Source organism: Pseudomonas sp. Tri1, from assembly GCF_017968885.1.
In the GTDB taxonomy this organism is placed as follows: domain Bacteria; phylum Pseudomonadota; class Gammaproteobacteria; order Pseudomonadales; family Pseudomonadaceae; genus Aquipseudomonas.
Genome location: NZ_CP072913.1, coordinates 3,665,146 through 3,779,213, shown reverse-complemented (window position 1 = coordinate 3,779,213; position 114,068 = coordinate 3,665,146). Strand labels below are relative to the sequence as shown.

Annotated in this window: 101 protein-coding genes and 2 pseudogenes (1 of these 103 running past the window's edge); 42 read left to right on the top strand and 61 right to left on the bottom strand. The window is 60.7% G+C overall.

Annotated elements, in window-relative coordinates; genetic code table 11:
* Positions 1-132 precede the first annotated feature (132 nt).
* A complete protein-coding gene (gene zapE / locus J9870_RS16070) occupies positions 133-1,254 on the top strand; it encodes a cell division protein ZapE (RefSeq protein WP_210638994.1) in 1,122 nt (373 codons plus the stop codon).
* A 57-nt stretch (positions 1,255-1,311) separates the two neighbouring features.
* Positions 1,312-1,806 (top strand): GNAT family N-acetyltransferase, encoded by a 495-nt coding sequence (locus J9870_RS16065; protein ID WP_210638993.1) that lies wholly within the window; start codon positions 1,312-1,314, stop codon positions 1,804-1,806.
* Between the two features lie 93 nt (positions 1,807-1,899).
* Here the strand turns inward: J9870_RS16065 and J9870_RS16060 are convergent, their stop codons facing one another.
* Together J9870_RS16060 and J9870_RS16055 are read right to left on the bottom strand one after the other, a co-directional pair.
* Positions 1,900-3,639, bottom strand: coding sequence for a phosphoethanolamine transferase CptA (locus J9870_RS16060; RefSeq protein ID WP_210638992.1), 1,740 nt, complete (start codon positions 3,637-3,639; stop codon positions 1,900-1,902).
* A 417-nt stretch (positions 3,640-4,056) separates the two neighbouring features.
* Complete coding sequence (locus tag J9870_RS16055; RefSeq protein ID WP_210638991.1) at positions 4,057-4,230, bottom strand: DUF6026 family protein; 174 nt, start codon at positions 4,228-4,230, stop codon at positions 4,057-4,059.
* Positions 4,231-4,503: 273 nt separating this feature from the next.
* Between J9870_RS16055 and gnd the strand changes: the two genes are divergently transcribed.
* Genes gnd through J9870_RS16040 form a run of 3 tightly spaced genes read left to right on the top strand, consistent with a single transcriptional unit; the run spans position 4,504 to position 7,819 of the window.
* Positions 4,504-5,484 carry a phosphogluconate dehydrogenase (NAD(+)-dependent, decarboxylating) gene (gnd, locus tag J9870_RS16050; protein WP_210638990.1) on the top strand — a complete coding sequence of 327 codons (981 nt, stop codon included), beginning with the start codon at positions 4,504-4,506 and terminating at the stop codon, positions 5,482-5,484.
* Positions 5,481-7,001, top strand: coding sequence for a glucose-6-phosphate dehydrogenase (gene zwf, locus J9870_RS16045; RefSeq protein ID WP_210638989.1), 1,521 nt, complete (start codon positions 5,481-5,483; stop codon positions 6,999-7,001). The genes gnd and zwf overlap by 4 nt, the downstream gene beginning before the upstream one ends.
* Positions 6,998-7,819, top strand: a complete 822-nt coding sequence (locus J9870_RS16040) for an HAD family hydrolase (protein ID WP_210638988.1) — start codon at positions 6,998-7,000, stop codon at positions 7,817-7,819. Before zwf ends, J9870_RS16040 begins: the two co-directional genes overlap by 4 nt.
* Positions 7,820-7,932: 113 nt before the next feature.
* Here the strand turns inward: J9870_RS16040 and nhaB are convergent, their stop codons facing one another.
* From nhaB to J9870_RS16025, 3 genes are all read right to left on the bottom strand, one after another.
* On the bottom strand, positions 7,933-9,435 hold the full coding sequence (gene nhaB / locus J9870_RS16035; RefSeq protein ID WP_210638987.1) for a sodium/proton antiporter NhaB: 1,503 nt from the start codon (positions 9,433-9,435) through the stop codon (positions 7,933-7,935).
* A 95-nt stretch (positions 9,436-9,530) separates the two neighbouring features.
* A complete protein-coding gene (locus tag J9870_RS16030) occupies positions 9,531-10,820 on the bottom strand; it encodes a delta-60 repeat domain-containing protein (RefSeq protein ID WP_210638986.1) in 1,290 nt (429 codons plus the stop codon).
* A 186-nt stretch (positions 10,821-11,006) separates the two neighbouring features.
* Positions 11,007-11,273: a hypothetical protein gene (locus tag J9870_RS16025; RefSeq protein WP_003181216.1), complete on the bottom strand. Its 267-nt coding sequence runs from the start codon at positions 11,271-11,273 to the stop codon at positions 11,007-11,009.
* Positions 11,274-11,614: 341 nt separating this feature from the next.
* Between J9870_RS16025 and J9870_RS16020 the strand changes: the two genes are divergently transcribed.
* The gene (locus J9870_RS16020) at positions 11,615-12,940 is read left to right on the top strand and encodes a sigma-54 dependent transcriptional regulator (protein ID WP_210638985.1); all 1,326 of its coding nucleotides are present in this window, start codon (positions 11,615-11,617) and stop codon (positions 12,938-12,940) included.
* Positions 12,941-13,308: 368 nt separating this feature from the next.
* Here the strand turns inward: J9870_RS16020 and J9870_RS16015 are convergent, their stop codons facing one another.
* The 9 genes from J9870_RS16015 to J9870_RS15975 form a co-directional block, all read right to left on the bottom strand.
* On the bottom strand, positions 13,309-14,592 hold the full coding sequence (locus tag J9870_RS16015) for a hypothetical protein (RefSeq protein ID WP_210638984.1): 1,284 nt from the start codon (positions 14,590-14,592) through the stop codon (positions 13,309-13,311).
* Between the two features lie 46 nt (positions 14,593-14,638).
* Complete coding sequence (locus J9870_RS16010) at positions 14,639-15,385, bottom strand: hypothetical protein (protein ID WP_210638983.1); 747 nt, start codon at positions 15,383-15,385, stop codon at positions 14,639-14,641.
* 51 nt (positions 15,386-15,436) lie between these two features.
* On the bottom strand, positions 15,437-16,117 hold the full coding sequence (locus J9870_RS16005) for a C39 family peptidase (protein ID WP_210638982.1): 681 nt from the start codon (positions 16,115-16,117) through the stop codon (positions 15,437-15,439).
* Between the two features lie 65 nt (positions 16,118-16,182).
* Positions 16,183-17,163 (bottom strand): heme utilization protein, encoded by a 981-nt coding sequence (locus J9870_RS16000; protein ID WP_210638981.1) that lies wholly within the window; start codon positions 17,161-17,163, stop codon positions 16,183-16,185.
* A gap of 63 nt (positions 17,164-17,226) precedes the next feature.
* Positions 17,227-17,805, bottom strand: coding sequence for an adhesin (locus J9870_RS15995; protein WP_210638980.1), 579 nt, complete (start codon positions 17,803-17,805; stop codon positions 17,227-17,229).
* Between the two features lies 1 nt (position 17,806).
* A complete protein-coding gene (locus J9870_RS15990) occupies positions 17,807-18,253 on the bottom strand; it encodes a hypothetical protein (protein WP_210638979.1) in 447 nt (148 codons plus the stop codon).
* A gap of 362 nt (positions 18,254-18,615) precedes the next feature.
* Positions 18,616-19,140 carry an AAA family ATPase gene (locus J9870_RS15985; RefSeq protein WP_210645297.1) on the bottom strand — a complete coding sequence of 175 codons (525 nt, stop codon included), beginning with the start codon at positions 19,138-19,140 and terminating at the stop codon, positions 18,616-18,618.
* Positions 19,137-19,700: a nicotinamide riboside transporter PnuC gene (gene pnuC / locus J9870_RS15980; protein ID WP_210638978.1), complete on the bottom strand. Its 564-nt coding sequence runs from the start codon at positions 19,698-19,700 to the stop codon at positions 19,137-19,139. The genes J9870_RS15985 and pnuC overlap by 4 nt, the downstream gene beginning before the upstream one ends.
* A 258-nt stretch (positions 19,701-19,958) precedes the next feature.
* Positions 19,959-21,593, bottom strand: coding sequence for a methyl-accepting chemotaxis protein (locus J9870_RS15975; protein ID WP_210638977.1), 1,635 nt, complete (start codon positions 21,591-21,593; stop codon positions 19,959-19,961).
* Between the two features lie 270 nt (positions 21,594-21,863).
* Here J9870_RS15975 and J9870_RS15970 point away from each other — a divergent pair, with 270 nt between their 5' ends.
* Together J9870_RS15970 and J9870_RS15965 are read left to right on the top strand one after the other, a co-directional pair.
* Entirely contained in the window at positions 21,864-22,694 is an 831-nt protein-coding gene (locus J9870_RS15970; RefSeq protein WP_210638976.1) for an undecaprenyl-diphosphate phosphatase, read from the top strand.
* The gene (locus tag J9870_RS15965) at positions 22,691-23,116 is read left to right on the top strand and encodes a DUF1294 domain-containing protein (RefSeq protein ID WP_210638975.1); all 426 of its coding nucleotides are present in this window, start codon (positions 22,691-22,693) and stop codon (positions 23,114-23,116) included. The genes J9870_RS15970 and J9870_RS15965 overlap by 4 nt, the downstream gene beginning before the upstream one ends.
* Here the strand turns inward: J9870_RS15965 and J9870_RS15960 are convergent.
* Together J9870_RS15960 and J9870_RS15955 are read right to left on the bottom strand one after the other, a co-directional pair.
* On the bottom strand, positions 23,113-23,463 hold the full coding sequence (locus J9870_RS15960) for an MmcQ/YjbR family DNA-binding protein (RefSeq protein WP_210638974.1): 351 nt from the start codon (positions 23,461-23,463) through the stop codon (positions 23,113-23,115). The genes J9870_RS15965 and J9870_RS15960 overlap by 4 nt on opposite strands.
* Complete coding sequence (locus J9870_RS15955) at positions 23,460-24,368, bottom strand: LysR substrate-binding domain-containing protein (protein WP_210638973.1); 909 nt, start codon at positions 24,366-24,368, stop codon at positions 23,460-23,462. Before J9870_RS15955 ends, J9870_RS15960 begins: the two co-directional genes overlap by 4 nt.
* 129 nt (positions 24,369-24,497) lie before the next feature.
* On the opposite strand from J9870_RS15955, the gene J9870_RS15950 reads away from it, so the two are divergent.
* Entirely contained in the window at positions 24,498-25,106 is a 609-nt protein-coding gene (locus tag J9870_RS15950; protein WP_210638972.1) for an FMN-dependent NADH-azoreductase, read from the top strand.
* Between the two features lie 183 nt (positions 25,107-25,289).
* Entirely contained in the window at positions 25,290-26,327 is a 1,038-nt protein-coding gene (locus J9870_RS15945; RefSeq protein ID WP_210638971.1) for a dienelactone hydrolase, read from the top strand.
* Here J9870_RS15945 and J9870_RS15940 read toward each other — a convergent pair.
* Together J9870_RS15940 and J9870_RS15935 are read right to left on the bottom strand one after the other, a co-directional pair.
* Positions 26,321-27,514 carry an MFS transporter gene (locus tag J9870_RS15940; RefSeq protein ID WP_210638970.1) on the bottom strand — a complete coding sequence of 398 codons (1,194 nt, stop codon included), beginning with the start codon at positions 27,512-27,514 and terminating at the stop codon, positions 26,321-26,323. The genes J9870_RS15945 and J9870_RS15940 overlap by 7 nt on opposite strands.
* Positions 27,515-27,851: 337 nt before the next feature.
* Positions 27,852-29,441 (bottom strand): ABC-F family ATPase, encoded by a 1,590-nt coding sequence (locus J9870_RS15935; RefSeq protein WP_003181279.1) that lies wholly within the window; start codon positions 29,439-29,441, stop codon positions 27,852-27,854.
* A 402-nt stretch (positions 29,442-29,843) separates the two neighbouring features.
* Between J9870_RS15935 and lpxO the strand changes: the two genes are divergently transcribed.
* Positions 29,844-30,743, top strand: coding sequence for a lipid A hydroxylase LpxO (gene lpxO, locus J9870_RS15930; RefSeq protein WP_210638969.1), 900 nt, complete (start codon positions 29,844-29,846; stop codon positions 30,741-30,743).
* A 27-nt stretch (positions 30,744-30,770) separates the two neighbouring features.
* On the opposite strand, the gene ligD is transcribed toward lpxO, so the two are convergent.
* Together ligD and J9870_RS15920 are read right to left on the bottom strand one after the other, a co-directional pair.
* Positions 30,771-32,759, bottom strand: a complete 1,989-nt coding sequence (gene ligD / locus J9870_RS15925; RefSeq protein ID WP_210638968.1) for a DNA ligase D — start codon at positions 32,757-32,759, stop codon at positions 30,771-30,773.
* Between the two features lie 33 nt (positions 32,760-32,792).
* On the bottom strand, positions 32,793-33,671 hold the full coding sequence (locus J9870_RS15920) for a Ku protein (protein WP_210638967.1): 879 nt from the start codon (positions 33,669-33,671) through the stop codon (positions 32,793-32,795).
* A 330-nt stretch (positions 33,672-34,001) separates the two neighbouring features.
* Between J9870_RS15920 and J9870_RS15915 the strand changes: the two genes are divergently transcribed.
* From J9870_RS15915 to J9870_RS15900, 4 genes and pseudogenes are all read left to right on the top strand, one after another.
* A complete protein-coding gene (locus J9870_RS15915) occupies positions 34,002-34,343 on the top strand; it encodes a hypothetical protein (protein ID WP_210638966.1) in 342 nt (113 codons plus the stop codon).
* Positions 34,344-34,390: 47 nt separating this feature from the next.
* Complete coding sequence (locus tag J9870_RS15910; RefSeq protein ID WP_210638965.1) at positions 34,391-35,539, top strand: PQQ-dependent sugar dehydrogenase; 1,149 nt, start codon at positions 34,391-34,393, stop codon at positions 35,537-35,539.
* A gap of 249 nt (positions 35,540-35,788) precedes the next feature.
* Positions 35,789-36,751, top strand: a pseudogene (gene ilvA / locus J9870_RS15905) (threonine ammonia-lyase, biosynthetic); the annotation flags it as partial.
* A gap of 394 nt (positions 36,752-37,145) precedes the next feature.
* On the top strand, positions 37,146-37,439 hold the full coding sequence (locus J9870_RS15900; protein WP_210638963.1) for a DUF1652 domain-containing protein: 294 nt from the start codon (positions 37,146-37,148) through the stop codon (positions 37,437-37,439).
* Between the two features lie 86 nt (positions 37,440-37,525).
* On the opposite strand, the gene J9870_RS15895 is transcribed toward J9870_RS15900, so the two are convergent.
* The 11 genes from J9870_RS15895 to J9870_RS15845 all read right to left on the bottom strand — a co-directional run bounded on the left by J9870_RS15895 (position 37,526) and on the right by J9870_RS15845 (position 49,398).
* Complete coding sequence (locus J9870_RS15895) at positions 37,526-37,786, bottom strand: DUF2790 domain-containing protein (protein WP_210638962.1); 261 nt, start codon at positions 37,784-37,786, stop codon at positions 37,526-37,528.
* 200 nt (positions 37,787-37,986) lie between these two features.
* The gene (locus J9870_RS15890) at positions 37,987-38,925 is read right to left on the bottom strand and encodes a carbohydrate kinase (protein WP_210638961.1); all 939 of its coding nucleotides are present in this window, start codon (positions 38,923-38,925) and stop codon (positions 37,987-37,989) included.
* Positions 38,926-38,937: 12 nt separating this feature from the next.
* Positions 38,938-40,425 (bottom strand): xylulokinase, encoded by a 1,488-nt coding sequence (gene xylB / locus J9870_RS15885; protein ID WP_210638960.1) that lies wholly within the window; start codon positions 40,423-40,425, stop codon positions 38,938-38,940.
* Between the two features lie 133 nt (positions 40,426-40,558).
* Entirely contained in the window at positions 40,559-42,034 is a 1,476-nt protein-coding gene (locus J9870_RS15880) for a mannitol dehydrogenase family protein (RefSeq protein ID WP_210638959.1), read from the bottom strand.
* 15 nt (positions 42,035-42,049) lie between these two features.
* A complete protein-coding gene (ugpC, locus tag J9870_RS15875; protein ID WP_210638958.1) occupies positions 42,050-43,153 on the bottom strand; it encodes a sn-glycerol-3-phosphate ABC transporter ATP-binding protein UgpC in 1,104 nt (367 codons plus the stop codon).
* Positions 43,154-43,192: 39 nt separating this feature from the next.
* Positions 43,193-44,023: a carbohydrate ABC transporter permease gene (locus J9870_RS15870; RefSeq protein WP_210638957.1), complete on the bottom strand. Its 831-nt coding sequence runs from the start codon at positions 44,021-44,023 to the stop codon at positions 43,193-43,195.
* A 10-nt stretch (positions 44,024-44,033) separates the two neighbouring features.
* Positions 44,034-44,966 (bottom strand): sugar ABC transporter permease, encoded by a 933-nt coding sequence (locus tag J9870_RS15865; protein ID WP_210638956.1) that lies wholly within the window; start codon positions 44,964-44,966, stop codon positions 44,034-44,036.
* A gap of 157 nt (positions 44,967-45,123) precedes the next feature.
* Positions 45,124-46,434, bottom strand: a complete 1,311-nt coding sequence (locus tag J9870_RS15860) for a sugar ABC transporter substrate-binding protein (protein WP_210638955.1) — start codon at positions 46,432-46,434, stop codon at positions 45,124-45,126.
* Positions 46,435-46,668: 234 nt separating this feature from the next.
* Positions 46,669-47,574 (bottom strand): AraC family transcriptional regulator, encoded by a 906-nt coding sequence (locus J9870_RS15855; RefSeq protein ID WP_210638954.1) that lies wholly within the window; start codon positions 47,572-47,574, stop codon positions 46,669-46,671.
* Between the two features lie 82 nt (positions 47,575-47,656).
* Complete coding sequence (locus J9870_RS15850; RefSeq protein WP_210638953.1) at positions 47,657-48,949, bottom strand: glycosyltransferase; 1,293 nt, start codon at positions 48,947-48,949, stop codon at positions 47,657-47,659.
* Between the two features lie 77 nt (positions 48,950-49,026).
* A complete protein-coding gene (locus tag J9870_RS15845) occupies positions 49,027-49,398 on the bottom strand; it encodes a response regulator (protein ID WP_210638952.1) in 372 nt (123 codons plus the stop codon).
* 262 nt (positions 49,399-49,660) lie between these two features.
* Here J9870_RS15845 and J9870_RS15840 point away from each other — a divergent pair, with 262 nt between their 5' ends.
* The 5 genes from J9870_RS15840 to J9870_RS15820 are packed head-to-tail and all read left to right on the top strand — an operon-like array spanning position 49,661 to position 56,198.
* Positions 49,661-53,143, top strand: coding sequence for a response regulator (locus tag J9870_RS15840; protein ID WP_210638951.1), 3,483 nt, complete (start codon positions 49,661-49,663; stop codon positions 53,141-53,143).
* A complete protein-coding gene (locus J9870_RS15835) occupies positions 53,143-53,958 on the top strand; it encodes a protein-glutamate O-methyltransferase CheR (RefSeq protein ID WP_210638950.1) in 816 nt (271 codons plus the stop codon). Before J9870_RS15840 ends, J9870_RS15835 begins: the two co-directional genes overlap by 1 nt.
* On the top strand, positions 53,955-54,542 hold the full coding sequence (locus J9870_RS15830; protein ID WP_210638949.1) for a chemotaxis protein CheB: 588 nt from the start codon (positions 53,955-53,957) through the stop codon (positions 54,540-54,542). The genes J9870_RS15835 and J9870_RS15830 overlap by 4 nt, the downstream gene beginning before the upstream one ends.
* 5 nt (positions 54,543-54,547) lie before the next feature.
* Positions 54,548-55,828: a hybrid sensor histidine kinase/response regulator gene (locus J9870_RS15825; protein WP_210638948.1), complete on the top strand. Its 1,281-nt coding sequence runs from the start codon at positions 54,548-54,550 to the stop codon at positions 55,826-55,828.
* A complete protein-coding gene (locus J9870_RS15820; protein ID WP_210638947.1) occupies positions 55,821-56,198 on the top strand; it encodes a response regulator in 378 nt (125 codons plus the stop codon). Before J9870_RS15825 ends, J9870_RS15820 begins: the two co-directional genes overlap by 8 nt.
* A 92-nt stretch (positions 56,199-56,290) precedes the next feature.
* On the opposite strand, the gene J9870_RS15815 is transcribed toward J9870_RS15820, so the two are convergent.
* The 9 genes from J9870_RS15815 to J9870_RS15775 all read right to left on the bottom strand — a co-directional run bounded on the left by J9870_RS15815 (position 56,291) and on the right by J9870_RS15775 (position 65,985).
* Entirely contained in the window at positions 56,291-57,961 is a 1,671-nt protein-coding gene (locus J9870_RS15815; RefSeq protein WP_210638946.1) for a response regulator, read from the bottom strand.
* Complete coding sequence (locus J9870_RS15810) at positions 57,958-59,460, bottom strand: ATPase domain-containing protein (RefSeq protein ID WP_210638945.1); 1,503 nt, start codon at positions 59,458-59,460, stop codon at positions 57,958-57,960. The genes J9870_RS15815 and J9870_RS15810 overlap by 4 nt, the downstream gene beginning before the upstream one ends.
* Before the next feature lie 153 nt (positions 59,461-59,613).
* On the bottom strand, positions 59,614-60,669 hold the full coding sequence (locus tag J9870_RS15805; RefSeq protein ID WP_210638944.1) for a tetratricopeptide repeat protein: 1,056 nt from the start codon (positions 60,667-60,669) through the stop codon (positions 59,614-59,616).
* 278 nt (positions 60,670-60,947) lie between these two features.
* On the bottom strand, positions 60,948-61,715 hold the full coding sequence (locus J9870_RS15800) for an SDR family oxidoreductase (protein WP_210638943.1): 768 nt from the start codon (positions 61,713-61,715) through the stop codon (positions 60,948-60,950).
* On the bottom strand, positions 61,708-62,508 hold the full coding sequence (locus tag J9870_RS15795; RefSeq protein WP_210638942.1) for an SDR family oxidoreductase: 801 nt from the start codon (positions 62,506-62,508) through the stop codon (positions 61,708-61,710). The genes J9870_RS15800 and J9870_RS15795 overlap by 8 nt, the downstream gene beginning before the upstream one ends.
* Positions 62,501-63,322 carry a molybdenum cofactor biosynthesis F family protein gene (locus tag J9870_RS15790; RefSeq protein WP_210638941.1) on the bottom strand — a complete coding sequence of 274 codons (822 nt, stop codon included), beginning with the start codon at positions 63,320-63,322 and terminating at the stop codon, positions 62,501-62,503. Before J9870_RS15790 ends, J9870_RS15795 begins: the two co-directional genes overlap by 8 nt.
* A gap of 63 nt (positions 63,323-63,385) precedes the next feature.
* A complete protein-coding gene (locus J9870_RS15785; RefSeq protein WP_210638940.1) occupies positions 63,386-64,066 on the bottom strand; it encodes a helix-turn-helix transcriptional regulator in 681 nt (226 codons plus the stop codon).
* 52 nt (positions 64,067-64,118) lie between these two features.
* Positions 64,119-64,484, bottom strand: a complete 366-nt coding sequence (locus J9870_RS15780) for a cupin domain-containing protein (RefSeq protein WP_210638939.1) — start codon at positions 64,482-64,484, stop codon at positions 64,119-64,121.
* 202 nt (positions 64,485-64,686) lie between these two features.
* Positions 64,687-65,985, bottom strand: coding sequence for an FAD-binding oxidoreductase (locus J9870_RS15775; RefSeq protein ID WP_210638938.1), 1,299 nt, complete (start codon positions 65,983-65,985; stop codon positions 64,687-64,689).
* Positions 65,986-66,297: 312 nt separating this feature from the next.
* On the opposite strand from J9870_RS15775, the gene J9870_RS15770 reads away from it, so the two are divergent.
* The 3 genes from J9870_RS15770 (at position 66,298) to hpaR (J9870_RS15760) (ending at position 69,078) form a co-directional block, all read left to right on the top strand.
* Positions 66,298-67,467 (top strand): p-hydroxyphenylacetate 3-hydroxylase oxygenase component, encoded by a 1,170-nt coding sequence (locus J9870_RS15770; protein WP_210638937.1) that lies wholly within the window; start codon positions 66,298-66,300, stop codon positions 67,465-67,467.
* Positions 67,468-67,538: 71 nt separating this feature from the next.
* Entirely contained in the window at positions 67,539-68,480 is a 942-nt protein-coding gene (locus J9870_RS15765; RefSeq protein WP_210638936.1) for a p-hydroxyphenylacetate 3-hydroxylase reductase component, read from the top strand.
* A gap of 175 nt (positions 68,481-68,655) precedes the next feature.
* Positions 68,656-69,078, top strand: coding sequence for a homoprotocatechuate degradation operon regulator HpaR (gene hpaR, locus J9870_RS15760; protein WP_210638935.1), 423 nt, complete (start codon positions 68,656-68,658; stop codon positions 69,076-69,078).
* A gap of 138 nt (positions 69,079-69,216) precedes the next feature.
* Here the strand turns inward: hpaR (J9870_RS15760) and hpaI are convergent, their stop codons facing one another.
* From hpaI to J9870_RS15720, 8 genes and pseudogenes are all read right to left on the bottom strand, one after another.
* Positions 69,217-70,014, bottom strand: a complete 798-nt coding sequence (gene hpaI, locus J9870_RS15755; RefSeq protein WP_210638934.1) for a 4-hydroxy-2-oxoheptanedioate aldolase — start codon at positions 70,012-70,014, stop codon at positions 69,217-69,219.
* Between the two features lie 14 nt (positions 70,015-70,028).
* Complete coding sequence (gene hpaH / locus J9870_RS15750; RefSeq protein WP_135845276.1) at positions 70,029-70,832, bottom strand: 2-oxo-hept-4-ene-1,7-dioate hydratase; 804 nt, start codon at positions 70,830-70,832, stop codon at positions 70,029-70,031.
* A gap of 12 nt (positions 70,833-70,844) precedes the next feature.
* Positions 70,845-72,149 (bottom strand): MFS transporter, encoded by a 1,305-nt coding sequence (locus J9870_RS15745; RefSeq protein ID WP_210638933.1) that lies wholly within the window; start codon positions 72,147-72,149, stop codon positions 70,845-70,847.
* 51 nt (positions 72,150-72,200) lie between these two features.
* Positions 72,201-72,593: a 5-carboxymethyl-2-hydroxymuconate Delta-isomerase gene (locus J9870_RS15740; RefSeq protein WP_210638932.1), complete on the bottom strand. Its 393-nt coding sequence runs from the start codon at positions 72,591-72,593 to the stop codon at positions 72,201-72,203.
* Between the two features lie 35 nt (positions 72,594-72,628).
* Positions 72,629-73,485: pseudogene (gene hpaD, locus J9870_RS15735) on the bottom strand (3,4-dihydroxyphenylacetate 2,3-dioxygenase).
* 116 nt (positions 73,486-73,601) lie between these two features.
* Positions 73,602-75,062, bottom strand: a complete 1,461-nt coding sequence (hpaE, locus tag J9870_RS15730) for a 5-carboxymethyl-2-hydroxymuconate semialdehyde dehydrogenase (protein ID WP_210638931.1) — start codon at positions 75,060-75,062, stop codon at positions 73,602-73,604.
* 5 nt (positions 75,063-75,067) lie between these two features.
* Positions 75,068-75,838, bottom strand: a complete 771-nt coding sequence (locus J9870_RS15725) for a fumarylacetoacetate hydrolase family protein (protein ID WP_210638930.1) — start codon at positions 75,836-75,838, stop codon at positions 75,068-75,070.
* On the bottom strand, positions 75,835-76,512 hold the full coding sequence (locus J9870_RS15720; RefSeq protein WP_210638929.1) for a fumarylacetoacetate hydrolase family protein: 678 nt from the start codon (positions 76,510-76,512) through the stop codon (positions 75,835-75,837). Before J9870_RS15720 ends, J9870_RS15725 begins: the two co-directional genes overlap by 4 nt.
* A gap of 187 nt (positions 76,513-76,699) precedes the next feature.
* Here J9870_RS15720 and hpaA point away from each other — a divergent pair, with 187 nt between their 5' ends.
* Together hpaA and hpaR (J9870_RS15710) are read left to right on the top strand one after the other, a co-directional pair.
* Positions 76,700-77,605, top strand: coding sequence for a 4-hydroxyphenylacetate catabolism regulatory protein HpaA (gene hpaA / locus J9870_RS15715; RefSeq protein ID WP_210638928.1), 906 nt, complete (start codon positions 76,700-76,702; stop codon positions 77,603-77,605).
* 79 nt (positions 77,606-77,684) lie between these two features.
* Entirely contained in the window at positions 77,685-78,107 is a 423-nt protein-coding gene (gene hpaR, locus J9870_RS15710; protein ID WP_210638927.1) for a homoprotocatechuate degradation operon regulator HpaR, read from the top strand.
* Here the strand turns inward: hpaR (J9870_RS15710) and J9870_RS15705 are convergent, their stop codons facing one another.
* From J9870_RS15705 to wecB, 5 genes are all read right to left on the bottom strand, one after another.
* The gene (locus J9870_RS15705) at positions 78,108-78,890 is read right to left on the bottom strand and encodes a hypothetical protein (RefSeq protein WP_246883150.1); all 783 of its coding nucleotides are present in this window, start codon (positions 78,888-78,890) and stop codon (positions 78,108-78,110) included.
* 180 nt (positions 78,891-79,070) lie between these two features.
* Positions 79,071-81,614 carry a bacteriophage N4 adsorption protein A gene (locus J9870_RS15700; protein WP_210638925.1) on the bottom strand — a complete coding sequence of 848 codons (2,544 nt, stop codon included), beginning with the start codon at positions 81,612-81,614 and terminating at the stop codon, positions 79,071-79,073.
* A complete protein-coding gene (locus tag J9870_RS15695; RefSeq protein ID WP_210638924.1) occupies positions 81,611-83,725 on the bottom strand; it encodes a glycosyl transferase family protein in 2,115 nt (704 codons plus the stop codon). Before J9870_RS15695 ends, J9870_RS15700 begins: the two co-directional genes overlap by 4 nt.
* 12 nt (positions 83,726-83,737) lie before the next feature.
* Positions 83,738-85,951, bottom strand: coding sequence for a hypothetical protein (locus J9870_RS15690; RefSeq protein WP_210638923.1), 2,214 nt, complete (start codon positions 85,949-85,951; stop codon positions 83,738-83,740).
* A 36-nt stretch (positions 85,952-85,987) separates the two neighbouring features.
* Positions 85,988-87,220 (bottom strand): UDP-N-acetylglucosamine 2-epimerase (non-hydrolyzing), encoded by a 1,233-nt coding sequence (gene wecB / locus J9870_RS15685; RefSeq protein WP_246883149.1) that lies wholly within the window; start codon positions 87,218-87,220, stop codon positions 85,988-85,990.
* 926 nt (positions 87,221-88,146) lie between these two features.
* On the opposite strand from wecB, the gene J9870_RS15680 reads away from it, so the two are divergent.
* The 3 genes from J9870_RS15680 to J9870_RS15670 are packed head-to-tail and all read left to right on the top strand — an operon-like array spanning position 88,147 to position 91,047.
* Positions 88,147-88,695, top strand: a complete 549-nt coding sequence (locus tag J9870_RS15680; RefSeq protein WP_210638921.1) for a TRAP transporter small permease — start codon at positions 88,147-88,149, stop codon at positions 88,693-88,695.
* Positions 88,692-89,972, top strand: coding sequence for a TRAP transporter large permease subunit (locus J9870_RS15675; protein WP_210638920.1), 1,281 nt, complete (start codon positions 88,692-88,694; stop codon positions 89,970-89,972). The genes J9870_RS15680 and J9870_RS15675 overlap by 4 nt, the downstream gene beginning before the upstream one ends.
* A gap of 55 nt (positions 89,973-90,027) precedes the next feature.
* The gene (locus J9870_RS15670) at positions 90,028-91,047 is read left to right on the top strand and encodes a TRAP transporter substrate-binding protein (RefSeq protein WP_210638919.1); all 1,020 of its coding nucleotides are present in this window, start codon (positions 90,028-90,030) and stop codon (positions 91,045-91,047) included.
* A 170-nt stretch (positions 91,048-91,217) separates the two neighbouring features.
* Here the strand turns inward: J9870_RS15670 and J9870_RS15665 are convergent, their stop codons facing one another.
* A complete protein-coding gene (locus tag J9870_RS15665; protein ID WP_210638918.1) occupies positions 91,218-92,009 on the bottom strand; it encodes a transporter substrate-binding domain-containing protein in 792 nt (263 codons plus the stop codon).
* A gap of 183 nt (positions 92,010-92,192) precedes the next feature.
* Between J9870_RS15665 and J9870_RS15660 the strand changes: the two genes are divergently transcribed.
* Positions 92,193-93,383, top strand: a complete 1,191-nt coding sequence (locus tag J9870_RS15660) for a GGDEF domain-containing protein (RefSeq protein ID WP_210638917.1) — start codon at positions 92,193-92,195, stop codon at positions 93,381-93,383.
* Positions 93,384-93,402: 19 nt separating this feature from the next.
* Here the strand turns inward: J9870_RS15660 and J9870_RS15655 are convergent, their stop codons facing one another.
* Positions 93,403-94,056: a TetR family transcriptional regulator gene (locus J9870_RS15655; RefSeq protein WP_210638916.1), complete on the bottom strand. Its 654-nt coding sequence runs from the start codon at positions 94,054-94,056 to the stop codon at positions 93,403-93,405.
* Between the two features lie 132 nt (positions 94,057-94,188).
* Between J9870_RS15655 and J9870_RS15650 the strand changes: the two genes are divergently transcribed.
* Positions 94,189-95,427 (top strand): arabinose transporter, encoded by a 1,239-nt coding sequence (locus tag J9870_RS15650; RefSeq protein WP_210638915.1) that lies wholly within the window; start codon positions 94,189-94,191, stop codon positions 95,425-95,427.
* 60 nt (positions 95,428-95,487) lie between these two features.
* Positions 95,488-96,354, top strand: coding sequence for an SDR family oxidoreductase (locus J9870_RS15645; protein ID WP_210638914.1), 867 nt, complete (start codon positions 95,488-95,490; stop codon positions 96,352-96,354).
* Between the two features lie 34 nt (positions 96,355-96,388).
* Here the strand turns inward: J9870_RS15645 and J9870_RS15640 are convergent, their stop codons facing one another.
* Positions 96,389-97,261 (bottom strand): LysR substrate-binding domain-containing protein, encoded by an 873-nt coding sequence (locus J9870_RS15640; protein ID WP_210638913.1) that lies wholly within the window; start codon positions 97,259-97,261, stop codon positions 96,389-96,391.
* A gap of 102 nt (positions 97,262-97,363) precedes the next feature.
* Between J9870_RS15640 and J9870_RS15635 the strand changes: the two genes are divergently transcribed.
* Positions 97,364-97,789, top strand: a complete 426-nt coding sequence (locus tag J9870_RS15635) for a VOC family protein (RefSeq protein WP_210638912.1) — start codon at positions 97,364-97,366, stop codon at positions 97,787-97,789.
* Positions 97,790-97,845: 56 nt separating this feature from the next.
* Here J9870_RS15635 and J9870_RS15630 read toward each other — a convergent pair whose 3' ends face one another.
* Both J9870_RS15630 and J9870_RS15625 read right to left on the bottom strand, forming a co-directional pair.
* A complete protein-coding gene (locus J9870_RS15630; protein ID WP_210638911.1) occupies positions 97,846-98,478 on the bottom strand; it encodes a response regulator transcription factor in 633 nt (210 codons plus the stop codon).
* A gap of 31 nt (positions 98,479-98,509) precedes the next feature.
* A complete protein-coding gene (locus tag J9870_RS15625) occupies positions 98,510-99,871 on the bottom strand; it encodes a cache domain-containing protein (protein WP_210638910.1) in 1,362 nt (453 codons plus the stop codon).
* Between the two features lie 351 nt (positions 99,872-100,222).
* Here J9870_RS15625 and J9870_RS15620 point away from each other — a divergent pair, with 351 nt between their 5' ends.
* Both J9870_RS15620 and J9870_RS15615 read left to right on the top strand, forming a co-directional pair.
* The gene (locus J9870_RS15620) at positions 100,223-102,283 is read left to right on the top strand and encodes a carbon starvation CstA family protein (protein ID WP_210638909.1); all 2,061 of its coding nucleotides are present in this window, start codon (positions 100,223-100,225) and stop codon (positions 102,281-102,283) included.
* A gap of 16 nt (positions 102,284-102,299) precedes the next feature.
* Complete coding sequence (locus tag J9870_RS15615) at positions 102,300-102,497, top strand: YbdD/YjiX family protein (protein WP_003201656.1); 198 nt, start codon at positions 102,300-102,302, stop codon at positions 102,495-102,497.
* Positions 102,498-102,728: 231 nt separating this feature from the next.
* Here the strand turns inward: J9870_RS15615 and J9870_RS15610 are convergent, their stop codons facing one another.
* On the bottom strand, positions 102,729-104,042 hold the full coding sequence (locus J9870_RS15610; protein ID WP_210638908.1) for an ATP-binding protein: 1,314 nt from the start codon (positions 104,040-104,042) through the stop codon (positions 102,729-102,731).
* Entirely contained in the window at positions 104,039-104,779 is a 741-nt protein-coding gene (locus J9870_RS15605) for a response regulator (RefSeq protein WP_210638907.1), read from the bottom strand. Before J9870_RS15605 ends, J9870_RS15610 begins: the two co-directional genes overlap by 4 nt.
* Positions 104,780-105,011: 232 nt before the next feature.
* On the opposite strand from J9870_RS15605, the gene J9870_RS15600 reads away from it, so the two are divergent.
* From J9870_RS15600 to J9870_RS15590, 3 genes are all read left to right on the top strand, one after another.
* On the top strand, positions 105,012-105,275 hold the full coding sequence (locus J9870_RS15600; RefSeq protein ID WP_210638906.1) for a DUF2790 domain-containing protein: 264 nt from the start codon (positions 105,012-105,014) through the stop codon (positions 105,273-105,275).
* An 82-nt stretch (positions 105,276-105,357) separates the two neighbouring features.
* Complete coding sequence (locus J9870_RS15595; protein WP_210638905.1) at positions 105,358-106,569, top strand: cytochrome c biogenesis protein DipZ; 1,212 nt, start codon at positions 105,358-105,360, stop codon at positions 106,567-106,569.
* A gap of 228 nt (positions 106,570-106,797) precedes the next feature.
* Positions 106,798-107,127, top strand: a complete 330-nt coding sequence (locus J9870_RS15590; RefSeq protein ID WP_210638904.1) for a hypothetical protein — start codon at positions 106,798-106,800, stop codon at positions 107,125-107,127.
* A 9-nt stretch (positions 107,128-107,136) separates the two neighbouring features.
* Here J9870_RS15590 and J9870_RS15585 read toward each other — a convergent pair whose 3' ends face one another.
* Complete coding sequence (locus J9870_RS15585; RefSeq protein ID WP_210638903.1) at positions 107,137-109,002, bottom strand: sigma-54-dependent Fis family transcriptional regulator; 1,866 nt, start codon at positions 109,000-109,002, stop codon at positions 107,137-107,139.
* 347 nt (positions 109,003-109,349) lie between these two features.
* On the opposite strand from J9870_RS15585, the gene J9870_RS15580 reads away from it, so the two are divergent.
* The 5 genes from J9870_RS15580 to J9870_RS15560 form a co-directional block, all read left to right on the top strand.
* Positions 109,350-110,423: an NAD(+)/NADH kinase gene (locus tag J9870_RS15580; RefSeq protein WP_210638902.1), complete on the top strand. Its 1,074-nt coding sequence runs from the start codon at positions 109,350-109,352 to the stop codon at positions 110,421-110,423.
* 2 nt (positions 110,424-110,425) lie between these two features.
* Positions 110,426-111,403 (top strand): thiamine pyrophosphate-dependent dehydrogenase E1 component subunit alpha, encoded by a 978-nt coding sequence (locus tag J9870_RS15575; RefSeq protein ID WP_210638901.1) that lies wholly within the window; start codon positions 110,426-110,428, stop codon positions 111,401-111,403.
* Positions 111,404-111,438: 35 nt separating this feature from the next.
* Entirely contained in the window at positions 111,439-112,455 is a 1,017-nt protein-coding gene (locus tag J9870_RS15570; RefSeq protein WP_210638900.1) for an alpha-ketoacid dehydrogenase subunit beta, read from the top strand.
* Positions 112,455-113,567, top strand: coding sequence for an acetoin dehydrogenase dihydrolipoyllysine-residue acetyltransferase subunit (locus J9870_RS15565; protein ID WP_210638899.1), 1,113 nt, complete (start codon positions 112,455-112,457; stop codon positions 113,565-113,567). Before J9870_RS15570 ends, J9870_RS15565 begins: the two co-directional genes overlap by 1 nt.
* 84 nt (positions 113,568-113,651) lie before the next feature.
* A protein-coding gene (locus J9870_RS15560; RefSeq protein WP_246883148.1) for a 2,3-butanediol dehydrogenase crosses the window boundary here: on the top strand, positions 113,652-114,068 show its beginning. Its footprint extends 648 nt past the window's final position; only the first 417 of its 1,065 coding nucleotides appear in the window; the start codon lies at positions 113,652-113,654; the stop codon falls past the right edge of the window.

Sequence of the window (114,068 nt, the reverse complement as noted above, 5' to 3'; positions counted from 1 at the left end):
GGTTATGTGAACACTGTTGTGGCGAGGGGATTTGGTTTCGCTGGATCCCCTCGCCGCAGGGGCTCTGTGCAGGGTTCCCCAGGTCGTCCGTCGTGGCATACTCCCCACCTTCATTTCCCGGACCTGGGCCGTATGACTTTCGACTCCCCCTTGAGTGCCTGGCAGCATGCCATCAAACACCACGGTTTTGTCCAGGACGAAGCCCAGGAGTTGGCCATCATGGCCTTGGAGCAATGCCACAAGGCGGTGCACGAGGGCCGCAGGTCGATCAAGGGCGTTTATCTTTGGGGCCCGGTCGGGCGCGGCAAGACCTGGCTGATGGATCGCTTCTATGAAAGCCTCAAGGTGCCAGCCCGCCGTCAGCACTTCCACCACTTCATGGCCTGGGTGCATCAGCGCTCGTTCCAGCTCACTGGCACACCGGACCCTTTACAAGCCCTGGCCCGGGAGTTGAGTGCAGAAGTGCGGGTGCTGTGTTTCGACGAATTGTTTGTCAGCGACATCGGCGATGCCATCATCCTTGGCCGGCTGTTCCAAGTGATGTTCGAACAGGGCATGGTGGTGGTGAGCACCTCCAACCTGCCGCCGGAGGAGCTCTACGCCAACGGCCACAACCGTGAACGGTTCATGCCGACCATCACTGCGATCAAGCAGCACATGCAAGTCGTGCCGGTCAACGGATGGCAAGACCATCGCCAGCATCCGGGCCAGTTGCAGCAGCGCTACTGGCTGCGCGAACCTGGGCAACCCGAACCGTTGGGTGATGTCTTTGGCCAACTGACGGCAGGGCAGACACTGAGCAGCGAGCCGATCAATGTCGGTCATCGTCTGCTTGAACCGGTCCAGGCCAGTGAAACGGTGCTCTGGAGCCGTTACCCGGACCTATGTGAGCAACCGTTTTCGGCCGTGGATTTCATGGCCCTGTGCGACCGTTTCAAGGTCATCCTGCTCAGTGACGTACCCTGCCTGAGCGCCGAACAGCGCGAAGGGCGCATTGCTCGTGGCACGGAAGACGGTGTCGAGCGAGTGGTGGCCGGTGATCGCGAACTGCCACAATTGTCGGTGCATGACGATGGTGTACGGCGTTTCATCGCGCTGGTCGACGAGTGCTATGACCGCAAGGTGCCGCTGTACCTTTCGGCCCAGGTGGCGATGGATCAGTTGTATACCGAGGGCTATCTGCAATTCCCGTTTCGCCGTACCCTCAGTCGCCTCCAGGAAATGCAATTGCAACGTTTTGGTCAGCCCGCCTGACCTATATCCCGCCGACGACCTCAAGCCGTCGGTACTACCGAAGTGAGATGGAAGGTCATGGAAGAAGCCAAGGACATTCTTGTACTGCAAGCCAGCTACACCAACCCGGTTCATGCCGAAGCAATCTGCCACGTGCTCAATGGCTATGCAGAGGATCCAATGGGGGGTGGCCACTCGCTGCCCGCCGAGGTGCTGCTGCACCTGCCCGAGGAACTGGCCAAGCGCCCCCATGCGTTCAGCGTGCTGGCTTTCGTCAACGGCGAACCGGCGGGGCTGGTCAACTGCTTCGAAGGTTTTTCCACCTTTGCCTGCCGGCCGCTGGTCAATATCCACGATGTGGCGGTAATGAAGGATTTTCGCGGGCTCGGGCTGAGCCAGAAGATGTTGCAGAAAGTCGAGGACATTGCCCGCCAGCGCGGTTGCTGCAAGATCACTCTGGAGGTGCTTGAGGGGAATGCCGTGGCCCAGGGCAGTTACGCCAAATTTGGTTTTTCCGCTGGCATGTTCGACCCAGCCCACGGGCGTATGTTGTTTTGGATAAAGCCCCTTTAAAAGCAAGCCCATAACACAATCCAAAAAAACGACGCTTGTCCTATAAGAGAAGCGCCGTTTTCCCTAAGCGAAAAGCATTACCTGTAGGTGCAGTTATTTCTGCACAACCTCAGCCACCGGCGCCTTGGGCTTCATCAGGCTGAAGTCGATCAACCCCTTGTGCTGGCTTTCGTAAGGGTTGCCGATCAACAGCGGGCGAGCCTTGAAGTCCGCGCTGACCAGGCTCTTGCTGTGGTCCAGCTCATCAAAACTCAAACCGGCCAGGTCTGCCCAGGTGTGGATCAGATGGGAGCTGCTGTAGGGCCGTGACAGGTCACCGGCAAGGTTCCAGTCATGGCTTTCGCGCCACTTCGGCGAGGCCCAGGCCATGAACGGAATGGTGTACATCGGCGCGGTCGGCTTGGCTTCGTTGCGGCCCAAGGTGTTATGGCCCAGTGAGTCGAACACGTCTTCACCGTGGTCCGACAGGTACAGCAGGAAGCCATTAGGGTCGGTCTTGGCGTAGTCCTTGATCAGGCTGGACACCACAAAGTCGTTGTACAGCACCGCATTATCGTAACTGTTGTAGGTCGGCACCTGATCGTCACTCACGCCAGCGGGCACGCCTTGGCGGTCGGTGAACTTGTTGAAGGTCGGCGGATAACGATACTGGTAACTCATATGAGTACCGAGCAGGTGCACCACGATCAGCTTGCGCGGTGCGCTGTCGGCCAAGGCTTTGTTGAACGGTTCGATCACGTCGCCATCGTATTGCGCGGCGTTCTGGTTGCGGTTGTTGTTCAGGTACACCTGCTCATCGGCCTGTTGGGAGAAGGTCGTGAGCATGGTGTTGCGCTTGGTCATGGTCTGCTGGTTGGTGATCCAGAAGGTCTTGTAGCCGGCCTGCTTCATCATGCTCACCAGCGATGGCGTGCTCAGGTACAGATCCGGGTTCTCTTCGTCAGCGAACGTCAGCACCTGTTGCAGCGCTTCGATGGTATAGGGGCGCGGTGTGATGACGTTGTCGAAAACCGACAGCTGGTCCTTGAGCTTGTCCAGCTCCGGTGTGGTTTCCCGCGGGTAGCCATAAAGGCTCATGCGCTGGCGGTTGGTGGACTCGCCGATCACCAGCACCAGTGTTGCCGGCTGGTCAGCCATGGCGTCCTTGAGGTTGCTCAGGGGCTTGATCTTGCTGGCGCTGTGCAACATGCCTTGCATGTTCTCCAGCTGCTCACCATAGCGACGATAAGCCACCAGCATTTGCCACGGCACGGCGGGCTCGATGCGATCTTCGAACTTCTCCAGGCCACCGGCGAAATCGCCGGTACGCAGGGTTTGCTTGACCAGCGGGTACCCGACCACGGCCCCCACAATCACGACGGCTGCCACCCAGGCCTGGCCTCGGGGCAGGTACACCGGACGCAGCCGAGTCCAGAGCCAATAGCCGACGACGGTATGGGCCAGGAAAGCCGCCACCATCCACCAGGCAAAATACTGCGTCAGGTACTCGCCAGCTTCAGACACGTTCGATTCGAACATGATGAAGATGACGCTCTGGGAGAATTCCTGTTGGTATATGAAGAAGTAGCCGAGGCTGGCCATGGAGCAGGCCCACAGCACCACGCCAATCAACGCAGCGAGCACGCGCGTGCGGGCGGGGAATAGCAGCATAGGCGCCAGCCACACCGCACTCATCACGAACGCCTGGCGAAACCCCGTGAAGCCGGATGTGTCGCTTAGCAGAATCAGCAGTTGGGTAATACCCGAGAAATACCAGAAGAACAGAAAAAGCCAGCCCAGCCCGGCCCAGTCGAAACCTTTCGCAGTCGTTTTGCTGCGTTTGAACAAGCTCATCAAGCGCTCCAGCCCTCATCGACGAAGCCACAGGCACCCGGTTGGTGACCGCGGGCATACGCCGAGCAACCCTAAAAGGCCGGGAGTATTGCGGTAGAGGTGTGAAAACTTCGTGAGTTTTTCGGATACAAATCGATGAGTTGGGTGCGAATGCGCTTGTGGCGAAGGACTTATTTGTGACGAGGGGGATCTGCGGCGAGGGTATTTATCTGTGGCGAGGGGATTTATCCCGTTGGGTCGCGTAGCAACCCTGCTAGGCAACAGTCAGAGATCGGCATACCAGGCGCAGGTGTCCGGGACCGCTGCGCGGTCCAGCGGGGATAAATCCCCTCGCCACAAGAGCCCATGGCGGGGCTTGCATGGAAGTGACGCCGGATTGGCCGGTATCACTTCCTGGTGCCGTGCCTCTAGGGCAGGTTATCGAACCAGCGTCTGGCTTTGCTGGGGTAGCTGTGCGTGCTGCAACTGCATGCGCAACTGCATCACTTCATCGAGCAGCAGATCACGTTCTTCCTTGAGTAGGCGTAATTCGTCGCGACGAATGGTCACGTAAAGGGTTTGGGGAGGACGTGCGGTAACGACAGGGCCCATTGCTCACCTCGCAAATGGCTACATCAACTATAGAGATGCCGCCAGTTTTTGGTCGACACCTCTACTATCGGCGCCGATTCTGATTTCTTTTGCTTGTGATTGGAACTTTTTTATTTTTCATGGTCGCTGTGTCTTCGGCCGGATCTGGAGCGTTATCCCTTGTGATCGCTCGAATTACCCGGAAACTATGCAGCAATGCTCTGGACTAACCTCCACTAGTCGATAGCGTTTCATCTTTGACACACCTTTATTTGTAGTAGGGAGCATCAGCACATGCAACTCGGGATTATTGGACTGGGCCGCATGGGCGGCAATATTGCGCGGCGCCTGATGCTCAATGGGCACACCACCGTCGTTTATGACCGCAATGCCGCTTTTGTCGAAAACCTGCGCCAGGAAGGCGCCACGGGCGTTACCGATCTGCCGGCGTTGGTCGCCGGCCTCGAGAAACCGCGGGCGGTCTGGGTCATGCTGCCGGCGGGCGCACCCACCGAAGACACCATCAACGTCCTCAGCGAATTGCTTGAGCCGGGCGATGTGATCATTGATGGCGGCAACACGTACTACAAGGATGACATTCGTCGGGCCCAGGCCCTGTCGGAAAAAGGCCTGGGCTACATCGACGTCGGCACCTCTGGCGGCGTCTGGGGCCTGGAGCGCGGTTACTGCATGATGATTGGCGGTGACGCCGAGGTGGTGAAGCGCCTGGATCCGCTGTTCGACAGCCTGGCCCCTGGCATGGGTGATATCCCCCGTACCCGTGACCGCAAGTCGGACGACGACCGCGCCGAGCGCGGTTACATCCACGCAGGTCCGGCAGGCGCCGGGCATTTCGTGAAGATGATCCACAATGGCATCGAATACGGAATGATGCAGGCTTTCGCCGAAGGCTTTGACATCCTCAAGACCAAATCCAGCGAAAGCTTGCCGGCGCAACAGCGTTTCGACCTGAATGTCGCCGATATCGCCGAAGTCTGGCGGCGTGGCAGCGTAGTCTCCTCCTGGTTGCTGGACTTGACCGCCGATGCGTTGGCCAGTGATCCGCAACTCGACGGTTTTTCCGGCGAAGTCGCTGACAGCGGGGAAGGGCGCTGGACCATCGAGGCGGCCATTGAACAAGCCGTGCCGGTCCCGGTGCTGTCCAGCTCGTTGTTCGCCCGTTTCCGTTCCCGCCAGCAAAGCACCTACGGCGACAAGATGCTCTCGGCCATGCGCTTCGGCTTTGGCGGCCACGTGGAGACACCGAAAAAATGACCTCGATCGGCAGCAAATCCAAGGCAGAAGCCGCGCCGCCGACCACGTTGTTCCTGTTCGGCGCCCATGGTGATCTGGTCAAGCGCCTGCTGATGCCGGCGCTTTACCACCTCAGTCGTGACGGTCTGCTGGGCGATGGGCTGCGGATAGTCGGCGTCGATCACAACGCCATCAGCGACGTGGACTTCGCCAAGAAACTCGAGGACTTCATCCGTCACGAAACGGCGAGCAAGGGCGGCGATGCCAGCCGTGCGCTCGACCCGGTACTGTGGGCCAAGCTGGCCAGGGGGATCAGCTACATCCAGGGTGATTTCCTCGATGACAGCACCTACCAGGCGCTGGCGGCGAAAATCGCCGCCAGCGGCACCGGCAATGCGGTTTTCTACCTGGCGACCGCGCCGCGCTTTTTCAGTGAGGTGGTCAGCCGCCTTGGCGCGGCCGGGCTGCTTCAGGAGCAGGAGGATGCTTTCCGGCGCGTGGTGATCGAAAAGCCGTTCGGTTCCGACCTGCAAACCGCCGAAGCGCTGAACGCCTGCCTGCTCAAGGTCATGAGCGAAAAACAGATCTATCGGATCGACCATTACCTGGGCAAGGAAACGGTGCAGAACATTCTGGTCAGCCGTTTCTCCAACAGCTTGTTCGAAGCGTTCTGGAACAACCACTACATCGACCACGTGCAAATCACTGCCGCCGAAACCGTCGGTGTGGAAACCCGTGGCAGTTTTTATGAGCACACCGGCGCCCTGCGGGACATGGTGCCCAATCACTTGTTCCAGTTGCTTGCGATGGTGGCCATGGAGCCGCCGGCGGCATTTGGCGCAGACGCGGTACGCGGGGAAAAAGCCAAGGTGGTCGGGGCCATCCGGCCCTGGTCGGTGGAGCAGGCGCGTGCCAACTCCATACGGGGCCAGTACACGGCCGGTGAAGTCGCTGGCAAGGCGGTCAAGGGCTATCGCCAGGAAGCGAATGTGGCTGCCGACAGCAGCACCGAAACCTATGTCGCCCTCAAGGTCATGATCGACAACTGGCGTTGGGTGGGCGTGCCGTTTTACCTGCGCACCGGCAAGCGCATGAGTGTGCGCGACACGGAAATCGTCATCTGCTTCAAGCCGGCGCCATACGCGCAGTTTCGTGATACCGAAGTCGACGAACTGCAACCTACGTACCTGAGAATCCAGATTCAGCCCAATGAAGGCATGTGGTTCGACCTGTTGGCCAAACGGCCAGGGCCGGCACTCGACATGGCGAATATTGAATTGGGCTTCGCTTACAAGGATTTCTTCGAAATGCAACCATCCACGGGCTACGAAACCCTGATCTACGATTGCCTTACCGGCGATCAGACGTTGTTCCAGCGCGCCGACAACATCGAAAACGGCTGGCGTGTGGTGCAACCCTTCCTCGATGCCTGGCAACAAGATGCCACGGTCCAGCCTTACAAGGCCGGAGAAGATGGCCCGTCGGCCGCCGATGATCTGCTGATACGCGACGGTCGCGTCTGGCACAGCCTCGGATGAGTATTCAGGTGAAACACCCCATCCGCTTTTTGCTCAGTGACATGGACGGTACGCTGCTGCTGCCTGACCACAGTCTCAACCAACGCACCATCGAGGCCGTTCGTGCATTGCGCGAAGCCGGTGTGCTGTTCAGTCTCGCCACCGGGCGGCCGCCCCGGGCGATGCTGCAACAGATCGAGGCCCTGGGCGTCGACCTGCCCACTGCTGCGTTCAATGGCGGCACACTGGTTCATCCGGACGGCAGTTTCCTTGCCGTGCATTACTTGCCTGCCGAGGCGGCGCTGACCACCCTGGCGTTGTACGCCGATCAGCCCGGTATCGAGGTGTGGGTATTCGCCGATGGCGACTGGCTGGTGCGTGATGCCAACGGGCCGATGGTGCCAGTGGAAACCCGTGGCCTGGGCTATCCGCCGGTGCAGGTCGACAGCTTCGAACCTTACCTGGAGCGCATCGATAAAATCGTCGCTACCAGCGCCAATACGGATCTATTGGTTGAATTGGAGGCACGGTTGCATCCACTGCTCAAGGACCAGGCCCAAGTATCGCGTTCGCAGCCGATCTACCTGGACGTGACGGCGATGCAGGCCAACAAGGGGCAAGCGCTGGCGACCCTGGCGGCGTTCCTGGATGTGCCGCTGGAGCAGACGGCGGCCATGGGGGATGGCGGCAATGACCCAGCGATGTTTCATCGTGCGGGACTGTCGATTGCCATGGGGCAGGCGGAGGAGGCGATCAAGTGTCAGGCGGATGTCATTACAGCCGCCGTTGTCGACGACGGTGCGGCGCTGGCGATCGAGCGGTACATCCTGCCCCGATAGCGACCAGGAGCCTTTGTGAGAGCGAGCTTGCTCGCGATAGCGCCGGTTCAGCCGTATCTATGCTGAATGTGCCGCCGTCATCGCGAGCAAGCTCGTTCCCACAGGGGGAGCGTTTACAGCCAGTACGTCACTGCATACCAGCCCAAGCCACCCATTACCACGGTGTAGGGCGCGGCCATCCAGACCATCCGGCCATAGGACAGGCGAATCAGTGGTGCGATCGCCGAGGTCAGCAGGAACAGGAAGGCGGCCTGGCCGTTAGGCGTGGCGACGCTGGGCAGGTTGGTGCCGGTGTTGATGGCCACCGCCAGGGTCTCGAACTGCTCACGACTCATGTGGCCGGAGACAAAGGCCTGCTTCACTTCGGTGATGTAGATGGTCGCCACGAATACGTTGTCGCTAATGGCCGACAGCAGGCCGTTGGCAATGAACAGCATGCCTGGCTGTTGATCGGCGGGCAGGGCGAGCACCCATTGAATCAGCGGGGTGAACAGTTGCTGGTCATGAATGACCGCCACCACGGCAAAGAACACCACCAGCAGTGCGGTGAAGGGCATGGCGTCCTTGAACGCGTTACCGAGACGGTGCTCGTCGGTGATCCCCGTGAAGGCGGTAATCAACACGATGACCATCAGGCCGATCAGGCCGACTTCGGCAATGTGCAGCGCCAGGCCCACGATCAGAATCAGGGCGGCGATACCTTGGACGATCAATGCCGCCCGCTGACGCGCAGTGCGTTCGCGATTGTCCTGCTCGGCGTAGTCGGCCAGTACGGTGCGTACGTTTTCCGGCAACAGCGTGCCGTAGCCGAACCAGCGCAGCTTTTCCAGCGCCACGCAGGTCAACAGCCCTGCCGCCAGCACGGGCAACGACACAGGCGCGACTTTTACGAAAAAGTCCGCGAAATGCCACCCCATTTCATGGCCGATCAGCAGGTTCTGTGGTTCGCCTACCAGGGTGCACACACCACCCAGCGCGGTGCCTACGGCGCCATGCATCAGCAGGCTGCGCAGAAATGCCCGAAACTGATTGAGGTCTTCATGATGGCGCGACGGCAGGTCGTGGTCCTCATCGACGCTGCTGTCCTGGCGCGGATCATTGCCTGAAGCCACACGGTGATACACCGCATAGAAGCCCACCGCGGCGCTGATGATGACCGCTGTGACGGTCAAGGCATCCAGGAACGCCGACAGGAACGCCGAGAGAAAGCAGAACATCAAGGACAGCACCGCTTTGGAGCGAACCCCCAGAAGCAGGCGCGAGAACAGGAACAGCAGCAGGTCCTTCATGAAGTAAATCCCGGCCACCATGAACATCAGCAACAGGATCACCGGAAAGTTGTGCAGCAGCTCGTCGTACAGCGCCTTGGGTGTGGTCATGCCCAGTACGAGGGCCTCAACCAGCAGCAGCCCACCGGGCATCAGCGGGTAGCATTTAAGGGCCATGGCGAGGGTGAAGATGAACTCCACGACCAGCATCCAACCGGCAACGACCGGGCCCAGGGTCCACAGCACCACGGCATTGAGAATAAGGAAGGTGATGATGCACGCCTTGTACCAGCGCGGTGAGTGCCCAAGAAAGTTATGCGCGAACGCTTGAGCCATTGGACCGGACATCGGCTGCTCCTTTTAATTAGAAGCGCGCAACTTGCCGTAAGAAATGCGGAAGATCAAGCGTAGGAACGAATACTGTTAGCCTGGAGGAATCCGGCTCAGGCCCAATACCGTGTCACCACCGCTCGATAACGGCCATGCAACGAGTAGCCCCCCACCAGGATTTTCCCGTCAGCTTGCACGGCGATGGAGGTAGCGGTGTCCAGGCTATAGCCCAGTCGCGTGCGAACCCAGCCTTCGCCTTGGCCAAAATCGGGATCGAGGCTGGTATCCGGCAGATGCCGGGCAACAATGAAATCAGCCTCGATACCGCCGATGGTGGCGCCAGCGGTCACCAGCTTTCCATCCGGCAGAATCTGGGCGGCGGTCCATTGGCTGGCGTTGCGGCCGACCTCCAGGAGCCGACACTGGCCCTGGTTGCAATGCCGGTCTGGCGTGCCGTCCTGGCGTACCTTGAAGGACAGGCAATGCATCGGGTCGCGGCTGCTGCCCAATGCCTGCAAATCACCGTTTTCGTGCTCGACGATCTGGCTGACCATGACGCTGTGCCCTTGCATCATGATGGACAGGAATCCGTTCTCGCCGAAGCTGTCATCGAGTTTGCCGCTGGGGTCATAGCGGGCCATTAAGCCATGTTGGGGCAGGTCGATGGCACCGCCCACCACGATGCTGCCGTCGGCCTGGAGTATCAGGCAGCCCAGCCAGGTATTTTTCAACAAGCGCCGGACCATCACAAAACCGCGATTGTTGAACGAGGTATCCAAGGTGCCATCGGGCAACAGCCGGATCAGCACGCCGACATGATCAGACAATTGGTAATGATGGTTGGCCAGCAGGAGAATCCGGCCATCGGCTTGCACACGCATGTCACAGGCTTCGAGGCCCGGTACGCCGGGCGGCAACCACGGGTCGCGCAGGCCTTGGGAGAGATTGCCGCAGAGCCGGATGACCTGCCGCCCAGCGTTGCCGAAGCTTTGTACGGCACGGCCATGCTGATCGAACAGCGCCAGGGCGGGAAAGGTGCGGTCGGGGCCTTCGTAGTGCAGGCCTGACAACAGGATATGCCCGTCGGGCAACTCAATCACTTTGCCTGCAGTCGCTTCGAAGTTCTGTTCAAAAGAGCCGATGACACAACCGCCGGTGCCGAAGCCAGGATCGCTCGAGCCGTCATGATTGAGCCGTGCCAGCCCGAACCGGCTGCCGTGGGGGGTATCGATCCTGGCCGCCACCAGAATCCGCCCGGTATGGTCGATGGTCAGCCCTGTGGTCAGGCTCGATGCACCATCGGCGAAATGAACCCAGGCTTTACCGGTAGTGGCAAAGCCTGGGTCGAGCTCCCCGGCGTGAGCCGCAGCCGTCGGGAGTGCAAACACGGGGTGATCGAGCATGCATGCCTCTCCTTGCGCGTCGACCAGCCCGGAAGGGCGAGACGACTGCATGAGGGCAACATTCAATCCCTGAACGTGACAGTGCACAACTGTCAGGCACTATAGATATAAGGGCGATTCGTGCCATAACGATGGCTTTTCGACCCACTGCCGAGTCTTTAATCAATAACCGTCTCTATGAGCGCGTTATTCAGGCATGGACCAGGATTGCAGTTTGTAACCTTCCTGGCTCAATTCAGCACGGGCCTGTTTCAACAGGTTGGCCAGTTGGGCGGGGTCGGTATAAGCGCTGCTTGGAATCTGAGTGCGGCCAATATGAGTATTGGTGCGGTCGATGACGGTCAGGCTCAGTTCGCCGTTACCGTCTTGGGGAGCCCAGGCCACGCATTGGAAAGGACGGAATGCGCGGTCGGCAATCAAAAGAGCTTCGTTGATACGGAGCGGGGCGTTCATGGCATTTTCTCTTAAGTGTGCCCAATCAAATGATCTGCCGTCGGTTGGGCGTACCGTGCGGCTGGTTACTTGTACTGATGTCCGCAATAGGGGGACAGGTCACACAATCTTCAAATAAATTTCGACTTTCTTTCAGACAAGGCCCGTGGGCTTTTGTTTGAAAGCTGGATGAAAGATTTAACGCACCGGCAACTTATCAAAGGCTTGCTTATAACCGTTTTGTAGCGATGTCGATAATCAATTGATACAAGGGCGTGTCAACTTCTTGCTACTGTTACATGCAGGTTCGCCAAACGACTGTTTCTACTCATATTTCTTAATTTTGGCGCCAAGGATCAGTCATGATCGAAGCCAGTACGTCGCGTCGTCTGCTCGTGGTTGATCCCTGCGATGACTGTCATCGCCTGTTGCCTGGCCTGCGTACCATTGGCTGGGACGTCGACAGTTGCTCTCTCGAGCATGCCGCCGACCGAACCTGTGACGTGGGGCTTTTGCGTTTGCAGCCTTTTCACCTGGACCGTCCGGAAGCGGTCAAGGAGTTGATCAGTCGCAGCGGCACCGAGTGGATCGCTGTGCTCAGCCAGGAAGTCCTGCGCTTACAAAATGTGGGTGATTTTGTCTGCGAGTGGTTTTTCGACTTTCATACCTTGCCGTTCGACGTCTCCCGGGTTCAGGTGACGCTGGGACGGGCATTTGGCATGGCGCGCCTGCGAGGGCAGGGCTCGATTCACATCGATCAGCCCGAACATGAATTGCTCGGCGACAGCAAGCCGATCCGCGAACTGCGTAAGTTGTTGAGCAAACTGGCGCCTGCCGAATCGCCCGTGTTGATTCGTGGCGAGAGCGGCACCGGCAAGGAACTGGTGGCGCGCACCCTGCATTTTCAGTCTCACCGCCGCAATAAACCCTTCATCGCCATTAACTGCGGGGCCATCCCGGAGCACCTGATCCAGTCTGAGTTGTTCGGTCATGAAAAAGGTGCCTTCACGGGCGCTCATCAACGCAAGATCGGGCGGATCGAGGCGGCCCACGGCGGCACATTGTTTCTGGATGAAATCGGCGACCTGCCGTTGGAATTACAGGCCAACCTGTTGCGCTTTTTGCAGGAGAAGCATATTGAGCGGGTCGGGGGCAGCCAGCCGATTGCGGTCGATGTGCGGGTCTTGGCGGCCACCCACGTCGATCTGGAGGCAGCCATCGAGCACAAGCGTTTTCGTGAGGATCTGTACTACCGCTTGAACGTATTGCAGGTGGTGATGGCGCCGCTGCGTGAACGTCATGGTGACCTGGCGATGCTAGCCAGTCACTTTTCCCATTTCTACAGCCAGGAAACCGGCCGCCGGCCCCGCAGCTTCAGCGAGGATGCGCTGGTGGCGATGGGCATGCATGATTGGCCGGGTAATGTGCGGGAACTGGCCAACCGTGTCCGCCGCGGGCTGGTACTGGCCGAGGGACGGCAGATCGAAGCCCGGGACCTGGGCCTGGCCAGTCACCACGGTGTTGTTGCACCCATGGGCACCCTGGAGGACTACAAGACCCGCGCCGAACGTCAGGCGCTGAGCGACGTGCTCAACCGCCACAGCGACAACCTGAGCGTGGCGGCCAGGGTGCTGGGCGTGTCCCGGCCGACTTTCTATCGGTTGCTGCACAAGCATCAGATCCGCTAGGGCTGCCAACACAAAACCCCTTGTGGCGGGCTTGCTCGGGTAGCGGTGGATCAGTCATTTTTGCTGGGACTGACACACCGCTATCGCGAGCAAGCTCGCTCCCACAAGGAGAATAGCGGTGAACCTGGATGTTCAGTCCCCCAAAACCCCTGTGGGAGCGGGCTTGCTCGGGTAGCGGTGGATCAGTCATTTTTGCTGGGACTGACACACCGCTATCGCGAGCAAGCTCGCTCCCACAAGGAGAATAGCGGTGAACCTGGATGTTCAGTCCCCCAAAACCCCTGTGGGAGCGAGCTTGCTCGCGATAGCGGTGGACCTGCCTGCATAAATGTGGGAAGTGCCGCCGCCATCGCGAGCAGGGGATGACGCTAGAAGTAATACGGAAACTTCAGGCTAAAGGTGAAATCCGGCGCGTCGTCGGTCAGCCCGATGGACAGGTTGGGCACGATGGTCAGGTTGTCGCTGGCCGCCACGGTCATGCCGATGTTGAAGTAGCCGGCATTGGCGTCGCTGGATACCACCGACTCCCAATCCCCGCCGTCCTGCTTGAGCTTGCTTTTCTTTTGTATGAGGTCAGAAACCGAGAACGACATACTCATTTTTTCGTTCAAGGCAAAGGCGATGCCCGCGCCAAGCTGGAAGCTGTCGCCGATGCGTACCTTGCCCGGTACCTTCTGGTTGACGGTTGAGCTGATGTCGTCGAACGACTCTTCGAAATTGTGGGTGTAGGACAGGGTGCCGAACAGCACCGCCGGGTCGAAGGTCTTGACCAACGAGAGCCCGGGCGTGATCGACCAGACGCCGTTGCCAGTAGGCAGGTCTTCAGGCACGAACAGGTTGGTGTTGGCCTGGGATTGGCGCAGCTTGATGCCGAACGGATCCTTGCCCGTTGGCGCCTTGACGCGCAGGGTAACCACCGCGTCCGGGGTGTCGATCGATTCATCCATGAACTTGTAGGCGATGCCGAAGTTGACGTCACCGATGGTGGGGTCGCGGGTGACGGTTTCTTCGCTGGTGACGCCGGCGGCTCCATTGTTGGCGCCGCCCGATTGGTACGTGGATTCGCGGTAGATCACCGGCACGTTGAGGTCGAACTGCCAGCGATTATCGAAGTTATAGCGACCGGTGAGGTCCAGCGTCCAAGTGTCGGCCTTGATTCGGTCGAGGTTGATGTTGCCCAGGAAAATCGAATCCAGGGCCAGGAAGCCGTTGAGGATCAGTTGTCGTGTGTCGTAGCGCGAATAGGTCACGCCGGTTTCGAAGCTGAATTTGCCGCCGCCAAAGAAGCCACTGGCCTCGTCATAGAGGTTGGAGACGCTCTGGGCCGGTTGGGAGTCATCCGCCAGGGACTGTCCGTAGCCGCTGCCGCCGGTCGTTGGCGCACCGCTGCCGGCCACGGTCTGGCTGCCTTTCATGTCGGCCGGGGATTTGACCAGGCGCTTGGGCGGTGGGGCGGCGGGTTGATCCTCCACCTGGCGAACCCGCTGTTCGAGCACCGCCAGGGCTTTTTGCTGGACCTCGTATCGCTGCTTGAGCTCAAGAAGTTCCTGTTTCAGGGCCTCGATGTCCGCGTCCGGTGCCGCTTGCAACACGGTTGCCGGGAACAACGTGCTTAAACACATCACAGCGCGCAACGATACGGATCGATACATGAAATATGCCGTCCCTAATTGCCCAATGGTCGCAAAACAGCGTAGTTCAATAACCGAGGTTACGAAGGCCGCGTAGTTGGGTCAGGTTGCAGTCCAGCGCCCCAGCACTGGGGCCGTTATTGTTCAGCACCACGTTGAGCTGCGTCATGTTGTTGACCAGGTTGCTGTTGCCCAACAGACGGGTGTTTTGCAGCAAGCCGCCCTGGGCCACTTGTTGCAGGGTGCTGCCCTGATTGTGGCTGGCCTGGATCGCCATTTGCACGCCGCTGCCGGTGGCGGTGACCGCGACACTGCCGGCGGCGTTGCTGCCGCTGATGGTCTGGCCCTTGGTCAGCAATTGGCCTTGGGAGGGCGTCAATGCGGGTGCCTGGCTGCTCTCCTTCACGTTGATGGTGACATTGTTGTAGGCGGTGTTACCGTCGCCGGCGGCGCGTACGCTCTGGGTCACGCCCTGGCTGCTGCCAAGGCCTGCGCCACCGGTAATATTGCCGTTGCCCTGTTCCGGCGCGCTGCCGTTGCCGGTCTGCTTGATGGTCGAGACGTAGAACTCGGGTTTGACGGTAGCGGCCTGGATCTGCATGGAACTGCTGGCGCCGATCAGGTCGCCGCTGGCGTTGCGCCAGGTACTGCTCATGACGATGCCGAAGCTGATGACTCGGCCGGGCATGACATAACGACCACGTAGCTCGGCAAGCTCCTGGTCCTTGACCTCGATGGGTTTGAATCCGGCATGGGCATAGCCCGAGGCAGTCGCGGCCAGGCAGGCCAGCGACAGCCAGTGTGAAGTTTTCATGTGTTGCTCCCGGAGCGTCCTGCTCCTTTTTTCTTTGGCAGTTGTCGGCGATTAGAAAAAGTCGCTCTGTATGAAGCCGAAATCCATCAGTTCTGCATCCTTGACCGGGTTGAAGCCGTCCAGCTTGTTACGCGCCGTCAGCGGTTGCGGAGGGCTGCGCAATGCATTGGTCTTGTCATAACCCGGGCCGACGATGGCAAAGACGATGCCGTTCCAGCCTTTGACGAAATCATCATGGGTGTAGCGTTTGTGCCCCAGCACCGGGTCGCCGATGTAGACCCATTGCTTGTCGGCCCGTTGCAACACCACGAAGTGCTTGTAGCCGCGTATTTCCATCAGGACCACCACCGGAATCGTCACCGCTTCGAGTTTCTCAGGCGGTATCCGGTAGCCCCGGGCGCGCATGCCGATGGTTTCCACATAGCGTTTCATGTCCAGCATGGAAAACCCTTGGGTGCGAACCAGGTTCTGGTCGGCATTGGTCAACATGCCCTTGATGACATGCTCTTCATCGACGTCAAGCCAATAGGCCTGGCGCAACACCGTGGCCAGTGCGGCAGCGCCGCAGCTGAAATCGGTTTTCTGCTCGACGATGTCGCTGAACTTGCGTTCGCGTACGCTTTGCACCGGCTTATAGACCAGCATGCCGCCAGGCAGGGCTGCGACTGGCATCTGCGCCGCTTCAGCTACGCAAGCAAAGCACAGGAGCAGGGAAAGGGCAGTCATACGCATGATGAGTACGCCTTATGGAAACCTGGAAAAAAAAGCCCCGTTTCCGGGGCTTCTTTCATACGCGCTTACATGCAGGCTTTGCAGCCGGCTGCGATGGACAGCGAGTTGCTTTGCTGGTTGCCCACGCCTGCCGATACGTTGGCGCCGCCGTTACCGGAGAAGCCGTTCATGGAGTTGTGCATCGTGGCGTTGTTGATCACAGGGTTTTTCCAGCCATCGGGCGTCAGCACCTGCTGGGTGTTGCTGCCGGCCAGTTCAAACGTACCCACGGCGGAGAACTTGAACTTGTCGTCATCGTGACCACCGCCGTAGCCACCTTTGTTGTCCCAGCCACCGTGATCATCCTCGGCGGTACCGGTACCTTTGGCTTTGAACGTGCCAGATGCGCTGTAGGTGCTGGTGAGGGTGTCGGTTTTGTAGGTCCGCACGCCTTTGTTGTCGACCACAAGACCGGTGGAAGACTGGTCAGCCGAGGCAGAGGCTTGTGCGACACGGCCTCCGGAGACGGCGATGGCCAGGTTGTTTTTCTGTTGGTTGAAGTTGCCGGCGGTCACGTTGATGCCGATGTTGCCGGAGCCGTTGTTGCCTGCACTGGTGAGTGAGGCGTTGTTTTGGGTCGAGTTGTTTTTAACGTAGTTGTTGTTATTGACTTGCGTGGCGCTGGAGGCGGCAACTGCCGAGCCGAAGATGAAGCTTTCGTCGGCGGTGGCCAGGGCGGCGGCGTTGTCTTGCTGGTTGCCGTCGCCAGCGGCGATATTGGCGCCCATGTTGCCGTTGCTGCCATTGAGCGAGTCTGCGGCGTCAGCAGTGTTTTTGGTGGCCTGGTTGGTCACCACGTTGCCGTCGCTGTTCTGCTCATCCAGCACCGTAGCCCCAGCGCCGGCATTGATGGAGAGCAGTTGATCCAATGTTGGCCCTTGATGGTCATGGTGGTCATGACCATTGCCGTGCCCGTTACCGTTGCCGTTTCCTCCGGCCTGTGCGGCCATTGCCATGACAGCGGCGAGAGCGAAAACCAATGGTTTGAGTGCCATTGTAGGTTTCATGGTGTTTCTCCTTGCGTGTCGTTGGTTAAGTGTCAGTGCTTTTCTTATGGTTGCTGCGCCGGGTCAGTCTGCGACCCGGATGCTCAGGGTGTTGGCCATACGGTTTCCCACCCCGGCACTCTGGTTCACCTGGATGACCCCTCGGCTGCCGGTGAAGGCCTGGTCGCTGGTGACGACCTGGCGACTGCCGCTTGGGGTGCCAGTTGCTCCTGAGTTCGGTAGCAACGCCACGTTCTGTTGAGAAAGGGCGCTGTCGTCAATGCTCTGCGGATGGGCGCTGATACCCACGCGCATGACATTGGCCATCTGATTGTTGGCTCCGGCGGACTGGTTGACGCCCAGTACTCCGTTGCCGTTGGTGAAAGAGTTGCCGCCGATGCGGGCGGTCGCGTTCATGGACGGGTCAGCCGGTGTGTCGAGACGTTGGTGCACGTTGGTGGTGGCGTGCGCGCTGGTGCCGATGGCGATGGCCCGAGTATTGGTCTGCTGGGTCTGGTCGCCGGCCGCCTGGTTGACGTTGAAGTTGCCGGTGTAATGGCTGCCGGAATCTTGCAAGGTGGCGCTGCTGACCACCGCCGCGCCAGGATCGGCGAACGCGATGGAGGTGCCGAGCAGGGCAAGCAGAAACAGGGCTGGCTTCATGTCACTGACCTCCCGCCAACCGACCCAGTGGGGCCAGGCCGGAACTCAGCGAGCGGTTGATGGTGCCGGAAATCGCGCCACCACTGCCGCCACCGTGGCCGGCACTCATGCCCGGCATGCCGTTGGGGTTGGTTACGACATTCAGGCCCTGTACGCCGGTGTTCGAGTTAATGGTGTTGCGGATCGAGGCGCCGCTGGCAACGCTGGCGAACTCGCCGTCACTCAATTCGGTGCTGGTGATCGCCTGATTGATTCGGTCGGATGGGTTGGCGTTGACAGTGGTCGGGTAGGGGTCTTTGCCACCGTTGCGACCGATGTGGACGGGCTGCACGTCACGGTTGAGCACAATGACGCCATTTCCCTCGGCCTGCACCGGTAGGCTGAGCGTTGCGCCAGCGGCGCAGCCGATCAATAGCAGGCAAGTCAAACTTCTTTTGAAAGTCCCCACGGCATCGATTCCTTCTTCGGTGGGCTGGCCCTTGTCAGCGTTGCGAAGTGGGAGAGCAGGTGTTGTGCCGTGTTTTGGAATGACTTCGAATTCAATGGGTTAGGTTTTTTGGGGTGGGTCGCGAAGTGGATCTGTTTCATCCGTGAGACAGCCATAATGGCCGCTAATGGCCGTGCGCTATCGCTTGGCTCTGGATCAGGGGCCTGGAGGCAGGTGTTTCAAAAAACTTACAGTGACGATGACAATTGTGTGAAGCGGCACGGGGGCAGGGTTTGGCACGGGGCAAGTGTTTCAGCAGCGGAACACATTCCCGTGGTGAGGGGGGCAAGGCTGCTAGCCTTAAGGAGGGATTTTGACCGGGGTCAGGCTTCGAGCAGTCGGGTCACGGCTGCGAACACCCGGTCCCGACGTTGTGCCCAATTACCTTCGATGACTTGGAAAGGCTGCCGATGCCGGACCAGCCAATGCTCGATCGCGTCGAAGAAACGCAGGCGCGCTGTCAGATCGGGCTGGCAGCGCAGGCCGTCACCGGTCCATTCGACCTGCTCGGGGCTCAGCAGCAGGTGCAAATCGTAATGGCGTGCCAGCAAGGCCGGTTCGAGCCAGTCCGGGCAGTCGTCGAACAGGGTCTGGCTCCAGAGGATATTGCTCAGCAGATGGGTGTCGAGGATCAGCAACGCGGGCTGATGGGCGCGGGCCGTGTCCTCCCAGGCCAATTGGCCGGTGGCGATGTCAGTGATGTCGGCCAGGCAGGTATCGCGCAGGGTCTGTTCCATGAAGTGGCGAACGTATTCGTCCACGCGCAAACCGCCGAAATGCGCCTGCAATTGCGCCGCCAGCCAGCTTTTGCCGCTGGATTCCGGACCGGTCAGGACCACCACTTTCATGCGCGCAGGGCCGGGTCGACGCGCCATTCCCGCCAGCCTTGCACGGCCAGCAGGGTGAACAAGGCGTAGAGTGCGGCGGTCAGGTGCAGGCCTTTGTAGATGAACAGGCCAACGAAGATGACGTCCAGGGCGATCCACAGGGGCCAGCATTGCACGCGTTTCTGCGCCATCCACCACTGGGCCACGAGGCTGAAGCCGGTAAGCGCCGCGTCGAGCCAGGGCTGGGCGGCGTCGGTCCAGTGCGCCATGGCGGCGCCCAGGATCAAACTGCCTGCCGCACCAATGGCCAGGCCGAGCAGCACCGACGGCGTGCCCAGGTACGTCACCTGACGGCCATCATGATGCTGTCCGGCACGGGTCCATTGCCACCAGCCATAGAGTTGCAGCGCGGCGTAGATCACCTGCAGCAACATGTCTGAGTACAACTTCACTTCGAAGAAAATCCAGCTGTACAGCAACACCATGACCAGGCCGATCGGCCAGCACCAGGGGTTCTGCTTGACCGTCAACCAGACAGCAATCACGCCGAGGGCTGCGGCAAACAGTTCAAGCCCGGACATGGCGGTTCCTTGGGAAAATAGGAGAGGGCGGCGATTGTAAACGTTATGCAGTGGCCAGCTCCAATATCAATGCTGGCTGTGCCGCCGCTATCGCGAGCCGGCTCGCTCCCACAAGGGACTTGCGGTGTGGGGCCAATACAAAAAAAACCTGCGGGAGCGAGCTTGCTCGCGATAGCGGTGGCTCAGCTTGTATCAGTGCTGATATGTACCGTCGCCATCGCGAGCAAGCTCGCCTCCCACAAAAGGGGCCATCAATCCTTAGACACGGAACTGTGTGAGCAACCCGTTCAACTGCTCACTCAGAGCCTTGAGCCGCGTGCTCGCCAGGCTCGACTGTTCGGCGGCCAGGGCGGTGCTGTGGGACAGGCCGGCCGCCTGGGTGACGTTCTGGTTGATGTCTTCCACCACATGGGCCTGCTGCAGGGTGGCGCTGGCGATGGAAGCGTTCAGGCTGTTGAGGTTGCGCAAGGCCTGGCCGATGGCGTTGAGGCTGGCGCCCGCCAGGCCGGCTTGTTCGATGGTGAGCTGCGAGGCTCGGCTGCTGTCGCTGATGACTTTTACCGCCGCTTCGGAATGGTTCTGCAGACGTTCGATCATTGCCTGGATTTCGGCGGTGGACTTTTGCGTGCGCTGGGCCAGCAGCCGTACTTCGTCAGCCACCACCGCAAAGCCGCGGCCTTGCTCACCGGCGCGAGCGGCCTCGATGGCGGCGTTGAGGGCCAGCAGGTTGGTCTGCTCGGCAATCGAGCGGATCACCTCCAGCACGCTGCCAATCTGGGTGCTTTCGCTGGCCAGGGTGCGAATCACTTCCACCGCCTGATCGATGGTCTGGGAGAGGCGGTCGATCTGTTGCAGGCTGCCGTCGATATTGACCTGGCCTTGCTGGGCCTGGGATTCGGCGTCACGCATCTCGCTGGCGGCGTGTTCGGCGTTCTTCGCCACGTCCTGCACGCCATAGGTCACTTCGTTGATCGCGGTGGCCACCAGTTCCATTTGTTGCGATTGCTGCTGGCTGCGCTCCTGTGCCTGGGCGGCGTCGTTGCCCAACTCGTTGGAGGATTGTCCCAGCGCGCTGGCCGAGGCTTGCAGTTGGGTCACCACTTGCCTCAGCTTGGCGGTAAAGGCATTGAAGTGCCGCGCCAGTTGGGTGACTTCGTCCTGGCCGTGGGTGTCGAGGGTGCGGGTCAAGTCGCTTTCGCCGCTGGCGATGTTGGCCATGGCGTTGACCGTTTCCTGCAGGGGGCGAACGATGCTGCGCACAATCAAGGTCAGCAGCAGGCCCATGAGCAGGGTGATCACCAGTCCGATCACGGTGGCTTTGATCACCTGGGACTGGAATTCGGCTTGCACGTCATCAACATACACGCCCGAACCGATGATCCAACCCCACGGCTCGAACAGTTTGACGTAGGAAGTCTTGCCCACCGGCGCCTCGGCCCCCGGTTTCGGCCAGAGGTAGTTGATCATGCCGGCGCCCTTGGACTTGGCGATGGCAACCATCTCATTGAACAGCGCATAACCGTTCGGGTCGCGGATCGCCGAGAGGTTCTGGCCTTCGAGTTTCGGGTTGGCCGGGTGCATGACCATGACGGGCGTCAGGTCGTTGATCCAGAAATAATCAGTCTCGTTATAGCGCAGGCCACGCACGGCGCTGAGGGCCTGCTTTTGCGCGGCGTCGCGGGTCAGGGTGCCGGCAGTTTCCAGGCCATGGTAATAGCTCAGCACGCCGCTGGCGGTCTGCACCACATGCTGGGTTTTCTGCACTTTGGCTTGGTAGAGGTCGCTATGGATCTGTATAAGCATCAACGCGCCCAAGGTGAACAACATCACGATGGCCACGATCAGGATGAGCCACAAGCGTCGGCTGATCGACACACTGCGCAAGCTATTCATACGCTGTCACTCCGGTTTCTTATTCTTGTCATAACGACGGCCGGCACTGTAGCGCCTGGCAGCTATCCATCATTGACCTGAGTCATAACGCGGCAGCGTTATCAGGGCTTGTCTGATAGGATTTCGGCCCCGCAGCGCAAAACCTGAGCCTGTCCTGATTTTTTCATTGGTTTTTTTGAAAAATCGCAGTCACCGTGCACCCGCTGTTTTCACTCGCATACCGCTTAAAATTTGATGAGACCTGCGCAAGCATAGTCTTTTGGGGGATGAATGGATTTGTGGACCGCCTTTTCGGCACTGATTCTTGGCGTGGTAGAAGGCTTGACGGAGTTCCTGCCGATTTCCAGCACGGGGCACCAGATCATTGTCGCTGACTTGCTAGAGTTCGGCGGCGAGCGCTCTATGGCGTTCAACATCATTATCCAGCTTGGCGCGATCCTGGCGGTGGTGTGGGAGTTTCGGCGCAAGATCTTCGACGTGGTGCTGGGCTTGCCGACGCAACCCAGCGCTCGCCGGTTTACCGCCAACCTGCTGATCGCTTTCCTGCCCGCCGTGGTGCTGGGCGTGCTGTTTGCTGATCTGATCCACGAGTACCTGTTCAACCCGGTCACGGTGGCGATGGCGCTGGTGTTGGGTGGCTTGGTGATGCTCTGGGCCGAGAAGCGCCAGCATCAAGTGCATGCCGAAACGGTGGATGAGATCAGTTGGAAGGATGCGCTGAAGGTCGGCCTGGCCCAGTGCATTGCGATGATTCCCGGGACTTCCCGTTCGGGCGCAACGATCATCGGTGGGTTGCTGTTCGGGCTGTCACGCAAGACCGCGACCGAGTTTTCGTTCTTCCTGGCGATGCCGACCATGGTCGGGGCAGCCGTCTATTCGGGCTATAAGTACCGCGAACTGTTCGTTCCGGCGGATTTCCCGGTGTTCGCCATCGGTTTCGTCACCGCGTTCATCTTCGCCATGATTGCGGTCAAGGGCCTGCTGCGCTTTATCGCCAGTCACAGCTACGCGGTGTTCGCCTGGTATCGGATCGCGTTCGGCCTGTTGATCCTGGCAACCTGGCAATTCGGTTGGGTGGACTGGGCGGCAGCCCGGCCATGAACGATTTCGGTGCCCGCAAACGCTCCGCGCACACTGCCGACGGTGCCGTGCAGAACCTGCGGCTCAAGTTGATCGTGTTTGCGCTGCTGTGTGCCTTGCCGTTGTTCGGTTCGCTCATGCTCGGATTGCGAGCCGTGTCCTGGGTGCCGATGACAGCCTATGGGCTCGTCAGTCTGGTGGCGTTTCTGCTCTACTGGAGTGACAAGCGCAAGGCCCGTGCCGACGCCTGGCGCATCCCCGAGAATGTGCTGCATGCCGTGGAACTGGCGGGCGGTTGGCCGGGGGCATTGCTGGCCCAGCAGGTGTTTCGCCACAAAACCCGCAAGGTGTCGTTCCAGGTGGTGTTCTGGTTCATCGTCCTGCTGCACCAAGTGTTCTGGATCGACCAGTTGTTCCTCGGGCGCCTGCTGGCGTTGTTCTAGAGCAGCAACCCGACCTGGGTGCGCTTGGGCAATTTGCTGACCACCAATTGGTGAGAGCGTTGCAGCAGGCCTTGCAGCTCGTCGGCGCCCAGCGGGTAGGGCAGGTGCATGATGATCCACTGGGCCCGCGCCAGGTAGGGCGCCGGATGAATGCCCGGGCGGTCGCAATGACCGAGGAACAGATCCTTGTCGACCTTGAACGCCAACGAATCGCTGCGCAGGCCTTGGAGAGCGAACATCTTGTTTCCGGCGATGGAGAACACCCGCACGCCGCCCCATTTGTAGTCTTCCCGAGCACCGGGCAAGCCCAGGCAAAATTGCGCGACATCCTCTTCGCTCAAGCTCATATCTTTCTATCTCCACAGCCTTCGAACGCTTCTACCAGATGGTCGATCCATGCGCGCACCGCCGGCAGCATGCCACGTCGATGCGGGTAGACCGCCTGCAGCCAGCCATCGGGTAGCGACCATCCAGGCAATAATTCCACCAGTGTGCCGTCTTGCAATTCCTGCTCGCAATACATACTTGGCAGTAAGGTAAAACCCAAGCCGGCAAGGGTGCAGGCACGGCGTACGACAAAGTCGTCGATGCCCAGGCGGGCCTCCAGGGCCAGTTCGACACTTTCCCCGTTGGTCTTGACCAGGCGCAGGTGCACCAGGCGATCCGCTTCAAGGGCTCCCAGCACTGGCAATGGCTTGAGATCGTCCGGGGTTTCGATCCGCCGTCCTTCGACAAAGGCTGGGCTGGCAACCAGCATCAGCCGTGCCTGGCGCAGGCGCCGGGTCATCAGCAGCGGGTCTTCGTCTCCCAGGTCACGCACGCGCAACGCCACATCGATGCCTTCGCTGATCAAGTCCACCCGCCGGTTGAGCAGGGTCATATCCAGTTGCACCAAAGGGTATTTCGCCAGGAAGGTCTCGATCACCACCGGCAGGAACTGGTGGGCCAGCCCGACCGGGCTCGAAACCCGCAGGCGCCCACGGGGCTCGCTGGACATGCTTGCCACCGCTTCGTCAGCCATCTCGGCCTCCAGCAACATGGCCTGGCAATGGCGCAGATAACGTTCGCCGACCGCGGTCAGTTTCAATTGGCGAGTAGTGCGTTGGAGCAGGCGGGCGCCGAGGCGCTCTTCCAGCTCGGCGATACGCCGCGACAATCGCGACTTGGGAATGCCCAGCAATCGCCCGGCCGCCGCGAAACCGCCGGCTTCGACGACTTTGGCGAAGTAGTACAAGTCATTGAGGTCTTGCATGTCTGGCTCGATTGTCCTATCAGTGGGACAAACTATCGCATTTATGCTCACTTATCGAATATTGGATCGATCTATAGGATTGTCTTCAATTGATCGCCTGGTTGCGGTCCTCACTTGGAGAGCACTCACATGAAATTGCTGCACATCGATTCGAGCATCCTCGGCGATAACTCTGCTTCCCGCCAATTGAGCCGTGAAGTGGTTGAAGCCTGGAAAGCTGCCGAGCCAGGCATCACGGTGACCTACCGCGACCTGGCGGCCGACGCCATCAGCCATTTTTCCGCCCAGACCCTGGTTGCCGCCGGCACCAGCGCCGAATTGCGCGACGCGGCCCTCAAACACGAAGCCGATCTCAGTGCGTCGACGATGGCCGAGTTCCTGGCGGCTGATGCGGTGGTCATCGCTGCGCCCATGTACAACTTCAGCATTCCGACCCAACTCAAGGCCTGGATCGACCGCATTGCCGTGGCCGGCCAGACGTTCCGCTACACCGAAGCCGGCTTCGAAGGCCTGTGCGGTGGCAAGAAACTGGTGATCGTGTCCACAGCAGGCGGCCTGCATGCTGGACAGCCGAGCGGCGTTGGTCATGAAGATTACCTGAAAGTGATGTTCGGTTTCCTTGGCATCACCGACATCGAATTCGTCCGTGCCGAAGGGTTGGCCAAGGGTGACGAGATGCGTATCAAGGGCATGAACCAAGCCCAGTCGCAGATCGGCCAGCAGTTCGCTGCTGCGTAAGGCTTGCGTAAAGGCACCAAGCTCTTCGGGCAACCTTGGTAAAACCCTGTATTCTCGTCGTCATTGGATGGTCGGGATGCAGGGTTTTCTGCATTCGGCGCTGGGCGTTATGGCGCAGGTTATGCACGGCCAGGATTGCGAGCGGCGGGGCCTTCCCGTGCGCTGGTGAAGGTGGAAGATTCGATGACACGTTTTGGTGCAGCGCTGCTGCTTTGCTTGTTAGCCAGTCTCGCTTCAGTGCAGGCCGCACCGGGGCCGCATCCGCATTGGAGCGCCGGTTTCCATGAACTGAGCTTTCTCGATCCGCTGGATCAGCAGCCGATGCACGCCATCGCCTTTTATCCGTCCACCGACCGGGGACAGTCCAGCCTGCTGGGTGGCTACCAGATCGATGCCGCGCCAGACGCCCAGATCGCCATCGGCCGCTTTCCGCTGCTGATGCTGTCCCATGGCAATACCGGTACGCCGCTGGCCCTGCATGACCTGGCCACTTCCCTGGCGCGCCAGGGGTTCGTGGTGGTGGCGGTGATTCATCCCGGCGACAACGCCCAGGACCACAGCCGGCTCGGAACCCTGAGCAACCTGTATGGCCGGCCGATCCAGATTTCCGAAGCCATTACCGCCACGCTCAATGACCCTATGCTTTCGCCGTTCGTCAACGCCGGGCAGGTCGGGGTGATCGGCTATTCGGCCGGTGGCGAGACGGCGCTGATCCTGTCCGGCGCGACGCCGGATCTCAACCGCCTGCGTCGCTACTGCCAGGAGCGACCGGATGACCGTGACGCCTGTAACACCCAGGGCGAGTTGATTGCCGATCGCGACGACCTGTACCCGGTGGCCGACCCCAGGGTCCGCGCATTATTGCTCATGGCGCCGTTGAGCCTGAAGTTTGGCCGTCACACCCTGGCCGACGTCCATGTGCCGGTGCTGTTGTACAGCGGCGACGGCGACAAGCTGGTGGCTTTCGATAAAAACGCCGCCGCCTTGGCCCGCAAGCTGCCTACCGCACCGGATTTCAAGACGCTGGCCGGAGCGGGGCATTTTGTCTTCCTGGCCCCGTGTACCGATGAACAGATCGCCGCGATGCCGGCGTTGTGCACCGATGCTGACGGTGTCGACCGCAAGGACATCCACCGCACCATGATTTCCGAGGCCAGTCGTTTCTTCGGCGAGGCCTTGGGCAAGCCGACCCGGGCGGGGATGAGGACGGCCGATCAATAATGGGCGTTTGTCGCTTGGCGACGTAGCAGCAGGGTCAGGCCCAGCCCGCTGACCGACAGCAACGCGGCGCAGAAGAAGATCGACGAATAGCCCAGGTTCAATGCCACCGCGCCCATCAGCGGGCCGGCAATCGCCAGCGCCAGGTCAAAGAACACCGCATAGGCGCTCAATCCCGCGCCACGGCTGGTGTTTGGCACTTGCTTGATCGCTTCCACCCCCAGTGCCGGGTACACCAGCGACAGCCCGAAGCCCGCCAGCCCCGCGCCGATCAGCGCGACCGCGGTGTTCGGCGCCAGCCAAAGCAATACCAGCCCCAGGGTTTCGATGCTCATGCAGGCAATGGCCGAGCTGAAGCCGCCGAAGCGGGCGATGCTGGAGATGAATATCAACCGCGCCAGGATGAAGCAGACGCCGAAAACCGTCAGGCACCAGGCCGCTCCGGTCCAGCCGCGGCTGATATAGAAGAGCGTGATGAACGTGGTGAGTGTGCCGTAGCCGATCGAGGCCAGGCACAGGCTCGCTCCGTATGGCGCAATGCGCCCGAACACCGCCCAGAAGGGCAAGCGCTCGCCACGAATGACCGGCACCGACGGTTTGTTGCGAATCATCAACAGCGCCATGCCGGCCAGCACCGACAGGGCGATACCCAGGCTGGCGAAGCCCAGTTCGCCGACCATCACCACCCCCAGTGGCGCGCCGATGGCAATGGCCCCGTAAGAGGCGATGCCATTCCAGGAAATCGAGCGGGCGGTGTGTTCCACGCCCACCTGGCCCATGCACCAACTGATGGTGCCCACGCCAATCAGCCCCTGGGCCACGCCGAGCAGCAATCGGCCGGCAATCAGAATCAGCAGGCTGGTTAGAGGAAAGCTTTGCAGCAGGGTCGAGATCAGCGTCAGCACACCGCTGAGTACAATCCCCGATAACCCGTAGACGATCGCCCGCTTGGTGCCAACGCTGTCCGACAACCGCCCGGCCATGGGGCGGCTGAGCAGGGTCGCCAGATACTGTGAGCCAATGGTCAGCCCGGCCACCACTGCACTGAAACCCAGCTGCTCGTGGACATACCCGGGCAGAACCGCAATCGGCAGGCCGATGCAGAGGAAGGCGATGAAGGTGTAGAACACAATGGAGACGATCTGCAGGGTGATCGACAGGGAGCTGGGGGCAGATGAGGGCGTTGGCATGGGGCTCGTTCGCGGGCAGCGGTAAGAGAGCCTCATCATGGCGCGAGGTGGGGATAAAAGAAAGCAGGCTAACGGTTTGCATTGGTGGAGAATGTGCCGCCATCGCGAGCAAGCTCGCTCCCACACTTTGCCAGGGTGGTTGCGAGATTCAGGTTCGCCACTAATCCCTGTGAGAGCGAGCTTGCTCGCGATGGCGGTGGTTCAGGCAATGGTGATGTTGGCTGGAAGGGCCTCATCGCGAGCAAGCTCGCTCCCACAGGTTTTTACCCTTGGAAGACAAAAAGCCCTGTCACAACGGACAGGGCTTTCACGTGCAGCGTGCAGCTAAGGGCGGTGCTTAGAACACCACACCCTGGCTACGCAGGTAGTCGTCATAGGTGCCGCTGAAGTCGACCACGCCGTCGGCGCTCAGCTCGATGATGCGGGTGGCCAGGGAGGAGACGAACTCCCGGTCATGGCTGACGAAGATCAGCGTGCCCGGGTAGTTTTCCAGCGCCAGGTTCAGCGCTTCGATGGATTCCATGTCCAAGTGGTTGGTGGGTTCGTCCATCACCAGCACGTTGGGCTTTTGCAGGATCAGTTTGCCGAACAGCATGCGGCCCTGTTCACCCCCGGAAATGACCTTGACCGACTTGAGGATCTCGTCGTTGGAAAACAGCATACGGCCCAAGGTGCCACGCACCAGTTGTTCGCCGCCCTGGGTCCATTGGCCCATCCAGTCGAACAGGTTGACGTCGTCTTCGAAGTCGTGGGCATGGTCCTGGGCGTAGTAGCCCAGTTCCGCGGCGTCGGTCCATTTCACCGTACCGGCATCCGGTTCCAGTTCATTGACCAGGGTGCGCAGCAAGGTGGTCTTGCCGATGCCGTTCGGGCCAATGATTGCCACGCGCTCGCCGGCTTCGACGGTGAAGCTGAAGTCCTTGAACAGCGGCTTGCCGTCAAAGCCTTTAGCCATGCGCTCGACAATGACCGCCTGGCGGTGGAGCTTTTTGGTCTGCTCGAAGCGAATGAACGGGCTGACACGGCTCGATGGCTTGACCTCGGCCAGTTGGATCTTGTCGATCTGCTTGGCGCGGGAGGTGGCTTGCTTGGCTTTCGAGGCGTTGGCCGAGAAACGGCTGACGAACGATTGCAGTTCGGAAATCTGTGCCTTCTTCTTGGCGTTGTCCGACAGCAGCTGCTCGCGGGACTGGGTCGCCACGGTCATGTATTCGTCATAGTTGCCCGGGAACAGGCGCAGCTCGCCGTAGTCCAGGTCCGCCATGTGGGTGCAGACACTGTTCAGGAAGTGACGGTCGTGGGAGATGATGATCATCAGGCTCGAACGCTGGGTCAGCACGTTTTCCAGCCAGCGGATGGTGTTGATATCCAGGTGGTTGGTCGGCTCGTCCAGCAGCAGCACTTCCGGGTCGGAGAACAGTGCCTGGGCCAGCAACACACGCAGTTTCCAGCCTGGCGACACTTCGCTCATCGGGCCGAAATGCTGCTCGATGCCAATCCCCAGGCCCAGCAGCAGTTCGCCGGCGCGGGATTCGGCGGTGTAGCCGTCCATCTCGGCAAACTCGGTTTCCAGCTCGGCCACGGCCATGCCGTCTTCTTCGGTCATTTCCGGCAGCGAATAGATGCGATCGCGCTCGGCCTTGACCTTCCACAGCTCTTCATGGCCCATGATCACGGTATCGATCACGGTGAATTCTTCGTAGGCGAACTGATCCTGGCGCAATTTACCCAGGCGTACGTTCGGCTCGAGCATCACCTGGCCGCCGGACGGCTCAAGATCGCCGCCAAGGATTTTCATGAAGGTCGACTTGCCGCAACCGTTGGCGCCGATCAGGCCATAGCGGTTACCCGCGCCGAACTTGACCGAGACGTTTTCGAACAGCGGCTTGGCGCCGAACTGCATGGTGATGTTAGCTGTAGAGATCAAAGGTTTATCCTGCGGAACATTCAGAGTAGCTAAGGGTGCGGCAGTACCTGTTCAGTACCTGTTTGCGCAGGTCCCGACCGCACTAAGGCATCGCGGTCGCAAGCGCAAGGGTCCATCCGGCATAAGAGGACAGCAGCATACGGAGCGCCCGGCCCGAATAGACGTGCGCCGAAGCCGGGTTTCCGGTATCGGCCAAAGGGGGCGCGTGATGTTTGGCGGCGATTGTACTGATCTGGCCGCATTAACGATAGGGTATTGCCCCGGCATGACAGTTTTTCACAACTGAAGGATAACTTTCGGCTACAAACTCTGGCTAAAATGCCATCTCACCCGACGCCGTCTCCCTTGTCACTCGGCTGGCCGGGGGGAACCGCCTGTTCACTCCTATTTGTGATCGATTCCGTGAAGCTCATCATTATCGCGATCTATATCCTGTCCATCGGCTATGTGCATCTGCGTGGGCATGTACGGCATAAGTTCGGACGCCAGTTGAGCGACCATTCGTCCTTTCTCGCGCCGATCAACTGCCTGCTTTACCTGTGTTCGAAACTGCCCAACAAGCCTTTCCTCAATCCGGCGGATTTTCCCGACCTGAGCCCGTTGCAGGCCCACTGGCAGGAGATCCGTGCCGAAGGCCAGAACCTGTTGCAAGCGGGGGAAATCAAGCGCTCCCATCAATACGATGATCTTGGTTTCAACTCATTCTTCAAGACCGGTTGGAAGCGTTTTTACCTCAAGTGGTACGGCGACAGCCATCCCTCGGCCATGAAGCTCTGCCCGCGGACCACGGAGCTGGTGCAAAGCATCGGATCGATCAAGGCCGCGATGTTCGCGCAATTGCCACCGGGGTCGAAACTGGTCCGTCACCGCGACCCGTACGCAGGGTCGTATCGGTATCACCTGGGCCTGGAAACGCCCAATGATGCCGGCTGTTATATCAACGTCGATGGCGAGCCTTACCATTGGCGTGATGGCGAAGCGGTGATGTTCGACGAGACGTTCATTCATTACGCCGAGAACACCACGCCACACAATCGCATTATTTTGTTTTGTGACGTGGAACGCCCCATGAAATTTTCCTGGGCCACTGCGTTCAACCGCTGGTTCAGCCGTACCGTGATGGCCGCCGCCGGCGCGCCTAACGATGCGGGTGACAAGACGGGGTGGCTGAACCGGGCATTTTCCAGGCTCTACAAGATTCGTCTGCAGGGCAAAGAGCTGAAGAAACGCAACCGCAAGCTGTATTACTTGCAGAAATGGGCCTTTTTCGGCGGTTTGTTGGCGATCTTCGTCTGGATCTGAGAGGGTTCCTCCCTGAACCCTGTCCGATCATTGCATGGGTTTTTGCGCGTCTAATTGTTCCCACATTCTCGCCGTGATCCGCTGTCGATGGTTGTAGCCCTCCCACGGATCGGCGCCCAGGCCCTTGGCCCGTTCCAGTGCCGTATAGATATCCCACTGCTGGGCGTTACGCAGATTGTCGAGTTCGGCACGGGCAATCGGTACGGATACCGGCAGGCCTGGCCTGGCGCGTACCGAGTAGGCGCTCACGGTACTGGCGCCCCGGGCGTTGCGCAGGTAATCGACGAATATTTTCCCGACGCGATTTTTCGGCCCCATGGTAGAGGTGATCCGTTCGGGCATCTGCTGGGCCAGATACTGGGATATGGCCTTGGCGAACGCCTTGGTGCTGTCCCAGCCTTCGCTTCGCGCCAACGGCACGATGAGGTGCATGCCTTTGCCGCCGCTGGTCTTGAGAAAGGCCTGCAAGCCCAGCTCATCGAGCAGCGCCAGAGTCAGGCGTGTCGCCTCGAGCATGGCGCTCCAGGGCAACGACGGGTCGGGGTCCAGGTCCAGGACGAACTGGTCGGGTGTTTCGATCCGGTCGTGGGTCGCGGCCCAGGTGTGCAACTCCACGGTGCCCATCTGGGCCGCGCTGATGAGCGACTGGACGCTGTCGATTTCCATCAGGGCGGCATGGCCGGGGTCCAGCCCCGGATCCAGTTGCTTGATGTGGGGAATGTCCAGGCGATCAGCGTGTTTCTGAAAAAACTGCTCCTCACCGATTCCGTCCGGAGCTCTTAGCAAAGCAACGGGACGCTGCTTCAGGTGGGGCAGGATCCATGGAGCGATGTCCGCGTAATACTGGGCCAGTTCGGCTTTTTGGACACCGCTGACACTGTCGATGACGCGCTCGGGATGGCTAATCACTACGCCGCCGATTTTCACGCTGCGGGTTTTGCCGCGGTGTTGGGGTTTAGTCGTCATGGCCTTTATCGGCATGGGCTGCTCACGGACAATCCTGCTGGTCGGTGTGCTGGCTGACAGATCCAGGAAAACCGCCTGGCGTATCAGGCCGTCACGGGTCCATTCGGCGAATTCGACTTCACAGGCTTGTGTCGGCTCGACCCAATGCACACCGCGTTTTTGCGCGCCGTTGACCGGTGTAGCCAGCGGCGCGGTGTCACGCTCCTGGGCACTGAGTTGTTCATGGAGGTGCTTGAGCTGGGATTGAGTGAACCCGGTGCCGACCCGACCGGCATATACCAGCCCCGACGGCCCGTTGACCGCCAGCAATAACGCGCCGAAACCGCTGCGCTTGCCCTGTGGGCGGGTAAAGCCGACGATCACGAAGGCTTGGCGAAGCCGGCATTTGAGCTTCACCCAATCGGCGCTGCGTCGGGACATATATGGACTGCCCAGGCGCTTGCCGACCACGCTGTCCAGGGAGAGGGCGATGGCGCTTTCGAACATGTCGTGCTGGCTGGCAGAAAACGCTTCGGAGAAGCGCAGGCGCTTGCTGGCATTGTTCTTCAGGGCCTTTTTAAGCGCCGCGCGGCGTTCTTCCACGGGTGCCTGGCGCAGATCGACGCCATTGAGAAAGGGCGCATCGAACAGGAAATACACCATGTCGACGCTGCGGCCGATTTCGAAGGCCTGGCGCAGGGCGTCGAAATCAGAATGCCCGGCATCGTCCAACAGGACCAATTCACCATCGAGCCAACTATCCCCCAGGTTCAACTTGGCCAGGGCAGCGGCATGCAGCTTGAGGCGCTCGGTCCAGTCCTGCTGATTGCGATTGAGCAAGCGGATTTCGCCATCTTCGATGCGCGTTAGCAGCCGATAGCCGTGGAATTGCACCTCATAGCGCCATTCACCGGGCGGCGGTAGCTCCACGGGTGTAGCCAGTTGCGGTAACAGGCGTTCGGGCAACTTCTCCTCTTGCGCCGCTTTAGCCCTTCGGGGGCGGCGAACGGGCTTTGATTCATCCAGCTCGGCGTCGGACAAACGAGCATATTCACTCTCGGCATTGGCCATGACAGGTTCCCTTGTATTGCTGGCGCCAGGGGATTAGCCCCGGGAGGCCTTGGTGGCTTTTTTAGCGGGAGCGGGCTTGCTGGTCTTCGTGGTTTTCGCGGCGGTTTTCGCGGCGGGCTTGCCTTTGCCGCCCAGGCTGCGCTTGAGCAGTTCGGTGAGGTCGATGACGTCGGCACTCTTGCGCTGTTCTTCGCCCGGGTCGGTCTCCACGGCTTCGAGGCGGCCTTCGTTGGCCTTCTTCTCCACCAGTTCCATGATCTTGTCCTCGAAACTGTCGCGGTATTGCTCCGGCTCCCAGTCGGCGCTCATGTCCTGCACCAGGCGCTTGGCCATGTCCAACTCGCCCTTGGCCAGGGTCGGGTGGGTGACTTCTTCGCCCAGTTCCAGGATATCGAGGTCGCGCACCTCCGCAGGCCAACGCAGCATCACCAGTACCAGGGCCGATTCCAGAGGCATGAGCGCCGCCAGGTGCTGGCGGGTGTGGAGCACGACGTGGGCCAGGGCCACTTTGTTGGTCTTGACCAGGGTTTCGCGCAGCAGCGCATAGACTTTGCCACCGCGCTTGTCCGGCGCCAGGAAGTAGGGTGTGTCGATGTTTTGCAGCGGGATTTTTTCGCTGTCGACGAAGGAGAAAATATCGATGGTCTGGGTGGACTTGGGATGGGCGGAGCGAATTTCCTCTTCGCTGAGCAGCACATACTGGCCCTTCTGGTATTGCACACCTTTGACGATGTCTTCCTTGGTCACTTCCTTGCCCGTGACCTTGTTGACCCGTTTGTAGCCCACCGGGTCCATGCTGCGCTTGTCCAACCAGTCGAAATCCACGCCTTGGGACGAGGTGGCCGATACCAGCGCCACAGGAATGTGGACCAGTCCGAAGCTGATTGCGCCTTTCCAGATTGCCCGTGCCATGGTGGAGGTTCCTTGCCGATGAGTTCGTCTTTCTGGTGACCCTGGTGCCTCGGGAAAAGTTTCCACCGCGCGCCGTCTGGTTTCCACAGGACATCGGTGATGAACGTCGGTCCTTTGAACAACCCGAGAACCCCGTGGGAGCGTGCTTGCTCGCGATGACGGCGGCACATTCAACATGGGGTCAAGCTGACCGACCGCTATCGCGAGCAAGCTTGCTTCCACATCTATTTAGATATGCCTGGTTACATCTTCAGGGGGATTTTTTACTTAACAACGGCGAACCTGCGGCGTAGCGTGCTTTCGATATGCCTGAACCCATGAGGTGCTCTGATGAACAGGCTGATGCTCGCAATCATGACGCTACTACTGACCACGGCGGCTCAGGCTCAGATGCCTGGTCATGGTGCCGTGCTCCTCGCCCAGAACCTGCCCGGCAACAACAATCCCTATAACAGCCCGATTCGCCGGGCCAATCCCAACAGCATGCAAGGTACCCAGCCTAACGTACCGATGATCCACAGCAACCCGACGATTCCGGCTCCGCGTCCACCGACCCTGGAAAACGGCGGTATCGGCAACGGTTACCCTCGTTCCGGCCAGCCGCCGGCTTCGCCACGGCCCACCCTCGACTACACCCCGCCGCCCAGGAGCACGAACAACGGCAATCGCTAGGCGCTGAATCCTGGCTGTTTCTTTCCACGCTACAGAAGGAGGTGTGCATGTTGCGTAAAACACTCCTGGCCGCACTCTGCGCCAGCGCTGTTCTGACCCTTGCCACGCCGGCCGCTGCCGCACAAACCCAGCAAGCGAAAAGCGAGGAGGGCACCTTGGAGGTGAGTACCGTGGCCAAGGGCCTGGAGCACCCTTGGTCGCTGGCGTTCCTGCCGGACCAGCAAGGCATACTGGTCACGGAACGCCCCGGCAACCTGCGCCTGGTGGGCCCCGATGGCCAGTTATCGGCGCCGTTGAGGGGCGTTCCCAAGGTCTGGGCCAAGGGCCAGGGCGGTTTGCTGGATGTAGTGCTGTCACCGGATTTCAAACAGGACCGCACGGTCTACCTGTCCTATTCCGAGGCCGGTGAAGACGGCAAGGCCGGTACCGCGGTGGGCCGTGGGCAGTTGTCACAAGACTTGAAGAGGCTGAACAGTTTCAACGTGATCTTTCGCCAGTACCCCAAGCTGTCGAAGGGCAACCACTTTGGCTCGCGCCTGGTGTTCGACCGGGACGGTTATCTATTCGTCACCCTGGGGGAAAACAACGACCGTCCGACGGCCCAGGACCTGGACAAGTTGCAAGGCAAGATCGTACGCATCTACCCCGACGGCAAGGTGCCGGACGATAACCCGTTTGTCGGCCAGGAAAACGTTCGCCCCGAGATCTGGGCCTACGGTATTCGCAATCCACAGGGAGCGGCCCTCAACCCACGCAACGGCACGCTGTGGGAAAACGAGCATGGGCCCAAGGGGGGCGATGAGCTGAACATCATCGAGCGTGGCAAGAATTATGGCTGGCCGTTGGCGACCCACGGCATCAATTACTCCGGTGCCCCGATTCCCGAAGCCCAGGGCACGACGGTCAAAGGCACCCTGGGTCCTCACCATGTCTGGCAGGTGTCACCGGGGCTCAGCGGCATGGCGTTCTACGACAGTGATCGCTTCAAGGCCTGGCGGCACAGCGTGTTCATCGGTGCGCTGGTCTCCAAGAACCTGATCCGTCTGCAATTAAAGGGCAATAAGGTCGTGCACGAGGAGCGTTTGCTCGGTGAGCTCGACGAGCGTATCCGTGACGTGCGCCAGGGGCCGGATGGTTTCTTGTATGTGCTGACGGATGAAGGCGATGGGGCGTTGTATAAAGTCGGCCTGCAGTAATGCGCAGCGCGGGTGAACCAAGCCAGCTGTGTATTTTGGATTGACTTGGTCCCCGTCCCCCGGCTAACTTCCAACCATGACTTCCACCGTACTGCGCAGCCAGCCAAGCATTATTACCGCCATTCCTTATTTGGCGGGCTAGCTGACGACTGCACCCAACCCGCCCTAGAGGCGGGTTTTTTCTTTCTGTCTCCAGGGCTCTGTCCAAACCAGGAGACCGCCATGATCACAACCGCCGCCGAACAAGCCCTGCTGGAACACTACGTCAAAAAGATCCTGGCTGCGCCGGTGTACGAACTGGCCGTGCGCACGCCACTGCAAGCGGCCCCGGCATTGTCCGAAGCCTTGGGGAACCAGGTCCTGCTCAAGCGGGAAGACCTGCAGCCGACCTTCTCCTTCAAGATCCGCGGTGCCTACAACAAACTGGCGCAATTGACCCCGGAGCAGCGGGCTCGGGGGGTTATCACTGCTTCGGCGGGCAATCATGCCCAGGGCGTAGCGCTGGCGGCGCGGGAACTGGGGATTTCGGCGAGTATCGTCATGCCCTTGACCACCCCGCAATTGAAGGTGCTGGGCGTGCGCAACCGGGGCGCTGAAGCATTGCTGCACGGCGAGAGTTTTCCGTTTGCCCTGGCGTATGCACTGGATTTGGTCCGGCAGACTGGGCGGGAGTTCGTGTCGCCTTTCGATGACCCGGACGTCATCGCGGGGCAGGGCACCGTCGCCATGGAAATCCTGCGCCAGCACCCCGGCAGGTTGGACGCGATTTTTGTCCCGGTCGGTGGCGGTGGGCTGATCGCCGGAATCGCCGCCTACGTCAAATACCTGCGTCCGCAAGTGCGCATCATCGGTGTCGAGTCGCAACACTCCGCCTGCCTGCAGGCGGCGTTGGTGGCGGGAGAGCGGGTAACGCTGCCGAGTGTGGGAACCTTCGCCGATGGCGTAGCCGTTGCGCAGATCGGTGCCCATGGCTTCGAGATCTGCCGTTTCTGTGTCGATGAGGTCATGACCGTCAGCAACGATCAACTGTGCGCCGCGATCAAGGATATCTATGACGACACTCGCTCGATCACCGAACCCTCGGGCGCCTTGGCTGTGGCGGGTATCAAGCAGTACGTGGCCCGAACCGGTGCACAGGGCCAGACCCTGGTGGCGATCGATTCTGGCGCCAATATCAACTTTGACAGCTTGCGCCATGTGGCCGAGCGCGCAGCCGTCAACGCGGTTTGCAGCCCGAGTCACACTTTTTTTGAAGCAGGCGACGGATGCCCTCTCACCCTATCCCAATAGGGGCTAATCTAGCTTGCGACAGGAAGAAAGCGATTGCAGTTTGCATGGGTTTTTTATCCTTTACTTGCATTCTGCACGACTTGTCCGGCGCCAGGTAAAGCTAAGTAGTTGATTTGAATCAAGCCTGGGCGTCGTGAATTCAGGCATGTTACTTGCGGGATGATTCAGGAGTTCGCCTTATGGGGCTCATTGATTAGAAACGCCAAAAACGAAGAACGGCACGGCATTCGTAGTCCCAGTCCGCATGGAAGAAACGGACGAAAAGAATACCGCCGTTGTGTACATAAATTGGCCGCCTCAACAGGAGAGAGTTGCCATGTTTTTATCTGCCCTCGAAATGCGAAACATCATTGAAAGCAGCTTGTTGCCCAAGCGCTCGCAATGCACCTTGTCACCCGATTTATCGATGACCATCAAGATTTACGATGATCATGAAACTGACCGCGTGGCCTTGGTAAAAACTGGCATCGATGCGCAAAAACTCACGGGTTGCCGGGCAATCAACGACTTGATTGCCGAACTGCGCAGCGAACTCGACCAGAACCACGGTCAGCACCACAATCCCGTTGGCAATCATTTTCATCAGTTACATCGGATGACCGGGCGTTAAGATAAACGCCCAGTTCAGAGTACATCGACGCCTGGCCCGGTCATTGTCCGAGCCAGGCGTTCTGTTGTCTGCCAACCGCTAGTCAATTATTGATAATTGCAAGAATCCGATAACTTGCGATACGAGACATCACGGGTTTGTCCCGCTTTGTCGATGTACACCATCTGTGCCGTCACAACTTCGCAATAAGGCGTTGACGGCTCCTTCAGCGATATCAGCTTTTTGATCTCCAACGGCATGCCATAACGGTAGGGTATGGGCTGTACGGTATTGTCAGCCTGGGCCATTGCACTGATGCCAGTCAGAAGTACCAAGGATGACGCGGCGACTAATCTACGAATATTCATGAGCGAGACTCCGCAGCAGAGAAAAATCGGCCTGATGTTCAAACATCGGGCCTGCCGCGCGGGACCTCAGGAGGGATACGCGGCCCGGGACAGTGTCGGATCGCGGGATTAAACCAGGGTTAAAGCGAATGTCTTGGCTTTTACGGGAAGGCTATCGCAACCAAAGCCGGGTGGCGTTTGGCTGCGATGGGTTGGGACGGTCAGTTCAGTTGTTGCCGGTAAGGCAGGTCAGGGCCGGTTTTCGCACAGGTCAGGGCTGCCGTGCGTATGGCGAAGTCGAGCATGGCGTTGATCTGGTCACGGGCCAGGGTGTTCAGGCCTTCGACCGAGTCCAATTGCTGCTCGGTGAGCCAGGTAATCAGCGCGGCCTGAAAGGTATCACCGGCGCCCACGGTGTCGGCGATCTTTACCGAACAGGCGGGCAGCGACCATGAGCCATGCTGACGGCTGAATACCGTTGCGCCCTGGCCGCCACGGGTCAGGAACACCAGTTGGCAACGGTGTTGCAGCCAGCCATCGATCACCGCTTGTGGCTCAAGCTCAGGGTAGAGCAGGTGCAGGTCCTCGTCGCTGACCTTGATCAGGTCGGCATATTGCACCAGCGTTGCGATCCGCGAGCGCCACAGTTCGATATCCGGCTGTGGATTGAGGCGCACGTTCGGGTCGAGGCTGATCAGGCGCTTGCCGCTTTCGCGCTGTACCAAGGCCAACAGGGTGTCGGCAATCGGCTGGACCACCAGGGAGAACGAGCCGAAATGCAAGCCGCGAACCTGCGGGCCCAACGTTGGCAGGTGGGACGGGCTCAATTGCCGATCCGCGCAGCCTTCGCCGCGAAAACTGTAGTGGGGCGAGCCGTTGGCGCCGACGGCTACCATCGCCAGGGTGGTTGGTGCGTCGAAGTCCAGCAGGTATCGGGCGCTGACGCCTTCGTTGAGCAGTACTTGCTGCAAGCGTCGGCCCAGGTAGTCGGTGGACAGCCCGGCAAACAGCGCCGACTCGACACCCAGGCGCCGCAAACCGACCGCCACATTGAACGGCGAGCCGCCGGCAATGGCCTTGAAGTTCACTTGCGAGGCTGGGCCGTCAGCCTCGGTTTCACTGAAAAAATCAAACAGCGCTTCACCACACACCAGATACATAGTTGCCCGCTCTCAAAGGGTTGCGACGTGTTGTCGATAGTGTTCATAAGCTTGTTGGGAAGCTGCTACATGCTCGGCGATGGGCCGGGTTTTACTGCTCAGGTCGAGCTTGACGCAGCGCTCGCACAGTTCGGCCAGGTTTTCTTGCGCCCCTGAATGGCACCATGCCGCCTGAATCGCCGCGCCGAGGGCCGCAGCTTCGCTCTGTTCGGTGCAGATAACCGTGGTATTCATGATATCGGCGACGATCTGCCGCCACACCGGGCTCTTCGAACCGCCGCCGATCAGGCGGATGCTGCGGGCCTCAAGCCCGTTCGCCCGCAACAAGTCCAGGCCGTAGCGCAAACCAAAGGTGGTGCCTTCGACCACGGCCCGACACAGATTGGCCCGGGTCAGGTTGGTGGCGGTCAGGCCCAGCAGGCTGCCAGTGGCATGGGGCAGGGCAGGAACGCGCTCGCCATTGAGAAACGGCAGCATGCACACGCCCTCTGCGCCAATCGGAGCCTGGGCTACCAGGGCGTTGAAGGCGTCGATGTCCAGGTCGAACAACTCGCGCATCGCCCCGGTGGCATTGGTCAGGTTCATGGTGCAGATCAGTGGCAGCCAACCGCCGCTGGAGGAGCAGAAGGTCGCCACCGATGCCTCCGGGCTGACCGCAGGCTCCGCGGCATAGGCGTATACCGTGCCGGAGGAACCGAGACTCATGGTGATCACGCCAGGCTGGATATTCCCGGTGCCGATGGCGCCCATCATGTTGTCGCCGCCACCGCTGGCCACCACAGCATCTGGATTGATGCCCAGCTGTGCGGCAATGGCTGGCAGGATCCGTCCGACCGGTTGATGAGCATCGATCAGTTCCGGCAACGCCACTTGCAAGCGGCCGCTGGGGTCGATGTGTTGCAGCAGCGGCAGGTCCCACTCACGGGTGCGCACGTTGAAATAGCCGGTACCCGAAGCATCACCGTATTCGCTGCAATGGCGCCCGGTGAGCCAATGATTGAGGAAGTCGTGGGGCAGCAGGATGCTGGCGATGCGTTCGAAAACCTGGGGATGCTGCTCCAGGGTCCAGAGCAGTTTGGAAACCGTGTAGCCCGGCGCGATCACCACGCCGAGGCGTTCGAGGCTGCCATTTTCACCGCCCAGGTGCGCCAGGAGCCGATCGTTTTGCGGTGTCGTCTCGGTGTCGCACCACAGCTTGGCCGGGCGCAAGACCTCGCCTTGGTCATCGAGCAAGACCAGGCCGTGCTGCTGGCCGGAGACGCCGATGCCGAGGATGGCCTGGCCATCGACCCCGGCAGCGGCCAAGGCTTGATGGGTCGCCTGGGTAAATGCATCGAGCCATTGCTGGGTATCTTGTTCACGGCGACCGTTGGCCCCGCTGATCATACTGTGGGCAGCGGCGCCCTGGCCGAGTACCTGGCCGCTGAGCGCATCCAGGATCAGCGCCTTGGTGCCTTGGGTGCCGCAGTCGATGCCCAGGAACAATTGTTGGTTTGCCATGGAATAAACCCTGAGTGGTCAGAACGTTCCCACGCTCTGCGTGGGAATGCAGCACGGGACGCTCCGCGCCCCCAAGAAGCCGAATGCGGAGCGTCCGTTGAGGTGTTCCCACGCAGAGCCTGGGAATTAAGCCTCAGTCGGCCAGTATCCGCTCAAGCGTGCGCGTCACACCATGCTCACGCAAGCTGTTGCAGCACCATTCGAATGCTGCCACGAACTCTGGCGAACGGGGGATGGCGGTGCCAAAGATTTCTTCCACTTCCAACATCCGCTGGGTCACCAGTGCATCGTCAGTCACCAGCGCCTGGCAGAATGCTGCCCGTGGGTCCGGGATCGAATACGTCACGCCGTTTTCGTCGACGCCCTTCAGGTACACGGCCCAAGCCGCCACCACCAGCGCCGCGCGGCGGGTTTCGCCACCGTCGGCAATCAAGCGGTTGATGGTCGGCACGGTGAATTTCGGAAACTTCGACGAGCCATCCGAACACACTCGTTCCAACTGGTCGGCGATGGCCTGGTTGGAAAAACGCTCCACCAGGGTGTTCTTGTAGTCGGTCAAGTCGATCCCTGGCACCGGCGCCAGTTGCGGTGTCACGTCCAGGTCCATATAGGCCCGCATGTAACGCACGAACAGCGGGTCATTCATGGTCTCGTGGACGAAGCGATAGCCCTTGAGAAAGCCCAGGTAAGTCAGCGCCAGGTGACTGCCGTTGAGCAGCTTGATCTTCATCTCTTCATAGGGCGAAACGTCATCGGTGAACTGTACGCCGACCCTTTCCCAGGCCGGGCGACCGTTGACGAATTTGTCTTCCAGCACCCATTGCACGAACGGTTCGCAGACCACCGGCCAGGCGTCATCGATGCCATGTTCGTCATGCAGTTGCAGGCGATGGGCGACGCTGGTCATCGGTGTGATGCGATCGACCATGGCGTTGGGGAAACTCACATTGCGGTCAATCCATTGCCCCAGTTCAGCATCGCGCAACGCGGCGAAGGCCAGCAGGGCCTTGCGGGTCACGGCGCCGTTGTGGGGCAGGTTATCGCAGGACATCAGGGTGAATGCCGCGGTGCCGGCGGCGCGGCGTTTGGCCAGGGCGGCGCAGAGGAAACCGAAGACGGTCTTCGGTTCGTCCGGGTGGGCCAGGTCGTGCTGGATCTGCGGCAGGTGGGCCATGAACTCGCCGTTGCTGTCGTCGATGCAATAGCCGCCTTCGGTGATGGTCAGCGAGACGATACGGATCTGCGGGTCGGCCAGTTTGTCGATCAGCGCCTGGGCGCCGTCTTCGGCCAGTAGCATGTCGGCGATGGCACCGATCACCCGGACTTCGGTGTCGTCGGTGTCCCCCAGTTCATAAAGCGTGAAGAGGTAGTCCTGGCTGGCCAGGTCGTCCCGGGCGCGACGATCTTCGGCGCGCAGGCCGACGCCACAGATGGCCCAGTCCAGGTCGGCGCCGGTGTTCATCAGCGCATCGGTGTAATACGCCTGGTGAGCACGGTGGAAACCGCCGACGCCGATGTGGGCAATGCCCTGGCGAATCTCGCTCAAGGAATAGGCGGGCAGAGCGATCTCAGGCTTGAGGTTGTGCAGGTTCTGTCGGTTGAGTTTCATCACAAGTCTCGGCAATCAGGCGGCGGCGCGCAGCGCACGGGTGACCGCTACGCCTTCGGCATCGAATAGGTGGCAGTGTTCGGGGTCCAGGTGCAGGCTCAGTTGCTCGCCGAAACGGCTCGCCAGGTCACCGCGAACGCGCATGGTCAAGGCTTCGCCGGACGCGGTCACGACGTGGCAGAACGTGTCGCTGCCCAGGCGTTCGCTGACATCGGCGGTAACTTGCAGCGTGCAATCGCCCGGTTGTGCCAGGTTCAGGTGCTCCGGACGAATCCCCAGGGTCACCGCGCTGCCAACACTCAGGCTGGCACCGCTCAATGGCAGGCTGATACGGGTTCCGGCGTCCAGCAGGACTTCGCAGCCCTGGCCGTCCAGGCCCGTGACCTTGCCTTTGAGAAAGCCCATTTTCGGTGTGCCGAGGAACCCGGCGACAAACAGATTGGCGGGTTGGTGATACAGCTCCAGCGGCGAGCCGACCTGTTCGATGCGCCCGCCATTGAGCACCACCACCTTGTCGGCCAGGGTCATGGCTTCGACCTGGTCATGGGTCACGTAGATCATGGTCGCCTGCAGCTCCTTGTGCAGCCGGGCCAGTTCCAGGCGCATCTGCACGCGAAGGGCGGCGTCGAGGTTGGACAAGGGTTCGTCGAACAGGAAGATTTTCGGGTTGCGCACGATGGCCCGACCAATCGCCACACGCTGGCGCTGGCCGCCGGAGAGCTGCTTGGGCTTGCGCTCAAGCATCGGCCCCAGCTCGAGGATGCGTGCCGCTTCGTTGACCTTTTTCTCGACCTCGGCCTTCGGCACGCCAGCCAGGTCCAAGGCGAAGGACATATTTTTGCGCACGCTCATGTGCGGGTACAGGGCATAGGTCTGGAACACCATCGCCAGGTCGCGTTTGGCCGGGCTGACTTCGGTGATGTCCCGGCCATCCAGTTCGATAGTGCCGTCGCTGACTTCTTCCAGTCCGGCGATCAGCCGCAGCAGCGTGGACTTGCCGCAGCCCGACGGCCCGACGAAGACCACGAACTCGCGGTCGTTCACTTCAAGGTCGATGCCCTTGATGATGGAGAAGCCTTCGAAACCTTTTTGCAGATTCTTGATTTTCAGGTTGGCCATGATGATGGGCCTCCACTTCTGATTATTGTGTAGGGCGCGTTATTTCACGGCGCCGAAGGACAAACCGCGCACCAACTGTTTCTGGCTGATCCAGCCAAAAATCAGGATCGGCGCGCAGGCCAGGGTCGAGACGGCCGACAATTTGGCCCAGAACAGGCCTTCGGGGCTGGAGTAAGAGGCGATCAACGCCGTCAGGGGCGCGGCTTTGGATGAGGTGAGGTTCAACGACCAGAAGGCCTCGTTCCAGCACAGGATCAACGACAGCAACACGGTGGACGCCAGGCCGCCCTTGGCAATCGGCAGTAGCACGCGAACCATTTCCTGCCACAGCGTGGCGCCATCCAGGCGTGCGGCTTCGAGGATGTCGCGGGGAATGTCCTTGAAGTAGGTGTAAATCATCCAGACCACAATCGGCAGGTTGATCAACGTGTAGATGACGATCAGCGCGAGGCGGGTGTCCAGCAGGCCAAAACTCTTGGCCAGCAGGTAGATGGGCATCAGTACGCCCACCGGCGGCAGCATCTTGGTGGAGAGCATCCACAACAAAGTGCCTTTGGTGCGCTGGGTTTCGTAGAACGCCATGGAGTAGGCTGCCGGCACTGCAATCAGCAGGCAAAGGGCGGTGGCGCTGAAGGAAATCACCACTGAGTTCCAGGCGAAACTGAAGTAGTTGCTGCGCTCATTGATGTGCAGGTAGTTCTCCAGCGTCGGCGCGAAGATGAATTGCGGCGGCGTGGCGAATGCGTCGATTTCGGTCTTGAAGCTGGTCAGCACCATCCAGAAGATCGGGAAAAAGATCAGGATCGCGATGGCCCAGGCCAACGTGCCCAGCAGCAGGCTTTGCAGGCGACGGGATTGTTGAAGAGTCATGGCGACGGCCTCAATGCTTGTCGGTGAGGTTTTTGCCGATCATCCGGACCAGGATGATGGCGGCGATGTTGGCGATGACCACGGCAATCAGACCACCGGCCGAAGCCATGCCAACGTCGAACTGCACCAGCGCCTGGTTGTAGATCAGGTAGGCAAGGTTGGTCGAGGCGTAGCCAGGGCCACCATTGGTGGTGGTGAAAATCTCGGCGAACACCGACAGCAGGAAAATCGTCTCGATCATCAGCACCACGGCAATCGGGCGGGCCAGGTGCGGCAGGGTCAGGTGCCAGAAAATCGCGATGGGGCCGGCACCGTCCAGGCGCGCGGCTTCTTTCTGTTCCTGGTCGAGGGACTGCATGGCGGTCATCAGGATCAGGATCGCGAAGGGCAACCATTGCCAGCTCACGATGATGATGATCGACAGCAACGGGTAGTGGGCCAGCCAGTCCACCGGTTGCGCGCCGAACAGTTTCCACACCGCAGCGAGAATCCCCGAGACCGGGTGGAAAATCAGGTTTTTCCAGATCAGCGCGCCCACCGTGGGCATGATGAAGAAGGGCGAGATCAGCAACACCCGGACGATGCCGCGGCCGAAAAACTCGCTGGCTTCCAGCAGCGCACTGATCAACACCCCGAGCACGATACTGATCAGCAGCACGCTGCCCACCAGCAACAGGGTATTGGTCGCGCCGGGCATGAAGCCCGAGTCGGTGAGGAAATAAGTGAAGTTCTCCAGCCCCACGAATTCGTTTTCGCCGGGGTAGAGCAGGTTGTAGCGGATCAGCGAGAAATAGACGGTCATGCCCAGCGGCACGATCATCCACAGCAGCAATAAGGCGACCGAAGGGCTTACCAGGAACCAGCCGGGGTTGGCCAGGCGGGTCTTGCGCGCCGGTTGCTGGAGTTCGATGGGGGCTTTGGCGGTTGTCGTTGAGCTATTCATGGCATTGAACCGATTTTTGCGGGCCTATGAAGATCCACTGTGGGAGCGAGCTTGCTCGCGATAGCGTCGTGTCAGTCACTCGCAATATTGGCTCGCAGGCCCTCATCGCGAGCAAGCTCGCTCCCACAGGAATCGGGAGCGGGCCTTGATGAGCTGACTACTTGGGATACCCAGCGCGTTTCATCTCGCGTTCGGTGGTGGACTGTGCGGCGGTCAACGCCTGGTCCACGGTCTGCTGGCCGGTCAGCGCGCCCGAGAAGAATTTGCCGACCTGGGTGCCGATGGCCTGGAACTCGGGAATGGTTACCAATTGGATGCCGATGTAGGGCACAGGCTTGAGGGTCGGTGCTTTCGGGTCGGCGACTTTCAACGACTCCAGGGTCACCTTGGCAAACGGCGCGGCCTTCATGTAGTCGTCGCTGTAGGTCGAGGTGCGTGTGCCCGGCGGTACGTTGGCAATGCCGTCGGTCTTGGCGACCAATTGGCCGTACTCCTTGGAAGTCGCCCAAGTGGTAAAGACCGTGGCGGCTTCCTTGGCTTTGGAGCTGGTGGGGATTGCCAGCGACCAGGAGTACATCCACGAGGTGCCTTTGTCGGTTTTTTCGTGGGGGGCGAAGGTGAATCCAACGTGATCGGCCACCTTGCTCTGGGTCTTGTCGGTGACGAACGAACCGGCGACGCTGGCATCGACCCAGATCGCGCATTTGCCGCTGTTGAACAGTGCCAGGTTTTCGTTGAAACCGTTGCTGGAAGCACCCGGCGGGCCGGATTTCTTCATGTTGTCGACGTAGAAGTTGAGCGCGTCTTTCCACTCGGGGCCATTGAATTGTGGCTGCCACTTCTCATCGAACCAGCGCGCACCAAAACCGTTGGCCAGGGTGGTGATGAGCGCCATGTTCTCGCCCCAACCGGCTTTGCCCCGCAGGCACAGGCCATACTGTTCCTTGCTCTTGTCGGTGAGTTTTTCCGCGAACTCACCGATCTGGGTCCAGGTCGGGTGTTCGGGCATGGTCAGCCCGGCATCCTTGAACAGGTCGGTGCGGTAATAGGTGATCGAGCTTTCGGCATAGAACGGCAGGGCGTAGAGCGAGCCCTTGACCGACAGGCCTTCGCGTACCGATGGGAATATATCGTCGAGGGCGTAGCTGGCTGGCAGGTCCTTCATTGGCTCCAACCAGCCTTTGGCGCCCCAGAGTGCGGCTTCGTACATGCCAATGGTCAGTACGTCGAACTGCCCGCCCTGGGTGGCGATGTCGGTGGTCAGGCGCTGGCGCAGCACGTTTTCTTCAAGCACCACCCAGTTCAGCTTGATATCCGGATGTTCGGCCTCGAAGGTTTTCGAGAGCTTTTGCATGCGGATCATGTCGCTGTTGTTGACGGTGGCAATGGTGAGGGTCTGTGCGCCGAAACTGACGCTGCTGAGGGTCATGCAGGTGGAGACAAGCAGAGCTTTTACCGAAGGTTTCATCGCGCACTCCTTTTCCGCGCCCAGAAGGCTGCGGAAGGACAGTTATTGTTTTTGTGTCTTCCGGATGAAGGGAAGAATGTGCGCTGATTACAGCCCTCAATGGACGGCGTGACAAATCATCCGTCGCACTTATGCTGATACTTTTTTGCACTGGATAAGGTTTCAGGCGGGGAATTCATCTGTGGCGAGGGAATAAATCCCCTCGCCACAGGAGCGGGTTGTGCCTGAGAACGGTCAGCCCTGGTTCTGCTCGGTCAGCCGTTGCACCGCCAGCCGCCGGTAGTGGGAAGGGGTCATGCCCTTGAGTTGCTGGAAACGTCGGTTGAAGTTGGAAATGTTGTTGAAACCCGATTCGAAGCACACGTCCGTCACCGGTTTATCGCCATCGGCCAATAATTCGCAGGATTTACTGATACGCAGGCGATTGACGAATTCGATGAAACACCGGCCGGTGGCCTGTTTGAACACCCGGCTGAAGTAGGTGGGTTTCATGCCCAGGTGTTCGGCGACTTCTTCCAGGGACAATTCCCGGGCGTAATGGGCGAAGATGTAATCCACCGCGCGGTTGGTGCGGTCGATGCTGTGCTCGTCCGTCGATTGCGGGGTCGTGGCGCCGGAGAGCAGTTGGTAGTCGTCCGTGGCGGCCAGCAGCTCCATCAGAATGAAAAAATGCCCCAGGCGGCTCATGCCCCGGGAATCGGCGATGCGTTGCATCAGGATCATGGCCTGGCGGATGGTGCGTTTGCAGCGAAACTCGATACCGTACTGGGCGCGTTCAAGCAATGGTGCGACGGTCTTGAGCTCGGCAAACACCTGGTGGCCGCTTTCGAATAACTCATCGGTGAAATTCACCAGCATGTCGCGCTTGGGCACCACTTCGTCCTCGGCCACCTGGCTGATCCAGTTGTGGGGCAGGTTGGGGCCGGTCAGAAACAGCGACTGCGGATAGAAGTTGCCGATGTAATCGCCAATGAACACTTTGCCGGAACTGGCGACGATCAGGTGCAGCTCGTATTCCTTATGGAAATGCCAGCGCACCAGCGGGCAGGGGAAGCCGTGCTGGCGATAGATGATGGACAGCCCGTTATGGTCGTCCATCAACTCGTAGGAAGGGTCGGTGACTCTGGCTGTTCGGGTCATTTGCCTGGCGCTTTTTTTGTTATCGCCGCTGGATAATGCCCCCTTCGCCGCACAGGTGCCACCCCGGATGGGATATTGGTGCCTAGCTGTTGCGGTTTTTTTCTTCGATCCACTGGGACATGTATTGGGTGCTCTTGTGCTGGTGGTGACGCAGCATGCTGCCGGTGAAATTGTCCCGGCGTCGTTGCGCAAGCTCGGCACGGCAGGCCGTGATGCTTTCAATCAGCGCCGGGCCATGTACCCGTCGCTGATAACGGTTTGCCAGCAAGTCCAGGCCGGCATCCTGGGCCTTGGTCCAGCGCGCCGGGTCGCTGTACAGCTGCACTGCGGCGCGGGCAATGTCTTCGGCGCTTTGGGCAATCGACCCAGGCCAGGGCAGTTCACCGTGCATGGCCTCGGCGCCGATGGGCGTGGTGACGTTGGGCGTGCCGCAGAGCATGGCCTCGATCAGTTTGCCCTTGATGCCGGCGCCGAAACGCAATGGTGCCAGGCAGATACGTGCCGCCGACATCACCTGCAAGGCGTCTTCGGCCCAGTTCATGATGTGGAAGCCCTGGGCCGGGTTGTGCAGCGCGGCAGCCTTGGGTGGGGTGTAGGCCCCGTATAGATGCAGTTGCGCACCGGGCAGTTGCTGACGGATCAGCGGCCAGATGGCGTTTTTCATCCAGAGCACCGCGTCCCAGTTTGGCGCGTGGCGGAAGTTGCCGATGCTCAAGAAGTGCGCCCGGTCTGCGAACGGCACGAGCGGCTCACTCGGCAGGTCGAGCATCAGCGGGCACCAGAGCAGCAGGCTGCGAGGCAACTTGAAGTGTTCCACCAGCAGTTCGATTTCAACCTCGGACACCATCAGGTTGAGGTCGCAGCGATACAGGGCGGCGATTTCCCGTTGGGCCAGGTCGGTGCCGGCCATCAGCTCGAATTCGTCATGCAGGGCGGGGGCGAACAGGTCGCTGAAATCCTGGGAAGCGTCGTCGGCTTTCAAGCGATCCTTCAGGCGATGATGGCGAGCGTGACGCAGACTTTGCAGATCGGAGGTCTCCAGCACACGCAGGGCGTCGGGGCAGTTTTTCTCGACACGCCAGCCGAACTGTTCCTCCATCATGAACTGGTCGAACAACACGATATCCGGAGCCAGCTCACGGATGAACGCGTCGAAACGGCTGCTATTGAGTTCGATCGGCACTTCGCGGATGCCCAGTGCGACCAGGTCCGCGCGGTTTTCGCCTGGGTTTGCCGGGCTGCTGAACGTAATGTCCCAGCCTTGCCCGAGGAAGGTTTCCAACAGTTGCATGACATGTCCGCCGGCCGCCGATGAGCGTGGCTCGGGCCAGACATAGCCGATAACCAGGACCTTGGTGGCGGTGGGATGAGGCATGAGCAGGTATTCCCTAGAGACGAATCAGGCGCAGTCGGCGCGCGGGGCGCCGATAGTGACCAAGAATCCGTTTGGGCTCAAGCAAGAATGCTTTTGACCTTGTCACGCAATTGATCGATGGAGAAGGGCTTGCCGATCACTGCCATGTCCTCAGGCACATCAATGCTTTCGGCATAACCACTGGCAAACAGAATGGCCAGCCCCGGGCGTACCAATCGGGCCTGCTTCGCCAGTTCGCGACCGTCCATCACCGGCAGGCCGACATCCGTCATCATCAGGGCGATGGGTTGTTCGTCGTCGCGCAAAAACGCGAGTGCCTGTTCACAACCGTCCGCTTCCAACACCTGGTATTCCAGCTCTTCCAGCACATCGACGATCAACATACGCACAATGTCGTCGTCTTCGACGACCAGGATGCAAGGCTGAGTGGCGGAAGAGGGGGTGGACATAATAGGTATTCTCAAAAAAAGATGGGGGCGGGACGGGCACAAAAAAACGGCCTCATGCATGAGTAAGTTGCGAGGCGGCACAAGTTCCCTGAGTTGTACAAGAAAGGATCTATAGTACAAGAGCTGACAAGGATAGTCGCTTCCTTGCTACAAGGCTGAACGCCGTGGGATTAGTGTCTTTGTCTCGTCAGAAATGTGGATCCAACCGATGTTTTTCGGGCACACTCCACGGTCTTCAACTGTCCACCAAGGCCCTTATTCCATGACTCCTTCGTCTTCGGTTGACGAGCAAAGTTTTCGTAAACTCTTGATCCGCAATATCAGCCTGCCACTGGGCATGGGTGCCCTCAGTGCGGTGTTTTTCATCGTGCTGATCACCTATCTGCTGTCGGTGATCCAATGGGTCGGGCACACCGACCGGGTGATCAACAATGCCAACGAAGCGCTCAAACTGAGCGTGGACCTGGAAACCGGCATGCGTGGCTACCTCTTGAGCGGCGACGAGCATTTCCTCGACCCCTATGAAGTCGCCAAGCCGCGTATCGCCGTTGCGCTGGATACATTGCTGGAATTGACAGCCGACAACCCCGTTCAGACCGACCGCCTGCACAAGGTGCAAGCGCTCCAGGTGGAATGGGCCAGCTACGCCCAGAGCATGATCGACCTGCAACGCAGCAGCGGCGATTACCGGGGGGCGGTGAAGGCCGGGCGTGGCAAGCGTTTGACCGACGAAATCCGTAAGACTTTCGAAGACATCGTTGAAACCGAACAGCATCTGCGGGCGGCGCGCAACGACGAGGTGCGTACCACTACCGTCTGGAGCATTACCCTGTATCTGCTGTTCGTTGCCGCCGTCAGCGGATTGCTGGCCTACGTTGGCCGCCGGGACCTGTTGACCCTGTCCAGCAACTACAGCGCGAGCCTGAAAGTGCAGCAGCAGAGCGCTTTACACCTGGAGAAACAGGCTTGGCTGCGCAATGGTCAGACGCTGTTGGCCGAGCAGGTCCTGGGGCAACTGACGTTGAGCCTGCTGGGACGCAACATCCTGCAGTTTTGTGCGCAATACATGGGTACTGTCGTGGCGGCACTGTACGCGCGGGAAGAAAATGGCCAGCTCAAGCGCGTGGCCACGTATGGCATGTCCCGGGAGGAGGACGAACGGCATCAGGTGATCGTCGCCGGCGAGGGCATTGTTGGCCAAGCCGTACAGCAAGGGCGGCCGATCCGCTTGGATGATGTGCCCAGAGATTACCTTAAAGTCAGCTCCGGATTAGGCCAGGGCTTGCCCAACAGCGTGGTCGTGGTGCCGACCAGCGACGACGATCGGATCAACGGCGTCATCGAACTGGGTTTCCTGCGCCCACTGACTGACCGCGACCTGGAACTGCTTGAGCTGGTGGCCGGCAACATTGGTACTTCCATTGAGGCGGCGCGTTATCGTCAACGCTTGCAGGAAGTACTGGCCGAAACCCAACAGTTGAATGAGGAACTGCAAGTCCAGCAGGAAGAGCTCAAGACGGCCAACGAAGAACTGGAAGAACAGTCGCGCATTCTCAAGGAATCCCAGGCTCACCTGGAAACCCAGCAACAGGAACTGGAGCAGACCAACGAGCAACTGGCCGAGCAGCGTGATGCCATGGACCAGAAGAACAGCGAACTGAACCTGGCCCAGATCCAGTTGCAAGAACGTGCCGAAGAACTGCAACGCTCGAGCAAGTACAAGTCCGAGTTCCTGGCCAACATGTCCCATGAGCTGCGTACGCCACTCAACAGTTCGCTGATCCTGTCCAAGCTGCTGGCGGAGAACCCGCAGAAAAATCTCAGCGAGGAGCAGGTCAAGTTTGCCGAGTCGATCTACTCTGCGGGTAACGACCTGTTGAACCTGATCAACGACATTCTCGACATCTCCAAGGTCGAGGCCGGGAAGCTGGAAGTGCGCCCGGAAAACACCAGCGTGCCGCGCCTGGTGGAGGGGTTGCGCGAGATGTTCATGCCGTTGGCGGCAGAAAAGGGCCTGGGCTTCGAGGCAGAGGTGCTGGCCGACGCACCGTCGATGCTGTACACCGACCGCCAGCGCCTGGAGCAGGTGATCAAGAATCTGCTGTCCAACGCCGTGAAGTTCACCGAGCGGGGGGCCGTGCGCCTGTCCGTGGTCGGTCAGCCGGGTTCAGGCATTGCCTTTATCGTGCGCGACTCCGGCATCGGCATCGCTGCCGACCAGCAGCAAAGCATCTTCGAGGCCTTCCGCCAGGCCGATGGCACCACCAACCGCCGTTACGGCGGCACCGGCCTGGGGTTGTCGATTTCCCGAGACCTGGCCACGCTGCTGGGTGGTTCGATCTCAGTCACCAGCGAACCAGGACAGGGTAGTGTGTTCACACTGGTCTTGCCTGAGCGCTATGTCGAGCCGGGGCCAACCCCCACCGAACCGAGAGTCTTCACACCGACGGCCACCGAGCCGACGCCGGGCGCCAAAAAACCGGCCCCGGCACCGCTGACCGCCCAGGTGGACACACCTATCGCTCGGTTCGCCGATGACCGCGACAAGGCCCCGTTCGACACCCGCTGCATCCTGGTGATCGAAGATGAGCCCGAGTTTGCCCGGATCCTGTTCGACCTGGCCCACGAACTCGGTTACCAGTGCCTGGTGGCCCATGGCGCCGATGAGGGCTTCGACCTGGCCTCGCACCTGAGCCCCGACGCGATCCTGTTGGACATGCGCCTGCCGGATCATTCCGGGCTGACGGTGTTGCAACGGCTCAAGGAACAGGCCGGAACCCGGCATATTCCGGTGCACGTGATTTCCGTCGAGGACCGCGTCGAAGCCGCGATGCACATGGGCGCCATCGGTTATGCGGTCAAGCCGACCACCCGCGAAGAGCTCAAGGACGTGTTCGCTCGCCTGGAAGCCAAACTGACCCAGAAGGTCAAGCGGGTGCTGCTGGTGGAAGACGATGACTTGCAACGTGACAGCATTACCCGCCTGATCGGCGATGACGATATCGAGATCACCGCCGTTGGCTTGGCGCAACAGGCCCTGGACCTGCTGCGCACGAATGTCTACGACTGCATGATCATCGACCTCAAGCTGCCGGACATGCTGGGCAATGACTTGCTCAAGCGCATGTCCACCGAGGAGATCTGTTCGTTCCCACCAGTGATCGTCTACACCGGGCGTAACCTGACCCGTGATGAAGAGGCCGAGCTGCGCAAGTATTCGCGTTCGATCATCATCAAGGGCGCCCGCTCGCCAGAGCGCCTGTTGGATGAGGTGACACTTTTTCTGCACAAAGTCGAATCCCGGTTGTCCCATGAACGGCAACGGATGCTCAAGACTGCCCGCAGCCGTGACAAGGTTTTCGAAGGCCGCAAGGTGCTGCTGGTGGACGACGATGTGCGCAACATCTTTGCCCTGACCAGTGCCCTGGAGGCAAAAGGGGCGATCGTGGTCATCGGCCGTAATGGTTATGAGGCGATCGAACGCCTGAATGAAGTCGACGACATCGACCTGGTGTTGATGGACGTGATGATGCCGGAGATGGACGGTTTCGAAGCCACCGCGCTGATCCGCAAGGACCCGCGCTGGCGCAAGCTGCCGATCATTGCCGTAACGGCCAAGGCCATGAAGGATGATCAGGAGCGCTGCCTGGCGGCGGGTTCCAACGATTACCTGGCCAAGCCGATCGACCTGGATCGTCTGTTCTCGCTGATTCGCGTGTGGTTGCCGAATATGGAAAGAATTTAGTGGAACGTGACACTGACATTGAACTGCGTTTGTTGATCGAAGCGATCTACCTCAAGTACAGCTACGATTTTCGGGACTATTCCGGCGCGTCCATCAAGCGCCGGGTCCACCATGCGCTGAGCCAGTTCGAGTGCAAGACCATCTCGGCGTTGCAGGAGCGGGTGCTGCACGACCCGGGCGTGTTCATGCAATTGCTGCAATTGCTGACGATCCCTGTCAGCGAGATGTTTCGCGACCCCTCGCATTTCCTGGCGATTCGCGAGGAAGTGGTGCCGCTGCTCAAGACTTACCCGTCGATCAAGATCTGGATCGCTGGGTGCAGCACCGGGGAAGAGGTCTATTCCATGGCGATTCTATTACGTGAGGAAGGCCTGCTCGACCGTACGCTCATCTATGCCACCGATATCAATCCCCGCTCGCTGGAAAAAGCCAAGCAGGGCATTTTTTCCCTGGAAAACGTCCGGACCTACACGCAAAACTACCAGCGTGCTGGAGGCCGGCGATCGTTTGCCGATTACTACACCGCCGCCTACGATTACGCGATGTTCGACAAAACCTTGCGTGAGAACGTGACCTTTGCCGATCACAGTCTGGCAACTGACAGTGTTTTTTCAGAAACTCAATTAATTTCGTGCCGTAACGTATTGATTTACTTCAATAAGAAACTGCAAGATCGTGCGTTCGGATTGTTTCACGAGTCTCTCTGCCACCGTGGTTTCCTGGTGCTGGGCAGCAAGGAGACGCTGGACTTCTCAGCTTATGGCCATCAGTTCGAAGCGCTGGTCAAACAGGAACGGATCTATCGCAAGTTATGAACCATACGATGGACAGATCCAGGTCCCGAATCCAGGCCATTGCCGTCGGCGCATCCGCTGGCGGCGTCGAAGCGCTGCTCAAGGTATTCGGCCAACTGCGCAAAGGTTTCAGTGTGCCGATACTGGTGGTGCTGCATTTGCCGGATGAGCGCCAGAGCCAACTGGCCCAGGTGTTTGGCTATCGTCTCGCCGTGCCGGTGGAGGAAGCCCAGGACAAGCAGGACGTCGTGCCCGGCACCTTGTACGTGGCTGCGCCCGGCTACCACTTGTCGGTCGAGGCCGACCGCAGTTTGTCGTTGAGCCTGGAGGACCCGGTGCATCATTCGCGGCCGTCCATCGATGTGCTGTTCGAATCGGCGGCCGATGTCTACGGCCCGAACCTGCTGGCGGTGGTCCTCACCGGTGCCAACAACGACGGTGCCAAGGGCTTGGCCAGGGTGCGGGAGCTGGGTGGCATCACGGTGGTCCAGGATCCCCGGGAGGCACAGGTATCGACCATGCCCGAAGCGGCGCTGGCTTTGCATGAGCCCGACCATATCCTTACTTTGCAAGACATCGGCCAGTTGCTGGCCGGGTTGGAATGAACCACATGCCAAGAGATATTCAAGCCAAGCTGCTGATCGTGGACGATCTGCCAGAGAATCTGTTGGCCCTGGATGCATTGATCAAACGCGACGACCGGGAGGTCTTCAAAGCCCTGTCGGCTGATGAAGCACTGTCGCTGCTGCTACAGCATGAGTTTGCCCTGGCCATCATCGATGTGCAGATGCCGGGAATGAACGGTTTCGAGCTGGCCGAGCTGATGCGCGGTACGGAGAAAACCCGTAGCATCCCGATCATTTTTGTCAGCGCCGCCGGTCGTGAACGCAACTATGCCTTCACCGGCTATGAAAGCGGGGCGGTGGACTTTCTGCACAAGCCGCTGGATACCCACGCGGTCAAAAGCAAGGTCAATGTGTTCGTCGAACTCTATCGCCAGAGAAAGGCGATGAAGGAGCAGGTCGTTGCCCTGGAGCAGAGTCGCCGGGAGCAGGAGATTCTGTTGCAGCAGTTGGAAGCCACGCGCAGCGAGCTGGAGCAGGCGGTGCGGATGCGTGATGACTTCATGTCGATCGTCGCCCACGAGGTGCGTACGCCCCTCAATGGCCTGATTCTCGAGACGCAACTGCGCAAGATGCACTTGGCCCGGGACAACGCCGCGGCCTTCAGCCTGGACAAGGTGCGGGCGATGGTCGAGCGCGACGAACGCCAGATCAAGAGCCTGATCCGATTGATCGAAGACATGCTGGACGTCTCTCGGATTCGCACCGGCAAGTTGTCGATCCGGCCTACGCGTTTCAACCTGACGGCGCTGGTGCAGAACCTGCTGCACAATTTCCAGCCGCAGATCGCGGCGGCCGAATGTTCATTGATCTGTACCGCAGAGCCGGCGGTGGAGGGCTTCTGGGATGAGTTTCGGATCGAGCAGGTGGTGTCGAACCTGCTGACCAACGCCTTGCGCTACGGCGGTAAGAGCCCGATCGAGGTACGCGTCTACAAGACCCCTGGCCATGCTTGCGTCGAGGTCCAGGATCACGGCATCGGCATCAGCGAAGAAAACCAGCGGCGCATCTTCCAGCAATTCGAGCGGGTATCCTCCAAGGCAGTCGCCTCCGGCCTGGGCCTGGGCCTGTACATCTCCGAGCAGATTGTGTCCGCTCATGGCGGGACGATCACGGTCAACAGCCGCCTCAACGAAGGGGCGTTGTTTCGTGTTTGCCTACCCTTGCAGAAAACGGCCTTGCACAAAACCGTCGAACAGACGCAACCTCTGGGTGACCCTAAGGTCGTATCAGCAGCTATTGATCGAACAAAGGCTTCTCATGAGTGAAGATGCGCAAGACGTTGTACTGATTGTCGAGGATGACCCGTCGATCCTGATGGTGTTGTCTGCTTATTTATCAGGTGAAGGGTATCGGATACTGCAGGCAGAAAACGGCGAGCAGGCGTTCGAGATCCTGGCGAGCAAACCCCACCTGGACATGATGATCACCGACTTCCGCCTACCGGGCGGCATCACCGGCGTGCAGATCGCTGAACCGGCGGTCCGATTGCGCCCCGACCTGAAAGTCATCTTCATCAGCGGCTACGCGCAGGAAGTGCGCGACACCGACAGCCCGATCACCCGCAAGGCTCCGATCCTGGATAAACCCTTCGACCTGGATGAGTTGCAACACATCATGCAGTCCATGCTGTCGTAGGTTTTGTTTGGACCGGGGACATGGCTTGTGGCGAGGGGGCATCCCCTCGCCACAGGTTTACCACCCTGGACCCGATCGCAATTACCATCGCCTCAAATCTTGATCATCTCCCGCACCTTGGCGGTCAACAAGTCAAAGGTGAACGGCTTGGTGATCATCTGCATGCCCGGATCAAGGAAGCCACCACGTACCGCTGCATGCTCGGCGTACCCGGTGATGAACAGCACCCGCAGGTCCGGGCGGATCTGCCGACCGATTTCCGCCAGTTGCCGGCCATTCATGCCCGGCAGGCCGACGTCGCTGATCAACAGATCGATGCGTTGGCCTGACTGGAGAATCGGCACCGCCTGGTTGGCGTCAGCGGCCTCGACAAAGGCGTAACCCAACTCACTCAATACGGCACTGACCAGCACCCGCACCGCCGGATCGTCTTCGACGATCAGCACCGTCTCGCCATCCTGTGCGTTCGGCGCGTGCTGCGTGACGACCTGGGTTTCTTGTACCTGTTCACCGATGAAGCGGGGCAGGTAAAGATTGACCGTGGTGCCTTTGCCGACTTCGCTGTCGATGGTCACATGACCGCGCGATTGCTTGCTGAACCCATAGATCATCGACAGGCCGAGCCCGGTGCCTTGGCCGATCGGCTTGGTGGTGAAGAATGGGTCGAAGGCGCGACTGATGATTGCTTCGGGCATGCCGCAGCCGGTGTCCTGCACACTCAGAACCACGTAATCGCCGGGCTCCAGGTTGGAGAAGGCATCGGTGAAGCCGGCATCCAGGTGGCGGTTGAACGTCTGCACCGCCAACTTGCCGCCGGTCGGCATCGCGTCACGGGCGTTGAGCACCAGGTTGAGCAGGGCGCTTTCCAGTTGGTTGGGGTCGGCTTCGGCGATCCAGAGCTGATCGTCCAACTGCATGTCCAGCCGGATGCTTTCGTTGAGGCTGCGTTGCAAAAGCTCCCCCATGGACAGCACCAGCGTGTTCATCTGAACAGCCTTGGAGTCCAGTGATTGTCGCCGGGAAAAGGCCAGCAGGCGATGGGTCAGGCCCGCTGCGCGGTTGGCGGAGGTCACACCCAGGTCGATCAGACTGTCCAGATCCTCGGTGCGGCCCCGGGCCAGGCGCCGACGCAGCAGTTCCAGGCTGCCGATGATCCCGGTGAGCATGTTGTTGAAGTCATGGGCAATACCGCCAGTGAGCTGGCCGACGGCTTCCATTTTCTGCGATTGGCGCAGGGCCTCTTCGTTGTGCCGCAGTTGAGCGGTGCGCTCTTCCACCTGCTGCTCGAGGGTTTCGAGGGTCGTTTGCAGGCGCAGTTCACTGTTGCTGAGGTCGATCAGGCGGTCTCGCGCCTCGTACTGCCTTCGGCGACCACGTACTGCAGTGGTCACCAGGCTGACCAGGGTTACCGGGTGAAAAGGACGCTCGAGGAAGGTCACGTTACCCAGTTGCGCGCCGATGCGGGCCGCCGGATTCTGCTCGGGGCCGCCGTGGTGGGTCAGCAGGACGATAGGCAGGTCGGACCAGGCCGGTTGCTGCTCGATATGCAGTAGCAACGTTTCCAGATCCGGCCCGACCAGGGCTTCGGAAGACACCACCAGCAGCCCGGCGCCGTGCTCCAGCTCCTCGCACAGGTGCGCCAGATGGCGACAGATGAGGCCGGCAAAGCCGGCTTCGTTGAGGATCATCAGGGCGATCTGGCTGTCCCGTCCCAGCGGAGCGAGGATCAATGCCCGCTCCGACAGGGGCTCGGTCAACGTCACGGTAGGTCATCCTTGAGCAACGGGTTATCCGCTCCGACATAGTTCGGCACTCCGCGCAATACCCCCTGGAATGCTTCCAGCGGTTCGCCGATGGTCATGCCCAGGGGGCTGATGCGGTATTCGCGAATGGTGGATTCGTGGCTGCCGGTGCGTTTCTTGATAATGGATATTGCGCGGCGAACCTTGCCCAGTGCTTCGAAGTAACGCAGCAGAATCACCGTGTCGGCCAGGTAGGTGATGTCCACAGGCGCTTGCATATCGCCCACCAGGCCGTGCTGGGCCACGGTCATGAAGGTCGCCGCGCCCCTGCGGTTCAGATAGAGCAACAGTTCATGCACATGCAGCACCAGCGCGTTTTCCTCTGGCATGGCGGCCTGGTAGCCGTTGATGCTGTCGATCACTACGGTCTTGATGTTGCCTTCATCGACGCAACGGCGCACCCGATGTGAGAATTCGCCGGGAGACAGCTCGGCAGCGTCCACCTGTTCGATCACCAGGTTGCCGGTTTTTCTCAGTGCCTCCAGGTCGATGCCTACGTTCTTCATGCGCTCGAACAGCAGGCCCAACTCTTCGTCGAAGATGAACAGCGCGGCTTTCTCGCCACGCTGCACGGCAGCGGCGGCAAAGATCATCGAAATCAATGACTTGCCGGTGCCGGCGGGACCCAGGATCAACGTGCTGGAGCCGGTTTCGATACCGCCACCGAGCAGGGCATCCACGCCACTGAGGCCGCTGGAGAGCTGTTTGCGCAGATACTGCCCTCGGTGTTCGGCGGCCACCAGGCGCGGGAAAACATGGATGCCGTCGCCCATGATGGTGAAATCGTGAAAGCCGCCGCGGTATTTTTGCCCGCGATACTTCACCACCCGGATCCGTCGCCGCTCGGCGCCGTAATTGGGGGTCAGTTCTTCCAGGCGAATCACCCCGTGGGCGACGCTGTGCACGGTCTTGTCCAGGGACTCGGTGGTCAAGTCGTCCAGCAGCAACACGGTGGCATCGTAGCGCACGAAGTAGTGTTTGATTGCCAGGATCTGGCGGCGATAGCGCAGGGAGCTTTGCGCCAGCAGGCGGATCTCCGACAGGCTGTCGAGCACCACCCGGGTTGGCTTGACACGCTCGACCACTTCGAAAATCTGGCGGGTCGCCTCGCCCAGCTCCAGGTCCGAGGAATACAACAGGCTTTGCTGATGCTCGGCATTGAGCAGGCTTTCGGGCGGGGTCAGCTCGAAGATATGGACGTTTTCATCGATCGTCCAGCCGTGGGACGCCGCACCCTGGCGCAGTTCACGCTCGGTTTCCGATAGCGTGATGTACAACGAGCGCTCACCGGCCTTGGCACCGGCCAGCAGGAATTGCAACGCGACTGTGGTTTTACCGGTGCCGGGTTCCCCTTCCAGCAGGAACACATGGCCGCGGGACAGACCACCGGAAAGGATATCGTCTAACCCTTCGATACCGGTGGCGGCTTTTGCGCTGATCAACTCGTTAGATGTAGACAAAAATAGCCCTCTCATGACTAGGGAAGTGGGCAGCAGGCTGGAGTACGCCTGAGAATGAACTGCCTGAACACTTGACCTTTTGCGATGATGGCGGTTCCGCTTTCTGTTGCAAAACGAGGTCTACTGCACAACTTCTGGCTGGCGGTGCGATGCCTAAAGGCCTTGCTGCAACGCCGGATCGTCGGGGTTGAGCTGCTCGAGCTGGGCCAACAGGATCTGCACATTCTGCAGCTGTCCGGTCTCCTTCCAGTAGTTGATCAACAACACCCGGGCCTTGCGGTCGGCGGGGTAGCGCTGGACGATTTCCTGCAGTTGTTTCTGCGCGGCTTCCAGTTCCTGCTCGGCGTGCAGGGTGGTTGCCAGGTCATAACGGTAAGTCCGGTTATTGGGCTCCAGTTCCACGGCTTTGGCCAGGCCCAGTACCGCGTATTCGTTCTGGCCATGTTGCAGCAGCCACATGCCCAATGCATGTTGCAGATAAGCCGAGTTGGGTTGGGTTTGCAACTGCCGGGCAAGTAACTGCCTTGCGGTTTCGCCCTGGCCCAGTTTGTCCAGCACTTCGATCTGCATGACCAGTGCCGGCAGGTTGTCCGGTTGCAGGCGCAAGGATTGTTCCAGCGCCTGCTGGGCCTTTTTCAACTCGGCATTGTGCAGGTGCAGGCGAGCGAGCTGATAGAAGGACTCGGCGGTTTGCGGGCCGTCCCCAAGCACCTGCTCCCAGGTATCGATGGCGAGCTGCATCGCGCCGAAATACAGGCCCAGGTCGTCAGGTGACGAGCCCAGCAGGGCGTTCACGGCGGCGAACCGGACGCTCTGGTCGTCATCATCGAGCAACGGCCCCAGCAGCAGGCTGCGTTGGCCGGTCGGCACCAACCCGACGATGCTGGCAATGGCTGCTCGACGTACGTCTGGCGATTCGCTGTGCAGGTCCGCAGCCGCCAGCTTGAGGGCTTGCGGGCTTGGGTAGTTGGGCAGCTCGGCGTGCAGCCACACGCGCCGCTTGGGCGAGAGGTCCGGGCGTCCCAGCTGCTGATAAAGCACCCGCGCCGCGCCCGGCTGCCCGTTGCGGGCCTTTTCCAAGGCTTCACTGTAGCCACGCTTGATCGCTTCGGGGATTTGCGGGGTGGTGCTACGTAGCCACATTGCGACGAGACCGATCACCAACAGGACGGACAGGCTGATAAGCAGGTAGCGGCGGGGCAGGTGCATGCAGGAAATCCATAACCAGAAGCGTGAAGTGTCGCAAGCTTCGGTCAGGCGCGGGCCTGAGTCAAACCTTAAGGACGCTTCGGGCGATGACGTGGGCTTCAACCAAACCGCGTCATCGTTGATCGCGAGCAAGCTCGCTCCCACAGGGATTGGTTGTGGAAGCAGACTTTGTGATTGCCCCGCAATGTGGGAGCGAGCTTGCTCGCGATGGCGGCGGCACATTCGACATTTGAGCAGGCAGGTCTACCACTATTGCCGGAAGAACCCGGCTCCCAAACTCAAACCTCCGGCAAAGTCGAGCCACCATCGACCACCAGGGTTTGCCCGGTGACATACGCGGCCAAGTCCGATGCCAGGAACAGCATGGCCCCGGCGATGTCGCTCGGCTTGCCCAGTCGCCCCAGCGGCACCCGGCGGGCGATGTCCTGGTTGACTTCATCATCCCCGAGGTTCGTCATGGCCGGTGTTGCGATCATGCCGGGCTCGACGCCGTTGACGCGCACATTCTCAGCTGCCAGTTCCAGCGCCGCATTGCGTATGAAACCGTTGACCCCGGCCTTGGATGCCGCGTAGTGGCTCAGGCCCGGATAGGCCACTTGCGGACCGGTGACCGAGGAGGTCACCAGCACGCAACCCTGGCCCTGGCGCCGGAACATCGGCAGTGCGGCCTGGGTCAGCCAGAACAGCGCCGACAGGTTCACCGCCAGCGTTCGCTCAAGTAACGGCGGCGTGATCAGGGCGAAGGGCGTCAGCGGGAAATACCCGGCGTTGTGCACCAGGATATCCAGTCTTCCCAGGCGTTGCTCCAGCCCGGCCATCATCCCGGAGATCGCCGTGGCGTCGGCCAGGTCGACACCTACGGCGTCCACCTGACTACCCTGGGCAGTCAATTGGCTCGCCACTGCCTCAGCCTGCGCCAGACCGAGGTCGGCGATCACCACGCGAGCCCCGCGCATAGCGAAGGCTTCGACGATGGCCCGGCCAATGCCTTGGGCCCCGCCGGTCACCAGCACGGTTTTGCCGCTGAAATCCAGGTCATCAGGCATGGGGCTGCTCCATCCGACTGAACGCCAGGGTTGGCACGTCTACGATGCTGGAACCGCCGTCGGCCACCAGCGTCGCACCGGTGATGATCGAGGCTTGTTCCGATGCCAGGAAGCGACAGGCATTGGCAATCTCCTGCGCGCTGGCGGGTCGGCGCAACGGCACATCGGCGCAGACCCGGTCGTAGGCCTGTTGCAGCGTCTGGCCATGAAACTGCATCAGTACCTGCATTTCCTCATCGGCCATTGGCGTGCGCACCCAGCCGGGGCAGACGGCGTTGACTCGTACGCCTCTGGGGCCATAGTCCCGCGCCAGGGAGCGGTTCAGGCCCAGCAGCGCATGCTTGGTGGTGGTGTAGCCGCAGACGTGCGGTCCTGCCGCCAATGAAGCAATGGAGGCGATCAATACAATGGCGCCGGCACTTTCTTGCAGCAGCGGCAGGCAAGCCCGCGCGCTGTAGAAGGCGCTGTCGAGGTTGCTGCGCAGTGCCGCTTCCCAGGACTGCGGGCTGGTCTCGGTGGCGCTGCCCAAACCCATGCCGCCGGCACAGGCCAGCAACACATCGAGTCGGCCATGGCGCTCGCGGATTTGTGCGATGAAACCGTCCCAGGTCGTTGGGCAGGCGGCATCGCCCACCAACACCAGGCCGCCGATTTCCTCGGCCAGTTGCTCCAGGGGCTCGCGGCGCCTGCCGATCAACACCAGGTTGGCGCCTTCGGCGGCATACGAACGGGCGCAGGCGGCACCGATACCGGTGCCGGCGCCGGTGATCACGATGGTGCGTAATTCAGGCATCGGGATACTCCGTCCGGTTGAGCACCTGGCAGTAGGAACTGATCGGGAAATTGGAAAACTCGTCGAAGGACGCTCCGGCGTAACCGAAAATCTTGCCGTCGCTGCGGTGCTGTTGTAGGTCGATCAACACCAGGCCCAGGGTCGGGATGATCTTTTCCCGCCAGACGAACAGGTACAACTGATCGGTGATTTTGTAGGTGTCGCAGCGATCGGTGTCGCACAGGCCTTGTTCAACACCCTTGAGGCATTGCCAGGCGTAGAACTGCTCGTTCAGGTAAATGTGTTCGTAGACCTCGCTCGGGCTGTAGCGATACAGGTTGCGCAACCCCACCAGTTCGCCGGTCGGTACGTGCGGGCACAGGCCTGGCTGCCAAGGGCGGTCGAGGCTGCCGTGGAGAAATTGCACTTCAACCGAGGTCAGTGGCTTGCCGGCCAAGGCGCGGCTGTAAAGGCCTTCACGGGTTTGCTCCGGCGCGGGCATACGGCCGAGCACGGCAGTGAATGCAGCGCTGGCGGTATCGAGCACAAGGCTGACCGAGAAGGTTTGAGCGCCTTCACCCTTGAGGAAATCCACCAGGTACAGGCCTGGGCGTACCGACGTGGCTCGATACGACGCGGTGCCGCTGGGGTGCCCGTCAGCCGCGTCCCAGGACACGGTGTCTTGTTCAAATCGATGCTCGATCTGCCAGCCATTGGCGAAATTCAGGATGAAGGTCTTGTTCTTCAAATCGGCCAGGTTGGGCAGGATGAAAGCTTCAGGGGCGAAGCCGTCAGCCAGGGCGCCGACGGTGATCCAGTCTGTAGGTGTGCTCATTGCAAGGCTCCGGTTGGATAAGATAGCCACCCGGATCATGCGGTTCTGAGCAAGGTTGGCCTATCAACCGAATGGTTGAACCGGTGGGAGGAACAGGGCGCTGACCAACTCGGTACGACTGCTTACACCCACTTTGCGGAACAGGTTGATCAGGTGGGTCTTGATGGTCGGCAAGCCCACGTCCAGCTCCCGGGCCAATTGCTTGTTGCTCACGCCCTGGCGCAACAGCAATGCGATCTGGCGCTCCTTGGGTGTCAGGTCGCTTAATGCGTCCTCATGGGGGGGAAGATGGGCGACGGCCAGTTGCAGCAGGGTCTGCAACGCCGTGAGTTGGGTCAACTGCTGGTGGGTGAAGGCACCTTGTTCGGCGGTACGCAACAACGAAATGGCGGCCTGGGGCTGACCGTTCCGGTGGGCGAAGACTTCCACGACATCCACAACGCCATAGCGCTGCAAGAAGCTGCGATAGCGATGGTTGTCCCGTATCGGTTGACGGGCCATCGCCAGGCCCAGGGGCACCACGGCCAAACCGCTGGACAGGCAATTGCGCGGTTGCAACGGGTCGAACTGGCGATAGTTGTCCAGATAATCGCGATGCATCTCGCCGCTCATGCCTTGCAGGTTGAAGTCATGGGCTTGCAGGTGCCGGTCGACGCAGTAGAAAGCCGCCCGGCTGACGGGAATGAGCTGGGTGAACGCGTGCAGGCAGTGGCCGGCGATGTCCTGGGTGGGGATGACGTTCATGGTCGCGACCTTCGTCAAGAGGCCGCCGGTGGGGGGCGGCGGCCGGGTTCGATCAGGCTACCGCGAAGTAGTGCTTGACGAAACTTTCGCTGACCACTTCCCACAGTACGGGCGTGCCCTTGGTCACGAACCAGCTGTCGCCAGCCTTGTAGCGGGTGCTCTGGCCGGTGGTTTCATCGGTGAGGACCACTTCGCCGGTGACCACGGTGGCTTGTTCCGTGAATGGATAAACCATGCGGAACTTGCCTTGCGTGGTGCCGAAATAGGCACTGCTGATCGGGTCGGTCGGGGCGCCAAAGGTCATCTTGCCGAAGGCTTTGACCTCGCCTTCGAGAATTTGTGAGCCGAGGTCGGCGACAGTACCCCAGGCGTCAAGTTCGGACAGCTGGATGTCTTTTTCGAGGGTGATGAGGGGCATGGCAGTGACTCCTGATGAGTGAAAAAACAAAGGTGGGGCTTGTCCAGTGCCAGTCAGTTGAACCTCGACCCTGTGGCAGCGAGCTTGCTCGCGATAGCGGTGGGTCAGGCAGCATTGAAGTTGACTGTTGCGCCGTCTTCGCGAGCAAGCTCGCTGCCACAGGGGGTCGCTTAACTGACTGGCATCAGGGTTGTATTGACCATCAGCGACGGCCACTCCAGTAACCCGACAACTGATGCCAGGACTTGCCGGCAGTCAGCAGCAGTGGGCGGATGGCGTCTTTGCCGATGATGGTCGGGCGGTGGATCGAGCTGACCAGGTCGTAGCGCGCCGAGCCCTCGCTCATGCCTTCGGCCAGCACCTTGCAGATGATGTGGCTCGGCGTGACGCCAAAGCCTGAGTAACCCTGGACGAAAAACGCATTGCTGCGACCGGGCAGGGTGCCGATCTGCGGGAACAGGTTCGGGCTGCACGCCATCGGGCCGCCCCAGGCCAGGTCGATCTTCACATCCTTGAGGTAGGGGAAAATCTTCAGCATAAGGCGCCGGTTCCAAGCCTTGAGGTCTTGGGGGATGTGCTCCACCAAGGGCGTGGCGGCACCGAACAGCAGGCGGTTTTCGTTGGTGACGCGGTAGTAGTCGATTACCGGGCGAATATCGCTGTAGGCACCGCGAATCGGGCTGATGCGCTGGATCAGTTCGTCCGACAATGGCTCGGTCATCATCTGGAAGGCGTAGGTGTTGATAGTCGAGCGATGCAACTCCGGTTCCAGCTTGTTGAGGAAACTGTCACAGGCCCACAGCAGCTTGCTGGCCCTGACCGAACCACGGCCGGTACGCACGGTGATCCGCTCACCATAGCTGACCTCAAGGGCCGGGCTGTTCTCGAAAATCCGCACGCCGTGGCTGACCAGGGCCTTGGCTTCGCCCAGCAGCAGGTTCAGCGAATGCACGTGCCCGCCACCCATGTGCAGCAAGGCGCTGCCGTAGGCCTTGGAACCGATGATCTGTTGCACGTCGGAGCCACCGAGGAAGCGGATCTCGTGCTTGGTGTTGATTGACTTGAAGTCTTTTTCCCAGGCTCGCAGGGTTTTTTCCTGGCGGGCGTTAAAACCCATGTAGCCGTAGCCATGGCAGAAATCGGCATCGATGGCGTACTTGGCGATACGGTCCTTGATGATATCGGCGCCCAGGTCGCTGATCTCGAAGACCTGGCGCAAGCCCTCTTCACCGACGTCCTTCTTGATTTTTTCCAGGTCATGACCGATGCCGGCCATGATCTGCCCGCCGTTGCGCCCGGTGCCGCCGAAGCCCAGGTAACGCGCCTCCAGCACCACGATGTTGGTGATGCCTTTTTCGGCAAGCTCCAGCGCAGTATTGATGCCGGAGAAACCGCCGCCAATTACCACAACGTCGGCGTCCACGTCCTGTTCCAGGGTGGGGAAGCTGAGGTTGTATTTCTTGGTGGCCGTGTAATAGGTGGGCGTTTCGATATTGATCATGACGCAACCTGACAAAGTGAAAGGAAACTCCGTTGCAGCGTCTTCGCAAAGCGCTGCATGCGTTGGCCCTATTAAGAGCCCTGGCGGGGGTACCTGTCTTGATCATCCGTGCCGGGGTATTTGATCGAGCGCGCCAGATGGTCGGGGTCGGCCCCATGAAAAGTGCAATCTTGGATCTGGAAGGTGCATTTTTCAGCGGCCCTCGATTGCCCATACTGGACCGGCCTTAATCATTGACCCCGCGGTTTGCGCACCATCAGGTTGCCGGGCAAACGCGGGATCGGTAGATGCCAATAATAAAAGAGCCCGTCCATGAAAAAGCCAAATCCGCTGCTCGAAGACCTCAAGCCTATCCTGCCGGCGATTGCCGCCAATGCCTTCCAGGCGGAAAAGGATCGTACCGTCCCTGCCGAGAATATAGCCCTGCTCAAAGGCATCGGCATGCACAAGGCCTTCCAGCCGAAAAAGTACGGGGGCATGGAGATTTCCCTGCCACAGTTTGCCGATTGCATCGCATTGTTGGCCGGTTCTTGCGCCAGCACCGCCTGGGCCATGAGCCTGTTGTGCACCCACAGCCATCAGCTGGCGATGTTCCCGGCCAAGACCCAGCAGGAAATCTGGGGCGATGATCCCGATGCTACCGCCAGCAGTAGCATCGCGCCGTTTGGCCGCACCGAGGAAGTCGAGGGGGGTGTGACGTTCAGCGGTGAGATGGGCTGGAGCAGTGGTTGCGACCATGCCGAGTGGGCGATCATGGGGTTTCGCCGCAAAAACGCTGAAGGCACCCAGGACTATTGCTTCGCCGTGTTGCCTCGCAGCGATTATGAGATTCGCGATGACTGGTTCGCGGTGGGCATGCGCGGCAGTGGCAGCAAGACGTTGATCGTTGACAAGGCTTTTGTGCCGGAGCATCGGATCCAGAAAGCCAAGGACATGATGGAAGGCACGTCCGGCGGGTTTGGCCTGTACCCCGACAGCAAGATTTTCTACTCGCCGTATCGTCCGTATTTCGCCAGTGGGTTTTCCACCGTCAGCCTGGGCGTAGCCGAACGTATGCTGGAGGTCTTTCGCGAGAAAACCCGCAACCGCGTGCGCGCCTACACCGGTGCTGCGGTCGGTGCCGCAACGCCAGCCTTGATGCGTCTGGCCGAGTCTACCCACCAGGTGGCGGCGGCCCGTGCTTTTCTGGAAAAGACTTGGCAGGAGCATGCCGAGCACGGCGAGCGCCAGCAATACCCCAGCCGTGAAACCCTGGCGTTCTGGCGAACCAACCAGGCCTATGCCACCAAGATGTGCATCCAGGCGGTGGATCGCCTGATGGAGGCGGCCGGTGGTGGCGCGTGGTTTGAGAACAACGAACTGCAGCGACTGTTCCGCGATGCCCACCTCACGGGCGCTCACGCCTACACCGACTACGACGTCTGTGCGCAGATCCTCGGTCGTGAATTGATGGGCCTGGAGCCCGATCCCACCATGGTTTGACCGCTCGCACACCGAGCCCGGCTCATATAACAACAATCGAGGCCGTCACCTGAGGCGGCCGGGAGTCTTGCATGTCTAATGTTTGCGATACCGCTTTCGACACCCGCGCGTTCCGCCGCGCCCTGGGCAACTTTGCCACTGGCGTGACCGTGGTCACCGCCGCGACTGACGACGGCCGCAAGGTCGGCGTGACGGCCAACAGTTTCAATTCGGTGTCCCTGGACCCGCCGCTGATCCTCTGGAGCATCGACAAACGCTCCAGCAGCCACGGCGTGTTCGAAGCTTCCAGCCATTTTGCCGTGAACGTGCTGGCCGCCGACCAGATCGACCTGTCGAACAACTTCGCCCGGCCCAAGGAGGACCGCTTCGCCGAGATCGAGTACGAGGCCGGCGAAGGTGGCGCTCCGGTGTTCGTGGACTGCTCAGCGCGTTTTCACTGTGAAAAATTCCAACAGGTTGACGGCGGCGATCACTGGATCATGATCGGCAAGGTCGTGGCCTTTGACGATTTTGGGCGTTCCCCGTTGCTCTATCACCAGGGTGCCTACTCGATGGTCTTGCCCCACACCCGCATGACCAAACGGGAAGAGGGGCAGTCCCCCAGCAGCCACTTCCAAGGTCGCTTGAGCCACAATCTGTATTACCTGATGACCCAAGCGTTGCGGGCCTACCAGGCCAGCTACCAACCTCGCCAGTTGTCCACTGGGTTGCGTACCAGTGAAGCGCGGATGTTGATGGTGCTGGAGAACGACGCCGGGCTGAGCCTTTGCGATCTGCAGCGGGAAGTGGCGATGCCGGTGCGCGAGATCGAAGAAGCCGTGGCCAACCTCAAGCGCAAGGGCCTGGTGAGCGATGAAGGCGATCGAGTGCGCCTGACCGGCAAGGGTGTCGATGAAACCGAAGGGCTCTGGGCGATTGCCAAGGCGCAGCAGGATAAGGTGTTCGGCCAGTTCAGCGAGGAGCAGGTCGAGCATTTCAAAGCGGTGCTCAAGGGTGTGATCAAAGGCGCTTGAGCCTGCATCGACAGCAATCCCGTGGCGCAGGAGCAAGCTCCCTCGCCGCGGGGACCGATGGTTCAAGGCTACTTGATCCTGATCCAGACTCTTTGAATGAATGGTTCGGTATTGGATGGAAGCTGTTAATATTTAGTTAACTCATTAACTAAATCTTCTTTCGCGACCACTCTCCATGCCCAAACCGCGCCAATCCTTGACCCTGACCCTGCTACAGGCCCGTGAAGCGGCCATGGGTTTTTTCCGTCCTTCCCTCAATCAGCACGGCTTGACCGAACAGCAGTGGCGGGTCATTCGTATTCTCAGCCAGCACGATGAGCTGGAGATCAATCGTCTGGCCGAACTGGCCTGCATTCTCAAGCCCAGCATGACCGGCGTATTGGTGCGTATGGAAGCGGCGGGCATGGTGGAGCGGCGCAAGGCCGAACAGGATCAGCGGCGGGTGCTGGTGCGCCTGGCACCCCAGGGGCAGGCAAGCTTCGATTCGATGAGCCAGAGCATGGAGGCGAACTATCAGCGCTTGCAGGGTCAGTTGGGGGAGGAAAAATTGCAGACGTTGCTGGGGTTGCTCAATGACTTGAAAGCGATCAGGCGCTGAGACATCCAGGCGGTCCCGCTTGGCTTTTGTGGCGAGGGCGCTTGCTCCCGCTCGATTGCGTAGCAATCATAAGAAAGCGGGGGCGCTGCGCGACCCAGGGGGAGCAAGCGCCCTCGCCACAAGAGGTTTGTGTTGCTATCAGTACACGCCACCCGCCGCAGGCTTTGGTGTGTCTTTGAACGTCGCGGCAAGGGTCTGCAAACCGCGCATCAACACCGTGGTGTCCACGCCCACCGCGACAAACGCGGCGCCAAGTTCGATGTATCGCCGAGCCAGCTTTTCATCGGCACTGAGAATCCCGGCCGCTTTACCAGCCTGGCGGATGCGGCCGATGGCGTCCTCGATGGCGGCTTGCACATCCGGGTGCCCGGGATTGCCACGAAAGCCCATGGACGCGCTCAGGTCCGCCGGCCCGATGAACACCCCGTCAACACCGTCCACCGCTGCGATGGCGTCCAGGTTAGCCAGGCCCTCGCGACTTTCGATCTGCACCAGCAGGCACATCTGTTCATCGGCCTTGTCGAGGTAGCCGGGGATGCTGTTCCAGCGCGACGCTCGGGCCAGCGCGCTGCCGACCCCGCGCACCCCGTGGGGTGGGTAGTGGATGGCACGCACCAGCTCGCGCGCCTGGTCGGCGCTTTCCACCATAGGTACCAGCAAGGTTTGCACGCCGATGTCGAGCACTTGCTTGATCAGCGCGGTGTCGCCAATCACCGGGCGGATCACCGGCTGGCTGGGGTAGGGTGCCACGGCTTGGAGCTGGCCGAGCAGCGTGCGCAAGTCGTTGGGCGCGTGTTCGCCGTCGATCAGCAACCAGTCGAAGCCAGCGTTGGCGGCGAGTTCGGCACAGTACGCATCGGCCAGGCCCAGCCACAGGCCGATCTGCGCTTCACCGCTGCGCAGGCGTTGTTTGAAGGTGTTGATAGGCATGTCCATGAACCGGTCTCCGATCAGACGAAACGGCAAGCGATGGAACCGAGCATGTCGTAGTCGACGTGGAAGGTATCGCCCGGGTTGGCTGCCACGGGGCGGGTGAAGGAGCCACCGAGAATGATTTGCCCCGGTTGCAACGTCACGTCGTAGGCCGCCAACTTGTTTGCCAGCCAGGCCACGCCTTTGGCCGGATGATTGAGCACGGCCGCCGAGACGCCGGATTCTTCGATCACGCCGTTGCGGTAGAGCACCGCCGGCACCTTGCGCAGGTCGATCTCAGTGGGCCGTACGGCGCGCCCGCCCATGACCACACCGGCGTTGGCGGCATTGTCGGAAATGGTGTCGAAGACCTTGCGGGTCGCTTTGGTCTGTGGGTCGATCTGCTGGATACGTGCGTCGATGATTTCCAGCGCCGGGATCACCCATTCGGTGGCGTCCAGCACATCGAACACGGTCACGTTCGGGCCCTTCAACGGCTTGCCGAGGATGAACGCCAGTTCGACTTCCACCCGCGGCACGATGAAGCGTTCGAACGGGATGTCGGTGCCTTCGTCGAAGAACATATCGTCCAGCAGCGCGCCGTAGTCCGGTTCGGTGATGTTCGACGAAACCTGCATGGCCCGGGACGTCAGGCCGATCTTGTGGCCGACCAGCTTGCGGCCGTCCTTGATCTTTTGTGCGACCCAGGCGCGCTGGATGGCGTAGGCATCATCGATCGTGATGTCCGGGTGGTCGAGGGAAAACTGGCGCACCTGTTCGCGCGAACGTTCGGCATGGTCGAGGCGGGCGGCGGCTTGTTGGATGAGGTTCTGGTCGAGCATGGCAAGGATCTCTTAGTGAGGATTGACGATGGCGGCCCGGGTGCGCAGCACCAGCAGGCCGCCAAGGGCGATGAGCAGCGCCAGCGCATACAGGGCCAGGCTGGCGCTCTGGGTGGTGTCGCGCATCCAACCGATCAGGTAGGGGGCGAAGAATGAAGCGATGCTGCCGAAGGAGCTGATCAGGGCAATGCCGGCGGCCTGGGTGCTGTTGGACAGGAAGGCCGCTGGCAGCTGCCAGAACATCGGCAACGCCGCGCTGGCGCCCATGCCGGCGACAATCAGGCCAGCCAGCACCAGGGTCGGGTTGCTGGGCGAGAGCCCGGCGAGCGCGATGCCGGCCGCCGCCATCAGCAGCGGTACACACAGGTGCCAACGCCGTTCGCGATTGCGATCGGAGGACCGTCCGCAGCCGATCATGAAGAAGCAGCCGGCCAGGTAGGGCACAGCGCTGAGCAGCCCGACCTTGCCGTCGCTGCCGATGCCGGCGCCGTGGATCAAGGTGGGCATCCAGAAGGCGAGGGTATTGACCGCCAGCATCACCGCGAAATACACCGCCACCAGCAACCAGACCTGCGGGTTGTTGAGGATCGCCGAGAACGAGGTAATCGATTTGCCTTGCTCTTCAACGCTCAGTTGTTCGCGCAGTTGCTGCTTGGCTTGCGGCGTGAGCCAACTGACCACCTCGAAGTTGTCCGGCAGGCACTTGAGTACCACCAGGCCGAGCAGGATCACCGGCAGCCCTTCGATGACGAACATCCACTGCCAGCCGCGCAAACCGCCAAGATCATGGAACTGCTCCAGAATGCCACCGGACAACGGCCCGCCGATCACCCCGGCCATCGGCACGGCGATGGCGAACAGTGCGGTCACCTGGGCTCGGCGCCGGGCCGGGTACCAGCGGTTGAGAAAAACCAGGATCCCCGGGAAGAAGCCGGCCTCGGCCACCCCTAGCAGGAAACGCAAGACGTAGAAGCCAGCTGCGCTTTCAATCAGGAACATGCCGGTGGACAAGGCGCCCCAGACCACCATCAGTGTCGCGATCCAACGGCGTGGGCCGACCCGGTCCAGGGCCATGTTGCTCGGTACGCCAAACAGCGCATAGGCGATGAAGAACAGACCGGCGCCGAAGCCGTAGACCGTGTCGCTGAATTGCAGGTCGGCGCTCATCTGCATCTTGGCAAAGCCGATGTTGATACGGTCCAGGTGGGCGAAGAGATAGCAGACCAGCAGCAACGGCATCAGCCGCCAGGTGATGGTGGCATGGGTGCGGTCGTGCGCGATGGTGCCGGCAGTGTCGGCGGTATTGGCTGTGCTCATGATCTTGTACTTTTTGTCAGAGAGGCCGATGGGACGAGCGGGTAGGCAGGTTTAACGTGGCTGGGCCTTGAGGAAGGCATGGACGTTGTTGGCCTTGAAGTTAAGCTGTTCGTGCAGCTCGATCATCTCGAACGACAGGGCCAGCAAACGTTGGGCCTGGAGGTCGGCGAAGTGTGCGGTGATTACCTCGAAGAGTTTTTCCGCGACTTTCTGGCGCGTGGCCAAATCGCGACCGTGGCCGACTTTCAGCGTCATGTGCACGAAGGCGTAGTCGTGCTTGCCGTCGGCCATGCGCCAGGTGTCCAGGCGCACGCCGCGGCTGCGGATGCCGCCCAGGGGAAACACGCCGCTGTCGCCCAGCAAGGTGTGGACCTTTTCAAACAGGCCGGGCAGGTCGGCCTGCTGTTCGATGTTGTCGGTGTATTCAGCAATGAAGTGCGGCATGGAAGCCTCCTGCGACGACAGCGTGAAGCTGTTGCTCAAACGGGAAAGATGGCGTTGATCTGGCCGGTGCCGGAGCTGCCAAAAGGCTCGGTGATGATTTCGGCGGGCTTGTCATAATCCGGCCCCCGAGCAGCCCCAGGAGCATGGCGGTGTCATGCATCTTGCCTTCGCCGAAGCAGTGCTCGGCGTAGTCCGGGAGCATGGCGCAGAACTCTTTCCAACGGCCTTGGCGCCACAGTTCGACGACGTGCAGGTCGACTTGTTTGTCGAACTCGCGCGTCCAGTTATGGATATTGGCTTCGGCATTGCGATCGTCGGAGAACCGGTGCGACAGCGAACCGGAGGCCAGCACCAGCACCTTGCGATCGCTTTTCTCGATGGCCCGGCGTACGGCGGCGCCAAAGGTGAAGCTGTCTTGCAGGCGATGCCAGGCGCACCAGGCGGCAATTGATACGACGTTGAATTTGTGTTCCTGCGGAACGTCCATGTGCATGTAGCGCATGGGCACCAGCGTGCCGTATTCCAGCTCCAGGCTCGGGATGTTATGGGCCAGGGTGCGCACGTCGGCGGCATTGGCCTCGGCGGCGATCAACTCGCCCAGCTCCGGGGCGCCCGAATACTCGTACTCCATGTTCTTGATGAAGTGCGGCAGCTCGTTGCTGGTGTAGATACCTTTGAATTGTTCGCCACTGTTGACGTGATAGGCGCTGTTGACCAGCCAATGCACGTCGAACACCACGGCGGTGTCGGCGCCCAGCTCACGGGCACGGCGCCCGATTTCCTTATGCCCGGCAATTGCCGCTGCACGGCAGCCGTGGTGCTTGCCGGGCAGCTCCGACAGGTACATCGAGGGAACGTGGCAGATTTTCGCAGCCAGGACGACTTCGCCCATGATGATTCTCCTGAAAAATTGTTCTTGTTGAGTACGAGCAATCGGTAAGTCACAGCTTGATGCTCTGGATGGCTCAAGCCCCTCGCCACAAGGTTAATCACCAGATTTTTCTACAGTCATACGCCCCACCGCGGAATGTGATGACTGCCCATGGAGATGCAAACGTTCTTGATCTCGGCGAATACTTCAAAGCTGTACTGTCCACCTTCGCGGCCGGTTCCGGAACCCTTCACGCCGCCGAAAGGCTGGCGCAGGTCGCGCACGTTCTGGCTGTTGATGAACACCATGCCGGCCTCGATGCCATGGGCCAGGCGATGGGCTTTGCCGATGTCCTGGGTCCAGATGTACGACGCCAGGCCGTACTCGGTGTCGTTAGCCAGTTGCAAGGCTTCAGCCTCGTCCTTGAACGGGATCAGGCAAACCACAGGACCAAAGATTTCCTCCTGGGCGATGCGCATCTGGTTGTTCACGTCGGCGAACACTGTCGGCTGGATGAACTGGCCGCGACTCAGGTGCGTCGGCAGGTTGGCCGGGCGTTCCAGGCCGCCGGCCAGGAGCGTGGCGCCTTCTTCGATGCCGATTTTGATATAGCCGGTGACCTTGTCGTAGTGGGCCTGGGTGATCATCGAGCCGACCTGGGTCTTCGGGTCCTGAGGATCACCGACGATCAGGCGTTTGGCGCGGGCGGCGAACTCGGCGACGAACTGCGGATAGACGCTTTCCTGGATGAAGATCCGGCTGCCGGCGGTGCAGCGTTCACCGTTGAGCGAGAAGATGGTGAACAGCGCCGCATCAAGAGCCCGCTCAAGGTCGGCGTCTTCGAAAATCAGCACCGGCGACTTGCCGCCCAGTTCCATCGAATACTTCTTCAACCCGGCGGTCTGCATGATTTTCTTGCCGGTGGCAGTGCCGCCGGTGAAGGAAATCGCTCGCACATCCGGGTGACGCACCAGCGCGTCGCCGGCCGTGGCACCGTATCCCTGGATCACGTTCAACACGCCGTTGGGAATGCCGGCCTCAACGGCCAGACGCCCCAGTTCGTTGGCGGTCAGGGGCGACAGCTCGGACATTTTCAACACTGCGGTGTTGCCCAGGGCCAGGCAGGGCGCGGTCTTCCAGGTCGCGGTCATGAACGGCACGTTCCACGGCGACACCAGCGCACAGACACCCACCGGTTGGTACAAGGTGTAGTTGAGCATCTGATCGTCGACCGGATACGTGTGACCGTCCATGCGGGTGCAGACTTCGGCGAAGAAATCGAAGTTGTGGGACGCTCGCGGGATCAGCACGTTCTTGGTCTGGTGGATCGGCAAGCCGGTGTCGAGGGTTTCCAGTTCGGCCAGTTTCGGCACGTTCTGCTCGATCAGTTCACCGAGCTTGCGCATCAACCGGGCGCGTTCCTTGGCCGGCGTATTGGCCCACTTCGGGAACGCGTCCTTGGCCGCCGCCACGGCCTGGGCGACTTCCTCGGCACCGCCGCTGGCGACTTCGCCAATGGCTTCGCCGGTGGCCGGATTGTAGTTGACGAAAACGTCTTTGCTTTCGACCTCGCGGCCGTTGATCCAGTGCTTGATCATGCTGCTCACGCCTCTTTACGGGATGCGAAGAACTCGGCTTCGCTGACAATTTGGTTGACCAGGCGGCCGACGCCTTCCACTTCCACGATCACTTCATCGCCCGGCACGACGTCCGCCAAGCCTTCCGGCGTACCGGTGGCGATCATGTCGCCGGGTTTCAGGGTCATGAAGCTGGACAGGTATTCGATCAAGTAGGGAATGTCGAAAATCATGTCGCGGGTCGAGCCTTCCTGACGCAATTGGCCGTTGATCCAGGTCCGCAATTTCAGGTTGCTCGGGTCCGGTACGTCGGCGACGTCGACGAGCCACGGGCCCACAGGTGTCGTGGCGTCGCGGTTCTTCACCCGCAGGTTGGGGCGGTAGTAATTTTCCAGGTAGTCGCGGATCGCGTAGTCGTTGCACACGGTGTAGCCGGCCAGGTAGCTCAGAGCATCCTCGCGCTTGACGTTGCGCGCGGCTTTGCCGATGACCGCCACCAGTTCACACTCGTAGTGCATGTAGGCGACGTTGTCGGGGCGCCAGGTCTCCTGGTTGTGGCCGGTGTAGGTGCCGGATGACTTGATGAACACCAGGGGTTCGGTCGGCGGTTTGAACGCCAGTTCGGCGGCGTGATCGGCGTAGTTCAGCCCAAGGGCGAACATGCTGCCGGTGGCCGGTGGCAGCCACTGGACCTGATCCTCGGCCAGCAGGCGACCGTCGGCCAAACGAACGGCGTTATGAGCTTCTACGGTGACGGCGTGGACCTGGCCTTCAAAACGAATGCGCGCGTGTTTCATGAACGTGCTCCTGTTGCCTCAGCCACGACGATATTGACGAGACGGCCCAGGCCGGCGATTTCGACTTCGACGCGGTCGCCGGGCTGTACATCGACCCGACCTTCAGGCGTGCCGGTGATCAGCACGTCCCCGGCGTGCAGGGTCATGAATTCGCTGATCTCGGCAATCAACTGGGGAATGTTGCGAACGAAGTTGGCAGTGTTGTTTTGCTGGCAAATCTCACCGTTTACATACAGCGTGATTGCCAAGCTGTGGGGATCGGCAACGTGGGCGGCCGGCACCAGTTCAGGGCCGACGGCGCAGAACCCGTCCCGGCACTTGGCCTTGACGGCGGGGCGGTAGTAGCTGTCTTCCGGCAGGCTGAATTCATTGACGACGGTGAAGCCGGCGACATAGTCCAGTGCCTCGGCGGCGCTGACGCGACTGGCCGATTTGCCCATCACCACGCCCAGCGCGGGTCCTGGTTGCAGCCGTTCCCCCTGGCCAGGATGAACCACCTCGGCGCCGTGGCGGTTACGGGTGTTGGGCGTCTTGATGAACAGCACCGGCTTGACCGGCGGCTTCTGGTAGGGCGGTTGCTCGAACTCGGCGAGGCGCTGCTTCAGCAGCCCTTGATAGTTCAGCGCGACCCCGAACAGGGTGCCGGTCGCGACGTCATGCAGGGCACGGCTCATGCTTGTCTCCTGGCATTGGCAGAGTGATGAGGGCTCTGCGCATATTGTTAATGTGTTAACAGTTATAATTAAGATGTTAACTATCGTCAAGCGTGGCAGAATTGCCGGGCGCTGGTTGCCGTGCCAAATTGGGTGCAGGATGAGCGCGAGCAGGTGCCTGAATCAGAATAAAAACGAGTACTGCGTGATGACCGACCGCCAGCCGATCCCGAACATCAACATTGGTCAGGTGTACGACCAGCGTTATAGCGACGCGCAGGTGCATTACGACCGGCTCGCCAACCTGGCGGGGTTCTTCGGCCGTAACATGCCGGTGCATCGCCACGATCGGTTCTTTCAGGTGCACTACGTCAAGAGCGGTACTGTGCGGGTGTATCTGGACGATCAGCAGTACGTCGAGTCGGGGCCGATGTTCTTTCTCACGCCGCCGACCATCCCCCATTCCTTCGTGACCGAGGCCGACAGTGACGGGCATGTGCTGACGGTGCGCCAGCAACTGGTGTGGCAGTTGATCGACTCCGATCCAAGCCTGGCGCCAGCCGGTGTGCAACTGCCGGCAACCTGCGTTGCGCTGGCGCAATTGGGGCCTGGGCAGGCAGGGGAGGTGCGGCGGTTGGAATACCTGTTCGAGGAATTGAGCGAGGAGGTGACGGCCGGGCGCCCGGGGCATAGCGCGGCACTGGACGCTTTGACGCGGCTGATCATGATCAGCCTGCTGCGCTTGAGCTCCAATTCCCTGGAGGCCAGGCCGGCCCGGCATGAAGACCTGAAGATCTTTCACCGTTTCAACGAGCTGATCGAGGCCCATTACCTGCAACATTGGCCGTTGTCGCGTTACGCCGAGGGCATCGGCGTCACCGAGGCGCGCCTTAATGATGTCTGCCGACGTATTGCCGACCTGCCTTCCAAGCGGTTGATCATGGAGCGGCTGATGCAGGAGGCCAAGCGACTGCTGTTGTTCACCGGCAGTTCAGCCAATGAAATCTGCTACCAGCTCGGGTTCAAGGATCCGGCTTATTTCAGCCGGTTTTTCCAGCGCTACGCCCAACTCACTCCTGGGGAGTATCGTCAGCGGCAATCGGGGTTGCGCTAAACCCCCTCGCCACGGTTGCTCTTGCAGCGGTGTGATGGTGACACTAAGCTGCCGACTCGCTCATCCAGACAGTCCGAACATGGCCACCCCCAGACCTTCATTGACCTTGACCCTGCTGCAAGCCCGCGAAGCTGCCATGGCGTTTTTTCGCCCGGCGTTGAACCAGCATGACCTCACGGAACAGCAATGGCGGGTGATCCGCATTCTGCATCAGCAGGGGGAGCTGGAAAGCCACCAGCTGGCTCACCAGGCCTGCATACTCAAACCGAGCATGACCGGTGTGCTCAGCCGGCTGGAGCGCGATGGCCTGGTGCGGCGGCAGAAGTCGAGCCAGGATCAGCGTCGGGTCTTCGTCGGCCTGACCGAACGCGGCCAGCAATGCTTTGTGTCGATGAGTGAGGGAATGGAAAGCAACTATCGGCGGATTGAGGAGCAGTTCGGCGAAGAAAAAATGCAGCAACTGCTGGTTCTGCTCAATGAGCTGAAAAACATCAAGCCTTGATCAAGGGGTGGCCAGGGATTGTTTCAACTGCTCCACCAACGCGGGCGTCATGTAATGCGGCCCGTCGAACAGGTAGAGCGGATAGCCGGCATAGGCTGCCAACTGCGGCGTGAGCTCGGCCACGGTGGCTGAGCGGAAGCCACCACCGTATTTAGGCCGGAAGGCTTCGACGATGATCCGCACGCGATCCTTGCCCAGCCGATCTCGCAAGGCGTCGGCGTAGTTACGGGCCACCGGGGCGGTGCGGGCATAGACGCCTACGCCGTCCTGGAAAAACACCCCGATGTCATTCGGCAACCACTGCTTGAGCCAATCAGCGGTGGCGGCAGGGCCGATATTGGCGCCGTCATAGACACTGATCCATAGCGGGCGTGGCAGTTTGGCCAGCAAAGCCGGCAGCTCGGAGGCACGCGCCCAACTGGGATCGACTTCGGCGGGAAAGTACCAGCCAGTGACATGCAGCGGCGTTGGCAACCCGGCGATGCGTTCCGACAGCGCAGCCAGTTGCTCGATGTTGTCCCGGGTGCGGTTTTCGCTGAAATAGCCGGCCAGCCCGAGGATGACATCCTGGGCCCAAGGCGCCTTGGCGATGCGCGCCCAGTCCGGCAATACCGGTACGCTGGTCAAGCCGGTGTCGGGCACGAAGGCCTGATCGTCCACCACCGTCCATTGCACCAGCAGCTCGTGCACCCCCAGTTTTTCCCAGGTACCGTTGATGCCGACGGTCTGGTTGTCCGGCTGCCAGACGATGCCGACGATGTTCGGAGCTGCGGTGGTGGTCATTGTGTAGTACGTCCCTGTACCGAGGCCGATGGCCGCGACCAGTAACAGCGCCGCGACGACCTTGTGTTTGACTGCGTTGGCGAAGCTTTTCAAACAAGCCCCTTCTGGATGCAGTGTAGTCGTGACTCGACCAGGCGAGCCGCTTTTCGTACCCGTGCAGCGAATATCACGTCAACGTCCTCAATAGGAGTAGGTCAGGCGGGCGAACACGCCTTTGGCGCGGTCCTCGCCAAACACTCTGGCCCGGTACTGCAGGGAAAAGTCCACGTAGGAGCGTGGGGCGTTGTAGGCGTCTTCGCGGAACCAATAGCGCACGTTGTTCCCGACCCCGATTCCTCCGGCATCACCGGACGAAAAATCGCCGTTGGAGCCGCTCTTCATCTTCGAATCGTAGTCGATCGCCGCCACGATATGGGGGAAGGTCACCCAGCGCGAGCCGGTGCCGCCAATCGCATAGCTGCGCCCCACTTGCCATTCGCTGTTGAAGTAGTCTCGCGAGTCGTTGATGTAATGGCCAACCTCGGCATACAACTGCGAGGTCCACCAGCTCGGCACGTCAACCCGCAGGTCGGTGCCAATGCTCGAACCGTAGCCCAGGCGCACCAGCCAGTCGCCGTCGACATCGGAAGACCCGAGAGGGAAGGTCCGTTCAAGGGCGGCCATGATGTTGACGGAGCTAAAGGGCTTGACCCGTATGCCGACGGCACCTTGCAAGGCATCGGCGCCGGTGTCCGAGTCGCTGTTCTTGCTCCACAAGGTGTCGGTGATGCGCCCGTAGAGTTCGACAAAACGGGCGTTGCGATAACCCAACGGACGCCAGGATAGTTCGGTGCTGTTTTGCAGCAGGTCGTTGCTCTCGTTGCCGCCGCTGCTATTGGTGCTCGGCGCTCCGCTCAGGCCACTGGAACCGCGATAGCTGGTGGTGCTGATCAGACCCATGGAGCGCGAAACGTCACCCACGGCACGACGGGTATCGAACAACTGTTGCGCGGACATGGGCGTTTCCGCGTTTTTTTGCCCATCGATCACGCGCTTGAAATAGGCCACGGCTTCGTCGTCCTCGTTGACTCGCATGGCGTTGTAGGCCGCATCCTGGGCCGCTGACGGGGGCAGTGGTGTGGTGGCGTCGGCCTTGCGGAAGGCCGCGTGGGCGGCTTCGTCGTCGCCGGCCTGCATCGAGAGATAGGCGAGCTGCAAGTCACTCACCGATGCCAGCTCACCACTGGTGCGCGCTTCTTGCAGACGTTCGCGGGCGGTGCGGCGCTGGCCGATGGCGGCATACAGACCGGCCTCTTCGTAGGCCGGCAAGCTGCCCAGTGCCAAGGCGCGGGAAAAGTCTTCCCGGGCACCGGCATCGTCCCCGGACTGCTGACGCAGGCGTCCACGCATGACTAATAGCCGGGCGTCATCGCCATGGGTTTGCAGGCCTTCACTGGCCGCTGCGATGGCTTGCGGTAGGCGCTTCTGGTCCGTCAGGGCGCTGACCAGCAGATGCCGATAGGACGGGTTCTGCGGCGCACGGGCAATGGCCTGGTTGGTCAGGGCGACCGCGGTTGCCGGATCTTTGCGGGCGAGGGCGGCATAGGCCTGGGAGGCCAGGGCTGTGCCAGCATCATGGGTGCTACCCGGCCAGATGGAACAGGTCAGGCCGAAGCTGCTTTCCTGACATTCCAGGGGCGGTGGCGGAAACTGGACCAGGGTGTTCACGCCTTGGGTTTTCTTTCGCAGCGCCCTGTGGGCGACGGCTTGTCGACGGGTGACTTCATCACTGTCGTCGCTGCCCAGGGTTTGCAATTGCCCCAGCGCCTGCTCAGGCTCGCCTCGGGCCAGCGCGGCATCGACGGAAAAGAGACGGATGTCGCGAATTTCGCTGGCCGATACGCCGGCAAGGGTCTGGGCACGGTTCAGGTCGACCTGGGCCGCCTGCGTCTTGCCCTGACGCTCGCGAGCATAGCTGCGCAGGATCCACGGAGCGGTCTTGCTGTCGTCCAGCGCCAGTGCGTTCGAAGCGGCTTGTTCGGCAGCGGGGTAATCCTTGGCCGCGAGCAGGGCGCTGATGAGCAGTTGCTGGTTGGCGGGAACTTCCGCAGCCCAGGCCACGGCTTTGCGCGCCTGGTCCACGGCCAGGGCCGTATTGCCTTGCTCCAGGGCGCGGTAGCCCTGGGTCGCCAACGGTACCGCCAATTGACGGCGAATCGCCGCGCGACGCATCAACAGCGTCTTGTCGCTGGCGAAGGCTTGCAGGGCATCGGTGGTGGCCTGGTCGGCTTCTTCCAAGTGTTGCTGGCGCTGCAAGGAATCGATCAGCAGCAATCGATACTCGCGACGACGGGGGGCCTGAGCGATGGCCTTGCGGGCCGATTGCGCGGCCAGGTCGAATTGTTCGCGATCATAGGCTTTGAACCCCTGGGACGCAGCAACGAAGCCCGGTGCCGGCGAGGCGGCGCGCGATGACGTAGCGGTCTGGGGTTGATCGCGTAGTTTCTTGTCCCGTTCGGCCAACTCGATCAGCGTGTTCAGGCGTGTCACGTCGGCGCGCTGGCGCAGGGCTTCGCGGGCCTTGGCGATGGCCAGGTCGTAATCCTTGCGCTCGTAGGCACTGTAGGCTTCGTTGGCGGCGGTGTAGGCCGGACCGGTCAATGGCAGGGGCAACGTCTCGGCCGGCGCAAGCACCGGGATCAGGCTCAGCCCCGTGGCCAAGAGGGTCAGAAGGGGGCGGTTCATGCCGGGAGCTCCATTGGGTAGAGGCTGTGCTGACGCGCCACCACTTGTTCGATAGTGGCCCGGGGCAGCACGCCGCTGTCGACCAGGTAATCGCCAATCCGGCCATGGTGCTGCGGCCGATACTGCAACATGGCGCGGCTGAACTGGTCGCGATCGAGCAGGCCCATTTCAATCAGCAAGTCACCCAGCAGTGGTGCGCTGGCATTGGGTACGGCGTGGCCGTTGCGTTCCGGCAGTTGGCGCAACAATGCGAGAATTTCGCTTTCCCGGGCGATCAGTTGCACCGGCTCGCTGCCCAATTCGGCGCTGACCTGCTGCAAGCCTTCGTCGGAAAGCGGGTTGGCGACGGCGATCTGTTCACGGCCTTCACCATTGCGTCCCAAGGGAATGGCCCGCCAGCGCAAGGCAAATTCGCTGTCCAGTGACGAGCTTGAGGCTGCGGCTTTTTCGGCCACGTCGAAGACCCGAGGCAGGTCATTCTGGAACGCGATGGCTTCGGCCAGGGTTTCATCGTCCAGCCAGCCGTTATTGAGCAAGATCCGACCCAGCGGCACGTTGCGCGACTGCTGTTCGTCGAGGGCGCTTTGCAGGTGGGTGTCGGTAATGGCCTGCCAGGACAGCAACACACTGCCCAGGCGACGCGGAGCGGTGGCAACCAGGTCGGTGGAAGGGAAGTCGTGCATGGTCTTGTCCCAGACCAGCTTGCGGTTCATCACCTTGCCCACCAGAAACATGCGCCAGGCCCTGGAGGCAGCCATGAAGTTGACGAAGTTGCCCACCAACATGCGCGGGATCGACAGCAAACCGTGCTGCCAGCCGTACAGCACGGTGGTGAAGTAATAGCGGTGCAGGATGCGCCAGGCCAGGGCGACGCCGTTGGCCAGCAACAGGTATTTGATCACGCCATTGGTTTCAAAGGGCGTTGGGAAGCTGACGTTCCACAAGCCACTGTTGCGCAGGATAATCAGGCCCAGTAGCTGCACGAGGATCACGTAGGCAATGATGCTGATGAACGCAGTCACGACACCCTTGCGGTCGCGAAACAGCAGGTATCGATTGGCCAGCGAGCCATTCCATCCCATCTGTTCCCAACCTTGCAGGCCGATGCCAAGGGTCCAGCGTGCCTTTTGTCGAAATGCGGTGCGGAAGGTATCGGGGAAAAACTCCCGCACGCATAACGGCATCGTCAGGGTCGATTCATAGGGTTTGCGGAACCAGGATTTGCGCAGCACCCGGAATTGCACCGGGAAACGCACGAAGATCGCGTTCATGCCAACCTTGGCCAGCCGCGCGCCGACGTCGTAGTCCTCGGTGAGGCTGTCGGTGTTGAACGGCTGGTTTTCAGTTTCGCCAGCCAGTACCCGCAAGGCACGATGAGAAAAGCAGGTGCCGACGCCGGCCGAGGGCACGGTGTCGGTCATGCTTTCACGCACCACCAGGTCCTTGCCGTGCCATTCGGCAAACTCGTCCATGTAGACGCCCGCCACCCATTCGTACCAGTTGCGCTCCAACGACACCACCGGCAACTGGATCATGTCCTTGCGCGGCAACAGGTAGTTGAACAGGCGCAGTTCCAACGGGTGGAGCACGTCTTCGCTGTCGTGCAACACGACGCCGGCGAAGGTCATGCCATGGGTCTTCTCGTGCAGGAAAATCGCCTGGATCACCCAGTTCAAACAGTCGGCCTTGCAGGTCGGCCCGGCATGGGGGACTTCCACGCGGTGCAGCTGTTTGTAGCGCCGACGCATCCGCTCGACTTCGTCAATGGTGCGCTGGTCGTTGATATAAGTGCCGACGAAGACCACATAGTTCTGGTAGTCGAGCGTCGAGACCATGTTTTCGATCATCGGCGCGATGACGTCGTATTCCAGCCAGGCAGGCACCATGATCGCCAAGGGCTGCTCGTCCCGGGCCAACAGTTGTTCGACGGTCAGCGGCCGGTATTTGCGGTCCACGGTGAACTTGCGGTACAGGCGGCGAGACCAGTACCACAGGTCAATGATCAGATCGTCCAGGCTGGAGATCAGGATCAGTACCGCGACCACAATGGTCGCGGCTTCCAGGTAGTTATAGTAATGGGCCAGCCAATAGGGCCAATAAAGCGACGTCATCGAAGGTTACCGTTACTGGCGATTGCGACGGGCGATACGGCCAGCCAGCAACAAGATAAGGAACAAGGCAATGCCACCTGGAATCAGCCAGAGCAGTGAAGGTTTACGCCAGGCATCCAGGCCCTTGGGTTCTTCCTGGCCGATCAACTGGCTGCCGCTGGGGTCCTGGGTATCGAAGATTGCCACGGCACCGCTGTCGCCCAGAATCGCCACGTCGCCACGCGTCAGCACAACCGGCTTGGCCAGGCCCGGTGGCTGGCTGCCCAGGGTCCGATAGACCAGGCCGTGCTGGCCCGAGGTCTGCACCACTTGCAGTGAAGCCAGTTGGTTGAGGCGCTGCACATCCAGCATCACCTGGTCTTTATGGTTGATACGCAGGTGACCCTGCTCGTCGACCTGGACCGCTTCCTTGGCGTCCTTGAGGGGCAGCTCGAAAGCCAGGAAAGCCTTGTCCGGGCTGACGACGGCTTTTGGATCGGCGCTGACCTTCAACTGCGCGCGCAGCGGCGAGACACCGGCCGCATCGGCCACCGAAATCACTTGGGCCAGGCTGCTGGCCGGATGGTCAAGGTAGGCCTGGGGAACGAGCACCTGAGTGTCGACGGCGAAGCGTGCAGCCATGCTGGCGAAATCGTCATCCAGCGAGGTTTTGTCCAGCACGATATGGCTGGTTGGCAGGACCGCTACCGGGAAGGCCTGCGGCGTCTCCAGGCAACGGTCGCTGACCGGCTGGCGTTGGAACGAGACGCGCAAGACGTTTTTCGAGCCCAGGGCGTAGCGGGGGATATGCGCCTGGATGCGTTGCGGCTCACCGTCGGTGGTCAACTGTTGCGCACCGATCAGGAAATCATTGAAGTACAGCGAGGCCACGGGCGGGGTGTGCGAAGCACCTGGCGCTGCGGATACATCCACCACCGCGGTCACAGGCAGGCGGCCGTCATACGCCACGCTGCCCAGGGGAAACGAGGTGCTCCAGTCGAAGCGCGAGGCTACGTCGAATGTGCCAGAGGCGCCGCCCAAACGCGCCAGCGCCACGCGACCATCGTCGCTCAACGGCGTTTGCGCTTCGGTCACGGTCAATTGGCGGCTGCGCGCCAGTTTGTTCCACGCCGAACCGAGTAAGGACAAGGCTTTGCCGGTCGCATCCGGGGCGATGACCAGCACCGGGCGCGTGCCCAGCAGGGCCAGGCGCACGTTATCCGTGCCGGCGCTGGCCAGGGCGACGTTGACGTGCTGATCGCGCCATTGGGTCAATGCACTGGCCGCTGTTGCGTCGACGCTCTGGACCTGGCTCTGCAAGGCATCCAGCGATTGGTTGATGGCCTTGAGCAGTTGTGGGTCGTTGATGGCCAGGTCGGCCTGTACGTTTGGCGCCTGGCCGAGCATCAGCAGGGCGCCGATTTCGGCGGCGTTGGCCAGGGTATGCGGGCCTTTGCCGTTGAGGCTGGCGAAGGCTGGAATGTTCAACAGCTCGGCGGGGACGCGCAGACCGCTCAGGTCGACACTGTCCTGCACGGCAGGGAAGGGCAGGATACGGCTGTGTTTGCCGATGCGTTCCAAGGCCACGCCCAATCGCCAGGCGGCATCATAGCTGCCGGCCGACAACGAGCCTGGCGCGACGAGGATGCCGGGGTTGGTGGGCAGTGTCGTCCAGGCGGTGCCGACATCCTGCAATTGGCTGGCGTCGTAGCTGTAGTTCAGGCGCGTATCGGGTTGAATGCGCAACACGTTGCCGATGACCCGATCGTCTTCGCACAATGGCCGGGGGACGACCGAGGACCAGGCAATGCCCAGGCGCACCAGGCCGTTGTCACGTGCAGCCTTGTCTACGCCCAGCTTGAGGCTGGCATCGCCCTGCGCCTCGCTGAGCCCCTCGGCTCGTACCGGATACCCATCGAGCGACAGCAGCATGGTGTTGCGGCCGCCTTCGCCGTTGAGATAGCTGGCGTCCAGTTGCAGCGTCGCATCGTCAAGGGTCACGCCGGCTGGGACCGGTAAATACAGTTCGCGTCGAGCGTCGCTGGCGCCAAGCAGGATCGGCGCAGTGATGCCCAGGTCGCTCAAGCGAATCTCACGCTCCTGGCGGGTGTCGGCGTTGAGTCGATGGATTGCCTGGGTGAGCGGGCTATCCGCAGCCAGGGCAAAGGTTGGCATGAGCGCGAGCAGGCTCAGGCCACAGGCAAGGGCGCTGAGCGCGCCCGTAGGGATGGCAACGGAAGGCTTCATTCAGGCAAATCTCGATCTGATAAGGGTGGGTAGCGGTTATGAGGTGAAATCGGCGAGCAACTCGTGGGGCGCGGACATTGGCGCGTGCGCCAACGCCTGGAACGAATGTGCCTGGCCCACGGAAAAATCGCTGACAGGGCGGCCCATCAGGGTATCGACGATGCGTTGGCTGGCCTTGCCATCGCCATAAGGGTTGGCGGCCTGGGAAGCACGACGCCACAAAGCACCATCGTCGAACAGTGCGTCCACACCGGCGATGATCGAGGCTGGGGAAGTGCCCACCAGGCGCACGGTGCCCGCGGCTACGGCTTCGGGGCGTTCGGTGACGTCGCGCATCACCAGCACGGGCTTGCCCAGGGACGGCGCTTCTTCCTGCACACCGCCAGAGTCGGTGAGGATGACGTGGGCGTGTTGCATCAGGCGCACGAAGGCCAGGTAATCCAGAGGCTTGATCAGGTGTACGTTGAGCAGGTCGCCCAGTTGCTCGGTCACCGGCCCCAGCACGTTGGGGTTGAGGTGTACTGGGTAGACGATCTGGATATCCGTACGCTGGGCCAGGTGGCGCAGGGCCTTGCAGATGTCCAGGAAGCCCTCGCCGAAGTTTTCCCGGCGGTGACCGGTTACCAGCAGCAGCTTGCGCCCGGTTTGCAGGAACGGGAATTGTTGGTCCAGCTCGCCACGCAGTTGTGCATCTTCATCGATGCGTCGGGCGGTCATTTGCAGTGCGTCGATGACGGTGTTGCCCGTCACCAGACAGCGACCCTGCAGGCGTTCATTGAGCAGGTTGTCGCGCGATTGCCCGGTAGGTGCAAACAGCAGGTCGGCACTGAGGTCGATGCAACGACGGTTCATTTCTTCCGGCCATGGGCTGTAGATATCACCGGTGCGCAACCCGGCCTCCACATGACCCACGGGGATACGCCGATGGAACGCTGCCATCGAAGCCACCATGGCCGAAGTGGTATCACCATGGACCAGTACCCGATCCGGCCGAGTCTGCTCCAGTACCGGGTCGATGGCGCTGTACAACGCAGCGGTCAGGGAGTTGAGCGTCTGGTGCGGCGTCATCACGTCAAGGGTGAAATCAGCCTTGAGATCGAACAGATCCAGCACCTGCTTGAGCATGCTTTGATGCTGGCCGGTGACACAGATCAAGGACTCAATGCCGGGTTCGGCTGCAAGGGCCTTGACCAAAGGCGCCATCTTGATGGCTTCTGGACGGGTACCGAAGATCGAGAGGACCTTGATCCGTGAGTCTTGAATAGCGATGACGCCCTTCCTCGCGCAGTTTTCTGCGCCGCACAACAGCCGTCCAAGCACAAATAATGTGTTGGGCAAGCAAGCGGTTAAGTTGATTGGATCCGATATCAGGCAAAAACGGCTACATGCACAGAAAGTGACGTAGTGGCATCTTGCGATCTGATCCGTCAAATTAATAACATCAAAGATCGTTGCTGCAAAGTTTTATATGTGAAGTTTAAATAATATTTTTTTTAAGAACTTGTTAATGGCGAGAGAGAGGAGTGTTTAGGCGATTTTTATATTTTATTACTCTTTGATTAATAAGGATTTTTAGTTTTTTTTGAGTTGAGGTTGGACGTTTTTTCCAGGTTGTGGGGAGTGGCGACATTTTTTTGACAGGTGGCGCCAATGTTTATGTAGGAAATTAGCTAGCCATTAGAATGACGCCTGGATATTGTCATGCTCTGGTCATGCCTTAGTACTTGGGTGCCAAGTCTTACAACTATGTGAAAGTTCAATTTAATTTGAGTTTTTATTTAAAAAAACTCTACGGTTATGCACATTGTTCGGGCTTATAAGCAGCATGGTTCTTAATTAGAACAAGTGATGGTAGCGCCTTCTTGCATCGCCAGAATTCCGCTCAAAGTCCTATCGCCCCTGTAGCCGATAATCGCACGCTTTGTCATACGTTAGCCTCGGGGATATTGACCGAACTAACCGGTTGGTACATTTTAGCTGCCATACGTCTTGCGACGCATTGCCAAGACCATAATAAAAAACAGAGGAATACCTCATGCGCACCTATCTGCAAACGCCCAACGCCTTTCCCTCGATCTGTTGCTCCCGGCCTGGAGCCTCTCGCAATACCTCTATTCGGATTCGATAGCGGCCACCGTTGCCGTTTACTCGCGCCGGTTGGAACCCGGCACTCGACAATCCGAGAGGTCTTCAAGATGGCAAAAGTCGTTGATCTGTATTTCAAGCTGCTGAAGCTACTGATCGTGCTGTGCATGATCGCCATGATCGTGCTGGTATTTGGCAATGTGGTACTGCGCTATGCCTTCAACTCCGGCATCAGTGTGTCGGAAGAGCTGTCGCGCTGGTTTTTCGTCTGGATGATTTTTCTCGGTGCGCTGGTAGCGCTCAAGGACCGCGCTCATCTGGGGATGGACAGCCTGGTCAAGCGCTTGCCGCCGGCCGGCAAGCGCGGGTGCCTGGTCATCGGACATCTACTGATGTTGTACATCTGCTGGCTGATCTTCAGTGGCAGTTGGCAGCAGGCGTTGATCAACCTGAAGGTGGTCGCGCCAGCCTCAGGCCTGTCAATGGCCCTGTTCTACGCCGCCGGCCTGGTGTTCGGCGCCAGCGCCGCGCCGATCCTGATCTACGAACTCTATCTGGCGCTGTCCGGCAAGCTGGGGGATGACGAACTGGTCATGGTCCAGGACAACGACGCCGCCGAGGTGATCGCCCATAACTCCATCAAGAGTACTCGTCCATGACGCTGGTTATTTTCCTCGGGTCGTTGATGGGCAGCATGGCGCTGGGCATACCCATTGCGTTCGCCTTGCTGGTGGTCAGCGTGGCGCTGATGTTTTATCTGGATCTGTTTGACGCACAAATCATCGCCCAGAACCTGCTCAATGGCGCCGACAGCTTTCCGTTGATGGCGGTACCGTTTTTCATGTTGGCCGGCGAAATCATGAATGTCGGCGGCCTGTCCAAGCGCATCGTCAACATTGCCATGGCTCTGGTGGGGCACAAGCGTGGCGGTCTCGGTTACGTGGCCATCATTGCGTCCTGCCTGCTGGCGTCGCTCTCCGGCTCGGCCGTGGCCGATGCCGCGGCACTGGCGGCGTTGCTGGTGCCCATGATGGTGCTGGCCGGACACAACCGGGGGCGCTCGGCGGGGCTGATCGCCGCCGGTAGTATCATCGCACCGGTCATTCCGCCGAGCATCGGCTTCATTGTCTTTGGCGTGGCTTCCGGTGTGTCGATTTCCAAGCTGTTCCTCGCCGGGATCGTGCCGGGGTTGATGCTGGGTGCCTCGCTGGCCTTGGCCTGGTGGTACATCTCTCGCAGCGAGAACGTCGAGACGCCGCCCAAGCGTTCCCGCGCCGAAGTGTTGCGCACGTTGCTCGACGGCAGTTGGGCGATGGGCCTGCCCTTGATCATCATCCTGGGGCTTAAATTCGGCATCTTTACTCCCACGGAAGCAGCGGTGGTCGCGGCGGTCTATTCGTTGTTCGTATCCCTGGTGATCTACCGGGAAATGAAAGTCAGCCAGCTGTATGAAGTGATCCTGTCCTCGGCCAAGACCACCTCGGTGGTGATGCTGCTGGTGGCGGCGGCCATGGTTTCATCGTGGCTGGTGACCATCGCGGACCTGCCCGGCCAGTTGGCCGAATTGCTGGCGCCCTTCATGGACAACCAGACCCTTTTGCTGCTGGTGATGATGGTGCTGATCATCCTGGTCGGAACGGTGATGGACATGACCCCGACCATTCTTATTCTCACTCCGGTATTGATGCCTGCGGTCATCCAGGCGGGTATCGACCCGGTGTACTTCGGCGTGCTGTTTCTGATCAACACCGCTATCGGCCTGATCACTCCGCCCGTGGGTACGGTGCTCAATGTGGTGTGTGGGGTGGCCAAGCTGGACTTCGAGGAAATCGTCCGCGGCGTGTGGCCATTCATGCTGGCGCAGTTTGTAGTGCTGTTGCTGTTGGTGCTGTTCCCGCAACTGGTCATGGGGCCATTGAAATTCTTCACCGGCTGATGCCGGTGCAAGCGTAGTAGCTCGACTTGAAAAACAATAATGATCGGAGAGTGATATGCGAAAACTGATGAAAACCCTGTTGGCTGGGGCGTGTGCAACGGGGTTGCTGCTGGGGAGCGTGGCCAGTCACGCCGATGAAATCCGCGAACGTACCCTGCGATTCGCGTTCCAGAACGTCAAGGAGCATCCACAAGGGCAGGGCGCGCAGAAGTTCGCCGACCTGCTCAGCGAGAAGAGCGGCGGCAAGATCAAGGTCCGCCTGTTCCCCGGCGGTACCTTGGGCGGCGACGTGCAAACGGTGTCAGCCCTGCAAGGCGGCACGCTGGATATCACTGTACTGAACTCCGGCATCCTGGCGGCCCAGGCACCGGACTATGCAATGCTCGACTTCCCCTTTTTGTTCAATAACGCTGAAGAAGCCCATGCGGTGATCGATGGGCCGGTCGGCCAGAAACTGGCGGCACAGCTGGATAGCAAAGGCTTGGTGGGCCTGGGTTATTGGGACCTGGGCTTTCGCAACCTGACCAACAGCAAGCATCCGGTGACCAAGCTCGAGGACATGCAAGGCTTGAAGATTCGCGTCATCCAGTCGCCGATCTACCTGGAAACTTTCTCCGCCCTGGGGGCCAACCCGGTGCCGATGGCGTTCCCCGAGGTCTATACGGGCCTTGAGCAGCACACCATCGACGGCCAGGAAAACCCTTTCACGGTGATTGAAGGCAACAAGTTCTACGAGGTGCAGAAGTACCTTTCCGTGACGGGACACATCTTCAATCCGCAGTCGTTGATCATCAGCCAGAAAACCTGGAATCGCCTCAACGACGATGAAAAAGCGATGATTCGCCAGGCGGCAACCGAGGCGCAACAATTCCAGCGTGAAGTCACCGCGGCGAGCATGGACAAGGCCAAAGCCACCCTGGCCGGCGCGATGACCGTCAACGAAATCACCCCGGCGGAGAAAGATCGTTTTCGCGAGCGGGTACAGCCGGTGATCGACAAGTTCGCCAAGTCCCTGGATGGCGAGCTGGTGAAGATGATGTACGCCGAAATCGCCAAGGTGCGGGCGGCGCAGTGAGTTGAAGTGTCGATAATCAAGGTCTGACGCTGAATCAGACCTCAAGCAGTTCAACCTGTGGGAGCGAGCTTGCTCGCGATGGCGGTGTTTCAGTCAGCATCGATGCTGCTGAACTGACGCCATCGCGAGCAAGCTCGCTCCCACAGGGATTTGTGTTTCTTCTCGAACGGTTACTGAGCGCCCGGAACCGCCAACCACTGCCCAATGACCTTCTGATAACTGCCGTTTGCCTTGCTCAGGTGCAGCCACTGATCGACGTACATTTTCCAAGTGGTGTCGTCCCGTGGCAGCAGGTAGGCCTTCTCGCCATATTGCAGGTAGCGGCTCGGGTTGACGGCGCACAGGCCGGGTTTGAGTTTTTGCTGGTAGAGCGCTTCCGATGCATCAGTGATCATCACGTCGGCTTTCTTGTCCAGCAGCTCCTGGAAGATGGTCACATTGTCGTGGAAGTTGAGCTGGCCCTTGGGCAGGAAGGCCCGGACGAAAGCTTCGTTGGTGCCGCCGGCCGGTTCCACCAGGCGCACCGAAGGTTGGTTGATTTGTTCGATGGTCTGGTAGCGCGCCTGGTCTTCGCAACGTACCAGCGGGATCTTGCCATCCACGTCCAGGGTGGTGCTGAAGTAGGCTTTCTTCTGGCGCTCCAGGGTCACTGAAATACCACCCATGGCGATGTCGCATTTTTCCGCCAACAGGTCCGGCATCAGGGTTTTCCAGGTGGTCTGCACCCATTGCACCTTGACGCCCAGGCTGGTGGCCAGCGAGCGCGCCATGTCGATATCGATGCCTTCGTATTCGCCGGTTTCAGCTTTATAGGTATAGGGCTTGTAGTCGCCAGTAGTGCAGACCTTCAGTTCGCCGCGTTGCAGCACCTGGTCCAGATGCGAGGGCGCAGGTTCCGCCAAGGCGTTGCCGCAGAGCGCCAGCAGGCCACAGATCGTCATCGTGCTTATTATGATTTTCATGGAGGGGACGTCTCGCAAGGGAAGGGGACAAGGCGGGCCAGTGTAGTAAAAGTGTTCGCAGGCTGTCACGGGCGGTCGTGGAGCTCGCCGCCAGGAGCGAGTTCATCAAACTTCACAGGTTTCCTTCCCGCAGCTCTGTCATCATGGCCAATTGCACACTTTGATCGGCGAGAGCCAGTTCCAATGGACGGATCAGTCGTCAGAATTACACTTATGTTGATGGTCCCGGGGATCTTGTCGGTCTTCGGGGGCGCATTCGTCTGCGCGTGGCTTATTGACAAAAAACGCGACTATCTGCTGCTCCTGGCCGGCGGCTGTGGCCTGTTCACGTGTGGCGCGCTCTCTCAGATTTTCGGCTTGCCACCCGGGATCGGGCCCAATGCCGTTGTATCCGGCGCACTGTATACCTCGGCGGTCCTGGCGGCGGCCGAAGGCATTTTGCTGCGCTCGCAGAAACGCTTCGGTTGGCGGCTGGATGTTGCGGTGGTGTGCCTCATTACGCTGGCGTTGGCCTGGTTCTTTTATATTGACCGAAGCCTCCTTGCGCGTATCTACATCCAGAACTTCGGTTATGGCGCGATTCTGCTGGTGGCTGCGCTCAAGCTCAGACTGCTGGTGCGCGGCCGACTCGTCGACAAGGCGCTGTTCTGGGTGTTGCTGATCTTCGCCTTGCATTTCTTTCCGCGGACCTTGTTGACCGCCGGGCTTTCGAGCCCTGTCGACCGGGTTACTTTCGCCAACTCGGTGTTCTGGCAGGCCCTCCAACTGTCCCTGGCTGTGCTCGGCATTGCGTTGGCCTTTGCGATTCTCGCCGCTGCCATTGCCGATGTGATCGATGACTTGCGGCGCGAGCGCGATTTCGACCCGTTGACCGGCGTCTTGAACCGGCGCGGCTTCGAGGACCAGGTGTCGATGCTGCTGAGGAGGAATCGGCGTGGCACGACGTCGCTTGCACTGTGTGACATCGACAATTTCAAGAACATCAACGACACCCACGGTCATGACGTGGGCGATAACGTCCTGCGCGAGGTTGGGCAACTGCTGCGTGCTTCGGCGCGCAAACGAGACATCGTCGGTCGACTCGGCGGCGAGGAGTTCGCCGTGCTCTTGCCGGACACCGATGCCCGGGAAGCCCATGAGTGCGCGGAACGCTTGAGAATGGCCATCGAGCACGGTGGTTGCATCACGTTGGACGCTGTGGGGCCGGTCACCGCGAGCTTTGGCGTCGGCAGTCTCGGCCCCGAGGAAACCTGGCAGGGGCTGTACAAACGTGTCGATACCTTGCTCTACCAGGCCAAGCGAGCAGGGCGGAACCGGACGGTGGCGGATGGTTTGCCACATCGGTTCGACAGGCAGACTGAAGTTGAGTCCTGAGCGAGCATCCTCACCCCGATCAAGCCATAGGCGATGAGGCTTGAGGCTGTTCAAGACTGGCCAGATACGCACAGAACATATCGGCCATTGCCTGCGCATATTGTTCAATTTGCGCAGATGAGCGAGGCGTAGCCGAAAACTGTTTGCCGCCGGCACTGAGCGTCGTGGTGATCAAGTCGGCGGCCAGTGCTCGGTGTTGCGCCGCTGCCTTGGGCAGCACCTCTTGCATGAAGAGCTCCATCGCCTGTTCCGTCGAAGCCCTGGCCTCCTGCGCCTCGGGAGCGTCACGGTAAAGCGGCGCGGCGTCGTTGAGCGCGACGCGGATCAGCGCCTCATCGCATTCCGATTGGATAAACGCATGCACGAGTGTGCGCAGCCGTTCGAAGGGCGATTTGCCATGGTCTTGAAGGATATTGCGCAGCATGTCGCACGTCTGGCGCCATTCATCACTTTGCAGGCGGAACAGGATCGCCGCTTTGTTCGGAAAGTACTGATACACCGAACCGACGCTCACGCCAGCTCGCTCGGCCACGCGCGCCATGGTGAATCGTGGTGCGCCTTGCGTTGCCAAAACCTGAACAGCGGCTTGTAGAACGGCTGAAACCAGTTCGGTCGAGCGTGCCTGCCGGGGTTGTTTTCTCGAGGAAATCTGTGGGCCTGAGCGCTCGGACATGGAGGGATGGACCTTGTAGGGGGAATGCGAATAGAAAACGCGACGAAGTATTCGTATTCTGAATGCGACGAATTGATCGCATTTTAGTCGTCCCCCAAACGGCATTCAACGACTTCCCTTGGTATGACTCTCATGACTCACAAACATACGCATCCTGCTTCTTCGGCGACCTATGGAAACGACGGCGCCAATCCGGTGTTCAAGCTGCTTCCACTGGCCCTGACGGTGTTCATCGGCTTCCTGACAATAGGCATGCAACTGCCCGTCTTGCCCTTGCATCTGCACGACACGTTGGGCATGGGCACGCTGGTGATAGGCCTGGTGGTGGGTGCGCAATTTGCCGCAGCGCTGCTGTCGCGATCCTGGGCCGGCAACTTCGCGGATATCCGCGGCACCCAGCGTGCGGTGATTGCCGGCTTGGTGACGGCGGCCTGTTCCGGCCTGGTGTACCTGGCTTCCCTGGCGTTCGTCGATGTGCCGGTGGTTTCAGTCTGGCTGCTGCTCTTGGGCCGAGTCATTCTGGCTATGGGCGAAAGCTTGATCGTCACCGGCGCACTGGGCTGGGGCATTGGCTTGGTCGGGCCGCAACATGCAGGCAAGGTCATGGCCTGGAATGGCATCGCCATGTATGGCGCTTTTGCCTTGGGTGCGCCGGCCGGCGTTTTCCTGAATGCCCTGTGGGGATTCACAGGCATTGCCGTGAGCTCGGTATTCATCCCGTTGCTGGCACTGATGGTCGTTGCCAATGTCGCCGCTGTCGCCCCCACGGCGACCCGGCGCACACCTTTCTACAAAGTGCTGGGCACTGTATGGGCCCCTGGCATGGGGCTGGCGTTCTGCAGTGTCGGGTTTGGGGTCGTTACCGCGTTCATCGCACTGTTGTTCGCCAGCAGGGGCTGGGGCAATTCCTCGCTGGCCTTCACCGCGTTTGGCCTGGCGTTCATTGGTGCTCGCCTGGTGTTCGGGCACCTTCCAGACAAACTGGGTGGCGCGCAGGTGGCGTTGGTCTGTGTCGTCATCGAGGCGATCGGCTTGCTACTGATCTGGGCAGCCGACACCGCGCTCGTCGCCTACCTGGGGGCCGCATTGACCGGGTTCGGCTATTCGCTCGCGTTCCCAGGCTTCGGGGTGGAAGCGGTGCGGCGCGCTTCGGCGCAAACCCGCAGCCTGGCCATGGGCGCCTATGTTGCATTTCTTGATATCTCGCTGGGCATCACCAGCCCGCTGGCCGGCGTATTGGCCAGTGGCTGGGGCATCGATGCTGTTTATCTTGGCGGCGCCGTGGTTGTCGCACTGTCCTTTGGGGTGGCCTTGTTGCTGTTGACGGGGCGAGCCGATGGGAAAGCGGTACAAGTTCAATACAAATCTTGAGCCGTCCATAGGCTATAGAGGTTCGCGATCTCAGTTTTTTCCAGAGTAGGAGCGTTGCACATGCACGTATTCGTTACCGGCGCCACAGGTTGGGTTGGGTCGGCGGTGGTCCAGGATTTGATCGGTGCCGGCTACCAGGTCACAGGGCTGGCCCGTTCCGAGGACAAGGCCGCCAGGCTGGCCGCCACTGGCGCGAAGGTCCTGCGCGCCACCCTCGATGACATCGAAGCCTTGCAGACAGCGGCGTTGGCGTCGGACGCGGTGATTCATACGGCGTTCAATCACGACTTTTCCAGGTTCGCCGAAAATGCCGAGCAGGACCGTCGTGTGATCGAGGCCTTGGGCAGTGCGCTGCAAGGCTCTGCACGTCCACTGCTGGTCACCTCGGGCTTGTTAGGCCTGACCCGTGGCGCGGTCGAGCTTGAAGTGGCCAGCCCTGCGTCTGCGCGTAAATCCGAAGTGGCCGCTCGAACGTTAACCGAGCGCGGTGTGCGCGTGGCCACAGTGCGCTTGGCACCTTCGGTCCACGGCTTGGGCGACTATGGGTTTATTCCGCTCCTGATCCGCCTGGCGCGTGAGAAGGGCGTCTCGGCTTACCTGGGTGAGGGCCGCAACTGCTGGGCTGGCGTGCATCGGCTGGATGCGGCGAAGGTCTACCGCCTGGCGCTCGAACAAGGCGTGACGCAGTCGGTGTACCACGCGGTCGCTGACGAGGCCGTACCGTTCAAGACCATTGCCGAGGCGCTCGGACGTCGCCTGGGCTTGCCGACGGAGTCACGCGAGCGCGAACACTTCGGCTGGTTCGCGCACATGGCCGCTGCGGACATGGCCGTGTCCAGTCGGCACACGCAGGCATTGCTAGGCTGGACGCCAAGCGGGCCTGACCTGCTGACAGACCTGGATCAACCCGGTTATTACCTTGATTGATCGATGTCCGGGGGAGGGCTGGGCAGCACACGTGTCAGCCGTCGCGGGCTTGCTCGGTCAGCAACTCAACGAGCAACCGCACTGGCTCGGTCAAGCTTTGTGGGGCGCGATGGACGAGACCGATATCACGATGGAAGGTGTGGGAGCCCAGGTCCATGACCCGGACTCCAGCAGGCCAGTCCTGATGGGCCGCGGTCTGGGGAACCAAGGCAACGCCGACGCCCCTTTCCACCAATTTGATGATCGCGTCCAGTTCGTCCAGCTCGCAGACCTCCCGCAGGGTAATGGGCATTCGGCGCAGGAAGCGGTCCACCTGCCGGCCACCAAAGGATGAGCGGTCATAACGGATGAACGGCTGGCTGGCGAGCAATCCGGCCCAATCATCCCCGGGCACATCGCGGGGGACGATCAAGCGGTAGGGTTCCTGGATCAGGGTGCTCCAGCGCAGATCGCTCTGCAGCGAGAAGGGCGGGCGGATGATGGCTGCAAGGTCGATCTCGCCGGCGTCCACCAGGTTGATCAGCTCGATCGACAGACCGGGAATCACCCGCGTGCGGCATTGCGGGCTTTGGCGGTGGAACCGCGCCAAGGCGGCCGGCAGAAATGAGCGCTGGACTGAGGCAATGGCGCCGATGTTCATCAGCACGCTGGCCGGCGTGTCGAGGCTGGAAGAGCCCAGGTTGTCGTACTGGCGCAGCAGTTCCTGGGCTTGCACCAGGATCTGATGGCCCTTGCGGTTCAGGTGGGCCGAGCGTCCCTTGCGCTCGAAGATCTCGAAGCCCAGTTCGGCCTCAAGGCGTTGCATTTGGGCGCTCACGGCTGCCTGGGTGAGGCCGATACGATGGCCGGCAGCGGCGAAGGTGCCTTCGCGGGCAACGGCGACAAGGGTTTTCAGTTCTTTGATCATTCACAAAGAATAATTGTGTTTCTTAGTAATTTATATTGATTTTATTGTTTTGAGCGTGACGTTAGGCTTTGTCTCTCTTTTCCGTAAGCGACCGGTGCCCTGATGAGTCTTTCACCCTTTCACTTGGCTATTCCCGTTTATGACCTCGCCGCTGCGCGTACTTTTTACGCTGATGTGTTCGGCCTGCCGGAAGGTCGTTCGAGTGCGCAATGGGTCGATTTCAATTTCTACGGTCATCAGTTGGTGATCCATGAACAGCCGAAGACGGCGTCCCAGGAAAGCGTGCACAGTAACCCGGTCGATGGCCACGACGTTCCTGTTCCGCACTTTGGCGTGGTGCTGGGCTGGGCCGAATGGGAGGCCCTGGCCGAGCGCTTGAAGTCCTTTGGCACAGAGTTCGTGATCGAGCCCTATATCCGCTTCCAGGGCCAGGTTGGCGAACAGGCGACGATGTTTTTGTTCGATCCTTGTGGCAATGCGCTGGAATTCAAGGCGTTCAAGGATATGAGCCAGCTGTTTGCGAAATAAGCGGCGACGCAGGCCCCTGTGGCGAGGGAGCTTGCTCGCCACAGCAGGTTTCTATATCAACGCGAAATGATTCCGTGGTCGATCGCGTATTTCACCAGCGCCGCGGGTTTGTCGATGTTGAGCTTGCGTCGGATGCTCAGGCGGTGGGTTTCGACGGTCCGCACGCTGATGTCCAGTTCCCGGGCCATTTCCTTGTTGTTCAGCCCCTGGACCATTTTGTACAACACCTGGCTTTCGCGCGGCGTCAGCTCGTTATCGGTGTTTTGGTCGGTGGCGAGGCGCTGGGCGATCTCGGCGCTGTAGAAGGTGCCGCCGCTGATGATGGCTTCGATGGCCGCGATGATCTCCCGCGACGGCGCATTCTTGAGCACATAACCGCTGGCGCCGGATCGCACGGACTCGCTGACGTACTCGTAATTGTCGTACATGCTGAGGATGAGGATCTTCAGGCTGGGGTATTGCTTGCCCAGCAAGCGGGTCAGTTCAAGCCCGTTCATGTCCTTGAGGCTGATGTCCATCAGCAGCAGGTCCGGTTGGCAGCGACCGACCATTTCGATCGCTTGCGCACCGTTCTCGGCTTCGCCGACCACCTCCAGTCTGGGCATCACGGACAGCAGGGCCCTGATGCCATCGCGCACCAGGGAATGGTCGTCGACCAGCGCGACGCGGATTGCAGGGGGGAGGTTCATCGGCAGGTGCTCTTGTTGGAATGGGCGCGCATCAGCTTTCTGTCGCCGACAGGTTCATGGGCAGCAAAATGTCCAGTTCGCTTCGCCCTGGTACTGACGTCACTTCCAGCCGTCCGCCAAAATGCTCGACCCGTTCGCGGATATTGCGCAGGCCGATGCCGGAATGGCCACGTTCGACCTGTGGGACGTTAAAGCCCATTCCGTCGTCCACCACCGTCAGGCGCAAGGACTGGCCGGAGCCGAACAAGGTAATGCCGACGCTTTTCGCGCCGGCGTGACGTTCGATATTGGTCAGGGCTTCCTGGGCAATGCGGAACAGCGAAACCGGTGCACCATTTTCCAGCCGACAATCGAATTCATTGCTCCTGTAGGACACTTCAAGCCCGCTGCGTTGCTGGAACTCAGCCGCGAGTTGGCCGATGGCGGCGGGCAGGCCCAGGGTGTCGAGCAACGAAGAGCGCAGGTCGTGGGAAATGCTGCGGATCTCGCCGATGGCTTCGCCCAGGCGGTCTGTCGCGTTTTTCAGGATACCCAGGCCGTTTTCCTGACCATTTTCCAGCACATGACTGGCCAGTTCGAACTGGAATTTTATCGATACCAGCAACTGGCTGATGCCGTCGTGAAGCTCGCGAGACACCCGTGAACGCTCCTCCTCCTGCAGGCTGACAATGCGTTGGTTCAACCGCTGCAGCTTTTTGTCGGCCAGGCGGTGTTCGCTGACGTTGAGGGTCATGCCGCCGGCAAACACCAGCAGCACCGCCACTAAGGCGATGGCGGCGATGGCTTGCATGGTGGTGTGGATGCCCTGGGCCACCTCGTCGCGGGCCTGCTGGGTGGCGCGCTCGACATCCTCCAGGTAAATCCCGGTGCCAAGCATCCAGCCCCAGCGATCGAGCATCACCACGTAGGCGAGTTTGTCGGTGACCTGGCCGGAGGAGGGCTTGTTCCAGGCATAACGCTGGAAACCTTCGCCGGATTCGGCACTCTTGAGCAGCGCCTGGATCACCGGCAGGCCGTGGGGATCCTTCATGTCCCAGAGATATTGCCCCACCAGCTCCGATTGACGGGCGTGCATCAGGCTGCGGCCCTGGCGGTCGTACACGAAAAAATAGCCGTTGATGCCGAAGCTGAGCTTGCGCAGCTCCTCCAGGACCTGCTGCTGCGCGCGTTCGTCGCCCAAGCCGTCGTTGTACAGCGGGGCGATCAGGCTCTGCGCCATCTCGACATAGTTTTTCAACTCGGCGCGTTTGCTCGCCAGGATGCTGTCTTCGATCAATTGCGCCTGTTGATCGCCCAACTGGCGATTGAGTGAGATCACCAAGGCGCAGATCACAGCAATCGCCAGGACCAGGGGCAGAATCCCGAGGGCGACGATTTTGTGTTTGAGCAGCATCTGTACTCCTGTCCGGGTTCGGCGGCGGGGAGGTGGATGGCGGGCATCATATGCCAAACCCAGGCGTGCTCAATAATCCTATCGGATATGAGGCTTGAACCCTGTGGGAGCGAGCTTGCTCGCGATAGCGTCGGCTCAATCAGCATTGCTGGCGACTGATGCACCGCCATCGCGAGCAAGCTCGCTCCCACAGGAGATGGGTTTCTACGTAGAACTACGTAGGTAGCCCGTACGTAGTACTGCGGATTTATTTATTGACGACTTCCACGGATATTGGGCCGGCTCCGAATAGCCGGGGCACACTATAAAAACAATCGCCGCAATCCACTGGATATCGGCAGGAGACACGCAATGACAACCCGTCTGGTTAAACACCTCGCCTGGTTTGCCGTGGCTGTTCTGGGAGCTTGTGCGTTGAGTGTCGTGGCCTTGCGCCGCGGCGAACCGATCAACGCCCTCTGGATCGTCGTCGCAGCCGTGGCCATCTACCTGGTCGCCTACCGCTACTACAGCCTCTTCATCGCCAACAACGTGATGCAACTCGATGCGCGTCGGGCCACCCCCGCCGTGCTCAACAACGATGGCCTGGACTATGTCCCGACCAACAAACACATCCTCTTCGGCCACCACTTTGCGGCCATTGCCGGTGCGGGGCCGCTGGTCGGGCCGGTGCTGGCGGCGCAGATGGGCTACCTGCCCGGCACGCTCTGGCTGATCGCCGGCGTGGTGCTGGCCGGTGCGGTGCAGGACTTCATGGTCCTGTTCCTGTCCACCCGCCGCAACGGGCGCTCCCTGGGCGACATGGTCCGTGAAGAAATGGGCCGCATCCCCGGCACCATCGCGCTGTTCGGCTGCTTCCTGATCATGATCATCATCCTCGCGGTGCTGGCGCTGATCGTGGTCAAGGCCCTGGCCGAGAGCCCATGGGGCATCTTCACCGTGATGGCGACCATCCCGATCGCGATGTTCATGGGCATCTACATGCGCTACATCCGTCCGGGCCGCATCGGGGAAATCTCGCTCATCGGCGTGCTGTTGCTGCTGGGTTCGATCTGGCTGGGCGGGCAGATCGCCGCCGACCCGGTCTGGGCCAAGGCTTTCTCCTTCACCGGGATCCAGATCACCTGGATGCTGATCGGCTACGGTTTTGTCGCGGCGGTGCTGCCGGTGTGGCTGATCCTGGCGCCGCGGGACTACCTGTCGACGTTTCTCAAGATCGGTACCATCGTCGCCCTGGCGATCGGCATCCTGGTCACCATGCCCGAGCTGAAAATGCCGGCGCTGACCCAGTTCACCGACGGCACCGGGCCGGTGTGGAAGGGCGGGCTGTTCCCGTTCCTGTTCATCACCATCGCCTGCGGCGCGGTCTCGGGGTTCCATGCGCTGATCTCGTCGGGCACCACGCCCAAGCTCCTGGATAACGAAGTCAATGCCCGCTACATCGGTTACGGCGGCATGCTGATGGAATCCTTCGTGGCGATCATGGCCATGGTCGCCGCTTCGGTGATCGAGCCGGGTGTGTACTTCGCCATGAACAGCCCGGCGGCGATCGTCGGCGGGGACGTGGTGGCCGTGGCGCAGACCGTCAGCAGTTGGGGCTTTGCCATCACGCCTGAGGCGCTGCAAGCGGTGGCTAAGGACATCGGCGAAACCACCGTGCTGGCCCGTGCCGGCGGTGCGCCGACCCTGGCGGTCGGGATCGCGCAGATCCTGCACTCGGTGCTGCCAGGTGAGAACACCATGGCGTTCTGGTACCACTTCGCGATCCTGTTCGAAGCGCTGTTCATCCTTACCGCAGTGGACGCCGGCACCCGTGCCGGGCGGTTCATGCTGCAGGATTTGCTCGGCTCGTTCGTGCCTTCGCTCAAGCGCACCGAATCCTGGCCGGCCAACCTGATCGCCACCGCCGGTTGTGTGGCGATGTGGGGCTACCTTTTGTACCAGGGCGTGATCGATCCGCTGGGCGGCATCAACACCTTGTGGCCGCTGTTCGGCATCTCCAACCAGATGCTGGCCGGTATCGCCCTGATGCTCGCCACCGTGGTGCTGATCAAGATGAAGCGCCAGCGCTACGTCTGGGTGACCATGCTGCCAGCGGCCTGGCTGCTGATCTGCACCACCACGGCAGGCCTGATCAAGCTGTTCGACGCCAACCCGGCGATCGGCTTTTTGGCCCTGGCCCGCAAATACAACGATGCCCTGGCCGCCGGCCAGATCCTGGCCCCGGCCAAGAGCATCGAGCAGATGCAGCACGTGGTGTTCAACGCCTACACCAACGCAACGCTGACGGTGTTGTTCCTGTTCGTGGTCTTCAGCATCCTGTTCTACGCGCTCAAGGTTGGCATCGCCGCCTGGGGCACCAAGGAACGCACGGATAAAGAAGCGCCATTCCAGGCCGTGCCGGACGCCTGAAACGAGGATTGCAACGATGTTCAATGACTTGAGTCGCCTCGGTAAATACCTCGGTCAGGCCGCGCGCCTGATGGTCGGCATGCCCGACTACGACAACTACGTCGAGCACATGCAAACCAAGCACCCGGACAAACCGCTGATGGACTACGAGGCGTTCTTCCGCGAACGCCAGGAGGCCCGTTACGGTGGCAAGGGTGGGCCCAAGTGCTGTTGAAGCACCGCTTGGGTTGAGGTAACTCTTGTGGGAGCGGGCTTGCTCGCGAAGGCGTAGTGTCAGTTGCGATCATGTCGGCTGACCTACCGCTATCGCGAGCAAGCTCGCTCCCACAGTTGTTTTTGGGTGTCTCAGAGTTTGCATACGCCACAGAACCCCTTGTGGGAGCGAGCTTGCTCGCGATGGCGTCGGGTCAGGAGCATCGATGTCGACTGACCCACCATCATGGGCTTACCGGGTTTGGCGACTGAGCCGCAGCTCGGCACACAGCCCGCCGCCGTCGCGGTTGCTCAAGGTCAGTGAGCCGCCCATGGCATGGGCCAATTGCTGGGCGATGGCCAGGCCCAGTCCCGTGCCGCCGGTTTCCCGGTTGCGCGAGCTTTCTACCCGGTAGAACGGCTTGAGTACTTCGGCCAGTTCCTCTTCATTGATGCCGGGGCCACGGTCCAAGACCTGGATCGCCAATTGCCCGTCGTCAGCGAGTTGCACCTGGATCTGGGCAGCACCGCCGAACTTCAATGCGTTGTCCACCAGATTGACCAGTACCCGGCGCAGGGCATGGGGGCGGGTGTCGATGACGGCGGCATTTTTCCCGGACAACTGCACGTCCTGCCCGGTGTCCTGATAGTCGAACACGAGGCTGTCGAGAAACGCATCCAGGCTGATGCGGCAGCTGGCCTCGGTGGCGCCATGGACGCTGCGGGCATAGGTCACGCCTTCGCGCACAAGGTGTTCCATTTCGCTCAAGTCGCTCCACAGTTTGTCCTTTTCAACGCCATCGTCCATGAATTCGGCGCGCAGCTTCATGCGTGTGATGGGGGTCTGCAAGTCATGGGAAATCGCCGCCAGCAGTTGCATGCGCTCTTTGAGGTAGGCGGCGATGCGGTCCTGCATGGCATTGAACGCCTTGGCGGCATGCACCACTTCAGTCGGGCCTTTTTCATCCAGGCGTACGCTGTGGACGTTCGGGTCGAGGGTTTCCACCGCTCCGGCCAGCCGGGTCAGCGGGCCGACGGCGATGCGCACGGCCAGCCAGGTGCAGCCGATCAACAGCGCCAACTGCCCCAGCAACACCCCCGGCAACCAAGGGGAGAGGGGTACCATCGCTGGTCGTACATCGATGGTCAGCGGACTGCCGTCGCCCAAGCGCAGATGCGCCTGATAGTGCTTCTGCGGCCCGGGAATGTCGGTAAAGGTCAGGGGGTAGGCCTGGCCAATGGCCTCTTGGATCGAACTCACCGACACCGGTGCGTTGGCAAGGTCCATCGGCTGGCCGGGCTGGCCTTCATCGAGCCGGTAGTCGTAGTTGCGCCGCACCAGTTTGGGCAGCCAGGCTTGGCGCTCGGCGGCCGGTAGGCGGTCGAGAATGGCGATAGAGGTCGAGACATCAGTCTCCAGGTTACCGAGCATGGTCGACTTGGCGCTCTGGTAGCGCTCGTAGTACTGGGCGCCAAACGACAGGCCCTGGGCCAGGATCAAGCCGATCAGGAAAATCAGCGACAACCGCGAAGCCAGGGTGCGCGGCCAATGTAACGCCAGCCTCATACCGACGCCTCGAGGATCTCCACCGGTAGCGAGAACACATAACCCTCGCTGCGCACGGTCTTGATGTAGGCCGGCTCCCGGGCATCGTCCAGCAGGCGCTGGCGCAGACGACTGACCAGCAGATCAATGGAGCGATCGAACAGATCGGCGTCCCGGCCTTGGGTCAGGTTGAGCAACTGGTCGCGGTTGAGCACCCGCTGCGGATGGTCGAGGAACACCCGCAACAAGCGATATTCGGCGCCGCTCAGGGCGACCATGGTGCCGTCGCCATCGAGCAGGTGGCGGGCGGTGGTGTCCAGGCGCCAGCGGCCGAAGGCCAACAGGCGGCCGCTTTCAGTGACCACCAGGTTGGGCGGCAGCATGCGGGTACGGCGCAGCACGGCGTTGATCCGTGCCAGCAGCTCACGGGCGGCGAAGGGTTTGACCAGGTAGTCGTCGGCGCCCATTTCCAGGCCGATGATGCGGTCGGTTTCGTCGTTGCGGGCGGTGAGCATCAGCACCGGTGTGGCCTTGTGTTTGCCGGCGCGCAGTTCCCGACACAGCACCAGGCCGTCATCGCCCGGCATCATGATGTCCAGCACGATCAGATCCACCGGGGTGGTTTCCAGGAAGGCGCGCATTTGCCGGCCATCGGCTACGACCGTGGTGCGCAGGCCGTTCTTTTTCAGGTAGTTGCCCACCAGCTCTCTGATCTCGCGATCGTCATCCACTATCAACACGTGATCGACATGATCCATGGTGTCCAGTCCCCTTGGCGTTTTGTGTGATCAGTCTACAGGCGCCGGCCGGCCCGGCTCACGGCGGTTTGTATTGCAGTGTATCTGGCGCGCGGCGGATACACAGCGATGCAAAAAGCCTCCTGGCTCGATACAGACGCGATACCTGCGCGGCATTCAATGGTGTGCATCGAGGCAACACAACAGGCCTCGGCAGGAAAACACTCCCATTGAATGAATCGAGGACCGTGCCATGAACACCAAAGCCATCTACACCGCTTGCCTTTTCGCCACGCTGAACATCTGCACGTTGTCGGCTCGGGCCGAGAGTGACGTCCAGGCGCAAACCTATGCCTACGGCAGCCACCTTGATATCCAGAAAGTACTGTCCCTCAGCGAAGACGCTGCACCGACTTGCGGCGTGGTGAATGCCCGGATGACCTACCTGGACTCAGCGGGCCGCAAGCAGGCGCTGGATTACCGCAAGTTTGCCGACAATTGCCATGACGACAACTGAAACCAATATCTCATGAGTTATTTATAACTTCATGTTTTAAAAGAATTTACTTTCTAATAATGTCTGCTATTGAGGTGCTGCCATGCTTCTGATCGCTTTCCTCGGCGGGATCCTGACGATCCTCAGCCCCTGCATTCTTCCCGTGGTGCCGTTTCTGTTCGCCCGGGCCAATCGTTCGCCGAGCTCGGTGTTGCTGACGCTCGCGGGCATGGTGCTGACGTTTGCCCTGGTATCCAGCCTGGCGGTGGTCAGTAGTGAATGGGTTCTGCGGGCCAGCAGCATCGGCCGGCAGGTTGCCTTGGGGGTGATGGTGCTGTTCGCCTTGTCGCTGATCTTCAGCCGATTCGGCACCTGGCTGGCACGGCCGCTGGTCAGCCTGGGCAATCGGATCGACGCCGGCGCTGGGCGGATGGCCGGGCCAGCCGGGGCGCTGCTGATCGGTGTCGCCACCGGGCTGCTCTGGGCACCGTGCGCCGGGCCGATCCTCGGGGTGATCCTGACTGGGGCCATGCTGCAAGGCGCCAGTGCCGAAACCAGTCTGCTGTTGGTCGTCTATGGGCTGGGCAGTGCCTTGTCGCTGGGAACATTGATCTTCGCCGGACGCGGGTTGGTCGGCCGCCTGAAGCCCTCTTTGCCGATCACCACCTGGCTACGTCGGGGTGCCGGAGCGCTGGTATTGCTGGTCGCCGTGGCGATTGGCACCGGTGTCGATAATCGTCTGTTGGCCAGTACCTCCTCCCAAGGCGCTGCAGCCTTGGAACAGAGCCTGCTGGAGAAAGTACCCAAGGCTATCGATTACGTGGTCAGCAAGGCCGGCGCAGCCTCCATGCCGAGCCTCGAAGCCCAAGGCACCATGCCCTCGCTGGACGGTGCGGTGCAATGGCTGAACTCGCCAGCTCTGAGCAGTGAGTCACTCAAGGGCAAGGTGGTACTGGTGGACTTCTGGACCTACGACTGCATCAACTGCCAGCACACGCTGCCGTATGTGAACGATTGGGCGAAGAAGTATGAAAAGGACGGACTGGTGGTGATCGGCGTCCACACCCCGGAATACGCTTACGAGAAGATCATCGACAACGTGCGCGAGCAGGTGCGCAAGCTGGGCATCGGCTACCCGGTGGCGATCGACAATCAATATGCGATCTGGCGCGCCTTCAACAACCAGTACTGGCCGGCCCATTACTTCATCGATGCCAAGGGGCAGGTGCGCTACAGCCACTTTGGCGAAGGGCGCTATGGCGAGCAGGAGCAGGTGATCCAGCAGTTGTTGCAGGAGGCGAAGGCGAACCAATAAATTAACTAAATCTATTCAATTTCAATATCTTAGGAATATATCTTCTGGCGATTTCTAGATCGGTATGCCGCTTGGAGGGGCGGATACCGCAGTTGGCGAAGGCAAGCCGATACCTGTGGCGAGGGAGCAAGCGCCCTCGCCACATATATTTTCCAGCCAGGTGCTGGCCCCTTGCTCATCTTAATGTCGTCAAACTTCTTTCATTTCAGAAAGTTGAGCGACAAACCTATGCGATTTTCTAAGTGGGTCATGGCGTCGTTTCTCTTGGCTGCCGTTTCGCTTGAGGCCCAGGCCAGGGTGCTGACGCAAAACCAGCAGTCGATGTGCCGCTGGGGTTCGGACATTGCTGCGGGAGCACAAGCCTCGAAGCTCTCCGGGATTACTCTGTACGGTGCCCGCAAGCGACTGCAGGTACGTAAATTTCCCCGGCCCTGGATGCGCATGACCGCCATGGGCATCACCGAACAAACCTACAACAGCGCCTCGCGCCTCAAGCCCGCCGCAGTCAAGCAGACTTACTACGAGCAATGCGTGCGTCACGAGTTGGCGCGAAGATAGCCTTGGCCTTCATGCCGGGCTTCTGCCCGGCATGTCGATGCCATGCTGGTGCACCCTTCGATACAGGGTCGCCCGGGAAATTCCGAGGGCCCGGGCAGCGGCGGTGGGTTTCCAGCGATGGCGCACCAGGGCATCGAGCAGAGCCTGGCGTTCCGGGCTGGCGCTCGGCTCCGGCGGGTGGATGGCGGGATTTGTGCTGTGCAATGACTCGGGCAGATGGCTGAGCTGGACCACACTGGTTTCGCATACCGCGCAGGCGTAACGCAGTACATGACGCAACTGGCGGATATTGCCCGGCCAGGGGTAACCGAGCAGGCATTCCAGGGCCGCGCCGCTCAATTGCACGGCCCCCCCGCACAGCGCCGATTCCTCTTCCAGAATGCGGTTGACCAGCGCTAGCCGATCCGTGCGTTCGCGCAGCGGTGGCAGCTGGAAGCGGGCGCCGCCTAGACGAAAATACAGGTCCTCGCGAAACTCGCCAGCGGCAACCAACGTCTCCAGGTCGCGGTGGGTGGCGCAAATCACCTGGATATCCACGGCCTTGCGGCGCGATGCCCCCAGAGGCGCCACTTCACCCTCGGCCAGCACCCGTAGCAAGCGGGTCTGCAAGGCCAGTGGCATGTCACCGATTTCGTCCAGGAACAGCGTACCGCCATCGGCCTGTTGCAACAGACCTTGCATACCTTTGGCCGAGGCCCCGGTGAAGGCCCCGGCGACGTAGCCGAACAACTCGCTTTCGATCAGGCTTTCAGGAATGGCCGCGCAGTTCAGTGCCACGAACGGGCGATCACGGCGCTGACTGGCCTGGTGCAACTGGCGGGCGAACACTTCCTTGCCGGAGCCGGTTTCGCCCTGGATCAGTACTGGCAGGTTGCGATCCTTGACCCGCACCGCCAGGCGCAGGCTGTCGGCCAGGCGCGGGTCGATCTCGCAAGGGGTCAGCGCGATTCGGGGACGCGGATTGGCCCGGTGGCGCGGCGCGCTCAAGCGGCCATGCAGGGCGTGATCGAGGGGGCAGAGGCTTTCGTCCCGTGCGCGGTGCAGCAGTTGCTGATCGAACACTTGGCTGATGTGTTGCGGCAATTGGCCATAGTGTTGCAGCAGGTAATGGCGCGCAGCCGGGTTCAGGGCCTGCAGGCGGCCGTCGTCGTCCCAGGCGAACAGGAAGTCCGGTTGGCTGTCGACGTAGCCGGCGTTGCGATGGGCGCGAAGCACCCAGTAGCCCTGGGCGCTGCTCATGAAAAACGCCTGTTCGATCTCCCGGGCGCTTTGCACCACCATCTGGCGGATCAGGTGTTGGGAGCGTCGATCATCCGGCGAGCGTACCGCCGAGACGTCCAGCACTCCGAGTAACTCGCCTTGCGGGTCGAACACCGGCGCGGCGGAGCAGGTCAGGCCAATGAACGCCGCGCGGAAGTGATCGCGCTTGTGCACCGTCACCGGGGCCTTGGCCGTGAGCACCGCCGCCACGCCACAGGTGCCTTCCTCACCTTCCGACCAACAGGTGCCCAGGTACAAGCCGGCCTTGCGGCAGTCATTGCGAATGGTGGTTTCCACCCGGTAGTCGATGGTCTGGCCCTGGGCATCGGTCAGCAACACGCAGTAATCGGCGTCGCGCACCCGCCCATGCAGGCGCGCCACTTCTTCACTGGCGATGTTGAGGAACAGCTCGGAGCGCTCGCGGCATTGCTTGAGCACGTCCTGGGAGAGGATGCGCGGGCCCTGCAGCGAACCGGGGTCCAGGTGATGTTGCTCCATGGAGCGGCGCCAGGAGTCGAGGATCAGGTCCGGAACGGGCAGTTGTGGCAATTGGTCCGCGTTTTTCAGTACACGGCTGACGCAATCCACATGCGCCCGGGAGTGAGCGGAAAGCATACGGGCCTCCGATTCAGCTTCTTATCGTTGTGCGCTCATTAAGCGCCGTTCGCCGTCGGCAGACAAGCGTGTCGCCTGCCAGGGCAGGTGTGAGACGCCACGTCTCACTGTCTCGCGGGCGCCTCGTGCAGGCTGACATGCCGCGTCTCACAGGGCTTGGGCTCGTTTCGTCGGTTATTACGCGCCGAGCGCTCTGGCTCGGGCATTTGCTGGCTTTGGGGCCCAACTGGCACCGGCCTTGCTCTATCCCCATGAACCCGCCCGACGGGTCTTCCAATAATAAAAACCGAGGTGCCTATGTTGTTTTCCTGCCCAGGCCATGTGCCTGTCTCGCCCATGGTGGCGTCATGAGTCGCCGGCCATTGACCGTGGGCATCATTGCCAACCCGGCCTCGGGCCGTGACGTGCGACGCCTGACCGCCAATGCCGGGCTGTTTTCCAGCACCGACAAAGTCTCGGTGATCCAACGGCTGTTGGCCGCCTTCGGCGCCACTGGCATCGAACAGGTGTTGATGCCCACCGACATGATTGGCATGGCTGCCGCTGTATTGAAGAACAGCCACAGCCGTCAGGCCCGCAGCAGTCATTGGCCGGCCCTGGAATTTCTGGACCTGACCCTGCGCCAGACCGTCGAAGACACCCGCAACGCCGCGCGTCAGATGGCCGAGCGCGAGGTGGCGCTGATCGCCGTGCTCGGTGGCGACGGCACGCACAAGGCCGTCGCCGCTGAAGTCGGTGATATCCCGCTACTGACCCTGTCCACCGGCACCAACAACGCCTTTCCCGAACTGCGCGAGGCCACCAGTGCCGGGTTGGCTGGTGGGTTGTATGCCAGCGGCCGGATCCCGGCGCAGATCGGCTTGCGTCGCAATAAGCGCCTGCTGGTCTGCGATGCCGGACGTGGTTTGCGCGAAGTCGCCCTGGTGGACGTCGCCGTGTCGCCGCTGCGCTTTGTCGGCGCCCGTGCCATCAGCCGGGCACAGGACCTGGCCGAAGTATTCGTGACCTTCGCCGAACCGCAATCCATCGGCCTGTCGGCGCTGTGCGGCCTGTGGTTCCCGGTGTCACGCCAGGCCGCGGGTGGGGCCTGGATGCGCCTGGACCCGCAATCGCCCGAAGCGCTGCTGGTGCCGCTGGCTCCCGGCCTGTTGCAGGGGTGTGGTGTGCTCGCCGCCGGTCCTTTGGAACCTGGCATCGCCCACGGGCTGTCGTTGTCCAGCGGCACCTTGGCCCTGGATGGCGAGCGGGAAATCGAATTCAACGCGCAGGACCGGCCCACGGTCACCCTCGATGCCGGCGGCCCACTGAGCATCGATGTCAACGCGGTACTGGCCTACGCCGCGCAACAGCGTTTGTTGGCCATTGGCCGCGAACACCCGCAACACCCTCTGAATCTTCAAGAAGACACCCCAGGAGAATAAAAATGTCGACACCGCTCAGCCACGATCAATTGCTGCACGCCTATCAGGTGATGCGCACCATTCGCGCGTTCGAAGAGCGCCTGCACGTGGAGTTCGCCACCGGCGAGATTCCCGGTTTCGTCCACCTGTATGCTGGCGAAGAAGCGTCGGCCGCCGGCGTCATGGCCCACTTGGGCGATGACGATTGCATCGCCTCCAACCACCGTGGCCATGGCCATTGCATCGCCAAGGGCGTGGATGTCTACGGGATGATGGCCGAGATCTACGGCAAGAAGACCGGCGTCTGCCAAGGCAAGGGCGGCTCGATGCACATCGCCGATTTCGAGAAAGGCATGCTCGGCGCCAATGGCATTGTCGGTGCCGGTGCGCCACTGGTGGTAGGCGCCGCGCTGGCGGCCCGGATGAAGGGCACCGACAGCGTTGCCGTGGTGTTCTTCGGTGACGGCGGCTCCAACGAGGGCGCGGTGTTCGAAGCCATGAACATGGCTTCGGTGTGGAACCTGCCGTGCCTGTTCGTCGCCGAAAACAACGGTTATGCCGAAGCCACGGCCTCCAATTGGTCGGTGGCCTGCGATCACATCGCCGACCGCGCCGCCGGGTTCGGCATGCCCGGGGTGACGGTGGATGGCTTTGACTTCTTTGCCGTGCATGAGGCGGCCGGGGCGGCGGTCGAGCGGGCCCGGGCCGGGGAAGGGCCATCGCTGATCGAGGTCAAGCTGACCCGCTATTACGGTCACTTCGAAGGCGACGCCCAGACCTATCGGGCGCCGGACGAGGTCAAGCATTTCCGCGAAAACCAGGACTGCCTGATGCAGTTTCGCGAGCGCACCACTCGATCTGGCTTGCTGTCGGTCGAGCAGTTGGACCAGATCGACAAGGAAGTGGAGCTGCTGATCGAAAACGCAGTGCGCAAAGCCAAGTCCGATCCCAAGCCAACGGCGGCGGACCTGCTCACTGACGTCTACGTCTCCTATCCCTGAACGCCCTTTATAAAACAAGAATAGAGAATCCCATCATGGCGAGAAAAATCAGTTATCAGCAGGCAATCAACGAGGCCCTGGCCCAGGAAATGCGCCGCGACGCCAGCGTCTTTATCATGGGCGAGGACGTGGCTGGCGGTGCCGGCGCGCCCGGTGAAAACGACGCCTGGGGCGGTGTGCTTGGTGTCACCAAGGGCCTTTACGACCAGTTCCCCGGCCGCGTGCTCGACACGCCGCTGTCGGAAATCGGTTACGTCGGCGCGGCGGTCGGGGCTGCCACCTGTGGCGTGCGTCCGGTGTGCGAACTGATGTTCGTCGACTTCGCCGGGTGCTGCCTGGACCAGATCCTCAACCAGGCGGCGAAGTTTCGCTACATGTTCGGCGGCAAGGCTTCCACGCCGCTGGTGATCCGCACCATGGTCGGCGCCGGCCTGCGCGCCGCCGCCCAGCATTCGCAGATGCTCACGTCCTTGTGGACGCACATTCCGGGGCTGAAAGTCGTGTGTCCGTCATCGCCTTACGATGCCAAGGGCTTGTTGATCCAGGCGATCCGCGACAACGACCCGGTGATCTTCTGCGAGCACAAGTTGCTCTACAGCATGCAGGGCGAGGTGCCGGAGGAGCTCTACACCATTCCCTTTGGCGAGGCCAATTTCCTGCGCGACGGCAAGGACGTGACCCTGGTGTCTTACGGGCGCATGGTCAACACCGCGATGGACGCCGCTCGCAGCCTCGCCGGACGCGGCATCGATTGCGAAGTCATCGACTTGCGCACCACCAGCCCGATGGACGAAGACAGCATCCTCGAAAGCGTCGAGAAGACCGGACGGCTGGTGGTCATCGACGAGGCCAACCCGCGCTGTTCCATGGCTACCGATATTTCCGCGCTGGTGGCGCAAAAAGCCTTCGGCGCGCTCAAGGCACCGATTGAGATGGTCACCGCGCCACACACGCCGGTGCCGTTCTCCGATTCGCTGGAAGACCTGTATATCCCTGACGCGGCGAAGATCGAACAAGCCGTGCTCAACGTGATCGAGTGGAGCAAGCGCTGATGAGCCAGATTCATACCCTGACCATGCCCAAGTGGGGCCTGTCGATGACCGAAGGCCGAGTCGACGCCTGGCTCAAGGAGGAAGGCCAGGCCATTACCAAGGGCGATGAAGTGATGGACGTGGAAACCGACAAGATCTCCAGCAGCGTCGAAGCGCCGTTTTCCGGGATATTGCGTCGGCAGATTGCCCGGCAGGACGAAACCCTGGCGGTCGGCGCCTTGCTCGGTATTGTCGTCGACGGCGAAGCCAGCGATGCCGAGATCGATGCGGTTATCGAGCAATTCCAAGCCAGCTTTGTGCCGGGCGATGCCGCCGATGAAGACAGCGGCCCGAAACCGCAGAAAGTCGAGTTGGACGGCCGAGTGATCCGGTATTTCGAGCGTGGCGAGGGCGGCACGCCGCTGGTGCTGGTACACGGTTTCGGCGGTGACCTGAATAACTGGTTATTCAACCACGAAGCACTGGCGGCCGGGCGCCGGGTGATTGCCCTGGACTTGCCGGGCCATGGCGAATCCGCCAAAACACTGCAGCGCGGCGATCTGGACGAGCTGAGCGGCGTGGTGCTGGCGCTGCTCGATCACCTGGACATCAACGCCGTGCACCTGGTGGGGCATTCCATGGGTGGGGCGGTGTCGCTGAATGCCGCACGCTTGATGCCCCAGCGTGTGCGCTCCCTGACCTTGATCGGCAGCGCCGGCCTGGGCCCGCAGATCAATGGCGGCTATTTGCAAGGCTTTGTCGAGGCCGCCAACCGCAACGCCCTCAAGCCGCAGTTGGTGCAACTGTTTTCCAATGCCGAGCTGGTCAACCGGCAGATGCTCGATGACATGCTCAAGTACAAGCGCCTGGAAGGGGTGGACGCCGCACTACAGCGACTGTCTGCGACGTTGTTCGCCGATGGCCGCCAACAGGTGGACTTGCGCGAAGTGGTGCAGGCCGGCCATGTGCCAACCCTGGTGGTCTGGGGCAGCGACGACGCAATCATCCCGGTGGCCCACAGCGATGGGCTGAGCGCAAAGGTCGAGGTGCTTTCCGGCCAGGGCCACATGGTGCAGATGGAAGCGGCCGAGCAGGTCAACCGACTGATCCTCGAGTTCATTGAACAGCATTGATCAAGCGGGCGGCGGAGTGATTCGTCGCCCCGACAAACTTCTGGAGGCAACGTCATGAACGTTTCAATCAAGCCTACCCGCAGCATGCGCGCCGCCGTCTGGCATGGCCGCAACGACATCCGCGTCGAAGACGTGCCACTGCCGATTTCGCCGCCCGCCGGTTGGGTACAGATCCGCGTGCAGTGGTGCGGCATCTGCGGTTCCGACCTGCATGAATACGTGGCTGGGCCGGTGTTCATCCCGGTGGACGCGCCGCACCCGCTGACCGGAATCAAGGGCCAGTGCATCCTCGGCCATGAGTTCTGCGGCGAGATCGTCGAACTGGGCGCTGGCGTCGAAGGTTTCAGCGTCGGTGAACCGGTGGCGGCCGATGCCTGCCAACACTGCGGCACCTGCTATTACTGCACCCACGGGCTGTACAACATCTGCGAAAACCTGGCGTTCACCGGGCTGATGAACAACGGTGCGTTTGCTGAATTGGTCAACGTGCCGGCCAATCTG

What these genes read in the sequence shown, in the direction of transcription:
- zapE (WP_210638994.1), top strand. Translation starts at nt 133, where the DNA reads ATGACTTTCGACTCCCCCTTGAGTGCCTGGCAGCATGCCATCAAACAC.
- J9870_RS16065 (WP_210638993.1), top strand. Translation starts at nt 1,312, where the DNA reads ATGGAAGAAGCCAAGGACATTCTTGTACTGCAAGCCAGCTACACCAAC.
- J9870_RS16060 (WP_210638992.1), bottom strand. Translation starts at nt 3,639, where the DNA reads ATGAGCTTGTTCAAACGCAGCAAAACGACTGCGAAAGGTTTCGACTGG.
- J9870_RS16055 (WP_210638991.1), bottom strand. Translation starts at nt 4,230, where the DNA reads ATGGGCCCTGTCGTTACCGCACGTCCTCCCCAAACCCTTTACGTGACC.
- gnd (WP_210638990.1), top strand. Translation starts at nt 4,504, where the DNA reads ATGCAACTCGGGATTATTGGACTGGGCCGCATGGGCGGCAATATTGCG.
- zwf (WP_210638989.1), top strand. Translation starts at nt 5,481, where the DNA reads ATGACCTCGATCGGCAGCAAATCCAAGGCAGAAGCCGCGCCGCCGACC.
- J9870_RS16040 (WP_210638988.1), top strand. Translation starts at nt 6,998, where the DNA reads ATGAGTATTCAGGTGAAACACCCCATCCGCTTTTTGCTCAGTGACATG.
- nhaB (WP_210638987.1), bottom strand. Translation starts at nt 9,435, where the DNA reads ATGTCCGGTCCAATGGCTCAAGCGTTCGCGCATAACTTTCTTGGGCAC.
- J9870_RS16030 (WP_210638986.1), bottom strand. Translation starts at nt 10,820, where the DNA reads ATGCTCGATCACCCCGTGTTTGCACTCCCGACGGCTGCGGCTCACGCC.
- J9870_RS16025 (WP_003181216.1), bottom strand. Translation starts at nt 11,273, where the DNA reads ATGAACGCCCCGCTCCGTATCAACGAAGCTCTTTTGATTGCCGACCGC.
- J9870_RS16020 (WP_210638985.1), top strand. Translation starts at nt 11,615, where the DNA reads ATGATCGAAGCCAGTACGTCGCGTCGTCTGCTCGTGGTTGATCCCTGC.
- J9870_RS16015 (WP_210638984.1), bottom strand. Translation starts at nt 14,592, where the DNA reads ATGTATCGATCCGTATCGTTGCGCGCTGTGATGTGTTTAAGCACGTTG.
- J9870_RS16010 (WP_210638983.1), bottom strand. Translation starts at nt 15,385, where the DNA reads ATGAAAACTTCACACTGGCTGTCGCTGGCCTGCCTGGCCGCGACTGCC.
- J9870_RS16005 (WP_210638982.1), bottom strand. Translation starts at nt 16,117, where the DNA reads ATGCGTATGACTGCCCTTTCCCTGCTCCTGTGCTTTGCTTGCGTAGCT.
- J9870_RS16000 (WP_210638981.1), bottom strand. Translation starts at nt 17,163, where the DNA reads ATGAAACCTACAATGGCACTCAAACCATTGGTTTTCGCTCTCGCCGCT.
- J9870_RS15995 (WP_210638980.1), bottom strand. Translation starts at nt 17,805, where the DNA reads ATGAAGCCAGCCCTGTTTCTGCTTGCCCTGCTCGGCACCTCCATCGCG.
- J9870_RS15985 (WP_210645297.1), bottom strand. Translation starts at nt 19,140, where the DNA reads ATGAAAGTGGTGGTCCTGACCGGTCCGGAATCCAGCGGCAAAAGCTGG.
- pnuC (WP_210638978.1), bottom strand. Translation starts at nt 19,700, where the DNA reads ATGTCCGGGCTTGAACTGTTTGCCGCAGCCCTCGGCGTGATTGCTGTC.
- J9870_RS15975 (WP_210638977.1), bottom strand. Translation starts at nt 21,593, where the DNA reads ATGAATAGCTTGCGCAGTGTGTCGATCAGCCGACGCTTGTGGCTCATC.
- J9870_RS15970 (WP_210638976.1), top strand. Translation starts at nt 21,864, where the DNA reads ATGGATTTGTGGACCGCCTTTTCGGCACTGATTCTTGGCGTGGTAGAA.
- J9870_RS15965 (WP_210638975.1), top strand. Translation starts at nt 22,691, where the DNA reads ATGAACGATTTCGGTGCCCGCAAACGCTCCGCGCACACTGCCGACGGT.
- J9870_RS15960 (WP_210638974.1), bottom strand. Translation starts at nt 23,463, where the DNA reads ATGAGCTTGAGCGAAGAGGATGTCGCGCAATTTTGCCTGGGCTTGCCC.
- J9870_RS15955 (WP_210638973.1), bottom strand. Translation starts at nt 24,368, where the DNA reads ATGCAAGACCTCAATGACTTGTACTACTTCGCCAAAGTCGTCGAAGCC.
- J9870_RS15950 (WP_210638972.1), top strand. Translation starts at nt 24,498, where the DNA reads ATGAAATTGCTGCACATCGATTCGAGCATCCTCGGCGATAACTCTGCT.
- J9870_RS15945 (WP_210638971.1), top strand. Translation starts at nt 25,290, where the DNA reads ATGACACGTTTTGGTGCAGCGCTGCTGCTTTGCTTGTTAGCCAGTCTC.
- J9870_RS15940 (WP_210638970.1), bottom strand. Translation starts at nt 27,514, where the DNA reads ATGCCAACGCCCTCATCTGCCCCCAGCTCCCTGTCGATCACCCTGCAG.
- ligD (WP_210638968.1), bottom strand. Translation starts at nt 32,759, where the DNA reads ATGGCCAATGCCGAGAGTGAATATGCTCGTTTGTCCGACGCCGAGCTG.
- J9870_RS15920 (WP_210638967.1), bottom strand. Translation starts at nt 33,671, where the DNA reads ATGGCACGGGCAATCTGGAAAGGCGCAATCAGCTTCGGACTGGTCCAC.
- J9870_RS15915 (WP_210638966.1), top strand. Translation starts at nt 34,002, where the DNA reads ATGAACAGGCTGATGCTCGCAATCATGACGCTACTACTGACCACGGCG.
- J9870_RS15910 (WP_210638965.1), top strand. Translation starts at nt 34,391, where the DNA reads ATGTTGCGTAAAACACTCCTGGCCGCACTCTGCGCCAGCGCTGTTCTG.
- J9870_RS15900 (WP_210638963.1), top strand. Translation starts at nt 37,146, where the DNA reads ATGTTTTTATCTGCCCTCGAAATGCGAAACATCATTGAAAGCAGCTTG.
- J9870_RS15895 (WP_210638962.1), bottom strand. Translation starts at nt 37,786, where the DNA reads ATGAATATTCGTAGATTAGTCGCCGCGTCATCCTTGGTACTTCTGACT.
- J9870_RS15890 (WP_210638961.1), bottom strand. Translation starts at nt 38,925, where the DNA reads ATGTATCTGGTGTGTGGTGAAGCGCTGTTTGATTTTTTCAGTGAAACC.
- xylB (WP_210638960.1), bottom strand. Translation starts at nt 40,425, where the DNA reads ATGGCAAACCAACAATTGTTCCTGGGCATCGACTGCGGCACCCAAGGC.
- J9870_RS15880 (WP_210638959.1), bottom strand. Translation starts at nt 42,034, where the DNA reads ATGAAACTCAACCGACAGAACCTGCACAACCTCAAGCCTGAGATCGCT.
- ugpC (WP_210638958.1), bottom strand. Translation starts at nt 43,153, where the DNA reads ATGGCCAACCTGAAAATCAAGAATCTGCAAAAAGGTTTCGAAGGCTTC.
- J9870_RS15870 (WP_210638957.1), bottom strand. Translation starts at nt 44,023, where the DNA reads ATGACTCTTCAACAATCCCGTCGCCTGCAAAGCCTGCTGCTGGGCACG.
- J9870_RS15865 (WP_210638956.1), bottom strand. Translation starts at nt 44,966, where the DNA reads ATGAATAGCTCAACGACAACCGCCAAAGCCCCCATCGAACTCCAGCAA.
- J9870_RS15860 (WP_210638955.1), bottom strand. Translation starts at nt 46,434, where the DNA reads ATGAAACCTTCGGTAAAAGCTCTGCTTGTCTCCACCTGCATGACCCTC.
- J9870_RS15855 (WP_210638954.1), bottom strand. Translation starts at nt 47,574, where the DNA reads ATGACCCGAACAGCCAGAGTCACCGACCCTTCCTACGAGTTGATGGAC.
- J9870_RS15850 (WP_210638953.1), bottom strand. Translation starts at nt 48,949, where the DNA reads ATGCCTCATCCCACCGCCACCAAGGTCCTGGTTATCGGCTATGTCTGG.
- J9870_RS15845 (WP_210638952.1), bottom strand. Translation starts at nt 49,398, where the DNA reads ATGTCCACCCCCTCTTCCGCCACTCAGCCTTGCATCCTGGTCGTCGAA.
- J9870_RS15840 (WP_210638951.1), top strand. Translation starts at nt 49,661, where the DNA reads ATGACTCCTTCGTCTTCGGTTGACGAGCAAAGTTTTCGTAAACTCTTG.
- J9870_RS15830 (WP_210638949.1), top strand. Translation starts at nt 53,955, where the DNA reads ATGAACCATACGATGGACAGATCCAGGTCCCGAATCCAGGCCATTGCC.
- J9870_RS15825 (WP_210638948.1), top strand. Translation starts at nt 54,548, where the DNA reads ATGCCAAGAGATATTCAAGCCAAGCTGCTGATCGTGGACGATCTGCCA.
- J9870_RS15820 (WP_210638947.1), top strand. Translation starts at nt 55,821, where the DNA reads ATGAGTGAAGATGCGCAAGACGTTGTACTGATTGTCGAGGATGACCCG.
- J9870_RS15805 (WP_210638944.1), bottom strand. Translation starts at nt 60,669, where the DNA reads ATGCACCTGCCCCGCCGCTACCTGCTTATCAGCCTGTCCGTCCTGTTG.
- J9870_RS15800 (WP_210638943.1), bottom strand. Translation starts at nt 61,715, where the DNA reads ATGCCTGATGACCTGGATTTCAGCGGCAAAACCGTGCTGGTGACCGGC.
- J9870_RS15795 (WP_210638942.1), bottom strand. Translation starts at nt 62,508, where the DNA reads ATGCCTGAATTACGCACCATCGTGATCACCGGCGCCGGCACCGGTATC.
- J9870_RS15790 (WP_210638941.1), bottom strand. Translation starts at nt 63,322, where the DNA reads ATGAGCACACCTACAGACTGGATCACCGTCGGCGCCCTGGCTGACGGC.
- J9870_RS15785 (WP_210638940.1), bottom strand. Translation starts at nt 64,066, where the DNA reads ATGAACGTCATCCCCACCCAGGACATCGCCGGCCACTGCCTGCACGCG.
- J9870_RS15780 (WP_210638939.1), bottom strand. Translation starts at nt 64,484, where the DNA reads ATGCCCCTCATCACCCTCGAAAAAGACATCCAGCTGTCCGAACTTGAC.
- J9870_RS15775 (WP_210638938.1), bottom strand. Translation starts at nt 65,985, where the DNA reads ATGATCAATATCGAAACGCCCACCTATTACACGGCCACCAAGAAATAC.
- J9870_RS15770 (WP_210638937.1), top strand. Translation starts at nt 66,298, where the DNA reads ATGAAAAAGCCAAATCCGCTGCTCGAAGACCTCAAGCCTATCCTGCCG.
- J9870_RS15765 (WP_210638936.1), top strand. Translation starts at nt 67,539, where the DNA reads ATGTCTAATGTTTGCGATACCGCTTTCGACACCCGCGCGTTCCGCCGC.
- hpaR (WP_210638935.1), top strand. Translation starts at nt 68,656, where the DNA reads ATGCCCAAACCGCGCCAATCCTTGACCCTGACCCTGCTACAGGCCCGT.
- hpaI (WP_210638934.1), bottom strand. Translation starts at nt 70,014, where the DNA reads ATGGACATGCCTATCAACACCTTCAAACAACGCCTGCGCAGCGGTGAA.
- hpaH (WP_135845276.1), bottom strand. Translation starts at nt 70,832, where the DNA reads ATGCTCGACCAGAACCTCATCCAACAAGCCGCCGCCCGCCTCGACCAT.
- J9870_RS15745 (WP_210638933.1), bottom strand. Translation starts at nt 72,149, where the DNA reads ATGAGCACAGCCAATACCGCCGACACTGCCGGCACCATCGCGCACGAC.
- J9870_RS15740 (WP_210638932.1), bottom strand. Translation starts at nt 72,593, where the DNA reads ATGCCGCACTTCATTGCTGAATACACCGACAACATCGAACAGCAGGCC.
- hpaE (WP_210638931.1), bottom strand. Translation starts at nt 75,062, where the DNA reads ATGATCAAGCACTGGATCAACGGCCGCGAGGTCGAAAGCAAAGACGTT.
- J9870_RS15725 (WP_210638930.1), bottom strand. Translation starts at nt 75,838, where the DNA reads ATGAAACACGCGCGCATTCGTTTTGAAGGCCAGGTCCACGCCGTCACC.
- J9870_RS15720 (WP_210638929.1), bottom strand. Translation starts at nt 76,512, where the DNA reads ATGAGCCGTGCCCTGCATGACGTCGCGACCGGCACCCTGTTCGGGGTC.
- hpaA (WP_210638928.1), top strand. Translation starts at nt 76,700, where the DNA reads ATGACCGACCGCCAGCCGATCCCGAACATCAACATTGGTCAGGTGTAC.
- hpaR (WP_210638927.1), top strand. Translation starts at nt 77,685, where the DNA reads ATGGCCACCCCCAGACCTTCATTGACCTTGACCCTGCTGCAAGCCCGC.
- J9870_RS15705 (WP_246883150.1), bottom strand. Translation starts at nt 78,890, where the DNA reads ATGACCACCACCGCAGCTCCGAACATCGTCGGCATCGTCTGGCAGCCG.
- J9870_RS15700 (WP_210638925.1), bottom strand. Translation starts at nt 81,614, where the DNA reads ATGAACCGCCCCCTTCTGACCCTCTTGGCCACGGGGCTGAGCCTGATC.
- J9870_RS15695 (WP_210638924.1), bottom strand. Translation starts at nt 83,725, where the DNA reads ATGACGTCGCTTTATTGGCCCTATTGGCTGGCCCATTACTATAACTAC.
- J9870_RS15690 (WP_210638923.1), bottom strand. Translation starts at nt 85,951, where the DNA reads ATGAAGCCTTCCGTTGCCATCCCTACGGGCGCGCTCAGCGCCCTTGCC.
- J9870_RS15680 (WP_210638921.1), top strand. Translation starts at nt 88,147, where the DNA reads ATGGCAAAAGTCGTTGATCTGTATTTCAAGCTGCTGAAGCTACTGATC.
- J9870_RS15675 (WP_210638920.1), top strand. Translation starts at nt 88,692, where the DNA reads ATGACGCTGGTTATTTTCCTCGGGTCGTTGATGGGCAGCATGGCGCTG.
- J9870_RS15670 (WP_210638919.1), top strand. Translation starts at nt 90,028, where the DNA reads ATGCGAAAACTGATGAAAACCCTGTTGGCTGGGGCGTGTGCAACGGGG.
- J9870_RS15665 (WP_210638918.1), bottom strand. Translation starts at nt 92,009, where the DNA reads ATGAAAATCATAATAAGCACGATGACGATCTGTGGCCTGCTGGCGCTC.
- J9870_RS15660 (WP_210638917.1), top strand. Translation starts at nt 92,193, where the DNA reads ATGGACGGATCAGTCGTCAGAATTACACTTATGTTGATGGTCCCGGGG.
- J9870_RS15655 (WP_210638916.1), bottom strand. Translation starts at nt 94,056, where the DNA reads ATGTCCGAGCGCTCAGGCCCACAGATTTCCTCGAGAAAACAACCCCGG.
- J9870_RS15650 (WP_210638915.1), top strand. Translation starts at nt 94,189, where the DNA reads ATGACTCACAAACATACGCATCCTGCTTCTTCGGCGACCTATGGAAAC.
- J9870_RS15645 (WP_210638914.1), top strand. Translation starts at nt 95,488, where the DNA reads ATGCACGTATTCGTTACCGGCGCCACAGGTTGGGTTGGGTCGGCGGTG.
- J9870_RS15640 (WP_210638913.1), bottom strand. Translation starts at nt 97,261, where the DNA reads ATGATCAAAGAACTGAAAACCCTTGTCGCCGTTGCCCGCGAAGGCACC.
- J9870_RS15635 (WP_210638912.1), top strand. Translation starts at nt 97,364, where the DNA reads ATGAGTCTTTCACCCTTTCACTTGGCTATTCCCGTTTATGACCTCGCC.
- J9870_RS15630 (WP_210638911.1), bottom strand. Translation starts at nt 98,478, where the DNA reads ATGAACCTCCCCCCTGCAATCCGCGTCGCGCTGGTCGACGACCATTCC.
- J9870_RS15625 (WP_210638910.1), bottom strand. Translation starts at nt 99,871, where the DNA reads ATGCTGCTCAAACACAAAATCGTCGCCCTCGGGATTCTGCCCCTGGTC.
- J9870_RS15620 (WP_210638909.1), top strand. Translation starts at nt 100,223, where the DNA reads ATGACAACCCGTCTGGTTAAACACCTCGCCTGGTTTGCCGTGGCTGTT.
- J9870_RS15615 (WP_003201656.1), top strand. Translation starts at nt 102,300, where the DNA reads ATGTTCAATGACTTGAGTCGCCTCGGTAAATACCTCGGTCAGGCCGCG.
- J9870_RS15610 (WP_210638908.1), bottom strand. Translation starts at nt 104,042, where the DNA reads ATGAGGCTGGCGTTACATTGGCCGCGCACCCTGGCTTCGCGGTTGTCG.
- J9870_RS15605 (WP_210638907.1), bottom strand. Translation starts at nt 104,779, where the DNA reads ATGGATCATGTCGATCACGTGTTGATAGTGGATGACGATCGCGAGATC.
- J9870_RS15600 (WP_210638906.1), top strand. Translation starts at nt 105,012, where the DNA reads ATGAACACCAAAGCCATCTACACCGCTTGCCTTTTCGCCACGCTGAAC.
- J9870_RS15595 (WP_210638905.1), top strand. Translation starts at nt 105,358, where the DNA reads ATGCTTCTGATCGCTTTCCTCGGCGGGATCCTGACGATCCTCAGCCCC.
- J9870_RS15590 (WP_210638904.1), top strand. Translation starts at nt 106,798, where the DNA reads ATGCGATTTTCTAAGTGGGTCATGGCGTCGTTTCTCTTGGCTGCCGTT.
- J9870_RS15585 (WP_210638903.1), bottom strand. Translation starts at nt 109,002, where the DNA reads ATGCTTTCCGCTCACTCCCGGGCGCATGTGGATTGCGTCAGCCGTGTA.
- J9870_RS15580 (WP_210638902.1), top strand. Translation starts at nt 109,350, where the DNA reads ATGAGTCGCCGGCCATTGACCGTGGGCATCATTGCCAACCCGGCCTCG.
- J9870_RS15575 (WP_210638901.1), top strand. Translation starts at nt 110,426, where the DNA reads ATGTCGACACCGCTCAGCCACGATCAATTGCTGCACGCCTATCAGGTG.
- J9870_RS15570 (WP_210638900.1), top strand. Translation starts at nt 111,439, where the DNA reads ATGGCGAGAAAAATCAGTTATCAGCAGGCAATCAACGAGGCCCTGGCC.
- J9870_RS15565 (WP_210638899.1), top strand. Translation starts at nt 112,455, where the DNA reads ATGAGCCAGATTCATACCCTGACCATGCCCAAGTGGGGCCTGTCGATG.